This is a genomic window from Nonomuraea sp. NPDC052265 (assembly GCF_044547985.1).
GTDB lineage: Bacteria > Actinomycetota > Actinomycetes > Streptosporangiales > Streptosporangiaceae > Nonomuraea.
In genome coordinates this window covers 1-110,740 of the sequence record NZ_JBIUBJ010000007.1, presented here as the reverse complement: position 1 = coordinate 110,740, position 110,740 = coordinate 1, and the positions used below count along the sequence as shown (strand labels likewise).

Here is a 110,740-nt window from a genome sequence, read left to right as displayed (position 1 = left end):
GCTCGATCGTGACATCATCGCGGCACTCGTCGACGACGCCCGCGCGACCTACGCGGACATCGGCCACCATGTGGGGCTGAGCGCGTCGGCCGTCAAGCGGCGGGTCGACCGGCTGCAGAAGAGCGGGGCGATCACCGGCTTCAGCGCGCGGGTGGCGCCGCAGGCGCTCGGCTGGACCACCGAGGCGTACGTCGAGCTGTTCTGCCAGGGCAAGACCAAGCCGTCGGACATCGCGCTGGCGGTGGCCAAGTTCCCCGAGGTGGTGGCGGCGGCCACGATCACCGGCGAGGCCGACGCGCTGCTGCACATCAGGGCCACGGACGTGCGGCACGTCGAGCGGGTCATCGAGCGCATCGCGGCCGAGGCTTTCGTGGTGCGGACGAAGAGCTCGATCGTGCTGTCGCGGCTGGTCGACACGCCTCCGGGAGCCGCCCTGACGGACGCGCGCAACGGATCGCACGTCGTCGGCCGATAGACGCAACGGACCGGCGGCAACACGCAATGCGCACCGCTTGGCCTGCGTAAACGTCCGTTCTTAGGCTGTCCCCGTCTCCCCCGACACGGGAACTTCCCCTGAACAGACGACGACGGAGCCCTGCATGCCCAAACACTTCCTCATGTGCCGCCCGGACTACTTCGCGGTCGAGTACGCGATCAACCCGTGGATGGACCCCGAGGCCGGCGCCGACCGTGAGGTGGCGATCCGGCAGTGGGAAGGGCTGAAGTCGGCGTACGAGGAGCTCGGGCACAAGGTCAGCCTGATCGACCCGATCGAGGGCCTGCCCGACATGGTGTTCGCCGCCAACGGCGCGCTGGTCGTCGGCGGCCGGGTCTACGGCGCCCGCTTCACCTTCCCCGAGCGCGGCCCCGAGGGCCCCGCCTACCTGCGCTGGTTCGTCGAGCGCGGCTACCCGACGCTGGAGCCCGCGCACGTCAACGAGGGCGAGGGCGACTTCCTCACCCTCGACGAGGTCATCCTCGCCGGCACCGGCTTCCGCACCGACGTGGTCGCCCACCAGGAGGCGCAGGAGTACCTGGGCCGCCCGGTCGTCTCGCTCAAGCTGGTGGACCCGCGCTTCTACCACCTGGACACCGCGCTGTTCCCGCTCGACGGCCGCAACGTCGCCTACTACCCGGGCGCCTTCTCCCAGGGCAGCCAGGAGGTGCTGCGCGCGATGTTCCCCGACGCGGTGATCGCGACCGCCGAGGACGCCGAGGTGCTCGGACTCAACGCGGTCAGCGACGGCGGGAACGTGGTGATCAACTCCGAGGCGTCCGGGCTCCAGCTGGAGCTCAAGCGGCACGGCTACGAGGTCATCCCGGTCGAGCTGTCGGAGCTGCGCAAGGCGGGCGGCGGTCCCAAGTGCTGCACACTGGAGATCAGGGGGGAGAAGTAACATGAGCACCAGCGCAGAGCTGATCGAAGTAAGCGAGCGCCGCAGCGCGCACAACTACCATCCGCTGCCCGTGGTCATCCACGAGGCGCACGGCGCGTGGGTCACCGACGTCGAGGGCAAGCGTTATCTCGACTGCCTGTCGGGCTACTCGTCACTGAACTTCGGCCACGGCAACCCGAAGATCATCGAGGCCGCCCAGGAGCAGCTGAAGAACCTCACGCTGACCAGCCGGGCCTTCTACCACGACCAGTTCGCCCAGTTCTGCGCCGGGCTCGGCGACCTCACCGGCAAGGACATGATCCTGCCGATGAACACCGGCGCCGAGGCCGTCGAGACCGCGATCAAGGTGGCCCGCAAGTGGGGCTACGAGGTCAAGGGCGTCGCGCCGGAGCAGGCCAACATCATCGTGATGGAGGACAACTTCCACGGCCGCACCACCACGATCATCAGCTTCTCGACCGACCCCGACGCGCACGACGGGTTCGGACCGTACACGCCCGGGTTCAGGATCGTCCGCTACGGGTCCGCCGAGGCGATCAGGGAGGCGATCGACGACAACACCGTGGCCGTCCTCGTCGAGCCGATCCAGGGCGAGGCGGGCGTGCTGGTGCCGCCGGACGGCTACCTGACCGAGGTCAGGCGCATCTGCACCGAGAACAACGTGCTGATGATCGCCGACGAGATCCAGTCGGGGCTCGGCCGCACCGGCCGCACGTTCGCCTGCGACCACGAGGACGTCGTCCCCGACGTCTACATCCTGGGCAAGGCGCTCGGCGGCGGCGTGGTGCCGGTGTCGGCCATCGCCGCGGACGAGGACGTCCTCGGGGTGATCAAGCCCGGCCAGCACGGGTCCACCTTCGGCGGCAACCCGCTGGCCTGCGCGGTCGGCATCGCCGTCATCGACATCCTGAACACCGGCGAGTTCCAGGCCAGGGCCGCCAGGCTCGGCGAGGTGCTGCACGCGCGGCTGCGCGAGCTGGCCGGCAAGGGCGTGGTCGCGGTGCGCGGGCGCGGGTTGTGGGCGGGCGTGGACATCGACCCGGCCCTCGGCACCGGGCGCGAGGTGTCCAAGGCGCTGATGGCGCGCGGCGTGCTGGCCAAGGACACCCACGGGTCCACGATCCGGCTCGCGCCGCCGATCGTGATCTCCGAGGAGGACCTGGTCTGGGCGGTCGACCAGCTCGCCGCCGTCCTGGAAACCCTCTAGGCCGCGCGACCTCGCCGTCCTGGGGAGCCTCCAGGCCGGGACCTCGCCGTCCTGAAAGGCCTCCGGGTCGCGCGACCTCGCTCACCGCTCCCCGTCTCACGGGCGCGCCGGCACACCGGCGCGCCCGTCGGGCGTCAGGAGCGGGTAGGAGCGGGCTCGGCGGGCGTGGCCGTGACGGTGCCCTCCGGGACCGGCCCCTCGGTCGGGGGGACCTGGACGGTACGGGTGGGCTCCGGCCGCCCGGCCGGCTCCTCCGAGGGCGCGACGGCCGCCGGTTCCGGGGTGAACGTGATCCTCGCCTCGGCCGTCGGCAGCTCCGGCATCGTCGAGTCGGAGTCCGTGGGAATGGGCGTGGGGGTCTGGGTCTCCATCAGGCAGCTTGAGTCGGAGGCGGCGTCGGGGGCGTCCGGCAGGGCGTCCACCACGGAGACGTCGAGCTGGGCCGTCAGCGCCAGGACGCTGTCCTTGGGCGCCCCGGCCTTGGCGTCCACCGCGATCTGCCGCTCGCCCAGGAACGTGTGCCCGGCCGGATCGAAGATCAGCTCCTCGCGCACGCCCCAGTCGGCGACCCGGCCCAGCGCCACGCCCACGCGTCCCGAGGAGTCGGCCACGCCCTCGACCACCTCGACGCCGGGGATCGCCTTCACCGCCTCGAACAGGGCGTCCCGCTGCGCCTTGGGCAGGTAGTTCTCCCTGACGAGGTCGCCGGCGTGGGTGAAGGCGACGGCGTCGGGATCGACGTCCTTGTCGTCGGGGACCTGCCGGTAGAGGCGGTCGCGCATGACCGTGGCGTCGGCCTGGAGCGTGCTCAGGTAGGCGTAGTCGTCGCGGTCGGGGCCGCGCAGGCCGGGGCAGGAGGCGAGCCGGTTCCACTCGCTGCCGCGCGGGCTCTCGGCGTCCGCCGGCAGCGGCTCGCCCGGCCAGGGGCTCGGCTCGCGGCCTTCGATCTGCAGCAGGCCGTCCTTGCTGCCGTCCACGGACTTCCAGATCCTGCGGTGCTGGCGGTAGAGGTAGCGGCTCTGTCCTCCGGAGGCGTCGATCGAGTGCGAGCCGTACATGGTGTCGGACTCGATCAGGATGAACTGGTCCGGCCGGGGGTTCAGCTCTCCGGCCGAGAGCACCACGGAGGTGGCCGGGTGCACGTCCGTCCCGCCCTGGCCGGACAGCGCCACCGCCACGCCGCCGACCAGGACGACCGTGGCGCCGAAGGCGGCGGCCGTCTGCCAGCCGAGCCGCGGCAGCCGCAGGCGTCGCCCGCCGCGCGCCTCGGCCAGCAGCCGTTCGCGGGCCCGCGCGCGGGCCCGCGGCTCGTACGGCGGCACCGACGGCCTGCCGTCGGCGAACGTCCGGATCTCGTCATCCATGCTGGGGCTCCTCTGCGAAGGGGTCGATGCCGCCGAGCGCCCTGCGTACCTTGACGCGGAGCCGGTGCAGCCGGGACCGGACGGTGCCGACCGGCACCCCGAGGGCGCGCGCGGCGTCCTCGTAGGTCAGGTCGGCCCATGCCACGAGCAGCAGCAGGTCGCGCTCGCTCGCGCTGAGCCTGGTCAGCGCCCTGGCCAGGCGGGGCTGGAGCTGCTCTGCGGTGACCCGGTCGGCGCTGCGCTCGTCGAACGCGCCGGGACGCTCGGCGCCCACCCTGGCCATGGCCGCGGTGCGCCGCCGTTCGGCCCTGCGGTGCTGGGACACGACCTTGGTGGCGATGCCGTACAGCCAGGGCCGGGCGTCGGGCAGGGTGCGGTCGTAGCGTCCCCGTCCGCGGAAGGCGACGAGGAACACCTCCCCCGTCACGTCGTCGGCCAGCTCCGCGCCCAGGCGGCGGGCGGCGTACCGGTGGATCTCGTCGGCGTGCCGGTCGAACAGCGCGGCGAAACGCTCAGGGTCGTCCAGCGAATGCCCGATCAGGGTCGAGTCATCCAGCGTTTCGGTTGTGTCCTCGACACTCACCACATCCGGTCCTCTCTCATGCGGTCACCCTGTTGTTGGCCGCACCCGGAAGCCCGGTTCCACGTTTCTTCGGTTATGCCGCCTTTCGCCAGGCGGCCAGGCCGTCGGGGGCCTCGTCCCTGACGAACCCGGCCGCCGCCAGCTCCGCGGCCAGCCGCTCGCCGCCCGGCCGGTGGGCCTCGCTGGTCACCTCGTCCTCGCCGATCACCACGCCGCGCTGCCTGACCCGGTAGAGGAAGCGGGAGCGCACGGTCTCGCCGGAGACGTCGAGCACCTGGCCCCAGACCTCGTAGGCGTGCCGCCCGACCTGGTACGACCCCATGAGCTCCAGCTCACCCGGCGTGGGCGCGGGCCGCTCGCGCCAGTTGAACAGCAGCAGCCCGCCCGGTTCGAGCTGCCTGGCCAGCACCCGCCACAACTCCTCCCGCCGCCCGGCCGGGAACGCCTGGAGCACCGAGATCATCACGACGGCCCCGACCGGTTCGTCGACGTCGACGTCGAGCGCCCCGCACGCCAGCACGGTGACGCGGCGCCGCGCCTCCTCGTCACCGGCCAGCCGCGACAGCAGCACCGACCGCATGGCGAGCGCCGGCTCGACGGCGAACACCTCGCCCTCCGTCTCGCGCACGATCACCTCGGTGATCAGGCCGGTGCCCGCGCCGATCTCTATGACGCCGCGCCGCACCCCCTTCAGCAGGGGCGGCAGCAACTCGCGGATCTCGGGGACGTGCCCGTCCTCGTGCCACAGGTCGTAGAAGGGCACGGCCCTGGAGTACTGGTCGTCATTCATGGATCATTTCTACGCCAGCCGGGCCGAGTCGATGGGCCTGACGCCGTCGCCCGTCGACTCGTACCAGGTGATCGTGTCGGGGAAGGTCAGCGTGGCCAGCGCGTTCTGGAACAGCGGCCCCTTGGTCACCCGCCAGCGGAACGGCGGCCGCGGGATGCCGGCCAGCCGCGCCAGCAGGCTGCCCACCAGCGTCGCCAGCCCGAACTGGGTGAGCACGTTGGCCCAGCGCAGCAGCCGGCTGAGCGGGTTGCGGATCGGCGAGCAGACGACCTGGTAGATCTGCCCGGCCGACGCCTTGGCCAGGTAGGAGTAGTGCACGTCGCCGGACAGGATCACGGCCGGCTTGCCCAGCCGGACCAGCATCCTGCCCAGGTCCTCGAACGAGCGCCGGAAGGCCGCCCAGTGCTCCAGGTCGACGGCCTGGCGCAGCTGCTCCGACAACCGCTGCGCCGTACGGCCCCACTTGCCGTCGCACAGCGCCTCGTTCCAGTTCTGGACGCCATGGACGCCCTCGGGCAGCAGGAACGGGATGGAGGAGCCGATGACCAGCCGCTCGGCCGGCGCGGCGGCCTGTTCCTGGAGCCAGGCCCACTCGTCGGGGTCGAGCATGCGCCGGTCGCCGGGGGTGAGCTGCCTGGCGCACCTGGTGTCGATCATGATGAGCCGGGTGTGCCCGAGGTCGCGGGTGTAGCTCCAGCGGTTGCTGCTCGGCTCGGCGTCGGCCTTGGCGGCGAAGGCGTCGAGGACGGGGCCGCCGTCGCCGCCGTTCTCGGTTAGCTGGCGCACCAGCGGGTCGGCCGCGCGCTCGGCCGGCGTCAGGTTGCCGAGGTGCTGGTAGACGAAGTAGGCCCCCAGCCCCGCGACCACCCGCCGCGGCCACCAGCTCGTCAGGGCCATCTTCTCCCGCCAGGACTGCGAGGTGTTCCAGTCGTCGCGCAGGTCGTGGTCGTCGAAGATCATGGCGGTGGGCACGGTGGACAGCAGCCAGCGGATCTCCGGGTCGGTCCAGGCCTGGCGGTAGAGCTCGGCGTACTCCTCGAAGTCGGCGATCTCGCCCTGCGGCTCGGTGGTGCGGCGCGCGCGGATGTAGTCGAGCATCTGGGGCGAGGGGCTGTCGGCGTAGACCTGGTCGCCGAGGAGCAGCAGCAGGTCGGGCCACTCCTGCTCGTCGGCGCGCATGAGGCTCACGCCGTACGCGCGCAGCACGTCGTCGCCGTGGGTGCGCACGTGTGCGGAGTCGTGCGGCACGCTCGTGCGGCACGAGCCGAACGCCATCCTGCGCGGCCCCTCCGGGGGCAGCAGCCGGACCCGGCTGGCCGGGCGACCCGCCAGGGGCCAGACCTGGTCCCCGTCGAGGCTGACGGAATAGGAGGCGATATCCTGGGACAGGCCGACGAGATCCACGATCGCGTAGTGGTGACCGTGCACGGTGAAGGTGGGCGACCGATAAGCCCCGCCTGCCGCCTCGACGGTGACCGTACAGGGCTCGCTGGTCTCCACCCAGATCGAGGCGCTGACCGAGTCGACGTGACGCAACATCGGCCCAACCACGAGTGCGGGCATCCAACCCTCCGGTTTTCGACGATTCGGCAAACTCTCGCTCGACAGCCTGCCAGAGTGGCACGTTCCCAGCACGTTGATCAACGGCTTGGATATCCCTTCATAACCTAGGCAAGGTCAAACAGCCCGGCCTAGGATGATCGAGACAACACGCCCAAGAGGGAAGGCAATGGCGCCTTCTCCCGCAAAGTGGGCGCGCATACAGGAGGAAACTCGACCATGAGCATCATGGTGCCGTCAAAGACGCCGGCGCTGATCACACCTGGTCAACAGGCGCTCGACTCCGCTCTCCACCAACTCCATCAGGCCGCCGCCCACCTCGGGCTCGACGACGGCCTCCGCACGATGCTGGCCACGCCACGCCGCTCGCTGACCGTCTCGGTCCCGGTGCGCCGCGAGAACGGGCGCATGGACGTCGTCCAGGGCTTCCGCGTCCAGCACAACGTCTCGCGCGGCCCCGCCAAGGGCGGCATCCGCTTTCATCCCAGCACCGACATCCACGAGGTCACCGCCCTGGCGATGTGGATGACGTGGAAGTGCGCGCTGGTCGGCATCCCGTACGGCGGCGCCAAGGGCGGCGTGGCCGTGGACCCGGGCGCGCTGACCACGATCGAGCTCGAACGGCTCACCCGCCGCTACGTCAACGAGATCCTGCCGCTGATCGGCCCGGAGAAGGACATCCCGGCCCCCGACGTCGGCACCGACGAGCAGACCATGGCCTGGATCATGGACACCTACAGCGTCAACGCCGGCTACTCGGTGCCCGGCGTGGTCACCGGCAAGCCGATGACGCTCGGCGGCTCGCTCGGCCGCACCGGCTCGACCTCGCGCGGCGTGCAGATCACGGCGCTGGCCGCGCTCGGGCGCTCGCCCGAGGGTGTCACGGTGGCCGTCCAGGGCTTCGGCAAGGTGGGCGCGCTGGCCGCGCAGTACCTGTCCGACGAGGGCTGCAAGGTGGTCGCCGTCTCGGACGTGACCGGCGCGCTTTATGCGCCCGGCGGCCTCGACGTCGCCCGCGTCCGCGCCTGGGTGGCCGAGACCGGCGGCGTGGCCGGCTACCCGCACGCCGACGCGATGGCCCACGACGACCTGTTCGAGCTGGACGTGGACGTGCTCGTCCCGGCCGCGCTCGAAGGCGTGATCACCGAGGCGAACGCGCCCCGCGTGCGCGCCCGGCTGATCGTGGAGGGCGCCAACGGCCCCACCACGCCGGAGGCCGACGAGATCCTGGCCGCCAACGGCACCACCGTCGTGCCGGACATCCTGGCCAACGCGGGCGGGGTGATCGTGTCCTACCTGGAGTGGGTGCAGAACATGCAGGCCTTCTCCTGGAGCTCGCGCGAGGTCGAGGTGAAGCTGCGCGACCTGATGGAGAGCGCCTTCGCCGAGGTCAGGTCGATGTCCGCCGAACGCGGGCTGACGCTGCGGGAGGCGGCGCACGTGATCGGCGTGGGCCGGGTCGCCGAGGCGCACAGCATGCGCGGGCTCTACCCCTGACCGACTTTGGTCGCACGTGACCCGCCCAAGGTCGGACGCCGGGGCGGGTCCCGTTCTGCCACTGTCGTGGCCATGAGGGGTTTCTTCGGGATCATCGCCGTCATCCAGGGGCTCGGCGGGTTCGTCGGGCGCGTCTGGTTCGACACGGAATGGGGGTTCGTGGGGCGGCTCGTGGAGCTGCCCCTTGCGGCGTACCCGGGGCTCGCGGCCGCCGGCCTGGCGCTCCTGGTGTGGGCCGACCACGACAGGAAGAACCGCGAGAGCTGACCATCGGGAGTTCGGGCAGGATGGCCTCATGACCTACCCGGAACCGCGCTATTCGGGCGACACCGGCGAGCTGTCGGCCACGTACCGCCCCTACGCCCACTCCCCCGAGCTGACCTACAAGAACGGCAACACCGCCCACTACCTGGCCACCGGAGCCACCACCAACGGTCAGTTCGGGCTCTACCGCTGGGTGATGGGGCCCGAGCCGTCCGGCCCGAGCCCCCACTTCCACAAGTCGATCTCCGAGTCGTTCTACATCCTCGAAGGATCGGTGCGGATCTACGACGGCAGCCGCTGGATCGACACACGGCCCGGCGACTGGGTGCACGTGCCCGAGGGCGGCGTGCACGCCTTCCGCAACGAGTCGGGCGAGCCCGCGACCATGCTGCTGCACTTCGCCCCCGGCGCCCCTCGCGAGGGCTACTTCGAGGGGCTGCTCGACCTGGCGGGCAAGAGCGAGGAGGAGAAGGCCGAGTTCTTCATCCGCCACGACACGTACTGGCTGGACTAGCGGGGCTCACGGCTTCGGCCGCGGCTCGGTCGAGGGCCGTGACCAGGTCCTCCAGCTCGCGCATCAGCCGCTCGGTGCGCTCCTGGCCGAACGCGGCGGCGACGGCGCGGTGGTGTTCGGCCACCGCGCCGTCCACGCGCGCCAGCAGGTCGCGCCCCCGGTCGGCCAGGAACACCGCCACCCGCCGCCGGTCGCCCGCCGACGCGCCCCGGTGGACCAGCGCCCGGTCGATCAGCCGGTCGACCGCCTTGGTGAGCGTCGGGTGCGGCATGAGCACCGCCTCGGCCAGCTCCCCCATCGAGTGGCCGCGCCCGTCGGCCAGCGCGCGCAGGATGCGCCACTGCTCGACGGTGACGTCCTCGCCGGCCAGGGTCGCCGCCAGACCGTGCGTGACCTCGCGTTCGGCACGGCTGAGCACGTACGCGAGTGAGGACCCCAGCCCGGGTTTAGCCATGACAGATCAGGTCCTTTCACCGGAGAGCTAGTTCGGAGGATACTCGTCGGCGTGGCGGCGATCGTCGATCCTTTCGAGGCCCGGCTCCTCCCCTCGGACGCGGTCAGGATCGGCCTGGTCGTGCCCGTGTCCGGGGTGCTCGGGCTGGTGGGACCGTGCGCGGTCAACTGCGCTGTGCTGGCCGCCGAGGAGGTCAACGCCCGGGGCGGCGTCCTCGGCAGGCAGGTCGAGCTGGTGCTCGTCGACGGCGGGCGGCCGGGGCACGAGGTGGCCGCCGAGGTCGCCGGACTGGTGGCGTCCGGCACGGTCGAGGCCGTGGTGGGCACGCACGCGAGCGACGTCCGGGTCGACGTGGTCGCCGCGATCGGCGGGCGGGTCCCGTTCGTGTACGCGCCGCCGTACGAGGGCGGGGGGCACGCGCCGGGCGTCTACTTCCTCGGCGAGACCCCCGGCAGGCAGCTCGAACCCGGCATCGAATGGCTGGTCCGCGCCCACCGGGCACGCCGCTGGTACCTGCTGGGCAACGACTACGTCTGGCCGCGCCTGGTGCACGCGGGCGCCCGCCGCCGGCTGCACGCGCGCGGCGCGACCGTCGTCGGCGAGACCTTCGTCCGGTACGGCCAGGCGGCCTCCTGGCTCGGCCGGATCGCCGACGCCCGCCCCGACGCGATCCTGCTCACGCTGATCGGCAGCGACCTGGTGGCCTTCAACCGGGCCTACGCGGCGAGCGGGCTCGGCGCGGCCCGGCTGTGCGGCGCGCTGGAGGAGCACGGCCTGCTCGGCATCGGCGGCGACGGCACCGGCGAGCTCTACGCGTCGATGGGCTACTTCCGCGACCTGCCGACCGAGGCCAGCCTCCACTTCGCCGAGCGGTACGCCAAACGCTTCGGCCCGCACGCCCCCATGCTCAACGGCCACGGCCAGGGCTGTTACGAGGCCGTCGCGATGCTGGCCGCCCTGTCCGGACGGGCGGGCAGCCTGGCCGTCCCCGCCCTCGACGCGGTCGCCGACGGCACCACGATCGTCAGCGCGCGCGGCCCGCTCACGCTGCTGAACCGGCAGGTGCGGCGCACGGTGCACCTCGGCAGGGCGGACGGCCTGGAATTCTTGCTTGAGAAACCTTTTCAGTAGAAAGCTTTGGCTCTAAGGTGCCAATCGCCCCCCAACCTCAACAAGGAGCCGTGCAATATGAGCACCGTTGAGCAGTTCGGCTACCGCCAAGAGCTCAAACGTTCTCTGGGCTTCGCCGACCTGATGATCTACGGCTTGATCTTCATGGTGCCGATCGCGCCGTTCGGCATCTTCGGCGGCGTGTTCCAGTCGTCCGGCGGCATGGTCGCGCTGGCCTACATCATCGGCCTGGTCGCCATGGCGTTCACGGCGCTGTCCTACTCGCAGATGGCCCAGGCGTTCCCGATGGCGGGGTCCGTCTACACCTACGCCGGGCGCGGCATCTCGGCGCCGGTCGGGTTCATCGCGGGATGGGCGATCCTGCTCGACTACATCCTGGTGCCGTCGCTGCTCTACCTCATCGCCAGCCTGGCCATGAACTCGTTCGTGCCCGGCATCCCGGTCTGGGGCTGGCTGATCATCTTCGTGCTGCTCAACACGGCCGTCAACTACATGGGCATCCAGATGACCGCGCGCATCACGCGCGTGATGCTGGTCGCCGAACTGGCCGTGCTGGCGATCTTCCTGGTGATCGGCGGCATCGCCCTGGCGCAGGGCAAGGCCCAGGCGGGCGCGTTCACGCCGATCTTCGAGCCCTCGGCGTTCACCTGGACGCTGGTGTTCGGCGCGGCGGCCACGGCGGTGCTGTCCTTCCTCGGCTTCGACGGCATCTCGACGCTGGCCGAGGAGAACAAGGAGGACGGCAGGCGGCTCGGCCGTTCGATGGTGGCGGCGCTGGGCCTGGCCGCCGTGCTGTTCGTGACGCAGACGTGGGTCGCGGCGCTGCTCATGCCGGACCGCGCCCGACTGATCGCCGACGGCGACGAGAACGGTGACGCCTTCTACCGCATGGCGGAGTTCGCCGGCGGCCACTGGCTGAGCGTGCTGACCGCCGTCGCCACCGCGATCGCGTGGGGCTTCGCCAACTCGCTGGTCGCCCAGGCGGCCACCTCGCGGCTGCTGTTCGCGATGGCCCGCGACCGCATGCTGCCCTCGTTCCTGGCCAAGGTCCACCCCAAGCACCAGGTGCCGGTGAACGCCACGCTGGCCGTCGCCGTGTTGTCGCTGGGCATCGGCCTCTACATGAGCAGCCTGGAGAACTACGGCATCCCGCTGCTCAGCCAGCTCGTGAACTTCGGCGCGATGACCGCCTTCCTGATCCTGCACGTGGCCGTCGTCGTCCACCACTGGTTCCGCAGGCGCAGCGGGAACGTGTGGGCGCACGTGGTCGCGCCGGCGATCGGCTTCCTCGTCCTGGCCGCCGTGGTGTACAACACCAAGCTGGTGACCCAGACGGTCGGCCTGATCTGGCTGGCGGTCGGGCTCGTCATCCTGGGTGTCAGCTATCTCGTCGGCCGCAGGCCCGTTCTTCCCTCGGAGGTCAAGTGAACGTCGTCTCCTACCACCCCTCGCCGGAGGAGCTCAGCTACACCTTCGGCGGCCGTGCCGCCCTGGGCAGGGTGCGTCCCGGGACGGTGATGGAGCTGTACACCGAGGACTGCTTCGGCGGCCGGGTGCGGACCGTGGACGACCTGCCGTCGCGGGTCTGCGAGTTCCCGTACCTGAACCCGGTGACCGGTCCCTTCCACGTGGAGGGGGCCGAGCCGGGCGACACGCTGGCGCTGCACTTCGTCAGGATCACGCCGGCCCGCGACTGGGCGGTCTCGACCACGTTCCCGCACTTCGGCGCGCTGACCGGCACCCACACCACGGCGACGCTCCAGCCGCCGCTGGAGGAGCGGGTGTGGCGCTACGACATCGACGTGGACAAGGGCGTGGCCGTCTACCACGCGCGCAACAGCGACTTCAGCGTGGCGCTGCCGCTCGACCCGATGCACGGCACGGTGGGCGTGGCCCCGGGCGCGAACGAGGCCCGGATGACCATCACCCCCGACGCGCACGGCGGCAACATGGACACCCCGGAGCTGCGCGCCGGCGTCACCGTCTACCTGGGCGTCAACGTCGAGGGCGGGCTGTTCTCGATCGGCGACGGCCACGGCCTGCAGGGGCACGGCGAGGTCTGCGGCACGGCCGTGGAGTCGGCCATGAACACCGTGATCGCGGTCGAGCTGATCAAGGGCGTGGCCACGCCGTGGCCCCGGCTGGAGGACGACCTGCACCTGATGTCCACCGGCTCGGCCAGGCCCCTGGAGGACGCCTACCGCATCAGCCAGCACGACCTGGTGACCTGGACGTCGGAGCTGACCGGCCTCGACACGCTGGACGCGTACCAGCTCGTCAGCCAGGCCGGCCAGGCGCCGGTCGGGAACGTGTGCGACACGAACTACACCATGGTCGCCAAGCTGCCCAAGGCCTACCTGGGAGCCCCCTCGGTGTACGAGGACGTCCACGCCCGCCTGCGGGCCCTGGGCGCCCAGTACGACGCATGACAATCCCCCACTTAGGTAAACCTTGGTGTCGCAGGTCAGGGCATAGATCATCTTCCCCGTAGAGTGGGAAAGTGCTCAGGTTGGTACTGTCTCTGGTCCTGCTCGATCCGGCTGGCGTCACCGATGTCTCGCAGCGCAGCGTCCCCGTCCCCCAGGTGCTGACCCCGGACGGCGACCGCCTGGGCTACGCGCCGGTCCCGCGCCCCTACACGGGGGCGCGGCGGCTGACGGGGGTGCTGCTCGGCCATGATCCCGTCACCCGCACCGACGTGTGGTGCGGGGGCGCGGTCATCGGCTCGCGCAGCCGCAGCCTGGTGCTGACGGCGGCGCACTGCCTCTACCACGACGGCCGGCCGCTCAGGCGGCTGGCCTTCATGCCCGGTTTCGACCGGGGGAACCCGCGGCACGGCGTCTGGTCCTCGGTGCGCACGTGGGTGCCCGCCCGCTGGCGGGCCAGGCCCGACTCGCCCGGCTCGCTCCCGTACGACGTCGGCCTGGTCGGCGTCGCCAAGGGGAGGCGCCCGCTGGAGGAGGTGGTCGGCCAGGGCCTGCCGCCGCTGCGCACGAGCCGGGGCGCCGAACTGCGCGGGCTCGAACTGCTCGGCTATCCGGCGGGCAAGCGCTACCCGGGCACGCAGATGTACCGGTGCCTGGGCGACGCGGTGGAGGGCTCGACCGTGGGCCCCGGGGTGATGATCACCCGCAACTGCCACGCCGCCGCCGGGGGGAGCGGCGGCCCCGTCCTGTACGGCGACTCGGTGGCGGGGGTGGTCTCCTCCTCCAGCCCGCTGAGCGACACCGACGGCTACACGGTGCTCGCCCGGCTGGGCGGGACGACGTTCGACCGCATGTTCGCCAGGGCCGACGAGTCGATGCTGGTCAGGAAGCCAGGCTGACGGCCTCCTCGCAGATGGCGTGGGTGATCAGGGCGTCGTCGGCGCCGATCACCCGGCCCTCGCGGACCGCGAGCAGGAACTCCTGGCAGATCTGCTCGATGCCGCGCTGCCGGGCGACCGGCACCCAGTCGGGGCGCCTGGTGAGCGTCTCGCCGCCCTCGTAGTCGAGGACGTCGCCGAGGTTGACCACGCGCCGCTTGATGCCGTCGCCCATGACCTCGCAGGTCTCCTCGCCGGCGCCGCTGACCCGGTTCATGACGCCGATCGCGGTGAACCCGGCGCCCGACAGCTCCAGGACGATGTGTTCGAGCAGGTCACGGTGGACGCGGGTGCGGATCCTGGTCTCGGTGACCGGGCCGGGAGCGAGGAACCTGAGCGTGTCCACGACGTGGATGAAGTCCTCGAAGATGGCCCGCCGGGGCGCGTCGGGGTAGTTGTCGCGGTTCTTCTCCATCAGCACGAGATGGCGGGGAAGGGCGAGAAGACCGGCGTAGCCGGGGGCGAAGCGACGGTTGAACCCGACCATCAGCGACCGGCCCTCGGACTCGGCCAGGCGCACCAGGCGCTCGGTCTCGGCCAGGCTGTAGGCGATCGGCTTGTCGACGTAGACGTGGATCCCGGCGCTGAGCAGCGGCTCGACGATCTCCGGGTGCGCCTCGGTCGCGGCGTGCACGAACGCGGCGTCGACCCCCGCCTTGATCACCTCGTCGACGCTGGTGGACCGGTCGGCGACGCGGTAGGCGTCACCGAGCCGGTCGAGCCGCGCGGTGTTGCGGGTGCACAGGTGAAGGTCGAGGGACTGGGCGGCGAGCACGGGCAGGTATGCCTTCTCCGCGATGTCGCCCAGGCCGATCATGGCTATCTTCATCCGTCGAGCGTAGCCTTCAGCGCGGCCTCCATCGGCGTAGGCGCGACGCCGAAGACCTGCTGAAACGCCGAGGAGTCGAGCACGTAAGGCGCGGTGAACTGGTAGCGCACGTGCCGCAGCTCACCGATCATGGGCGAGAACAGCCCGGACACCCGCAGCAGCGGCCACGGCAGCGTGGTCATCCGGGGCTCCGGCAGGTCCAGCAGGGCGGCCATCCGCGCGCCGACCTCGCGGAAGGTCATCGGGTCGTTGGTGGGCACGTGCCAGGGGCGGCCCCAGGCCCGCTCGTCGGCGCCGGCGGTGATCAGGGCGTCGGCCACGTCCGGCAGGTAGGTCCAGCTGTGCGGGACGTCGGCGGGGAAGACGAGCTGGATCGTCTTCCCGGCCCTGAGCGCCGGGATGAAACGGGTGCCCAGGTGGGACTGGTCGGTGGCGCCGGGGCCGAAGAAGTCCGAGCCGCGCACCTCGGTCACCCTGACACGCCCGGCCCGGTGGGCGGCCAGCGCGTCGTGCCAGATCTTCGCCCGTACCAGGGCCTTGGGGGTGGTCGAGGCGAGCGGCAGATCCTCGGTCATAGGGCCGGTGACGGGCCCGTACGGGTAGAGGTTGCCCAGGATGGCGAGCACGGCCCCGCTCGACTCGGCGGCGGCCAGGAACGACTCCGCCATCGGCGGCCAGTCGGTGAGCCAGCGGTGGTAGGCCGGGTTGACGCAGTTGTACAGGACGTCGGCCCCCTTGGCCAGCTCGGACAGCCGGGCCCGGTCGGCGACGTCGGCGGCCACCTTGACCGTCCCTTCGGGCCCGCGGCCCGAGCGGGTCACGACGACGACCTCGTGCCCCTGTGCGGCGAGCTTGGCGGCCAGATGCGCGCCGACCTGACCGGAACCCACGACGACGTGCTTACCCATGATCAGACCTGCTTCCAGAAGACGCGGAGCATCGCGTTGACGACGAAGACGGCGGCGAAGACGATCGCCGGGGTGACCCGGCCGGCGGCGTAGAGCGCGAGCGCGCCGCCGCCGAACCAGAGGATCTCCAGCACGACGCGGGCCAGGCCGGTCAGCGGGATCGTGGCGTTGGCGCCGCCTCCCGCGCCGAACAGCGCCCACGCGGCGATGAACAGCGCCGGCCCGCCCAGCCCGGCGAGGAGCTTGATCCCCCAGTTGGGGCTGAGCGTGAATCCCCAGTACGCCACCGCGCCCAGCACGCCGAGCTCCAGGAAGAACATCAGGACGGCGTTGGCGTTCTTGGCGAGGGCGAGCATGGGGATCTCCTGTGGTGGGGCGCTGTTCGCTTACGAGAGCAATGCTCTCTCAAAAGAGCACCCGTCGTCAAGAGCGGTGCTCTCGTTTTTTGCTGGTGCTCTGATAACCTGCTGTCCATGACAGCCAGCCGTACCGCGCGAGAGCGCGTGAGAGCCGAGCTCACCAGGGAGATCACCGACATCGCCCGCCGCCAACTGGCCACCGAGGGCGCCGGCGGCCTGTCGCTGCGGGCCGTGGCGCGGGAGATGGGCATGGTCTCCTCGGCCATCTACCGCTACTTCCCGAGCCGCGACGACCTGCTGACCGCCCTGATCATCGACGGCTACAACGCGCTGGGCGAGGCCGTCGAGCAGGCCGAGGCCGCCTGCCCGCGGACGGCCTGCCTGGACCGCTGGCTGGCCGCCGGCCACGCCGTACGCGACTGGGCGGTGGCCCACCCCCACGAGTACGCCCTGCTCTACGGCTCGCCCGTGCCCGGCTACCAGGCGCCGCAGGACACCGTCGTGGCCCGCCTGCGCGACGTCACCGTGCTCGGCGCGCTCGTCGCCGACGCCTGGAACGCGGGCGAGCTGCGCCCGCCGGCCGCCCCCGGGCCGCCCGCCGAGGTGGCCGCGGACGCCGAGAACATCCGCGCCCTGATGCCCGGCGTGCCCGACGACGTGGCGTGGCGGGCGATGGCGTCCTGGTCGATGCTCTACGGCTGGGTCAACTTCGAGGTGTTCGGCCAGTTCAACAACACGATCGACAACCGGCGGACGGCCTTCGACCACGCGCTGCGCCTGGCCGCCGCGGCGCTCGGGCTCGCCACGTGAACAGCGCCGCCACGACATGGAGAAGGGCAGGAGCGCCGCGGCACTCCTGCCCTTCCCCGCACGACCGGACGGGTCAGCGCGCGGCGCGGTTGACCGCCGAGATGATGGCCTTGAGCGAGGCCGTCGTGGTGTTGGCGTCGACGCCCACACCCCACAGCACCTCCCCGTCGACCTCGCACTCCAGGTAGGAGGCGGCCTTGGCGTCGCTGCCCGCGCTCATCGCGTGCTCGACGTAGTCGAGGACCCGCACCTTGATGCCGACCCCGGCGATGGCGTCGATGAAGGCCGAGATCGGGCCGTTGCCCACCCCCGCGATCTCCCGGATCTCACCGTCGAGGCGCACGTCGGCGCCGATGCGGTCTTTGTCGTCGACGGTCGACTCGTGGCGGTGGGCCATGAGGCTCAGCCGGCCCCAGCGGTTGGCGGGGTTGGGCAGGTACTCGTCGCGGAAGATCTCGTACATGGCGGCGGGGCTGATCTCGCCGCCGCCCGCGTCAGTACGGGCCTGGACGACCCTGGAGAACTCGATCTGCAGCCGGCGCGGCAGGTCGAGCTGGTGGTCGGCCTTCATGATGTAGGCCACGCCGCCCTTGCCCGACTGGCTGTTGACCCGGATGACGGCCTCGTAGGAGCGGCCGATGTCCTTGGGGTCGATCGGCAGGTAGGGCACCGCCCAGGTGAACTCGGCCACCGGCGTCCCGGCCGCCGCGGCGTCGCGCTCCAGGTGCTCGAAGCCCTTCTTGATGGCGTCCTGGTGGGAGCCGGAGAAGGCGGTGTAGACCAGCTCGCCGCCCCACGGGTGGCGCGGGTGCACCGGCAGCTGGTTGCAGTACTCGGTGACGCGGCGGATCTCGTCGATGTCACTGAAGTCGATCTCGGGGTCGACGCCCTGGGAGAACAGGTTCATGCCCAGGGTGACCAGGCACACGTTGCCGGTGCGCTCGCCGTTGCCGAACAGGCAGCCCTCGATGCGGTCGGCGCCGGCCATGTAGCCCAGCTCGGCGGCGGCCACGGCGCTGCCGCGGTCGTTGTGCGGGTGCAGCGACAGCACGATCGAGTCGCGGTGCCTGAGGTTGCGGTGCATCCACTCGATCTGGTCGGCGTAGATGTTGGGCGTGGCCATCTCGACCGTGGCGGGCAGGTTGACGATGACCTTGCGGTCGGGGGTGGGCTGCCACACCTCGTTGACGGCGTCGCACACCTCGACGGCGTACTCCAGCTCGGTGCCGGTGAACGACTCGGGCGAGTACTGGAAGAAGACGTCGACGTCGGTGGCGTCGGCCAGCTTCTTGACCAGCTTGGCGCCCTCGACGGCGATGGCCGTGATGCCCTCCCTGTCCTGGCCGAACACGACGCGACGCTGGAGGGTGGAGGTCGAGTTGTACAGGTGGACGATGGCCTGCTTGGCGCCCTCGATCGCCTCGAAGGTGCGCTCGATCAGCTCGGGCCTGGCCTGGGTCAGCACCTGGATGACGACGTCGTCGGGGATGCGGCCCTCGTCGATGATCTGCCGGACGAAGTCGAAGTCGGTCTGCGAGGCGGCCGGGAAGCCCACCTCGATCTCCTTGTAGCCCATGCGTACCAGCAGCTCGAACATCTGGAGCTTGCGGTGGGAGTCCATCGGGTCGATCAGGGCCTGGTTGCCGTCGCGCAGGTCCACCGCGCACCACCGGGGCGCCTTGGTGATGACCTGGTCGGGCCAGGTGCGATCGGTCAGCCGGATCGGTTCGAACGGCTGGTAGCGATGGGCCGGCATGGGACTGGGCTGCTGGGCGTTCATGTCTGCTGCTCCTCGTCGGTCGAGTCGAAAGCGGCCGACGCGCACGACTGGCTCCGCGACGAGGGAGCCGGCCTTACAGGCCCTCGCCGCGGCAGCTAAGAAGCAGCCCGCGCAGCATGCCAAGCACGCTACCAGACGTCTCGGGATACGCCGCCCTTGATCTCACATCATGAGAGCCGATCGGTCAACCGATGGGAAAACGCCTGGTGGGGGCCGCGAAATTCCGCGCGGTCCGTCCTTCAGTCCGGGATGAGCACGCTCAGGCAGGTGACGCAGCCCTCCAGCCGCTCGAATTCCGAGATGTCCACCCGCGTCACGGCGAGCCCGCGCCGCTCCAGCATCGCCGCGGTTCTCGGGGCCGACGCCGCGAGCAGGACGCGGGCGCCGCCCAGCGGCACCACGTGCGCGCCCGGCTCCTCCGGCGGTTCCAGCAGGCCCGGCAGCTCGACGCGACCGGGATCGCCGATGAGCGTCCCGTCGGGCAGGGCGGTCACCGCCGACTTCAGGTGCAGCACGCCGCGCAGGTCCACGGGCACGACGCGCCGCTCGGGCAGCAGGGCCGCGAGCTGGCCGACGCCCTCGTCGTTGGTGCGGCCCGACCTGCCGACGTACACGGTGGGGCCGACCTGGAGCACGTCGCCGCCGTCCAGGGTGCCGGGGCGGGCGATCCTGACGGCCTTCAGGCCGAGCTCCCGTACGGCCTGCTCCACGGACTCCACCTCGGGACGCCGCTCCGGCGCGCCCGGCCGGGTGAGCACGGCCAGCCGCCCCGACACCACGACGGCGTCCTCCACGAAGGGCGCGTCGGGCAGGTGGTCGGCGTCCGCGGCGTAGACGGGCCGCCATCCGGCGGCGGCCAGCGCCGCGACGTAGGCGTCGTGCTGGTGACGTGCGCGTTCATGGTCCACGGGTTCGCGCTCGATGTGCGTGACGATGCCCTCGGCGATCCGGGGGCCAGGCTTCCTTACCAGCGCGATACCAGACATAGGGCGTGTTCTATCACGCAGTCGTTAGAGTCTTGGGCATGCGGGACGACGAGATTCTCACCAGGATCAGCGCTCTGGTCACCGAAGAGCACGAGCTGCGCGGCAGGCTGTCGGCGGGCGAGGTCACCTCCGACGAGGAGCACGCGCGCGTCAAGGAGCTGGAAGTGGCGCTCGACCAGTGCTGGGACCTGCTCCGGCAGCGCCGGGCCAGGCGCGGCGCGGGCGACGACCCCGACGGCGCGGCCGTGCGCCCGGCCGGCGAGGTGGAGAACTACCGGCAGTAGCCCCCGCCTGCGGTAAAACGGCTGGCCCGGGGCGGCACCGATGCGCTTGGCTGGACGGATGCACATCCAGCCAATCGACCTCGACCGGCCGGGCGAGCTGCTGACGGGCCTGCACGACGCCTACCTGGCGGCCCACGCGCACGAGCCCGGCCCCAAGTTGTCGCTCGCCCGCCTGTCCGTCATCGCCCGCCTGGGCAACCCCGGTGACCGGGTCGAGACCTGGGTCCTGACCGACGGCGGCGAGGTCGCCGGCGGCTACACCCTGGCGCTGCCCCAGTACGACAACCGGCACATGAGCTGGCTGTTCCCGCTCGTGGTCCGGCCCGAGCTGCGCGGCCGCGGCCTCGGGAGCGAGCTGTTCGAGCACGCGCTCGGCCGCATGCGCGCCCACGGCCGCACCCTGCTGCTCACCGAGACCCCCACCACGGGCGTCGGCGCCCGCTTCGCCCGCGCACGCGGGATGACGGTCGCGCTCCAGGAGGCCCGCCGCACGCTCGACCTGCGCACGGCCGACTGGGCGGCGCTGCGCGGCATGCTGCCCGAGGTCCCCGGCTACACCATCGAGCGTTTCGCCGGCCCGGCCGGGCCGGAGCTGCTGGCCGACCTCGCCACGGTGATGGACGGCATGAACGACGCCCCGCGCGACGCCGACGTCGAGGACATGTCCTTCAGCCTCGAACGCCTGGGCCTGCGCGAGGAGCACGTCACGCTCGGCGGCCAGACCTGCTACACGATGATCGCCAGGCGCGACTCCGACGGCGCGCCCGCCGGCTACACGCGGATCTACCTCGAAGCCGACCGCTCCGACGGCTGGGGCCACCAGGCCGACACCACCGTCCTGCGCGAGCACCGCGGCCATCGCCTGGGCCTGCTGCTCAAGATCTCCAACCTGCTGTGGCTGCGCGAGCGCGAGCCCCACCTGGAGCGGATCATCACCTGGAACGCCACGTCCAACGACCACATGCTGGCCATCAACGAGGCCATGGGCTTCGAACTGCTCGACGAGTGGGACGAATGGCGGCTGACGGTCTGACCCTTCGCCGACTAACCTGACGAGTCATGACGTTGGAGGCGTTGAGGGACGGCGATCCGCGGCAGGTGGGGCGCTACGCCCTGCTGGGACGGCTGGGCGAGGGCGGCATGGGCGTCGTCTACCTGGGCGAGGACCCCGGCGGCACGCGGGTGGCCGTCAAGCTCATCCACGCGCGGATGGCCTCCGACCCCGACTTCCGGCGGCGCTTCGCCCGCGAGGTGGCCGCGGCCCGGCGGGTCGCCCGCTTCTGCACCGCCCCGGTGCTCGACGCCGACGTACGGGCGGACGTGGCGTACCTGGTCACCGAGTACGTCGAGGGGCCCAGCCTCGGCGACGCGGTGCGCGACTCGGGGCCGCTGAGGGGCTCCGCGCTGGACGGGCTGGCGGCGGCCATGGCGATGGCGTTGCGCGCCATCCACGGGGCCGGGGTCGTGCACCGGGACCTCAAGCCGTCGAACGTGCTGCTGTCCCAGGTGGGGCCCAAGGTCATCGACTTCGGCATCGCGCGGCTGGCGGACGCGGAGGTGAGCAGCGCGATCGTGGGGACGCCGGCGTACATGTCGCCCGAGCAGGTGGCGGGCTCGCGGGTCGGGCCGGCCTCGGACGTCTTCTCGTGGGGCTGCACGGTCGCCTTCGCCGCCGGGGGGCTGCCGCCGTTCGGGTCGGGGTCGGTGCCGACGATCCTGTTACGCATCGTGAACGAGGCTCCCGAGCTGCGCGGGTTGTCGGGGCCGCTGCTGGACCTGGTGACGGCGTCCCTCTCCAAGAACCCGGCCACCCGCCCCACGGCCCAGGAGCTGATGGACCACCTCAGCACCACCCCCACCCCCGCCCTCCCTCCCCCACCCCCCACCGAAACGCCCGCCGCCGAGGCGCCCCCCGCCGAGGGGCGAGGCACCCTTCCCCCTCCTCCCCCCGAAGGGACCGCGGCCGGAAAGCGGCGTACGAGGCTGCTGGCGGCATCCGCGGCCGTCGTGGTGGCCGCCGCCGGCGTGACAGCGGCCCTCCTGTGGACCCGCCACGACACCCCCACCACGCCCCATACGGCCACGACCACCACCACCAAGGGCACGACCGCCCAAGAGCCCCCCGCCCGCACGGCCGCGACCGCCCGCAACCCCCTGCGCGAGAACGGCGTCACCTTCTACTCCGAGCAGGAGAAGGCCGCCGCCCGCCAGGCCGCCGTGTGGCGCGAGGACCGCCCCGACGACGCCGCGCTGATGGACCGGCTGGCCGCCGTCCCCCACGCCATCCGCCTGAACCAGCCCGAGGCCAGGGCCACGGTCGAGACGGCCGTGACCGCCGCCCAGGAGGCGGGCGGCGTGCCCGTGTTCCTGATCAACTACATGCCGGGCGGCGGCGACTGCGCCGCGACCGGCGCGGGCGAGATGCGGGTGTACCAGGAGTGGGTCAGGGGCGTCGCCCGCCAGATCGGCGACCACCGGGCCGTGATCATCCTGGAGCCCTCCAGCCTGGTCAACCTCCCCGGCACCAAGGACTGCAAGCTGGCCGGCACGGCCGAGCAGCGCTACCGGGACCTGCGCGAGGCCGTGCAGTCGCTCAAGACCGGGCACCCCGGCACGGCCGTCTACCTCGATGGCGGCCAGGACCTCTACCCCGGCACCGAGATCATGGCCCAGCGCCTGATCGGCGCGGGGATCGACCGGGCCGACGGGTTCTTCGTCAACACCGCCTCCTTCCAGGGCACCCCGACGGCCGTCGAGTACGGCAAGTCGCTGTCGGCCTGCGTCGCCGTCATGCGCGGGACAGGCGGCACGACCTGCCCGAAGGACGCGGACCCGGGCGGCGACCTGCCGCACTTCGTGGTGGACACCGCCAGGAACGGCCAGGGCCCGTGGTCGCCGACGAAGAAGTACGCCGACCCGCAGACCTGGTGCAACCCGCCGGGCCGGGGCGTCGGCGAGCGCCCCACGACCGACACGGGCGAGGAGCTGGCGGACGCCTACCTGTGGATCAGCCGGGCGGGCAGCTCCGGCGGCCGGTGCCGGCGCGGCACGAACGGCGACAAGGACCCCGAGCGCGGCGTGGTGGCGCCGGAGAGCGGCGAGTGGTGGGCCGACCTGGCACTCGAACGCGCCAGGAACGCCCGCCCCCCGTTGCGGTGAGAAGAACCCGATGTTAAGCGCACGTTAGATCTGAGCCGCCGACCTTGTCCGAACAACCTTCTGGGGAGAGGCTCTGGCCTGCATCCACTCCCCCCAGGAGGTCCTACATGAACAAAGCGCGCGTGCCGTGGAAGGCAGTGATCGGCGGCTCCGTCGGCAACCTGGTCGAGTGGTACGACTGGTTCGTCTACAGCAGCTTCGCCGTGTACTTCGCCGCTTCGTTCTTCCCTGAGGGGAACGACACGGCCAAGCTGCTCAACACCGCTGCCATCTTCGCCGTCGGCTTCTTCATGCGCCCGCTCGGCGGCTGGCTGCTCGGCCGCTACGCCGACCGCCGGGGCCGCAAGGCGGCGCTCACGCTCACCGTCACGCTGATGTCGGCCAGCGCGCTGCTGATCGCCGTCGCCCCGACGTACGAGTCGGTCGGCTACGCAGGCGCGCTGGTCCTGGTGGTCGCGCGGCTGCTCCAGGGCCTGTCGGTCGGCGGCGAGTACGCCGCCAGCGCCACCTACCTGACCGAGGCCACCCCGCGCGGCCGGCGCGGCTTCGCCTCCAGCTTCCAGTACGTCTCCATGACCGCCGGCCAGCTCGTCGGCCTCGGCCTGCAGATCATCCTGCAGAACACGATGTCGAAGGAGGCCCTGAACTCCTACGGCTGGCGCATCCCGTTCGTGGTCGGCGCCGTGGCCGCCGCCGTCGTGTTCTACCTGCGCCGCAGCCTGCTGGAGACCGAGGTGTACGGCGAGGAGGAAGAGGAGCGCCGCGACAAGGGCACCATCAGGCAGCTCCTGGCGCACAAGAAGGAGGCGCTGCTGGTCATCGCCCTGACCATGGGCGGGACGGTCGCGTACTACACCTACACGACGTACCTCACCAAGTACCTGTCGAACACCGCGGGCCTGCCGAAGGAGACGGCCACGCTGGTCAGCTTCAGCGCGCTGTTCATCTTCATGTGCCTGCAACCGCTGGCCGGGTCGCTGTCGGACCGCATCGGGCGCAGGCCGCTGCTGATCACGTTCGGGATCGGGTCGATGCTGGCGACGGTGCCGCTGATGACGGCGCTCGGCGGGGCGAGCGGGTTCGGGGGCGCGCTCGTCCTGTCGCTGGCCGGTCTGGTCATCGTCACCGGCTACACCTCGATCAACGCCGTGGTGAAGGCCGAGCTGTTCCCGACGCACGTGCGCGCGCTGGGGGTGGCGCTGCCGTACGCGATCGCGAACGCCCTGTTCGGCGGCACCGCCGAGTACGTCGCCCTGTGGTTCAAGGACAAGGGCATCGAGTCCGGCTTCTTCTGGTACGTCTCCGCCTGCGCCGCCGTGTCGCTGGTCGTCTACCTGACCATGCGCGAGACGCGCGACGTGGCACTGTCCCGCAGCGAAGGCGCCGAGCCGTCGGATTCGGTCACCGCCCGCGTCTAACCTGGCCATATGCGGGTTCTCCTGGTCGAGGACGACGATCGTCTCGCCTCCGCGCTCACCACGGCGCTGGCCCGGCACGGCCATTCGGTCACCCGCGCCGGCCTGGCCGTCGACGCCCTCCGCCTGGCGGGGGGCGTCGACTTCGTGCTGCTCGACCTGGGCCTGCCCGACATGGACGGGCTCGACGTGCTGCGCCGGCTGCGCCGCGTCTCGGCGGTGCCGCTCATCGTGGTCACCGCGCGCACGCAGGAGCGCGAGGTGCTGCGCGGCCTGCGTTCGGGGGCCGACGACTACCTGGTCAAGCCGTTCCGCACGGTCGAGCTGATGGCCCGCATGGAGGCGGTGATGCGGCGCGGCACGCGTCCGATGCCGGTGCGCGACCACGTGGTGTGCGTCGGCGACGTGCGCATCGACCTGGAGTCCCGGCAGGTCACGGTGACCGGGGAGCCGGTGACGCTGACCAGGCGCGAGTTCGACGTGCTGGCGCTGCTGGCCCGCGAGCCGGGCGTGGTGCGCAGCCGGGAGGAGATCCTCGACGAGGTCTGGGGCGACCCGCTGCTGTCGGCGTCCCGGTCGCTCGACGTGCACGTGGCCGGGCTGCGGTCCAAGACCGGGCGGCCGGGGCTGGTGGAGACGTTGCGCGGCACCGGCTACCGGCTGGGCTCGGCGGGGTGAACGCGCGCCTGGTGGTCACGTTCACCACGCTGATCGTCTTCCTGATCGCGGCGCTGGCGGTGCCGCTCGGCCTGGCCTACGCCTCCCACCGGACCAACCGCCTGCTGCTCGACCGGCGCGCCGACGCCACCCGCTTCGCCGAGCTGGCCGACGCGGCGGCCCGCGACGACGACCGCACGGGCCTGATCGCCGAGGTCTCCCGCTACGCCGACCTGTACGGCGCGGCCGTCCGGGTCCGCGACCGCGACGGCTCGATCCTGGTCTCGGCCGGCCGCTTCGAAGCCGACGACCGGGAGGCGACCCGGCTCGCGCTGTCCGGCCGCACGACCGAGGACCTGCCCACGGTCAGCCCGTTCGGCCCGGCCACCGTGCTGCTGGCCGAGCCCGCCGGGCGTGACGCCCAGCTCTCCGGCGTGGTGCTGCTGGAGGCCCCCACCGGCCAGGCCCGGCTGGACGTGTCGCTGGTCTGGGGCGCGCTGGCGGCGGGGGCGCTGGTCGCGCTGGCCTACTCGGCGCTGGCGGCCCGGCGGCTGGCCCGCTGGATCCTGCGGCCGGTGACCGAGCTCGACCGCACCACGCGGGCCATCGCGCAGGGCCAGCTCGACGCGCGGGCCCATCCCGGTGTGGGCCCGTCGGAGCTGCGGCGGCTGGAGGAGCGCTTCAACGCGATGGCCGACGCGGTCTCGGCGGCGATGGAACGGCAGCGGGCGTTCGTGGCCGACGCCTCGCACGAGCTGCGCACCCCGCTCACCGTGCTGGGGCTGCGGCTGGAGAACCTGGAGCCGCACCTGCGCGAGGAGGGCACGGCCGAGTACGCCGAGGCGATGTCCGAGCTCGACCGGCTGGCGCTGCTGGTGGAGGACCTGCTGGCACTGGCCACGGTCGAGGCGGGCGCGGGCCTGGCGGGCAAGGAGGTCGCGCTCGGCGAGCGGCTGGCGGTGTGGCGCGAGGTCTACGCGGCCAAGGGGGTGTGCCTGGTGGCCGACGTCCCCGGGAGCGCGGTGGTGCCGGAGGCGGCGGCCAGGATCGCCGACATCGCCCTCGACAACGCCCAGAAGTTCGTCCCCGAGGGCGGCACGGTGACGGTCACGCTCGACGGCGAGGTGCTGCGCGTCGCCGACGACGGGCCGGGGCTGGGCGAGGAGGAGCGGGCCGAGGCGCTGGGGCGGTTCTGGCGGGCGGGGACGCACGCGAACGTCCCGGGCAGCGGGCTCGGCCTCGCCATCGCCGCCGAGCTGGCCAAGGCGTGCGGGGCCACCCTGCGGCTGCTGCCCGCCGTGCCGCACGGCCTGGTGGTCGAGCTGGCCCTGGCTCAGCCGTAGACCGAGCGGTAGTAGCGGGCCGCGCCCGGGTGCAGGGGCACGACGCCGGTGCCGATGGCGTAGCGCCTGTCGAGGCGTCCGCCGGGGGCCGACGGGGCCTGGAGGCGGTCGCGGGCGCGGAAGAGCGTCTCGGTGACGGTGAAGGCCAGGTCGTCGGGGAGCGTCGTACGGCACATCAGGTAGCTCGGCGTGCCCACGGTCGGCACCTGCCTGGCCAGCCCGTACGCGCCGGCCGGCACGGCGGCGTGCTCGTAGACCGGCCCGTAGCGGCGGCGCAGCACCGGCACCAGCGACTCCAGCGGGACCAGCGCGATGTCGTCGAGCGCGGCGAGCGCGGGCGTCGGCACGCCGCCGGACCAGAAGAACGCCTCGATGCGGCCGTCGCGCAGCTCGGTGACGGAGGCGTCGAGCCCGAGCCTGGTGATCCGCGGCGGGGTGCGCAGCCCGGCGGCCGACAACACGCGCGTCGCGGTCACCGCCGTGCCCGACCCCTCGACCCCGATCGACACCGGACGCCCCGCCAGGTCCTGGACGCCGGTGATGCGCGCGCCCTCGCGGACGACCAGATGCACGTAGTTCATGTACATCCGGGCCAGCGCGGAGACCGGCTGGTGGCGCACCCTGACCGCGTCGTCGGCGCTGTCGGCCAGCACGAACCCGACGTCGGCCCGGCCCCCGGCCATCATGGTGAGGTTCTGGACGCTGGCCGCGGTCTCCACCACCCGCACGGTCAGCCCGTCGTGCCGCAGTTCGCCCGCCAGCCGCTGCCCGAGCGCGCCGTACGGGCCGCCCGCCAGCCCGGTGGCCAGCCGCAGCTCTGCGGGCCTGGCCGCGGAGCAGCCGGCCGCGAGCGCGGCGAGCCCGAGGAAGGCTCGGCGGGACATGGGCATGTCTCACGGTATCCGGTCCCGCAGAATGGACAGCGTGACCGAACGGGACGCACGCCTGCGCATCGCCGCGGAGCTGAGGATGTTCCTGCCCGTGAGCCGCCGGCGGGAGTGGCAGCGGGTGACCACCGACGGCACCTCGACGCTCGGCCATCACGTGGAGTCGATCGGCATCCCCTTGACCGAGGTCGGCCCGATGGTGTCGGACGGCCGCGGCGTGGCCCCCGCCCACCTGCTCGCGCCCGGCGAGGCGGTCGAGGTGCATCCGATGCCCCGGCCGCAACCGCTGCCCGCCGAGCCGCGGTTCCTGCTCGACGTGCACCTCGGCACGCTGGCCCGGCGGCTGCGCCTGCTCGGCGTGGACACCGCCTACCACAACGACATGGACGACCCGGCGCTGGTGGCGCAGGCCAACGAGGAGCGGCGGGTGCTGCTCACCCAGGACCGCGGCCTGCTGCGCCGCCGCGCGCTCTGGCTGGGGGCGTACGTCCGCGGCTCGCGCCCCGCCGACCAGCTCCGCGACGTGCTCGAACGGTTCGCGCCGCCGCTGGCTCCCTGGACGCGCTGCACGGCCTGCAACGGCGTGCTCGTGCCGGTGTCGAAGGAGGAGGTCGCCTCGCTGCTGGAGGCCGGCACCCGGCGCAGCTACGACACCTACGGCCGGTGCGGCGACTGCGGCCGGATCTACTGGCAGGGCGCGCACAGCGACAGCCTTGAGGAAATCGTGCAGTCAGCGCGCATTTGGGCCAATAACCCCTGATTCACGCTTTGAGAACGACCGTCAAGTTGATCTCAAAAACACCCTCGGCCGGGGGTTACGCGGACGATCAAGGGTATGAGCAGGGGAAACGGCATCACCCGAAATCGGGTGCAGACCGACACCCTTCCACCCCGTTGAGCAAAAGACTCCAATTCGACGTTTATCCGAATAAAACGGGACACGTCGCGTTTCCGCGTATCCATCTCGCGGCGCACGATCGGGGGAAATACCGCAAATGGCCAAGAACCGAAAACTCGGCCACGGTGCCGGGTCCGCTCCACGCGTATGGAGCGTCAGAAGGAAGTGGGCGACCGCCATCGTCGGCATGGCCACGACGCTGGTGGGCCTGCCCGGCGTCGTGGTGAAGTACAGCCAGGCGCAGAGCGAGCGGGAAACGCCTCGTCTCGTCATCACCGCGCCCGTCACCGGCCCCGGGGCCACCGCGCCGCCCTGCCCGCTGGTGAGAGGCACCGCGACGCTGCCCGAGGGCACGACCCTGCTGATCGGGGTACGCCGGACGACCGGCACCCCGCGCACCAGACGCACCCGCTTCTACCGCGTCGACACCGTACGGGCCTCTGGGCAGTGGGACGTGCCCGTCTCGCTCGAAGGCGGCGACCCCGCGATGGCCGGGGAGTGGTATTCGATCACCGCCCTCACCGTGCCGACCGAGTGGGGCGACTTCCTGGAGAAGGTGGGCGGCACCCCGGGCGATCCGCTCGTGTCCGCGTCCGCGATGCCGCCGCACGTGGGCGAGACGCCCTCCATCGAGGTCCAGCGGGACGCCGGTCCGGCCACCTGCTGAACCCGGCCATCAGGCGCGGTCGAACTCACTCGCCTTCACGCCCGCCAGGAACGCGTCCCACTCGGCGGGCGTGAAGAACAGCTTGGGCCCGTCGGGGTCCTTGGAGTCACGCACGACGACCAGCTCGGCCTGCCCGCCCTTGTGCTCAGGGCCGCCACCAACGTTCGTGAGCTCGGCGATCTCGACGCAATTGCCGCCGTTGTCGCCGGAGAAACTGGACTTCTGCCACTGGGCATAACTCAGGTCCATCGTTCCACCATGGCTTTCTTTATCGTTTCAAGGGACATGCTCAAGGGCAACGCCTCGGTGCGGATGGCCTCGAACCGCTCCACGGCAGCCGAGACGTCCTCATGATCGCTCGTGGTGATGCCGCGCACCGCGGTTTCCGCGTACAACACCTCGGAGCCTCCGTCCAGGGTCGCGATCACGAAGCCCCCCGTCAAGCCGGAGTGCAACCCGTGCGGGAGGACCTGGATGCTGAGCCTGGGGGTGACCGCGTCGAGCAGCCGGCGCAGTTGCCCCTTCATCAACTCCGGCCCGCCTATGGGCCGGAACAGCACCGCCTCGTCGATGACGCACCGTAGCGACGGCGGGTCGTCGCGGGCGAGGATCGCCTGTCTTTCCATGCGGGCGGCCACCGCGGTCTCGTTGCCGCGCAGCAGGGCGCGGGCGTACTGCTCGGTCTGCAGGAGACCGGGCACCAGCAGCGGCTCGTAGGTCCGCAGGGTGAGGGCCGCCTGCTCCTTCTCGTGCCACTTGCCGAACCACGAGGGGAAGATCTGGCCCTTGCGCCAGTCGAGCAGACGGCGCAGCGCGCCGCCGGTGCCCAGGGCCTTGTCGCACGCCTCGGCGAACTCGGGGCTGGCCGGGAGCTGGCCGGTCTCGACGCCGCTGATCAGGCCCTCGCTGAAATGGATGCGCTCGGCGAGTTGCCCCTGCGTCAGACCTGTCGACTTTCGGTAGTGCCGCAGCTCTCTGCCCCAGATCGCCTGGGGCGCGTAGAAGTCGACCATCTCGCCCTCCCCTCGCCCGGGTTCAACGCCAACGGCCCGGACTTCAAAGTCCACTCCTTGCGACCGAGCCACTACCGACCGTAGTCACATGGCGTCACCCTGGCCACATGAAACCCGAAAGTCCCGCCGTGACGCTCGCCGACCGGCGGCCCCTGCCGGACAAGGTCCTCGGCGAACGCCGGATGCCCCGTCACCCCGGATGCGTCTCGTCCGTGCGGCGGTTCGTCGGCGACCTCGCCACGGACCACGAAGCGGCGGAGGCGGCCGTCGAGACCGCGCGGCTGCTCGTCTCGGAACTCGCCACCAACGCGCTCACGCACGACCCGTCGACGGAACCCGTCCAGGTCGTGGTGGTCAGGGAGGGCCACCTCCTGACCGTGGAGGTCCGCGACTCGTGCGCGGCCCTGCCCCGGATGGGCCGGGCCGATCCGCTGGCGGGCCGCGGGCGGGGGCTGGCCATCGTCCACCGCCTGTCCTACGACTGGGGGTGGCACCCCGCGCCGCCCGGCAAGGCGGTCTGGTTCCAGGTCGTCGCCTGGACGTCCTAGCGGCACACGCCGGACGGCTCGACCCCCGGCGGGTACGTCCGCCACTCCGTCGCCGTGAGCAGGTCCCGGTCCCGGTCCCACCGCGTGATCCGGTCAGGATGGGAGAAGGCCACCTGGCGGGCCGTCGGGGCTGCAAGCGAAAGCGCCCCCTACGCCCCCGCCCCCTACGCCCCGCCCCGCGACCGCCGGCGCCCAGCCGGCCAGTAACAGCCCAACCGGTGAGAGTCGGCCGAAATCAGGGGAGCCATCAGATGTGCCATTCTGATCGACATCTCCTCCGAAAAGGAAGGCCGCGTGGAATTTCGCATCATGGGGCCGCTCGACGTCCTCGACGGCGGCCGGGATCGTACCCCCACGACCCCGAAGCACCGGGACCTGCTGGCGATGTTCCTGCTGAACGCGGGCCGTCCGCTGACCGTGGAACGGCTGCGCCGGCTGCTGTGGCCGCGCGAGGGCGGCGACCGCTCCGACTCCCTCGTCCGCGGGTACGTGGGCCAGCTCCGCCAGCTCCTGGGCAAGGACGTGATCACCACCGTGTCCGGCTCGTACGTGCTGGCGATCGGCGGCAACCAGCTCGACGTGGACCGGTTCCGGCTGCTGGTGGAGCGCGGCTCGTACGAGGAGGCGCTGTCGCTGTGGCGCGGCCCCGTACTGGAGGACCTGGACCCCGACGGCGAGCGGTGGGAGGAGACCCGCCGCCTGCGCGAGGAGCTGGAGGAGCTGCGCCTGCTCGCCCTGGAACGCCGCGTCCAGGCCGACCTGGACGCCGGCCGCCACCGCGAGCTGCTGGCCGAGCTGAAGCGGCTGACCAAGCAGCACCCGCTGTGGCAGCGCTTCCGCGGCCAGTACATGCTGGCCCTCTACCGCAGCGGCCGCCGGGTCGACGCGCTGGCCGCATACGCGGTGCTGCGCGACCAGCTCGACGGCGGCCACGCGATCGAGCCGGACCCCGAGCTGCAGCTCCTCTACCACCGCATGCTCCACGACGACGTGTCGCTGCACGTGTCGGCGGGCCCTCCGGTGCTGCTGCCGCCCGACATCGCGGGCTTCACCGGCCGCGCCGACCTGCTCGGCCGGGTGGTCGGCGGCCACGTCGTCGTGCACGGCCAGGCCGGCGCGGGCAAGTCGGCCCTGGCCGTGCACGCCGCCTGGCGGGCCCGCGAGTCCTTCCCCGACGGCATCCTGTACGCCGACCTGCGCGAGACCACGGCCCCCTCGGCCGTCCTGGAGGACTTCCTGCGCTGGCTCGGGTGCCCGGCCCAGGCCATCCCGGCCGGGCTGGAGCAGCGCGAGCGCCTGTTCCGCACCTACACCGCCAACCGCCGGCTGCTGGTCCTGCTGGACAACGCCGCCGGCGAGGCCCAGGTGCGCCCGCTGCTGACGTCCTGCCCGACGGTCGTGACCAGCCGCTCGTCCCTGGGCGGCCTGACCGGCGCGACCCGGCTGTCGGTGGGCGTGCTCGATCAGGAGGACGCCCTGGCCCTGCTCGTGGCCGGCTCGGGACGCCCCGCGGACGAGGCGCTGCACCGGCTGGCCCGCTTCTGCGGCGGCCTGCCGATCGCGCTGCGCATCGCCGCGTCCAGGCTGGCGGCCCGCCCGAACTGGACGGTGGACTACCTGGTCGGCCTCCTCGAGGACGAGCACAAGCGGCTCGACCGGCTGCACGCGGGCGACCAGACGGTCCGCAGCGTGTTCGCCATCGGCTACGAGGGGCTGCCCGAACCGGCCAGGCGGACGTTACGCGGCCTCGGCGCGCTGTCGGCCCCCGACTTCGCCGACTGGCTCACCGACCGGCTCGGCGGCGGCGCCGAGGCCCTGGTGGACGCGGGCCTGCTGGAGACGCACGGAGTGGACGCGGCCGGCCAGATCCGCTACCGCATGCACGACCTGACCCGGCTGTTCGCCCGCGAGCAGCCGCTGCCGGGCGTGCTGGCCGAGGTGTCGGAGCTCGTGCTGGCCCGGGTGCGGGCCTCGCGCTTCTCGCTGGTGTCGGGCGACCCGGGCACGGCCGTGGCGACCAGGGACATCAGGGAGTCGGTCGAGTGGCTGGACGCCGAGCGGCCGTTCCTGGTGAGCCTGGTGGCCGACCTGCACGCCGCCGGGCTCGACGAGCCGTGCTGGCGGCTGGCGCACCTGCTGGGGCCGTACCTGGAGCGGCACCGGTTCCTCGACGACTGGCGGGCGGTCTCGGAGCGGGCGCTGGAGTCCGCCAGGCGGGCCGGCGACGACCGGGGCGAGGCGCTCGTCCTGCTCGACCAGGGCGACCTGCACCTGGCCGAGCGCGAATGGGACCTGGCCCACGAGAAGCTACGCCTGGCGCTCGGCATGTTCCTGCGGCAGGGCCGCACCCGCGACGTCAACCACACCCGGCGCCGCCTGGGCCGGGTGCACCTGGAGCGGGACCGGCTGGAGGAGGCCGAGCGGGCGCTGCTGGCCTGCCTGGAGGCGGCCGACAACCAGCGGGACGCCGCCGACGCCGAGTGCGTGCTCGGCGCGGTGCTGCGCCGCGCGGGGCGCCTGGAGGAGGCCGCCGCCCGCCTGCTGGCGGCCGTCGGCCACCTGACCGAGCTGGGCGACCGGCACCGGCAGGCCGACACCCTGCTCGACCTGGCCGCCGTACGGCTGGCGCAGGGCGCCAAACCCGAGGCCAGGTCCGCCGCCGAGCGCGCCAGGGGCATCGCCGTACGGCTCGGCGACCGCCTGCTCGACGCGTACGCGCTGCTGGCCCTGGCCCGGGTCAACCGGGCGGAGGGCGCCGCCGGACGCGCCCGCGAACTGGCCACGGCCGCCCTGGAGGTCTTCGAGGAGACCGGCGACCGCCGGGCTGCCGCCAACGCCCGCGCCTTCCTCGCCACCCCCTGACCCGCCGCCACCGCTGACCCGCCACCGAGCGCACCCCGTCACCACGCCTGGCCCGGCGCCCCCTTGCCCGGTGTCCGGCGTGGTGGGTGTCCGGCTTGGTGAGGAGTCCGTCGCGTCGGGTGGTGACGGGCGGGGGCCCGGCTTACAGTGATCGTGTGGCCGATGACCTCAAGCCCGCCCGGACGACGTCCGCCCGCCGCGGCGCCGCGCTGGCCGTCGCCGTCGCGGCGGCCCTCCTGGTGCTCACCGCGATCATGCCGTGGGCCGGGATCGAGGCCCGCAGCGACCTGATCGGCGGCGGCGTCTCCGACGACGTGCGCGGCGTCGACGTCAGCACGGGCCTCTACACGCTGCTGGCCGGGCTGGCTGCGCTGGCGCTCGGCGTCGCGGGCCTGCTCGGCGGCCGGCCGCGGATCGCCGCCCTGGCCGTGATCCCGGGCGCGCTGGCCACGCTGCTGCTGGTGATGTTCGTCGCCGACCCCGGGCGCATCGGCGACCGGCTCTCCATCGACCTGGGCCGGCTGCTGTCGGTTCAGCCGGTCATCAGGTTCGGCTGGTTCGCCGCGCTGGCCTGCTCGGTCGCGATCGTCGTGCTGTCCGTGCTGGCCCTGGCGCGCCGGGCGCGCTGACCCCGCGCACCGGCGGATCAGTCGAAGAAGCCGAGCCGGCGCAGCTGCTTGGGGTCGCGCTGCCAGTCTTTGAGCACGCTGATCCGCAGGTCGAGGTAGACCCGCGTGCCGAGCAGCGCCTCGATCTGCTTGCGGGCCCTGGTGCCCACGTCGCGCAGCCGCTCGCCCTTGTGCCCGATGACGATGGCCTTCTGGGAGGGCCGCTCGACGAACATGTGGGCGTAGACGTCGAGCAGGTCGTCGCGCCCCTCGCGGGGCAACATCTCGTCGACGACCACGGCGATCGAGTGCGGCAGCTCGTCGCGTACGCCCTCCAGGGCCGCCTCCCTGATCAGCTCGCCCACCAGCACCTGCTCGGGCTCGTCGGTGAGCTGCCCGCCCTCGTAGAGCGGCGGCGACTCGGGCAGGTGCTCGATCAGCACGTCGCCCAGCACGTCGAGCTGCTCGCCCGACTGGGCCGACACCGGCACGACGGCCGCGAACTCGGCCACCTGCGACACCGCGAGCAACTGCGCGGCGATCTGCTCCCTGCTCGCCAGGTCGCACTTGGTCACCACGGCGACCACGGGCGTCTTCTTCACCGCCGTCAGCTTGTCGGCGATGAAGCGGTCGCCCTTGCCGATCGGCTCGTTGGCCGGCACGCAGAAGCCGATCACGTCGACCTCGGTGAGCGTGGACAGCACCAGGCTGTCCAGCCGCTCGCCGAGGAGGGTGCGCGGCCGGTGCAGGCCCGGCGTGTCCACGATGACGATCTGGGCGTCGGGGCGGTGCACGATGCCCCTGATGACCCGCCTGGTCGTCTGCGGTTTGGACGAGGTGATCGCCACCTTGGCGCCGACCAGGGCGTTCATCAACGTGGACTTGCCGACGTTCGGCCTTCCCACGAAGCAGGCGAATCCGGCGCGATGGTTGTCTGGCGAAGTCACATTGTGCATTGTCGCTTATCAGCTGCCGTGTTCACGCCACCAGGCGAACGCGTCGGGCAGTGCCAGGGGCGTCCAGGCCAGTGTCGTCAGGCCGCCGACCTCGTGCTCGGCCACCCATCGGAAGTCGTTGATCTCCTCGCCGTCGGGGGTCGGCGCGCCGGAGGCGAGGGTGCAGGCGTACATGGCGATGACGTACGCCACCTCGTGGCCGTTGGGGTAGACCGTGCGGTACTCGGGGCCGCCGTAGACGCCGACCAGCCCGCGCACCTCGATCTCGATGGCCAGCTCTTCGCGCAGCTCCCTGGCCACCGCCTCCTGGGGCCGCTCGCCGGGGTCGACGCCGCCGCCCGGCGTGGCCCACAGGCCGTCGTCGCCGTGCCTGGCCATCAGCACCCGCCCGGCGCGGTCGAACACGCACCCGTTGACCGACGGCAGCATGAGCAGGTCGTTGCCGATCTTGGCGCGCAGCCGGGCCAGGAACGGCGACATGCCCACGTCAGGTCCTCAGCGTGCCGTCGGGGCCGGCCACGAGCAGGGCCTTGACGCCCAGCTCCGCCGCGACCGCCTCGTCAGCCGGGGACGGCTCGCCCGCCGTCACCAGCGCGACCGCCTCCAGCGACCGCGCGCCGCCGGAGACCGCCATGGCCACCGCGACCTGCACGGCCGACAGCGTCAGCGACGACAGCGCGACGTCGGTCGCCGAGTACGTACGCCCGGTCTCGTCGCGCACGGCGGCGCCCTCCGCGGCCTCGTTGCGTGCCCTGGCCGCCCGCGCCAAGGTGATGATCTTGCTGTCTTCAGGATCGAGAGTCACGGGAACCAGGTTAGGCCGTGGACATCGACAACACGGCGGCGACCAGCTTCCTCGTCCGGTCGCGGTCCACGTCGCTCATGCCCGCGTGCACGACCGACACCAGCGTGTCGCCGGTCCGCGACAGCACGACGTCGAGGGCGTACGGGTAGCCGTTCAGCCGTCCGCGCAGCCGCGTCCCGGTGACCTCGTCCCCGGCCCTGGCGGCGTCGCCGACGTCCAGCCTGCGGGCCCGCAGGTCGGTGCCGCCCGTCGTGCGGATCCCCCGGCACGACTCCAGGGCGTCGCTCAGTGTGTCGAAGCGCTCCTCGGCCTCCTCGCCCGCGTACCGGGCCAGGCCGACGGCCGCCCGCTCCCCCAGGCCGTCCCCCTGGTAGCTGACCGCCGCCTGGCCGGTGAGCCCCTCCTGCGGCGCGTGCCCGGCCGCCGCGTCGAGCGCGGACCCGCACGCCTGGTCCACCCGGCCGAACGGCACCCGCCACGCCTGCTCCGGCCGTTGCGCGAAGCCGTCCGGCAGGCTCGGCCGCCTGTTGAGCACCTCACGGAGCTGGGCCATGGCATGGGCGTCGACGACGGTCTCCGCGCCGCCGCCCGCGCAGCCCGCCAGGGTCGCGGCCAGCAGCCCGTACACGATGATCCGCGGTTTCATGATTCCCCCTGGACCGCAGCCTCCCCCAGCGACGAATGCGGCAATCTCTCCAGAGTCTCCACCAAACGCAAAAAGGGTGCCCTCGCCCGGTTTTTCAGACGAGAACACCCTTTACGCCGATCGACGCCCAAGCCGGCTAGCTGGCCGGAACGCCGTCCGTCCCCCCAGGAGCGTCCTCCCGCCGCGAACCCCACCCGGCGTTCGGACGCTTCCTCGTGACACCCACCGCACCGGGTGTCAGGCATGACACTGCCGGACGTCACTTGCAGAAGACTTGTAGAACGCTTGCGACATCTCCCCGCAAAGTGGTCAGTCCCGTTCGGCTCCGGCCGGGACGGCGTCGTCCTCGGGCGGCGCGACCCTGCGCACGACGACGGTGCTGATGCGATTGCGCCGCCCGGCCAGGCTCTCGGCCGTCAGCTCCAGCCCCGCCACCTCCGCCTGCGACCCGGCGATCGGCACCCGGCCGAGCGCGTGGGCCAGCAGGCCGCCGACGGTCTCGACGTCGTCGACCTCGATCTCGGTGTCGAACAGCTCGCCGAGCTCGTCGACCGGCATGCGGGCGGTCACCCGCATGCCGCCGTCGTGCATGGTCTCCACGCGCGGGGCCTCCTGGTCGTACTCGTCGGTGATCTCGCCGACGATCTCCTCCAGGACGTCTTCGATGGTGACCAGACCGGCGGTGCCGCCGTACTCGTCGATGACGATCGCCATGTGGATCTGCCGGGCCTGCATCTCCCGCATGAGCTGGTCGATGGGCTTGCTCTCCGGCACGTACGCGGCCGGCCGCATGGTCGACTCGACCGTCTCCTTGCCGCCGCCCTCGCCCGACTCGTGGATCCTGCGGGCGATGTCCTTGAGGTAGGCGATGCCGATGACGTCGTCCTCGTTCTCGCCCACGACCGGGATGCGGGAGAAGCCGCTGCGCAGCGCGAGCGACAGCGCCTGGCTGATCGTCTTGCCACGCTCGATGTAGACCATGTCGGTGCGGGGCACCATGACCTCGCGGACCAGCGTGTCGCCCAGCTCGAAGACCGAGTGGATCATCTCGCGCTCGTCCGGCTCGATCACCCGGCGCTCCTCGGCCAGGTCGACCAGGTCGCGCAGCTCCGCCTCGGACGTGAACGGGCCGTCACGGAAGCCCCTGCCGGGGGTCAGGGCGTTGCCGAGCAGGATGAGCAGCTTGGGCAGCGGGCCGAAGATGCGGGTCAGGCCGTAGACGATCGGCGCCCCGGCCAGTGCCACCGGCTCGGCGTGCTGGCGGCCCAGGGTACGGGGCATGACGCCGACGACGACGTAGCTGACCACGATCATGACCGCCGCGGCGGCCACGTAGGCCCAGCCCTGGTCGTGCATGAGGTCGATGAACAGCAGCGTGGCGATGACCGTCGCCACCAGCTCGCAGCTCAGGCGCAGCAGCAGGAGCAGGTTGAGGTAGCGGGGCGGGTCGTTGACGATGGCCTGGAGCCGTTCGGCCCCGCGCCGGCCCTCACGCGCGAACTCCTCCGCGCGCACCCTGGAGATGCGCGTCAGTGCCGTTTCCGCACTGGCGATCAGGCCACCGATGATGACAAGGGCGATGGCCCACAGCAACCAGGCGTTCACCGCGAGTCGCGCACCTCCTGCCAGGACTCGAGCAGGCCGGCCTGGAGCCCGAACATCTCCTTGTGCTCCTCGGGCTCGGCGTGGTCGTAGCCGAGCAGGTGCAGGATGCCGTGGGTGCACAGCAGCTCCAGCTCGGCCTGGGCGCTGTGGCCGGCCTCCTTGGCCTGCCTGTCGGCGACCTGCGGGCAGAGCACCACGTCGCCGAGCAGCGCCGGGTCGGCCGGGCTCTCGCCGTCGCCGCGCGCGCCGCCGCCGGGACGCAGCTCGTCCATCGGGAAGGCGAGCACGTCGGTCGGGCCCGGCTCGCCCATCCACTTCTCGTGCAGCTCGGCCATGGCGTCTTCGTCGACCACCACGATGGACAGCTCGGCGAGCGGGTTGATGCCCATCTCGCCGAGCACGTGGGTGGCAAGCGCGACGAGGTTCTCCTCGTCGACGCCGACGCCGGACTCGTTGTTGATCTCGATGCTCACGGGCGTCGCTTCCCCCGGTGGATGGCCTTCGGCTCCTGCGTGGCCTGGGTGGCGTCGTAGCGCCCGTAGGCGTCGACGATCTCGCTGACCAGCTTGTGGCGCACCACGTCGGCGCTGGACAGGCGGGCGAAATGGATGTCGGGGATGCCCTCCAGGATCTCCTGGACGATCCGCAGCCCGCTCACCGTGCCCGAGGGCAGGTCGACCTGGGTCACGTCGCCCGTGACCACGATCTTGGAGTTGAACCCCAGCCGGGTCAGGAACATCTTCATCTGCTCGGCCGAGGAGTTCTGTGCCTCGTCGAGGATGATGAAGGCGTCGTTGAGGGTGCGGCCCCGCATGTACGCCAGCGGCGCGACCTCGATCGTGCCCGCGGCCATCAGCTTCGGGATCGAGTCGGGGTCGACCATGTCGTGCAGCGCGTCGTAGAGCGGCCGCAGGTAGGGGTCGATCTTCTCGTAGAGGGTGCCTGGCAGGAAGCCCAGCCGCTCGCCCGCCTCGACCGCCGGCCTGGTCAGGATGATGCGGTTGACCCGCTTCTCCTGCAGCGCGCGCACGGCCTTGGCCATCGCCAGGTACGTCTTGCCGGTGCCCGCGGGCCCGATGCCGAACACGATCGTGTGCTGGTCGATCGCGTCGACGTACCGCTTCTGGTTGACGGTCTTCGGCCTGATCGTGCGGCCGCGGGAGGACAGGATGTCGAGCGAGAGGACCTCGGCCGGGCGGTCGGAGGTCATGCGCAGCATGGCGATGCTCCGCTCGACCGCGTCGGGAGTGAGCTCGCCCCCGCTGCGCAGCACCTCGACCAGCTCCTCGAACAGGCGCACGACCGCGCCGCTCTCGTCGGGACTGCCGGTGACGGTGATCTCGTTGCCCCGTACGTGGATGTCGGCCCTGAAGGCGCCCTCGATGACGCGAAGCAGCTCGTCACGGGAGCCGAGGAGGCTGACCATCGGGTATTCGTCCGGAATCAGCACCTTGGCTTGAGTGCGCGAGGGAGGTGCCGTGCGTCGGGATTCGTGTAGTTCGGACATGGGCAAGGCCAGCGGCCTGATGCCTCCCGGTCTGTTCGGTGTTCTTCTCCGCCCATCGTATCCGGCACCAGGCTGATTGCTCGCGTCAATATCAGCCGGGCGGCCACGTGAGGTCACGCCCTCCGAGAACATGGGCGTGCACGTGGAAGACGGTCTGGCCGGCGCCGGCGCCGGTGTTGAAGACGACGCGGTAGCCGCTCTCGGCCACCCCCTCCTGGACGGCGACGGCGTGCGCGGCCTTCAGCACGTCGTCGGCGAGCCCGTCGTCGGCGGCGGCCAGTGAGGCCGCGTCGGGGTGATGCGCGCGCGGGATGACCAGCACGTGGGTCGGGGCCTGCGGATTGATGTCGCGGAACGCCAGCGCCCTGGCGTTCTCGTAGACGACGTCGGCCGGAATTTCCTTGGCCACGATTTTGCAGAAGAGGCAGTCGCTCACGGCAGTACCCTATCGAGAGCGACCGTTCGGCAGTCCGTTGCGAATCGGTAATCCGTGGTGTCGTGCGCCGGAAGATCCGCGCGGTTAGGGTGAGTGTGCGACACTTCAGGGCAAAAAAGTTGATTCAGGGTCGGGCGAGCGCCACCTGGCGAGGAACACGACTGGGTAATGCACCCTAAGGAACCGGGGAAACCTTCAGAACCGGAAGAGAGTAAACCCTCTGGGAAGGCCGCGCGTCCCACTGATGTGACCACCGAAACCCTTCTGGCCGACAGGTCGATGGGGGCGGTGCCGGTCGGGTGGGATGCCGACGTGGCCGTGACCGCGCTTTACAGCGCGCACTTCCGGTCATTGGTGCGTCTCGCGGTGTTGCTGGTGCGTGACATGGCAACCGCCGAGGAAGTCGTGCAGGACGCGTTCGTCGCCATTCACGGCGCCTGGCGCAGACTACGCGATCCCGACAAAGCACTCGCTTACCTGCGTCAGTCTGTCGTCAACCGGTCCCGTTCCGTGCTGCGTCACCGCGCGGTCGTCGAGAAGTACGCACCCAAGGGCCTGCCGGACGCTCCGAGCGCCGAGAACGGCGCGATCGGCGAGCTGGAACGCTCCGCCGTCATCGAGGCGTTACGCGCCCTGCCGACCCGACAGAGAGAAGCACTGGTTCTGCGTTATTACGGAGATCTGTCCGAGGCTGAGATCGCCCACGCCATGGGAATCAGCAAGGGCGCGGTCAAGAGCCACACCGCACGTGGCATGGCCGCATTGCGATCCGTCCTGGAGAAGATGTCATGACCCAGCCCCCCGACGAGTACGGCGACGTCCTGCGCCGTGCGCTCCGCGCGGAGGCGGACGCGGTCGTGCCCTCGCCGGAAGGACTGCAGATCATCCGCGCCCGCATCGAGCGGCGCGGCGTCCGTAACCTGTTCTGGTGGCGTGCGGGCGCGGCGGCGATCAGCGCCGTGCTGGTGGCGGGGACGATCGTGATGGTCGTTCCCGGGCTGCGCTCCCAGATCTTCGAGACGCCCGTCAAGGTCGTGGACAACTCGACCACCACCCCCGGCAACTCCTCGACCAGGCTGTCCACGCCGCCCAGGCGGGACAGTCACAGCGCCGAGCCACCGCCCGTGGTGGTCGTGCCGCCGAGCCACAGCGAGACCCACCGGCCCTCGGAGGCGGCCAGGTCCACCCGGCAGCCCACGCCGTCGCCGACGCCGTCCTCCACGCCCTGCCCGACCGGCGAGCCCGCCGGCGACCAGGACTGCCCCGAGGTCACGCCGACGCCCACGCCGACCCCGTCCGAGGCGACCGACGCGCCGACGACGTGCCCCTCCGACGAGTGCCCGCCGGACGACATGCCCACCGCCGCCCCGAGCGACCTGAGCAGCCCGCTCGTGGACGTGCCGCACACGACGCCCTGAGGCCCCGAGGCGGGCCTACCAGCGCCCGGTGCGCGCGAGCAGCACGGCCGCCGCCGCCACCCCCGCCGTGGAGGTGCGCAGCACGGTCGGCCCGAGCAGCACGGGCACCGCCTTGGCCGCGACGAACCTGCGCAGCTCGTCCTCCGAGACGCCGCCCTCGGGCCCCACGACCACCACGATGTCGCCGCCGGACGGCAGCGCCACCCTCGACAGCGGCTCGACGGCCTCCTCATGCAGCACGAGCCCCAGCGCCGCGTCGGCCAGCAGCCCCTCGACCTGCGCGGTGGAGGCCTGCTCGGCCACCTCGGGCAGGTGGAACCGGCGCGCCTGCTTGCCCGCCTCGCGGGCCGTGGAACGCCACCGGCCCAGCGCCTTGGCGACCTTGTCGCCCTTCCACTGCGTAATGCTGCGCGAGGCGGCCCAGGGCACGATCACGTCGACCCCCGCCTCGGTCATCATCTCGACGGCCAGCTCGCCCCTGTCGCCCTTGGGCAGCCCCTGGACGACAACCAGCCGCCGCGCGGGCGGCTCGACGGTGTAGCGGGCGAGCACGTCGAGCGCGAGCGCGTCCTTGAACACCTCGCGCACCACGCACTCGGCGACGTCGCCCGCGCCGTTGGTCAGGTCGACCCGCTCGCCGGCGCGCAGGCGCCGCACGGAGGCCGCGTGCCGCCCCTCAGGGCCGTCGAGCGTCAGCTCGGAGCCGTTCAGGTCCTCGGCGAGGAACACGGGGACGGTCACGGGTGATCGTCACCTGCCGTTGAAGGCGTCACGCAGGCGGGAGAAGAAACCCTGCTGGCCCGGGGCGAATTTTCCCGGCGGACGCTCCTCTCCACGCAGCCTGGAAAGCTCGCGCAGCAGGTCCTCCTGCGGCTGGTCGAGCCGGGAAGGGGTCTCGACGTTGACGTGGATGAGCAGGTCGCCCCTGCCGGACTCGTTGAGCCGCTGCACGCCGCGTCCGTACATGGTGATGACCTGGCCGGACTGGGTGCCGGGGCGCACGTCGATCTCCTCGGAGCCGTCGAGCGTCTCCACGGCGAGGATCGTGCCCAGCGCGGCGGCCGTCATCGGGATCTGGACCGTGCAGTGGAGGTCGTCGCCGCGCCGCTCGAAGATCTCGTGGGGGCGCTCGACGATCTCCAGGAAGAGGTCTCCGGGCGGGCCGCCGCCGGGGCCGACCTCGCCCTCGCCGGCGAGCTGGATGTGGGTGCCGTCCTCGACGCCCGCGGGGATGCGGACCTTGATCGTACGGCGGGTGCGCACCCGGCCGTCGCCCGAGCACTCCTGGCAGGGGTGGCGGATGATGCTGCCGAAACCGCCGCACTGGGGGCACGGCCGCGAGGTCATGACCTGGCCCAGGAACGAGCGGGTGACCTGGGAGATCTCGCCGCGCCCGTTGCACATGTCACAGGTGTCGGGGTGGGTGCCGGAGGCTGCGCCGGCGCCGTGGCACACCTCGCACAGCACGGCGGTGTCCACGACCAGCTCGCGGGTGGTGCCGAACGCCGTCTCGCGCAGGTCGAGCTCGACCCGGATGGTGGCGTTGCGGCCCCTCCTGGCGCGCGAGCGCGGCCCGCGGGTGCCGCCCGCGCTGCCGAAGAAGGCGTCCATGATGTCGCTGAAGGGGAAACCCGCCCCGAAACCGCCGGCGCCCGCGCCCGCACCGGCGCCGCCGCCGAAGGGGTCTCCGCCCAGGTCGTACATCTGGCGCTTGTTCGGGTCGGACAGCACCTCGTAGGCCTGCGTGATCTCCTTGAACCGCTCCTGGGTCTCAGGATCGGGGTTCACGTCGGGGTGCAGCTCGCGGGCGAGGCGGCGGTAGGCCTTCTTGATCTCGTCCTGACTGGCGTCACGGCGCACCCCGAGGGTGGCGTAGTAGTCGCTGTTTGCCACTTATCGACCTCTTAAGATGCAGCCAGGATCTGGCTGACGTAGCGTGCCACCGCGCGTACGGCGCCCATCGTCACGGGGTAGTCCATCCTCGTGGGACCCAGCACGCCGAGCCGGGCCAGTTGGTTGTCGCCAGAACCGTATCCGGTTGCGACGATGGACGTGCCGCGAAGGTAGGGGTTTTCCGAGCCGATGCGCACGGTGAGCGCGGACGGGGTGTCTGTGGATGTCTCGCCGAGCAACCGCATGAGCACGACCTGCTCCTCCAGCGCCTCCAGCACGTCGCGCAGGCCGGTGGCGAAGTCGGCGCCCGCGAGATTGGCCGCGCCGGCGAACACGATCTTCTCGTCATGGCGTTCGACGAGGGTTTCGAGCAGCACCGACAGGATCGTGGCCACGGCGGGCCGGTCCTCGGCGGGCAGCCGCTCGGGCAGGTCGGCGACCAGCTCGGGGACGTTGCTCAGCCCGCAGCCGTCGAGGCAGGAGTTGAGCACCGCGCGCAGGTGGGCGATGCGGTCGTCCTCCACCACCTCGGGCAGCTCGATCACGCGCTGCTCGACGCGCCCGGTGTTGGTGATCAGCACGAGCATGACCCGCCGGTCGTTGAGCGGGACCAGCTCGACGTGCCTGACCGTGGAACGGGTCAGCGTCGGGTACTGCACGACCGCGACCTGCCTGGTGAGCTGCGCGAGCAGCCGCACGGTGCGGAAGACCACGTCGTCGAGGTCGACCGCGCCGGCGAGGAAGGTCTCGATCGCCCGCCGCTCGGCCCCCGACAGGGGCTTGACCTGCGAGAGCCGGTCGACGAACAGGCGGTAGCCCTTGTCCGTCGGCACGCGGCCCGCGCTGGTGTGCGGCTGGGTGATGTACCCGTCCTCCTCCAGAGCGGCCATGTCGTTCCTGACCGTTGCCGGGGAGACCTTCAAATTGTGGCGCTCGGCCAGCGCCTTGGAGCCCACCGGTTCGTTGGTGGACACGTAGTCTTCGACAATGGCGCGGAGCACCGCCAGCTTCCGATCGTCGAGCACGTGCTCACCTCCTGCCTCTGCCTAACAGGGAAACGACAGGTCTAGCACTCCGTGTTCCCGAGTGCCAAGTGTACGGCTCTCGCCCACAAGGTGCGATAACACCGGGTCCTATCCTGTTGCTAGCGACTTACAAGCGACAGGCCTCACACTTGCCGCATGACCGACAATTCCCAGCCCCCGCAGTACGGACCGCCCCAGGGGCAGGGTCCCTACTACGGTCAGCCCTCCCAGTACGCCCAGCCCCAGCCCCCGCAGTACGGCCAGCCCCCTTACCAGCAGCAACAGCCCCAGTACGGCCCCCCACCCCAGTACGGCCAGTACAACCAGTACAACCAGCAGCCCCAGTTCCCGGCCAGGATCGACGGCAAGGCGATCAAGCCACGCCTGTGGTGGATCGCGGTCGTGTGGGCCGTGGCCGTGGTGCTGGGCGTCGTGGGCGTGGTCGTGTTCGCCGGCGGCGTGCTGAGCAGCGTGACGGACATGGCACCGACGACCACGTTCGCGTCGGGCGAAAGCGTGAAGGTGGCGATCGACCCCGCCAAGCGCCCGGCCGTGTACATCGCCACCGACACGCGGGTCAACTACCAGTGCGAGATCTCCGGCGGCCCGGCCCAGGCCAGGCTCGTCAAGGTCTCCGGCACCCAGACGCTCACCGCCGGCGGGACCGCCTGGCAGGAGATCCTCGCCGTCAACGCCCCCGCCAAGGGCGACTACCAGCTGACCTGCGCCACGCAGGAGGCGTCGTCGGCCCGCTTCGGCGTGGGCCGTGACGTGCTCTCGGCCGCGGGCGGCGTGTTCGGCGGGGTCGCGGCGCTGTTCCTGATCCCCGGTGCCGGTCTGCTCATCGGCATCATCGGCACGATCGTCATCCTCGTACGGCGCAGCGGCGCGCGTAAGCGCCTTGCGGTGAGCGGGTGATTTGCTACGGTCCCCGTGTGTACGAGGGTGATGTGCTGGCGGGCAATTGGCGGCGGCCGGGCAAGGGCAAGATCCCGAAGGTGCCCGCCGAACTCGACCTGGTCGTGGAGGACGCCGACAGCGGCTTCTGCGGCGCCGTGGTGGCCTGCGACAAGGAGGCCGTCACCCTTGAGGACCGGTTCGGCAAACGCCGCCTGTTCCCGCTGGCGCCGGCCGCGTTCCTGCTGGAGGGCAGGCCCGTGACGCTGGTGCGCCCGGCGGCCGCGGCCCCGGCCGGGCCCAGGCGCAGCGCGTCCGGGTCCATCGCGGTGGAGGGGCTGCGGGCGCGGGTCGCCAAGGAGAGCCGGATCTACGTCGAGGGCGTGCACGACGCCGCGCTCGTGGAGAAGATCTGGGGCCACGACCTGCGCGTCGAGGGGGTCGTGGTCGAGTACCTGGAGGGCGTGGACGACCTGCCCGCCATCGTGGCCGAGTTCGCCCCCGAGCCGGGCCGCAAGCTGGGCGTGCTGGTCGACCACCTGGTGCCGGGGTCGAAGGAGAGCCGGATCGCGGCCCGGATCACCTCGCCGCACGTGCTCGTCGTGGGCCATCCGTACATCGACATCTGGCAGGCGGTCAAACCGTCCGTGCTGCGCATCCCCGGCTGGCCCGACGTGCCGCGCGGGGTGCCGTGGAAGGAGGGCGTGCTCGCCGCACTGGGCTGGCGCATGGAGCCCGCGGACGCCTGGCGGCGCATTCTGGGCGCCGTCTCGTCCTACACCGACCTGGAGCCGGAGCTGCTCGGCCGGGTCGAGGAACTGATCGACTTCGTTACGGAGGCATCATGAGCCAGGACCCGCCCGCCGACGACTCCCCGTACGTCCCGCCCTCGGACGTACCCCGCGACCAGGGCTCCGGCCCCCAGCTCGGCTACGGGCAGCAGCCGGGCTCCCAGCCCGATTACGGGCGGCAGCCGCCGGGCCAGAGCGGCCCGCAGCCCGGCCCCATGCCGACGCCGCCCCGCTACGTGCCCCCGCCGCCCGGCCACGGCCAGCCCCCCGGCCACGGCCAGGCCCCCGGCTACGGCGCCCAGCCGGGCTACGGCTACCCCGCCGCCGGGCCGTACGTGCCCGGCCGGTTCGGCCCGCGGCGCGGCAGCGACGACACCACGATGGCCATGCTCGCCCACCTGCTGGGCCTGCTCGTCTCGTGGATCGGCCCGCTGATCATCTACCTGATGAAGAAGGACGAGTCCCCCTACGTCAGGGACCAGGCGGCCGAGGCCCTGAACTTCCAGATCACGATGTTCATCGGCTACCTGGTCGCGGGCGTGCTGACGGTCGTGCTGGTCGGCCTGCTGCTGTTCCCGCTCGTGTGGATCGTGTCGCTGATCTTCCACATCCAGGCGGCCATCGCCACCAACCGGGGCGAGAACTACCGCTACCCCTTCGCCATCCGCCTCATCACATGAGCTCGGTGATCAGGGCGTCGGCCAGCAGCCGCCCCTTGAGGGTGAGCACCATCCGGCCCGCCCTGAACGGCTCGGGCTCCAGCAGCCCGCGCGCCAGCGCGCTCGCCACGGACGTGCGCGCCCCGGGGGCCACCTCGGCGAGCGGGTAGCCCGAGACCAGCCGCAGCTCCAGCATCAGCCGCTCGGCGGCCCGGTCGGCGTCGGCGAGCACCTCGCGCGCGTGCGCGGGCGAGGTGCCCGCCGCCAGGCGCTGGGCGTAGGCGGCCGGGTGCTTGACGTTCCACCAGCGGGTGCCGCCGACGTGGCTGTGGGCGCCGGGGCCGGCGGCCCACCAGTCGCCGCCGGTCCAGTAGAGCAGGTTGTGCCGGCAGCGGGCCTGCTCGGAGGTCGCCCAGTTGGACACCTCGTACCAGCCGAACCCGGCCTCGGCCAGCATCTCGTCGGCGATCAGGTAGCGGTCGGCGGCCACGTCGTCGTCGGGCATCGGCAGCTCGCCGCGCCGGATCCTGGCCGCCAGCCTGGTGCCCTCCTCCACGATCAGCGAGTACGCCGACACGTGGTCGGGCCCGGCCTCGATCGCGGCGGCCAGCGAGGCCCGCCAGTCGTCGTCGGTCTCCCCCGGCGTGCTGTAGATCAGGTCGAGGTTGACGTGCTCGAACCCGGCCGCCCGCGCCTCCTGCACGGCCCGCGCGGGGCGGCCCGGCGTGTGCGTGCGGTCGAGCACCTGGAGCACGTGCTCGCGCGCGCTCTGCATGCCGAAGCTCACCCGGTTGAAGCCGCCCTGACGGAGTTTGTCGAGGTAGGCGGGGTCGACGGACTCTGGGTTGGCCTCGGTGGTGACCTCCGCCCCCGGCCGCAGCCCGAACTCGGCGTCGATCGCGGCCAGGACGCGCGCCAGGTCCTCCGGGGGCAGCAGCGTGGGCGTGCCACCGCCGAAGAACACCGTCTCCACCGGCAGGTCGGCGTCGCCCAGCACGCGGCGGGCCAGGCGCACCTCCGCCACGACCGTGTCGGCGTAGTCGCGATGGGAGGCGCCGGGCCCTAGCTCGGAGGCCGTGTAGGTGTTGAAATCGCAGTAGCCGCAGCGGGTCACGCAGAACGGCACGTGCACGTAGAAGCCGAACGGGCGCTCGCCGAGCCCGCGCAGAGCGCTGTCGGGCAGCTCGCCGGAGGCGGGCGCCGGATCGCCGTCGGGCAGGGTGGATGGCACGTCATCCAGTGTGCCTGCTCACGGGTGTGCTCCGAGCCATCGAAGGAGGCGGCACATGACGGGCATCGGAATCATGGGCGCGGGGATCTCCGGGCTGACACTGGCGCTGCGGTTGCAGCAGCTCGGCGTCGCGACCACGCTCTACAGCGAGGGCGACGCGGACGGCTGCCGAACACCGTGGGCAGGATGGGCCGCGCGCAGGCCCGCGAGCGGGCGCTGGGCAGCCCGCACTTCCTCGACCCCGGCTGCCTGCTGACCGCCGGCAGGCTCTTGATTTCGATCCCGGCCCGGCCTTCGGGTTCAACATCTCGCCCGGCGGCGGCGTCGCGCTGGCGATCGGCGACGCCTGGGTCGCCAGCGACCCGATCACCGGCCAGGGCGCGAACCTGGGCTCGGCGTGCGCCTGGATCGCGGCCGACGCCATCGCGGCGGGCGGCCCGTACGACGCGGCGTTCGCGCGGGAGGTGGCCCGGCGCATGTGGGTGGCGGCCGAGCCGGTCACCGCGTGGACGAACGCGTTCCTGCGCCCTCCGGCGGAGCATGTCCTCGCCCTGCTCGTGGCCGCCTCGACCAGGCCGGAGGTGGCCGAGCTGGTGCTGTCGCTCTTCGGCGATCCGGCCCGGGCGTGGGAGCTGCTGTCGAGCGCGGAGGAGGTCGCGCGCGTCGTTGACGGCGAGGGGTGACGGTTCTACGATCGCGTCAACTTATAGGAAAGTTTCTTATAAGTTCACCCCCCAGGAGCGCCCGTGAAGAAGATCGTCCTCGCACTCTCGCTCTTACTCGGGCTGACGGCGGTCTCCGCGCCCGCCGAGGCCCACTCCGGCTTCAAGCGGGTCGCCTACTTCATCCAGTGGGGCGTGTACGGGCGCAACTACCACGTCAAGGACGTGGACGCCAGCGGCGCCGCCGCCAAGCTCACCCACCTCAACTACGCCTTCGGCTTCGTCAACGCCGAGGGCTCCTGCTACTCGGCCGACCCGTGGGCCGACTGGCAGCGCCCGGTGCCGGCCGAGCAGAGCGTGGACGGCGTCGCCGACCAACCGGGCCAGGCGCTCAACGGCAACCTCAACCAGCTCCGCAAGCTCAAGGCCAAGCACCCCGGGCTCAAGGTGCTGATGTCGCTCGGCGGCTGGACCGGGTCCAAGTACTTCTCCGACGCCGTGCTCACCCCCGAGTCCCGGGCCGCGCTGGCGCGCTCGTGCGTCGACCTGTGGCTGCGCGGCAACCTGCCCGGCCTGGAGCCGGGCGCGGGCGCCGGCGTGTTCGACGGCATCGACCTGGACTGGGAGTGGCCGGGCTCGGCGGGCAACGACGGGAACGTGATCCGGCCCGAGGACCGGCGGAACTTCACCCTGTTCGTCGAGGAGCTGCGCGCCCAGCTCCGGGCCTTCTCCGCGGCCTCCCAGCTCACGGCCTTCCTGCCGGCCGCCGCCGCGAAGATCGACGCCGGGTTCGAGGCGCGCCGCGTGTTCCGGTCGCTCGACTTCGCCACCGTCCAGGGGTACGACCTGCACGGCACGTGGGAGTCGCGGACCGGGCACAACGGGAACCTGTTCAACGACCGGCGCGACCCCAACCCCGTCAGGTACAGCGTGGATCGGACCGTGCGCGACTACCTGTCGCGCGGCGCGCCCGGCCGCAAGATCGTCGTGGGCGTGCCCGCGTACGGGCAGGGCTGGACCGGCGTGACCGGCGGCGGCGACGGCCTTTACCAGCCCGCGACCGGACCGGCCGCCGGCAAGTGGGGGCCGGGCAGCGAGGACTACAAGGACCTGGCGGCCAAGCCGGGCAAGCGCTACCGCGACCTGCGCACCGGCGCGATGTGGTTGTACGACGGCAACGAGTTCTGGTCCTACGACGACCCGGCGTCGCTGCTGGAGAAGGCGGCCTACATCCGGCTCAAGGGGCTGGGCGGCTCGATGATGTGGTCGATCGACCAGGACGACGCCCGCGCCTCCCTCACCTCGGCCCTGTACTCCGTCCTGCGCTGACGCGCCCGTCCGGGTGGGCGGTGCCGCCCGCCCGGCCTTTCCACGCAGATGATTCTTCTGGCCGCCCGCCCGATCTGCCGCGGCGGGTGGATTTCTAGCCGCTCGCCCGGCCTGTCCGGGCGGCCAGTTCGTCCCATTCGGGGGCGTGGCCGGGGACCGCGAGCACCCGGGCGAGCGCGTCGGCGTCGCCGTGGCGGGCGCGGAAGACGTCGGCCACCGTCATCCCGGTCTCCGGGCGCGAGACGATCTCCACCTCGTCGCCCGCGCCCAGCTCGCCCAGCTCCACCACGGCCAGGTACGCCCCCGGCCGCGCGGCCCGCGTGAAGCGCTTGAGCCAGCCCGGCTCGTCCATCCAGTTGCGGAACACGACGCAGGGCGTACGCGGGCCGGTCACCTCCAGCAGGGCGCCGCCGACGCGCCACCGCTCGCCCACGAGGGCGCCGTTGACGTCGAGGCCGGCGGTGGTCAGGTTCTCCCCGAAACGGCCGTCGCGCAGCTCGCGGCCCAGCTCGCCCTGCCACCAGTCGTAGTCTTCGCGGGCGTAGGCGTAGACGGCCTTGCTGGGGGCGCCGTGGTTGGGCGTGTCGGCCCGCTCGTCGCCCGCGAGCCCGTTGCGCAGCACCTCCACCCGGTGGGCCACGGCTCGCTTGTCGATCGCCGTACGGCCGAGCTTGCCGGCCCATTCCGCGTCGAACGACTTCCCGACGTTCACGGAGAGGATGCGCATGCCGCGACGGTAGCGGACGGACCGGACTGTTACGCACAGATTTATCCGCCTTTCTCAGGCTTTCGATGGAGAAAGGCGGATATCGTCGCCGCCTTGCGCCGCCCGGCCGAACCGGGAGTCGGCGTCGAGCTCGGCCAGTTGTAACAGGGTCTCCAGCGCCGCCTGCCTGGTCTCCTCGACCGAGCCGCCGCGTTCGCCGAAACACTCGGCCGCGACGTCGAGCAGCGCCGCCACCACGGCCGCGTCGGGATAGGGCACGTCGACCACCACCCTGCCGTCGCCGCCCACCTCGGCGGGTCTCAGGTGGAGCCGCAGCAGCCGCCGGGTCTCCTCCGCCACAGCCACCCCCAGCACAGCGGCACGCTCGAATCGCTCAGAAGCAATCACGTCACCCTCCAGTAGCACTGGTGTTCGGGAACAGCCAAGGTAGCGACCACCACCGACAGAATCGGCCCTTCCGCCCCGGAGAGCCCCTCGGGGCGGAAGGGCCGAAGCTCAGCGACCGGGGGCACGGCCGGACGCCGAACGACGGCCAGGAACGCGGTCGGGCGGAACGCGGTCAGGCGGGGAGCGGGCGCGTGGGTGGGCGGTGGGGTGGCTACGCTCGAACGGTGAGCGATCTGATCATCGATGTCGCGGGCCTGTCGGTCGAGCTCGGAGGCAATCCGGTGCTCCGGGATCTGGAGCTGGCCGTCGAGCCGGGTGAGCTCGTGGCGGTCGTCGGGCCCAACGGCTCGGGCAAGTCCACGCTGCTGCGCTGCCTGGCCGGCCTCCAGCCCGCCACCTCCGGCGAGGTCCGCGTGTTCGGGGCCGAGCCGGCCGACGACGGGCCCTTCTGGCGCCGGGTGGCGCTGCTCGGCGACGAGCCCGCCTGGTACCCGGGGTTGACGGCGCGCGAGCACCTGGAGCTCATGGGGGCCGTGCACGCCGAGGCGCGCATGACGGTGGATTCGGCGCTGGAGGAGTTCGCGCTGACCGAACGGGCCGACGCGCCGCCGCTCAACCTGTCCACCGGCCAGCGCCAGCGCCTCTGCCTGGCGGCCACGCTGCTCAGGCCGAGCACGCTGCTGCTGCTCGACGAGCCCGAACGCGGCCTCGACGCGAGCTTCCGCGTCCGGCTCGCGCAGCTCCTGGAGGAGTACGCGGACGAGGGCGGCACCGTGGTGATGGCCACCCACGACCAGATCCTCGCCGACGTCGCCCGCCAGATCTCCCCCGCCGGGGTGCCCGCATGACCCGTCACGACACGACCACCGCCGACGGGCAGCGGCGGAGGCCGACCGGACGGCCCGGCAGGTTGGGGTGCGAGGCGGGCGGGCTGCCCGGCAGGCCGCGGCGGAAGGTGGGCGGGCGGTGAGCGCGGCGGACGTGAGTGTGGGGGCGGTGCGGGCGTTCATCCGGGCGCGTGGCCGTGCTCCCGCCGGTGCGGTCGATCGTTACGTCAGCCTGTTCGGCCTCTGCATGCTGGTCGCCGTCCTCGGGCAGCCGCTGTCCTCGGTGGTGTCGGGCCTCTCCGGGACGGTCGACCCTGGGCGGATGGGCGCGGGGATCGCCCTGGTGCTGCTGGCGTTCGCGGGGGTTCTGGCCGTGGCGCGGGTGGCGGGGCCGGTGATGGTGCCCGCGGCGGAGGCGTCCTGGCTGCTGATGTCGCCGTTGAACCGGCGCCGACTGCTCGGGCGTATCGGGCGGGTGCTCATGCTCGTCGCGCTGGTGGCGGGGTTGCTGCTCGGGCTGGGGCTGCTCGCGGCGCTCGGCGCGCCCGGCGCGCTGGTGTGGCGGCTGCTCGCCGCGCTGGTGCTGGCCACGGCGGCGAGCGTGGCGGGCATGGCGCTGGCGATGCTCGCCCAGTCCTCCCCGACCTGGAACCTCTGGCTGACCGGCGTGCTGGCCGCGCTCCTCGTGCTGGCCGTGGTCGCCGTCAGCGGCCAGGCCCGTACGGCGCTCGTGTCCGCCGCGAACGCCCCCCTGCCCGCGCTCGCCGCCACGGCGTCGGCCATGGCCGCGCTGGCCGCCGTCCTGGCCCGCCGGGCCTGGGGTTCGCTGGCCGCCATCCCCACCCGCCTGCTGCTGACCGCCTCCACCCGGGCCGGGCACGTCACCAGCGCCGCCGTCACCCTCGACCCGGGCGCGCTGAGCTGGATCGTCGAGGACAACCACTGGCGGGCCAGGAAGCTCACCTCGCGACGGTGGCCGGGGCTGCCCGCGCCGCTCGCGCTGGCCTGGCAGGACTGGATGCGGTTCGGCCGCCGGCCCTGGCGGCTGGCGTCCACGGTTGCGGGCGCGGCGTTGCCCGCCGTGTTCGCCCAGGCGGGCGCCGCTCCGACGGCTCTCGGGCTGGTCGTGTTCGGCGGGGCGCTGGCGGTGGCGGCGTCCGGCACGTCGGGCGCGCAGAGACGCCGACAACCCCGCCCTGGCGCGGCTGACCGGTGTGGGCCGGCGTCCGGCGCTGGCGGCGCGAGCGCTCCTGCCCGCGCTGCTGGGCGGTACGTGGGCGGCCCTGGCCCTGGCCGGCGTCGCGGCGACAGGCGGCCTTCCGTCCGGTACGTGGTTGTTCGGCCTGCTGGCCGCTCCCGCTCTCGCGGCCGGCGCGCTGCGGATGGCCAGGAGGGGTCCGGTCGACCATTCGCTGCCGGTCATCGACACCCCCGGCGGCGCGGTCCCGACCGGCCCGCTGCTGTGGGCGGCGACGGGTGCCGACCTGGCGCTGCTCGGCTGCCTGCCCGCGGTGGTCGCGCTGGCCGCCGGGCCGGCCGCGCCGGGCGGCTTCCTGGTGGCCCAGGCGCTGGCGGGTCTGGCTGTGCTGGCGGGCGTCCTGTGGGGATCACGTCCGGAGCGGAGGGCCCCGCGCTCGAGCGGTCAGGCGACGTAGAGGTCGCTCGGCACGCCCCCGTACCTGATCGGGCGCTCCCGGTGCAGGCCGGCCTTCTCCGCCACCCGGCGGGACGGCTCGTTGCCGTCCCCGATCAGGGCCACCACGGTGCCCAGGCCGCGTCCGACGCGCAGGGCCGCCCTGGCGAGCTCGGTCGCGTACCCGTGGCCCCAGGCCGTGGGGCGGAAGCGGTAGTAGAGGTGGAGCACGTCCTCGCCTTCCAGGGGCGCGTACCGCAGGCCGCCGATGCCCAGCACCTGCGGCCGCTCCGGCAGGCGGGCGGCCCAGTAGCCGATCCCCCGCTCGGCCCAGTCGGCCAGCCACAGGTCCAGCATGACCAGGCTGGCCTCCATGTCCACGGTGGGCCCGGCGGAGCTGTGGACGTTCGTCCGCGGGTCGGAGTGGATCTCGTGCACGGCTTCGAGGTCTTCCGGGCGTACCCGGGAGAGGACCATGCGTTCCGTACGCACCACTTCCACCCTTTCAGGGTAGCCGCTGCTATCGCTAAGCTATCGATGGCAATCGAACAGCGATGAGGAGCGCCGATGGACATCGCCCGCGTGCAGGCCTCCCTGCGTCTGATGGCGCGCGGCCTGGAGGAGCTGGCCGCCGCGCTCGGCGACGAGGAGGCGGGCGAGGACGAGCGTACGGCCCGGGTCCTCGCGGAGTGGGGCCGCCGCGGCCTCACCCAGAAGGAGGCGTCGGCGCTGTTCCAGCGGCACGGCTTCGCCCCCCAGACCACGGGCGGCTGGGCCCGCGGCGACTGGGTGGAGATCGGCGACGACGGCCTGCGCTACCTCACCGCCAAATCGCACGCCTGGCTGGAGGAACGATCATGACCTTCTCGGTACGCATCGCCGTCCGCGGCTACGAGCTCGACACCCAGGGCCACCTCAACAACGTGGTCTACCACCAGTACGGCGACCACGCCCGCTGGGAGTGCCTGCGCGCGGCCGGCGTCGGCGGGCTGATGGACCTGCGGCCCGCCGCCTGGTCGCCGACCCGGGGCAACATTGGCGGGCGCTCGCGCGAACGCCCGCCGTGATGGGCCTGTAGCGGCTACTTCTTGGTCTTGTCGACGCTGGAGTCGGTGGACAGCGCGGCGACGAAGGCCTCCTGGGGCACCTCGACGCGGCCGACCATCTTCATCCGCTTCTTGCCTTCCTTCTGCTTCTCCAGCAGCTTGCGCTTACGGGAGATGTCACCGCCGTAGCACTTGGCCAGGACGTCCTTGCGGATGGCCCGGATGTTCTCGCGGGCGATGACCCGGGCGCCGATGGCGGCCTGGATCGGCACCTCGAACTGCTGCCGCGGGATCAGCTCGCGCAGCTTCTTGGCCATGTCGACGCCGTAGGAGTACGCCTTGTCCTTGTGGACGATCGCGCTGAAGGCGTCGACGGCCTCGCCCTGCAGCAGGATGTCCACCTTGACCAGCTCGGCCTCCTGCTCGCCGGCGGGCTCGTAGTCGAGCGAGGCGTAGCCGCGGGTGCGCGACTTGAGCTGGTCGAAGAAGTCGAAGATGATCTCGCCGAGCGGCAGCGTGTAGCGGATCTCGACGCGGTCCTCGGACAGGTAGTCCATGCCGAGGAGCTGGCCGCGCCGCCCCTGGCAGATCTCCATGATCGCGCCGATGAACTCGGCGGGCGCCAGGATGGTGGACTTGGTGACCGGCTCGAAGACCTGCGCGATCTTGCCGCCCGTCGGGAACTCGGACGGGTTGGTGACCGTGAGCTCCTTGCCGTCCTCCAAGACCACGCGGTAGACGACGTTGGGCGCCGTGGAGATCAGCGACAGGCCGAACTCGCGCTCCAGGCGCTCGCGCACGATCTCCATGTGCAGCAGGCCGAGGAAGCCGACGCGGAAGCCGAAGCCGAGCGCGGCCGAGGTCTCCGGCTCGTAGACCAGCGCGGCGTCGTTGAGCTGGAGCTTGTCGAGCGCCTCGCGCAGCTCGGGGTACTCGTCGCCGTCGATCGGGTAGAGCCCGGAGAACACCATCGGCTTGGGGTGCTCGTAGCCGGCCAGCATCTCCTTGGCGGGCTTGACCGACGAGGTGACGGTGTCGCCGACGCGCGACTGGCGGACGTCCTTCACGCCGGTGATCAGGTAGCCCACCTCGCCGACGCCCAGGCCGCGGTCGGCGGCCTTGGGCTCGGGCGAGATGACGCCGATCTCCAGCGTCTCGTGCGTGGCGTTGGTGGACATCATGAGGATGCGCTCGCGCTTGCTCAGATGGCCGTCGATGACCCGGACGTACGTCACGACGCCGCGGTAGGTGTCGTAGACGGAGTCGAAGATGAGCGCCCGCGCGGCGGCGTCGGCCTGGCCCACGGGCGCGGGGACGGTCTGCACCACGTGGTCGAGCAGCTCGCGCACGCCCACGCCGGTCTTGCCCGACACCTTGAGCACGTCGGACGGGTCGCAGCCGATCAGGCCGGCCAGTTCCTCGGCGAACTTCTCCGGCTGCGCGGCGGGCAGGTCGATCTTGTTGAGCACCGGGATGATGTGCAGGTCGGCGTTCATGGCCAGGTAGAGGTTGGCCAGGGTCTGCGCCTCGATGCCCTGCGCGGCGTCGACCAGCAGGACCGCGCCCTCGCACGCCTGCAGCGACCGGGACACCTCGTAGGTGAAGTCGACGTGCCCGGGGGTGTCGATCATGTTGAGGACGTGGCCGTCCCAGGGCAGCCGCACGGCCTGCGACTTGATCGTGATGCCGCGTTCGCGCTCGATGTCCATCCTGTCGAGGTATTGCGCGCGCATGGAGCGTTCGTCGACCACGCCGGTGATCTGCAGCATCCGGTCGGCAAGGGTCGACTTGCCATGGTCGATGTGCGCGATGATGCAGAAGTTGCGGATCAACGCGGGGTCGGTCTGGCCAGGCTGAGTGCGCACCGAAGTCCGTTTCGACAGGGTTGAGGTCAAGCGTCTTTCATGGTGACATGCCCGGGTGATTACCCGGACCGTCATCCGCCGCGGCCTGCGCCTGGTCGCGCTGGCCTTGGCCGTCGTGGTGGCGCTGGCCGGCCTTCTCGCCGGCGCGCTCCGTCTCCAGTTTACCGGTGCCCCGGCGGCCTGGGCGAAGAGCACCGGCAACGACGCCCTCTGGCTCGGCCACGCCTGGGTCGACGGCCGCCGCGCGGAGCAGGACGTGGAGCAATTGGCCGTACGCCTGCGCACCACCGGCATCAAGGACGTGTACGTGCATTCCGGCCCCTTCGAGTGGGACGGCCGCCTCGATCCCGCCAAGCACCCCAAGTCCGCAGATTTCGTGACCTGGATGCACCGGTACCTGCCGGGCGTCCGCGTCTCCGCCTGGCTGGGCCAGACCGTCAAGGACGGCCTCGACCTCGACGACGCCGCGTCCCGCGCGAACGTCCTGGCCGGCGTGGCCGACATCATGAAGGCGGGCTACGACGGCGTCCACTACAACTTCGAGCCGATCGGCGACGGCGACGACGAGTTCCTCGACCTGCTGGAACGGACGAGGACGTACACGAAGCTGCTGTCCACCTCGACCCCGCAGGTCGAGCCCTATCCCCTCATGCGCCCGGCGGGCAGGCTCGTCCTGGGCCACGACAAATACTGGTCGCAGGGCTACTTCCAGGAGGTCGTGAACCGGGTGGACCAGGTCGCGATCATGACGTACGACTCGGGCGCCCCCACACAGTCCCTCTACGGCGGCTACGTGGCCCGGCAGGCCGCGCTCGCCCTGGACCTCGTACCGGACGGCAAGTCCCTGTTCATCGGCGCCCCCGCCTACCACGACCACAGCCTGCCCTGGCTGGACGCCGCCGAGAGCGTGGCGATGGCCGCCGAGGGCGCCAGGCTGGCCCTGTCCGACCACGGCCGCCGCGAACGCTTCGGCCTGGCCCTGTACGTCGACTTCGCCGCCACCGAAGAGGACTGGAAGGAGTACATGACCCGCTGGCTGGCCTAAACTGAGAACGCCCGGTGCGTTGATTTGAGCAGCCGCCTGGGTTATTGGTACCCTGTTCACTTGCGTGTGGCGCGCCCTCTCTCGAGCCCGCGCGCCCCATCCATCCTTAGACTTTCACCGAGGCTTCTTCGTGGCGAACATCAAGTCCCAGATCAAGCGCAACAAGCAGAACGAGAAGGCGCGTCTGCGCAACAAGGCGGTCAAGTCCTCTCTGAAGACGGCTGTCCGCAAGTTCCGCGAGGCCGCCGAGCAGGGCGACGTCGAGCAGGCCGCGGCGCTGCAGCGCGTCGCCGCCCGCCAGCTCGACAAGGCCGTCAGCAAGGGCGTCATCCACAAGAACCAGGCCGCCAACCGCAAGTCGGCGATCGCCAAGCAGGCTGCCACCCTAGCCGCCAAGTAGGCACCGACCGCCCGGCCACAGCCGGGCGAGCACTAGCGCCGCACTCCCTCACGGAGTGCGGCGTTCTTGTTTTTTGTGCGCGTTTTGTCACAGTTTCGATATCACATGGGCATCGCCGCCGGGTATCGGGTGGGCATCCCTTACCAAGATCCCTTGCCTCCCGTCCGCCCTCTCCGTGAGGGTTCACTAAACGGACGAAGGGGGACACATGCGGGGGCCGTTGGTCGTCAAACGGGCGTTCAGCGAGCCTTTGCTCCTCCTGGCCGCCTTCGGCTCGATCCTGCTGGCCACCACCACGCTGGTCGCGCTCACCATGTACGCCTCCTCCATCGCCGACGCCGGCGTGCGCAGGACCATGGAGACCGCCTCCCTGCGCCAGACCTCCGCGACGATCAGCGCCCCCGTCACCGACAAGACGTTCCCCGTCTACGACCAGGCGGTACGCGCCGAGCTGGCCAAGGCGTACACCAAGGCGCCCGCGCTCACCACGAGCTTCCACTCCGACTCCTACGCCATGCCCGGCCAGGAGCGCAGGGACCGGCCCGAACTGCTCAGGTTCGGCAGCTACGACGGCCTCGACCAGCACGCCAAGCTCGTCTCCGGCGCCTGGCCCAAGGCCGCCGACGGCCGGGTGGAGGCGGCGATCTCGCTGTCGGCGGCCTCGGCGGCCGGGTTCAAGGTCGGCCAGGAGCTGACCACCGTGGGCCGCCTGTCGCCGGAGCCCGTCCAGGTGCGCATCACCGGCGTCTTCCAGCTCGACGACCCCTTCGGCGAGCGCTGGACCGGGGAGCAACTGCTCAGCAGGGGCGTCGAGCGCGGCGACTTCACCACGTACGGGCCGCTGATGGTCTCGCGCGACACCTTCATCGCCCGCTTCGCCACCAACGTGAACGCCACCTGGACCGCCGAGCCCGACCTGCGCTCGCTGACGCCGGCCCAACTGCGCCCGCTGGCCGCGGCGGTCGGCGAGGTGGGCGCGCACCTGAAGGCCGGCGCCTGCCCGAGCTGCGTGACCACCAGCCGCCTGCCCGAGATGCTCACCCAGCTCGACACCGCCTCGCTGGTGGCCCGTTCGACCATGCTGATCCCGGTGTTGCAGTTGCTGCTGCTGGCGGCGTACGCGCTGATGCTCACCGCGCGGCTGCTGGCCGACCACCGGCGCATGGAGGTGGCGCTGCTGCGCTCGCGCGGCGCGGGCACGCTGCGGCTGGCCGCGCTGGCCGGGGGCGAGGCGCTGCTGGTGGCGGTCCCGTGCGCGATCGTCGCGCCGTTCCTCGGGCCGCCGCTGCTCGGGCTGGTGAACCAGCTTCCCTGGATCAAGGCGTCGGGCGTGCGGCTGGATCCCTCGATCGGCCTGGGCACGTTCCTGGTGTCGGTCGCGGTGGCCCTGGCCTCGGCGGTGCTGCTGGTGCTGCCCGCGCTGGCGGGCGCGCGGCGCACGTACGTGGAGGAGCAGTCGGCGCGCGGACGCGGCGGCGGGCGCGGCCTGATCGAGCGCGCGGGCGCCGACGTCGCGCTGCTGGCCGTGGCCGGCCTGGCGATCTGGCAGCTCCAGCACTACGGCGCGCCGGTCACCACCACCGCGGGCGGCGGGCTCGGCATCGACCCGCTGATCATCTCCGGCCCCGCGCTGGCCCTGCTCACCGGCGGCATGCTCGGCCTGCGGCTGGTGCCGCGCATCTCCAAGGTGGCCGAGCGCATCACCTCCAGACGCCCGTCCCTGGCCCCGGCGCTCGGCGCGTGGCAGGTCAGCAGGCGGCCGCTCAAGTACGCCGGCCCCGCGCTGCTGCTCACCATGGCCATCGCCATCGGCATCGTGTCCATGGCCACCGCCGCCACCTGGCGCGGCTCCCAGCTCGACCAGGCCCGCCACCAGGCCGGGGCCGACCTGCGCCTGTCCGGCCCGCCGGACGCGCCCGAGCTGGGCCCGCTGGGCCGCGGCACGGCGTTCACCGCGCTGCCCGGCGTGACCGCCGCCTCGCCCGTCTTCCGCGGCCAGACCGAGGTCAGCAGCGAGAACGCCATCCTGATCGGAATCGACGCCGCCAAGCTCGGCACGCTGTTCCAGCTCCGCCCCGACCTGGCGGACCGGCCCATCGCCGAGATGTCCAAGGCGCTGACCGGGCCGCAGGCGGGCAAGCTGGACCTGCCGGGACAGCCGGCCGCGCTCACCCTGCGCGCCACGACGGACGCGGACCTGCCGCTGCGGCTGGTGCTGTCCGACGCGCTGGGGGTGTGGCGCGACGTGTCGCTCGGCGTCCTGAAGGCGGGCGAGAACACCCTGGACGTGGACCTGGCGGCGCTGGCGGGGCGCAGCGGGAAGATCACGTACCCGCTGTCGCTGCGCGGGCTCGTCGCGAGCGCGCCGCCCTCCGGCAGCGCGACCCTGACCGTGACCGGGATCAGCGCGGACGGACGGCCGGTGACCACGCCCGCCGTGTCGTTGAAGGCGGCCGGCCGGCAACCGGCGACGGCCTCCTTCGGGTCGCCGCCGGTTCAAGGACCGCTGCCCGTGGTGCTCACCGCCGACCTGGCGACCTCGCTCAAGCTGGGCGTCGGCCAGGTGGGACGGGCCAGCATCGACCGCAAGGTCATGGACGTCAAGGTCGTGGCCGTCGTGGAGACGATGCCGACGACCACTGCCGGGCAACATGCCGTACTGGCCGACTGGGGGACGATGCAGGCGCAGGATCTGGCGGCGGGGCAACTGCCCAGGCCCGCCACCGAGTGGTGGCTCGCCACCCCGGACGGCCGGGCGGCGGCCGCGCTCACCGGCCGCCCCGCCTGGGACGTCACCGCGATCGACCAGCGCGCCCTGGCCTCCAAGATGCAGGACGACCCGCTGGCCAGCGGCCTCCAGGGGGCGCTGATGCTGGGCTTCCTCGCGGCGCTGGTGTTCGCGGCGCTCGGCTTCCTGGTCAACGCGGCGGTCGCGGCCCGCGAGCGGATGAACGAGTTCGCGATCCTGCGGGCGCTCGGCGTGAGCTCCCGGCAGGTGTTCGGGATGCTGGCGATGGAGCAGACGTTCGTGATCGGGTTGTCGCTGGCTGCCGGGACCGGGCTCGCCGTCGTCGTGGGCATGCTCGTGGTGCCGCACATCGTGCTGACCGGGCAGGCGTCGGCGGTCACCCCCGGGGTGGTGCTCGACATCCCCTGGGGCGCCACGGCCGCCATGCTCGCCGGGGTGGCCGCGGTGCTGCTCGCCATCGTCGCCGGACTGGCGCGTAACCTGCGCAGGCAGGGTCTCGGCCTTCGGGAGGAACAGTGAGGATCCCGCTGCTGGCCCGGACGCACCTGGGCGCGGTGGCCGTGCTCTTCGTGCTGACGCTGAGCGCCTGCCTGCTCGTCGCGGGGCTGCCCAGGGCGATGCAGTTGTCGTTCGACCAGGCGCTGCGCGACGCGCTCAGGACCGCCGCCGCCGAGCAGGCCGACCTGGCCGTGACCGTCGGGTCGATGTCGAAGGAGGAGGACCTGCACGAACGCGGCCAGTTCGAGTCCAGGGACCGGCGCTGGCGCCAGCTCGTGCCCCCGGCTCTGCGGCCGCTGGTCGTCCCCGCAGGCACGGGCGACAGCCACATGAGCGCCAAGACCGTGGTCACCCCGATCCACGGCTCGGGCGGGACCATGTTCATGAACCTCGGCTGGCTGTCCGACGCCGACCGGCGGGTGGACTGGGCCCAGGGACGGGCGCCGGGCAAGCCCTCCACCATGCGCTTCGAGGGCGAGACGATCCCGCTGATCGAGGTGGGCCTGGTCGAGTCCGCGCTGACCGCGATGGACCTGCGGCTGGGCCAGGTCAAGGTGCTCGGCGAGAGCCACTACGTGGCGGTGAAGCTGGTCGGCGCGTTCAAGGCCAAGAAGCCGGACGACCGCTACTGGAGCCACAACAGCGACATCCTGACCGTCACCCGGATGCTGCCGCCGGGCAAGCTGGAGTTCGAGAAGCACATCACGACGATCATGTCCGACGACGGGCTGACCGCGCTCAGCGGCGACGGGCGCAACCTGTCCTACTACTGGGTGCTCCCCATCGACCCGGACAAGGCCGACGCGCTGGCCACGACCGACCTCCAGACGGCCGTCAGCGAGTTCGAGCGGGTGATCGGGTTGCAGGCGTCGGGCTCGTACAGCCCGTACCGGGTGCTGACCGCGCTGCCCAAGCTGCTGACGGAGTTCGTGGCGGCCCAGTCCACCGCCCAGACCGTGATGTACCTGGTGCTCGGCGGCCTGCTGCTGGTGGCGGTCGGCGTGATCGTGCTGGCGGTGCAGCTGCTTTCCGGCCGGCTCGACCACACGCTGGCGCTGACGCGGGCCCGCGGCGGGTCGTTGTGGCAGGTGGCGGGCACCGGCGCGGCGCTGACCGCGCTCGCCGTCGTGCCCGCCGGGCTCGCCGGGTACGCGCTGTCCTGGCTCGTCCCCGGGCCCGTGCTGCCGATCGTGCACGTCGGGCCGCTGCTGGTGATGGCGGCCGCCGTCGGGTTCACCGCCGCCGGGCTGGCCTTCACCCACCGCGTGCCGCTGCACGAGCAGCGCGAGGACGTCAGCACCGCCCGTCCCTCCGCCCGCCGGCTCACGCTGGAGGTGCTGGTCGTGGTGCTGGCGCTGGCGGGGGCGTACCTGCTGCGCACCCGCGGGCTGACCGCCTCGGCCGGGTTCGACCCGTTCCTGCTGGTGGTGCCGATCGCGCTGACGCTCGCCGCAGCGGTGATCATCCTGCGCTGCTACCCGTACCCGCTGCGGCTGCTCGTACGGCTGACCGCGCGGCGGCCGGGGGCCGTGCCGTTCCTGGGCCTGACCAGGGCGGCCAGGGCGCGGTCCGCGTCGGTGCTGCCGGTGCTGATCCTGCTGCCCGCGCTGGGCGTGTCGGTGTTCGCCGCGGTGATCTCCGACGGGCTGGTGAGCACGCAGCGGCTGGCGTCCTGGCAGCAGGTGGGCGCGCCGGTCAAGGTCACTTCCCGGGTCGAGATCCCGGCCGACGTGATCGAACGGGTCCGCAGGACGGCGGGCGTCGAGCAGGTCGTGCTCGCGCAGACCGGCCGGGTCCAGGTCGGGTACGGCGCCGAGCGCGCCGAGGCCATCGCCGTGAACCTGCCCGAGTGGCGGCGGGTGCTGGCCGGGGCGCCGATCGGCGTGCCGACCGGGAGCGGCGCCTTCGTCTCGCCCGACCTGAAGGGCCGGGGCACGTACGAGATCGGCTGGCAGTCGCGGCTCAAGGTCCCCGAGGGCGGCGTGATCACCTCCGTGCCCGGCTTCTACAGCCAGGGTAAGTTCCTGATCCTGCCGCTGGACTCGCTCGTGCGGCCCGCCGTGAACACCCTGCTCATCCGCGGCAACCCCGCGCCCGACGAGTTGCGCCGGATGGTCCCGCTCGGCACGGTGGAGTCCCAGACGCTGGCCCTGGCCGCCATCCAGGACGACCCGCTGACCAGCACCGTGCGGACCACGCTGGTCGTGGTCACGGTCGCGCTGGCGGCGTACGCGCTGGTCGCCGTCATCCTCTCGCTGGTGATCGGGGCGGCCGACCGGGCCAGGGCGCTGTCGTTCCTGCGTACGCTGGGGCTGTCGGACCGGCAGGCGCAGCGGCTCACCGTCCTGGAGATCATGCCGATGATCCTGCTGACCGCGCTGGCCGGCCTCCTGCTCGGCCTCGGGCTGCCCGCGGCACTCGGGCCGGGCGTCGACCTGTCCTCCTACGCCGGCGACCTGCCGGTCGGCGACTACTCCCTAGACCTGATCACGCCGACCGCGCTGGCGGCCGGGCTGGCCGTCGTGGCCGTGTTCGGCGCGTACACGCACACCGCCATCAGCCGCCGTCGCAGCCTCGGCGCCGTCCTTCGAGTGGGGGACCTCACATGAACCCGACCCTGTCAGAGCTGGAAGCCAAGGCCACGCGGGAGAAGACCGCGTTCGGCGGGGACGCGCACATCGTCTGCGACAACCTCGTCCGCATCTACAAGACCGAGGGCGTCGAGGTCGTCGCCCTGCAGGGACTCGACCTGGTGATCGACAAGGGCGAGCTGGTGGCCATCGTCGGTGCGTCCGGGTCGGGCAAGTCCACGCTGCTCAACGTGCTGTCGGGCCTCGACGTGCCGACCGCCGGGGTGGCCAGGGTCGCGGGCACCGACCTGCTGGCGATGACGGCCAAGGACCGGCTGCGCTACCGGCGTTCCGTGGTGGGCTTCATCTGGCAGCAGACCGCGCGCAACCTGCTGCCGTACCTGACCGCCAGGGAGAACGTCGAGCTGCCCATGAAGCTGGCCGGCGGCGGCCGGGCGCGCCGCGCCCGCGCCGGCGAGCTGCTGGAGCTCCTGGGCGTCGGCTACTGCGCCGACCGCCGCACGCCCGAGATGTCCGGCGGTGAGCAGCAGCGGGTCGCCATCGCCGTCGCCCTGGCCAACGAGCCGCAGCTCATCCTGGCCGACGAGCCCACCGGCGAGCTGGACAGCGAGACGTCCGAGCAGGTCTTCGACTCCCTCCGGAAGGCGAACAGGGAGCTCGGCGTGACCGTGGTCATCGTGACCCACGACCCGCTGGTGTCGGAGCAGGTGGACCGCACCGTCGGCATCCGCGACGGGCGTACCAGCAGCGAGACGCTGCGGCGCGAGGGCGCCGAGGGGCAGATCGTCGCCGAGGAGTACGCCGTGCTGGACCGCGTGGGCCGCCTGCAGCTCCCCCGCGACTTCATGAACGCCCTGGACATGGAACGCCGGGTGCGCCTCGAACTCGAATCCGACCACATCGGCGTTTGGCCCGCCCGAGAGGAGCCCTCCCATGAGCAATGAGCCCCTGGTCGTGGTGGAGGGGGTCCGCAAGGTCTACCGGAGCGGGCCCAAGGAGGTCGTCGCGCTGCGCGAGGTGTCCTTCGAGGTGTTCCCCGGGGAGCTGGTGGCGGTCCGCGGACGTTCGGGGTCGGGCAAGACCACGCTGCTCAACCAGATCGGCGGCCTGGACCGTCCCGACGCCGGGCGGGTCGTCGTGGACGGGCGCGAGGTGACGTCCATGTCCGAGGACGCCCTGCTGGCGCTGCGCCGGGACGTGGTGGGCTTCGTGTTCCAGTCGTTCGGGCTGATCCCCGTGTTGTCGGCGGCCGAGAACGTGGGGGTGCCGATGCGGCTGGCCCGCGTGCCGTCCGCCGAGCGGGAGGAGCGGGTACGGCTGCTGCTGGCGCTGGTGGGGCTGGAGCAGCACGTGAACCAGCGGCCGTACGAGCTGTCGGGCGGGCAGCGGCAGCGGGTGGCGATCGCCCGGTCCCTGGCCAACCGGCCCCGGCTGCTGGTGGCCGACGAGCCCACGGGGCAGCTCGACTCGCAGACGGGGCGGCAGATCATGGAGCTGTTGCGGGCGCTCGTACGGAGTGAGGGGGTGACGGCGCTGGTCGCCACGCACGATCCCAGTTTGATCACGCTGGCGGACCGGGTGCTGGAGATCAGCGACGGCATCGTCCGCGAACCAGCCCTCACCTGACCCCGCCCGCACCGGCTGTCCGCCCCCTCGCTCAGGCGGGCCGCCGGGCCGGCACCTGCCCACGGTCCTCGGCGCCCTGCCGGGGCGCGGCCTTGGGTGAGCGCACCACCGCGGCGAGGTTGGCGACGGCGACCAGCACCCCACCGGTGACCATCAGCGCCGCCATCCCGGTCACACCCGCCAGCGGCGCCGCGACGGCCAGCCCGACCGGCCGCGCCGCGAACGAGATGAGCTGGTCGAACGACCGCACCCGCCCCAACGCCCCCTCCGGGATCTCCTCCGCCACCACCGTCTCCCACAACGGACTGAGCACCCCGAGCCCCACCATGGCCACGAAGTACGCCGCCGCGACCACCACCACCGACAGCCCGAACCCCACCGCCACCGGCAACGCCACCATCGGCAACAGATAGGCCGCGGCCCCCACCTGAACGACGACCAGCGGCCTCCGCACCGGCAACCGCGGCGCGACCAGCACCCCCACCACCAACCCGACCGTGCCGCTCTGCACGATGATCATCCAACCGGCCTCACCCCCCAGCCGCTGCACAGCCGCCAGCGGCCCGAGAGTGAGGAACAGCCCGGCCATGAAGTGCCACACGCCATGCCCCAGCACGCAGGCCAAGAACCACGGCCGCCTCCTGACCTCCCCGAACCCCTCGACCAACTCCCTCCCGAACCCGACCCCCCACCGACGCCCCCCGCCGGCGACCACCTCCCGATCGCCCTCTGCCGTCCGGCCCTCGACAGCTGCCTCCCGATCGGCCACCTCGCCCCCGCGGTCCTCCGCCACCACACCCCGGCCCCCCACAGCCGTACGGATCCCACCGAGGGTCACCGCCGAGCAGGCGAACAACATCGCCGTGAGCCCCGCCGCCCACCCGGGCCCGGCGGCCAGCGTGAGCGTCCCCGCGAGCGCCGGCCCCAGCACCGCCGACACGCTGGTCACCACCCCGATCCGCGCGTTCACCCGCAACCTGTCCGGTCCCGGCACCACCGCCACCACCAGCCGCGGAACGGCAGGACTCCCGAACGCGATCGCCGCCCCAGAGACGGCCGACAGCACGGCGAGATCGGGAACCCGATTCACCCCGGCGAGCAGCTCGACCGCCATGACCCCCTGAGCCAGGCACCGCGTGAGGTCGGCGAGCAACACGACCCGTTCGGGCCTGACCCGGTCGGCCAGCACGCCCCCGACCGGCAGCAACAGCAGCAACGGCACCATCTCGCAGGCCAGCACCACCCCCAGCGCCTGTCCCGACCCCGTGGCACGCAGCACGGCCAGGGTGAGCGTGGTGGGGATCATGGCCGTGGCGAGCGCCGACAGACAGCGCCCGGCCAGCAGCCGGTTCCTGGACGCGACAAGCAAAGAAAACGACATGGCCCAGAAGGTAGTTCGCCAGCGAATGTTTCGTCAACAAATTACTAGTTGGCGTATGATCTGTCCCGTGGAGGACTCCGTCGACCGTCATCTGGCCCGCTGGCGCGGCAAGGCCCCCTTCGACGAGCGCGCGGAGGGGATCGTGACCCGCATGCAGTCGCTGGTGAAACACCTGAGCCACGCCAAGGCGGCCGCGCTGGCCCAGACCGGCGTGCAGGACTTCGAGTTCCAGACGCTCCACAGGCTCGTGGCCCACAACGGCACCGCCACCCCCACCGAGCTGGCCGCCGAACTGCTGCTCTCCCCCGCCGGCATGACCGGCCGCCTCGACACACTGGAGAAAGCAGGTCTGGTACGCCGGGTCCGCAGCACCGAAGACCGCCGGCGTGTGGACGTCGAGCTCACCCCCAAGGGCCACGACCTCTGGATGGACGCCATGGCCGTCCTGGCCGTACTGGAGACGGCCATGGTGAACACCCTGGCCGCCGGCGACCAGGACACCCTGGACAACCTGCTCAAACAGCTCCTGCTCTACGCGGAGAGCAACCCTCATCAATTGCATTGAGGCCGACAGGTGTCCGGTGATAACCATGCTGGGATGAGATTCCCGACATCGGATACCACATGACCGTGACGCGGTTCCGTATTGAGGTTCCTGACGACGTACTCGCCGACCTGCGCACCCGTCTCCGCAACGCCAGATTCACCGGCCCGCTCGACCACCGCCCCTGGGAAGGCGGCACCGACCCGGCCTACCTGCGGGAACTGGTGACGTACTGGGCCGACGGGTTCGACTTCCGAGCCCAGGAAACCCGCCTCAACGAACTGGACCACTACACAGCCCCCGTCCAGGGACGAGACCTCCACTTCATCCGCATCCCCGGCACCGGCCCCGCCCCGATGCCCCTCCTGCTCTGCCACGGCTGGCCGAGCAGCTTCCTGGAGATGCTCCCGCTGGCAACCCGCCTGGCCGACCCCGCCCGGTACGGCGGCGACCCCGGCGACTCCTTCGACGTCGTGATCCCGTCCATGCCGGGGTTCCTCTACTCCGACCTGCCGGCGGAACCCCTCACCCGAGCCGCGATGGCCCGTACGCTGCACCTGCTCATGACCGAGGTCCTGGGCCACGAACGCTACGGGGCCTTCGGCGGCGACATCGGCGGCGCCGCCGTCGGCTGGCTGGGCGCCCTTTATCCGGACCAGGTGATCGGGATCCACCTGATCCACCCGCCCGCCCCCGCCTCCCTGGACACCCCGCCGCTGACGTCCGAGGAACAGGCGTACCTGGACGCCGAGGCGGCCTACGACGAGCGCGACGGCGGCTACAGCGAGATCATGCTCACCCGTCCCGGCACCATCGCCGCCGCCCTGATCGACTCACCGACCGGCCTGGCCGCGTGGATCGTGGACAAACTCCGCGCCTGGAGCGACTGCCAGGGCGACCTGGAGTCCCGGTTCGACCGCGACACGCTGCTCACCATGCTGACCCTCTACTGGACCACCGGCTCGATCGGCACCTCGTTCAAGTCGTACTACGACTGGCACCTCAACCCGCCCCGGCCGCCCATCAGCGTCCCGTCCGCCGTCACCCTCAGCCACGAACCCTCCGTGGCCGGCCTCCCCCGCAGCCTCGCCGAACGCGCCCTGACCGACCTCCGCCACTGGAACACCCCAGCCCGAGGCGGCCACTTCATGCCCCTCGAAGAACCAGCCCAACTCACAACCGACATCACCACCTTCTTCCACCCCCTCCGCCCCGCCTAACCCCAGGCCCCCACCCTCACCGCCACCAATGCCCCACCCCCGGACCACCGCCCAGACCGCCATCGGATGAGGCCCATCACGGTCGATCACCACCACCAGCGGACCACCACTGACCGGCACCCGCCGAAGAACCCGTTAGGAGCGACGCCAGCTAGGAGCGACGGCCCGCCATGAGGGCGCCGCCAAAATGTGCCCCGGAGGGACCTGGCCCTCAAATCGACCTCGCCAACCGTCCGGGAGGCTCATGTGGAACCTCTCGTCCAGTGTCCGGGCTCCACCGCTCCGCGAGCGTTCCCTACCGCCCTGTACGGCTGGCGACGATCACTTGTACGGCGTGCTCCAGGGCGTACGCCGCGTCCGCCCCTCCACCCTTGACCTGCTCATCCGCAGTGGCCACGGCCTGGATCGCCCGGGACAACCCCTCCGGCCCCCAGCCGTTCAGTTGGCGCTTGACCCGATCGACCTTCCAGGGCGGCATCCCCAGATGGCTGGCGAGCTGCCCTCCGCGCAGGTTGCGCGGGGCACTCCCCACCTTCGCCAGCGACCGCAGCCCACCGGCCATCGCACTCACCAGCAGCACAGGGGCGACACCGGTGCCCAGAGCCCACCGCAACTGCTCCAGGGCCTCGGCCAACCGCCCCTCTATCGCCGAGTCCGCCACGTTGAAGCCTGTGACCTCGGCGCGCCCCTTATGATAGCGCGCCACAGCCGCCGCGCTGATCGTCTTGTCCTCGGTGTCGAAGGCGAGCTGGTTGCACGCCGCCGCCAGCTCCCGCAGATCGTTCCCCACCGCGTCGAGCAACGCCTGGGCCGCATCACCCGAGATGTTCCGCCCGGCCCGCTTGATCTCCCCCTTGATGAACTCCAGCCGCTCCCCGGCCTTGGTGACCTTGTTGATCGTGACCACCTTGGCGCCGGCCTTCTTCACCCCGTCGACCAGCGCCTTCCCCTTCACCCCACCCGGGTGCGCCAGGACGAGGACCGCGTCGTCCGACGGCTGCTTGGCGTACGACACCACCTCGGTGATGACGTCCTTCGGCAGATCCTGCGCCGAGCGGATCACGACCACCGAACGGTCGCCGAAGAGCGAGGGCGAGGTCAGCTGGGTCAGCTCGCCGGTGCCCATCTTCCCCCCGACGAGATCGTGCACCTCGGCCCCGGGATCGCCGGACCGCGCCGCCGCGACGACAGCACCCACCGCCCGCTCGGCAAGCAGCTCCTCATCGCCGAGGACCAGGGTGACAAGTGCTGGATCGGTTCCCGCCATGTCAGGCAGCATGCCATGCGGCACCGACAACCCGGTACTCAACACCACACCCCACCGATCTACGGAGACACGCACACCGGACGACGACCGAGACAGACGCCCGACGCCATCCACGCGACTTCCTGATGAGGCCGTCCGGGACCTTCTCCATGCCCGGCTACCGCTTCACACCGCACTTCGCCGACCTGCCCAACGAGACTGGCGCATGTTCGCCAAGGCAGAAGGCCCATGCCACTCGGGCAGACGTTCGCCGCGAAGGAAGCGGGATTTGTCGATCCGGATCCGTTCATGGGCTTTGATGGTCTTGGGGTCCCCCTCGTTCGGCGTCGGACGACTCATGGGCCACGGGGTACCACGGCGAGGCTTCCTTCGTGTTCGACGACGGCCAGGTCACCCGATCGATCGGTTCGGTAGATGGCGGCGCCGAGGCGGTGGAGGAGGGCGAGGGTCGAAGTGGCCGGGTGGCCGTAGTCGTTGCCGGCGCCCACGCTGATCAGGGCGGCCCGTGCACCCAGCGAGGCCAGGAAGGCCGGGGACTGGCGGTTCGACCCATGGTGCGGGGTCTTGAGGATGTCGGCACGCAGGGTGAGGTGGCGTGCTAGATCGTCCTGCGCCTCGGTCTCCAGGTCTCCGGCGAGCAGGGCGGAACCGGCGCGCCAGCGTACGTGGATGACGACGCTGGAGTTGTTGATCACGCTCCCCTCACCCTGACCGTTCCCCCCGCCGGACGCCGGGTCGGGGGCGACGACGGTCAGCTCGGACGGCCCGAACCGCCATCGCGTGCCGGGTTCCGCACGCCCTTCGGGGATCCGGTGACGAGCCAGTACGGCCGAGATCCGCGCGCTCGACTGCACCGCCGTCGGCCGCGGGCTGACGATCACGGCTCCCACGCGCCGGTTCCTGAGCACCCCCGACAGACCGTCCACATGGTCGGCGTGCGGATGGGTCAGGACGAGCAGGGGAACGTCCTCGACGCCGAGCCTGCGCAGGCATCGGTCCATGACGACCGGGTCCGGGCCGGTGTCCACGACCACGCCTCGTCCCGGTCCGGCGGCCACCACCAGCCCGTCGCCCTGTCCCACGTCGCACATCACCATCAGCCAGCCCTTGGCCGGCCATGCCCCCGTCAGCGGGCGCACCACCAGTACGACGACCAGGACGGCCCCTGCCGCCACCAGCGCCATCCTCCGCCAAGGACGGTGCCTGAGGACCGGGATCGCGACAGCCGCGGCGACGGCGAGGAGGACGAGCCCGGGGAGACCGCCCGGCCAGGACACTGTGGCTAGAGGGACGTTCACGGCCCAGCGGGCCACGGTGACGATCCAGCCCACCGCGTATCCGGCCGGGACGACCAGCATGGCCGCGGCCTCCGGCCAGATCGGGGCCACCAGAGCGGCGGCGAAGCCGAGCAGGGTCGCGGGAGCCACGGCGGGGGCCACGAGCAGGTTGGCGGGCACCGCCACCAGCGTCAACTGCCCCGACATCAGCACCAGGACGGGCGTCACGGCCGCTTGCGCGGCGGCCGACACAGCCAGCGCCTCTGCCAGCCACCTCGGCAGACGACACAGCCTTGAGACGGCGCCCCTTCGACCAGTGGACACGTCATCCGCAGGCGGCGACTGACCGGTGGGCACGTCTGCCGGCGGCGACCACTGACCGGCGGAGACGTCGGCCATGGGCGATGACGAAGGGCAGTCTCCGACCGCCTCCCCGCGTGCGCTCACCGCAGCCCCATAGACGCCGTCGCGCTCGACCGCCTCCCCTGACCCCTGACGGGTCCTCAACGGCCCTGCCACGTTCCCGCCCCGGCCGGAGTTCGCCCATCGGGGATCGGGTGTCGCGGGCCCTGCCGCCCTCCCGCGCTCACTCCTCCTTTCCGCCTTACGACCTGTCGCCGCCGGGGACTCGGTGGCGTCGCGCTCCCCGGCCTTCGTCGGTGAGGGAGTTGAGAGCCTGTCGCGCCAGCGTGGAGCGAGAAGGAGGATGCCAGCGGTAGCCGCGACCGAGAGGGCGAAGCCATACGAACGGGCCAGGTCCGGGGCGAACAGGACCAGCAGCAGGACCGTTGCCGAGAGAGCGGCGAGGCCGTCCTTCGTCCGGCCCGTACCCAGGGCGAGAGCAGCGGCCAGGCCCATCAGGAGGGCACGCAGAACGCTCGGCGACGGCCGTGCCACCACCGTGAACGCGAGCATCGCGACGGCCATGAAGACGGCTCTCAGCGGCAGCGAGAGGCCGACCAGACGGGAGAGCGCCAGAGCGGCGCCTGCGACGATGGCGAGGTTCGCGCCGCTCACGGCGTTCAGGTGGCTCAGGCCCGCTTCCTTCAGGTCGGCGGCCACTTGGGGGTCGATGCGGGACACGTCTCCCACCACCAGGCCAGGCAGGAGGCCGCGCTGGTCGGGCGGGAGGGGGTCGGCGGCCGTTCGCAGGCCGGTTCTGAGGGTGCCCGCCATGGTCTGCATGGACGAGGGCGGCGTCAGGACGCGGGGCTCGCCTCGCACCAGGAGGATGGCCGCCACCAGGTCGCCGGGTGTGGGCCTGGCCAGGCGGCCGGTGACCTGCAGTCGCTGGCTGGGCAGCAGGGTGCCCCAGGCGTCGCCGCCGGCGAAGACGGTGATGGGGACATCGACGGCTTGGCGGCCCGGCGGTGGGGACGCCTGTGTCATCCCTCCGCCGGTACTCGTGGAGAGGTTGGCCTCCGTGTGGCCGGTGGCCGATCCACCTCTCCGGCCTACGCCGAACTCGATGATCTTCAGCGTGGCCGGGATCACATAGCTGTCCCGGTTGAAGTGTCCGCTTCTGCGTGCCCTCCGCTTCGGATCGTCGGACAAGACGATCTCGGCGGTCACGATCGCGTTCCTGCCGGCGAGCTCGGCCACCGGCCCGGAGGTCAGCGCCTGGACGCGGAAGGCGACCGACGCGGCTGCCGCCGCCCCGCAGATGAGTGTGGCCAGCACGATGTTGTGCCAGGCACCCCACCAGGGCGAACGCCGGCCAGCAGGAACCCGTCTGGAGCGACCGGACGAAGGCCCCTGCGACCGCGGGCGGCTGAACGGCAGGCACAGGAGCCAGGCAGAGGAAGTGGACGCGGAACGCGTGTACCAGGCCACGACGCAGGCGGCCAGGGCGAGGATGGCGGCTGCCGTCATGCCCACAGCGGGCGATTGGCCCCGCAGGATCAGGGCACCGGCCCAGGCGGACAGTGCTGGGAGGACGAGGGTCCAGGAGCGCCTGTGCTCGCCGTCGTCCGTGGTGATGGGGTGCGGCATGTCAGACGCGGACCTTCGGCTTGATCTCTTCGTACTTCTTCGCGCCGATGCCGCTTACCTCGCGGAGTTGGTCCACGCTGGTGAAGCCGCCGTGGGCGGTGCGGAACTCGGCGATTCTGGCGGCCAGCACCTCTCCCACTCCGGGAAGTTCCTCTAGTTGGTCGGGAGTGGCGGAGTTGAGGTCGAGGATGGCTGTGGCGGGGTCGGCTCCGGGGAGTCCGGGCGGTACGGCGGCGGCTGCCGCGGGGGCTCCCACGACGATCTGCTCTCCGTCGATCAGGCGTCTGGCCAGGTTGAGGGGGCCTGTGGAGGCGCCGTGCCTGAGCCCGCCTGCCGCCGACACCGCGTCCGTCACCCGGGAGCCCTGAGGGAGCAGGTAGACGCCGGGGTTGCGGACCTTGCCCGCTACCTGGACGGTCACCTTCATGGTGGGTGACGGAGTCGGAGGGGTTGTCGCGGGTGTGGGCGGCAGGGGCTCCGGGGTGGGCTGGGAACGCCAGACGAAGAAGGCGGCGACCGCGACGGCCAGGGCTCCTACGGCCATGAGCACGCGCAGGCCGGGCTTGCCGAGGTCGAGGGCGGCGGAGGGCTGGGCCGAGGTGATGGCGTCGCGGAACGCCTGGAAGGTCGGGGGCATGGGGGCGGGGCTACCTGTGAGCCGAGGGCGGCTGGACGAGGACGGGCTGGACGAAGGCGCGCCGGACGAGTGTGGGGCGGACGAGGACGACGGCGAGGTGAGCGTGGGCCTGAGTGGAGTGAGCGAGAGCCGGGGCGGGCTGGGTGAAGGCGGGCTGTCCGCGGTCTGCGACTCGCCCCACGACTCACGCTGAGGCTCAACCCACGACTCACGCTGAGGCTCGCCCCACTGCTCGGCCAAAGGCTCGTCCTGACCATCGGTCAAAGGCTCGTCCCGACGATCGGCCCGGAAGGCGCTCCCCCGAGAGGCGGACCGCGATCCATCCCACAGATCCGCCCGCCGAGGCGAGTCCCCGAAAGAAGCCGCTGCCGGTAGCGGCTCATCGCCGTAGGGATGTCTGGCGCGTCGTCCCGGGCGGGACCGGCGGGCAGGGGTGGTGATCGACCGGAGCCTGGATTCGGCTATGGTCCGCTCTGCCGTCGGTTCCTGAGATCGCACGCCGCCGAACCTAGGGGCACCGCTCCCCCTCCCGAGCTACCGAACCGAATTCTGGGGACGACGGAGGCAAGGGCGAAGAGGCTGTGGACAAGCGGGCGTCGGAGAACACGAAGCCGCACAGGCAGCCGGTCACCCCTCGTACGACGCGACCGTCACCCCCAGCATCCCCGGCCCCACATGAGCCCCGATCACCGCCCCGACCTCCACCACCCGCACCTCGGCAACCCCGGCCACCCGCTTCGACAACCGCTCCCCCAGCATCTCGGCCCGCCCCCGAGCCCCCATGTGCTGCACGGCCACCTCCACCCCGTCCAGCTCCGCCGCCGCCTCCACCGCCAGGTCCTCCAGCCGCGCGATCGCCCGTCCCGACGTCCGGACCTTCTCCAGCAGGGAGATGCGCCCGTCGACGATGTGCAGCAGCGGTCTGATCATGAGAGCGGACCCGAACAACGACGTGGCGGCGCCGATGCGGCCACTTCGCCGCAGGTACTCCAGCGTGTCCACGTAGAAGAAGGTCCGGGTGACGGCGGCGGTGCGGCGGGCGGCGTCGGCCACGGCGGCCAGGGAGGCGCCGGCGGCGGCGGACCGGGCCGCGGCGAGCACGGGATAGCCGAGGCCCATGGCGATGGATCGGCTGTCGACCACCTCCACCGGCACGGGCGCGCCCTCGGCGGCCACGGCGGCGGACTGCACGGTGCCGGACAGTTCGCCGGACAGGTGGATCGAGACCACGCCCGTGGCGCCGGCGGCGGCCAGCGCGTCGTAGCAGGCGGCGAATCGCGAGGGCGACGGGCGCGAGGTGGTGAGGCCGGCGAGGTCGCCGGTGTAGGTGTCCTCGTCGCGGGGGATGCCGCGGGCGACCACTTGTACGGGCACCACCGTCACCCCGGGCACAGCGGGCAGGTACGCGGTGGAGTCGGTGACGACGGCGACAGAGGGCGGCATATCCCGAGAGTAGCCACCCGATCCCGAATCCGGGCTTACTGGACGGGCGTCCCGCCCCGCCAGACCCGGCGCGGCTTGAGCCCGAAGGACCAGGCGAAGGCGCCCTCGTGGTCGGCGTCCCACTGGACGATGTCGGCCAGCCGCCCGGGAGCCAGTACCCCACGGTCGGGCGCCCCGAGGACGGTCGCGCCGCCCAGCGTGGCCGCGCGCAGCGCGTCGTTGACGCTCATGCCGAACGCCGACACCGCCATCGCGATGACCAGCGACATCGAGGTGATGCCGCAGTAGCCGGGGTTGTGGTCGCTGCCGAGGGCGATCTGCACGCCGTGCTTGATCATCTGGCGGACCGGCGGCACGTGGCCGCGCTGGAGCGCCGTGGCCGGGCAGACCACCGCGGGCACGCCGTAGCGGGACATGATCGCGATGTCCTCGTCGGACATGTGGTGCAGGCCGTCGGCGGAGGCGCAGCCGAGCTCGGCGGCCAGCTGCACGGCGCCGCGACGGCTGAACAGGCCGGCGTGGATGCGCGGCAGCAGGCCCACGTTGCGGCCCGAGGCGAGGACCCAGCGGGACTCCTCGGTGGTGAAGTGCCCCTCGTCGCAGTAGACGTCGACGCTGTCGGCGCCGGCCGCCGCCGCGTCGGCGCACCAGGCGCCCACGGCCTCGACGTACTCGCGCTGGCGGCCGAAGTATTCGGGAGGCACGACGTGCGCCGCGAGGAAGGTGACGTGCACCCGCGGCATCATCGGCTCCTTCTCCAGCTCGCGCAGGAGCCGCACGTCGGCCAGCTCTCCGTCGCGGGTGAGGTGGTAGCCGGTCTTGGCCTCGACGGTGGTGGTGCCACTGAGCAGCCAGCTCCGCAGCCGCTCGCGCACGCCGTTGCACAGCGTCCAGGGGTCGGTGCCGCGGGTCACGGTGACCGTGGAGCCGACGCCGCCGCCCGCCGCGGTGATCGAGGCCGCGCTGGAGCCGCCGGTGCGGATGGCCAGCTCGGCGTAGCGGTTGCCGGCGTAGACCGGATGCGTGTGCGCGTCGATGAGACCGGGCGTGACGAGCGCGCCGCCGAGGTTCTCCACGTGATCGACGTCGACGATGTCGTCGACGACGCCGGGCACGCTCTGCGGGAGGTCGGGCGCCCGCCCGACCCAGGCGATGCGGTCGTTGTGCACGAGGATGGCCGCGTTGCTGAGGACCTCGTTGCCCGTCCACAGGCGGCCGATGTTGGTCAAGAGCCGAACGGTCATCGCACCACCGCCCCCTGCAGGTGCAGCGCCCAGCGCACGGCCTGTGCCGCGCCCACTGAGTCCGCTCCGGGTCCGGACGACATGGGGGGTCTCCTGCTCTCATCCGCGTGATGTTGTGCGGTGACCGTATCGCCAGAGACATGATCCGGCGATTTCAGTTCAGTTACGTTATTTCACAGCCGGGCTTGGTGTACAGGGTTATTCGGAAGAAAGACCACTCATCCCATCCGTCACCCAGCCACGCCTTGCCCCCTGGCCCCCGCCGACGACCGTCGCATTCAAGGTCATCATCCGAAACCCAGAACCGAAACCAAAAAACCAGACCAACGTTAGGTCTGGCCATCCTAGCAACCCCGGAGTTCGGGGACCACTGCCCTATTTGGGCAGCTCTGCGCTACTTTGAGCGAAGAGCTGCCCAGCCGTCAAGCTAAGAGACGCGTTCGACTGGCTTGCCCACCCGCTCCAGCTCCTGGAACAGGCTCGGCAGCACGCGGGCGTGCAGGACGGTGCCGTCCTGGACGTGTTCGACGGAGAGCACCTCGCCCTCCTTGTGCGCCCGAGAGATCAGGTCGCCCCGGTCGTACGGCACCAGCAGGTGGACCTCGTGGTCGAGGCGCGGCAGCCGCTCCTCGATGAGCCGCATGAGCTCGGGGACGCCCTTGCCGGTACGGGCGGAGACCACGATGCTGTCGCGCTCGCGCCTGGCGATGCGGTCGAGCACCTCCTGGTCGGCCGCGTCGGCCTTGTTGATCACCACGACCTCGGGCACCTCGGAGGCGCCCGCGATGTCGGCGAACACCTCGCGGACGGCCGCGAGCTGCCCCTCGGGGTCGGGGTGCGAGCCGTCGACCACGTGCAGGATCAGGTCGGCGTCGGCGACCTCCTCCAGCGTGGACCGGAACGCCTCGACGAGCTGGTGGGGCAGGTGGCGCACGAAGCCGACGGTGTCGGCGATCGTGAACAGCCGGCCCTCCGGCGTGCGCGCGCGGCGCACGGTCGGGTCGAGGGTGGCGAAGAGCGCGTCCTCGACCAGCACGCCCGCACCGGTGATGCGGTTGAGCAGCGAGGACTTGCCCGCGTTGGTGTAACCCGCGATGGCCACGGCCGGGACCTCGCGCCGCTGGCGCCGGTGGCGCATGGTCTCGCGCGAGGTGGACATGCCGCTGATCTGGCGGCGCAGCTTGGACATGCGCTCGCGGATGCGGCGCCGGTCAAGCTCGATCTTGGTCTCACCGGGGCCACGGCCACCGATGCCCACGCCGCCCGCGGCACGGCCGCCGACCTGGCGGGACAGGTTGCCACCCCAGCCTCGCAGGCGCGGCAGCAGGTACTGCAGCTGCGCCAGCTCGACCTGGGCCTTGCCCTCGCGGCTCTTGGCGTGCTGGGCGAAGATGTCGAGGATCAGCGCCGTACGGTCGATGACCTTGACCTTGACCGTCTCCTCCAGCTGGCGGAGCTGGCCGGGGGTCAGCTCGCCGTCGCAGATCACGGTGTCGGCGCCGGTCGACTCGACCACGTCGCGCAGCTCCAGGGCCTTGCCGGAGCCGATGTAGGTGGCCGGGTCGGGCTTCTGGCGCCGCTGGATGAGCCCTTCGAGCACCTCGGACCCGGCGGTCTCGGCCAGGAGCTTGAGTTCGAGGAGGGAGTTCTCGGCGTCCTCGGCCGTGCCGGAGGTCCAGACGCCGACGAGAACGACCCGCTCGAGCCGCAGCTGCCGGTACTCGACCTCGGAGACATCCTGGAGTTCGGTGGAGAGGCCCGCCACGCGGCGCAGCGCCTGGCGCTCCTCGAGGTCCATGTCGCCGGTCTCGAACTCGTCGAGCGCGGTGTATTCGTGCATTCGTGTCATCTCTATGAGGGAACGTCTGGACACCTCGGTGTCTTCCCACGATGGTGGCATGACATCCCCGGAGTCATCACCTGGTTATCCCGCCGAAAGCGTCACGTCGCCGGAACCGGCGGTCAGCGAGATGCTGCGGGGGGAGTTCGGGTCGGACTTGACGGAGACATCGGCGTCCCCTGAGCCCAGGTCGGTCTTGACGTTGTAGGCCCCCGTGGGCACCTTCAGGATGACGTCGCCCGAACCGCACTCCAGCTCCGCGCTGTCCGGCGCGGCGGCGTACTTGAGCTCGACGTTGCCCGAACCGGCCTTGACGTAGACCTTCTTGCCGGTCATGCCGGAGCCGTCGAGGTCGCCGGAGCCGAGGTCGGCCGCGAGCTGGCCGCTCAGCGCCCGCAACGTGATGTCACCCGAGCCGCTGTCGAGGTCGACCGCCATCCCCCTGGGGATCTCGATCTTGTAGTCGACGCTGCAGCTCCCCCAGTTGGACGGGCAGTCGTACGTCACGAAAAGTGCCTGGGCCTCCACCTTGTGCTGCGGCTTGGGCTTGTCGTCCTTCCGCCAGCGCAGCGTCTCGATGACGCGGACGCTGGGACCGTCGGTCTCGGTGATCACGACATCGCCGGCGTCACTCTTGACCTGCAACTTGGAAACCTTGTCCTTGACTTCGTAGGACACGGTGTCCTGGTTCGAGGAACCACCGAGGCTCTCCAGCCCGCAACCCGTCAGCACCAGCGCGGCGGCCAGCAGCCCGCCCGCCACGGCAATCGTCTTCATGCCCCGATCCTTTCGCGGGCATGACCCCCTCCGCATCGGGGATGCCCCGGAAGAGGCACCAGGGATACCCCAGGCTTTGACCCCGGAACCCTGACCGGAGTAGCTTCACTTCCACAATCCAGAATCAGTTTTCCACTCTACGGAAAAGAGGGGGACGATGGAGATCACCGGCCCGATGCTCGAACGGTTCGACGAGATCCTCACGCCGGAGGCGCTCGGCTTCGTGGCGGCTCTCCAGCGGGAGTTCGGCGCCAGGCGGCTGGAGCTGCTCGAAGCCCGCCAGACCCGCCAGGCGGAGCTGTCGGCCGGCGGGATGCTCGACTTCCTGCCGGAGACCAAGGCGGTCAGGGAGGGCGAGTGGCAGGTCGCGCCGCCGGCCCCCGGCCTGGAGGACCGCCGCGTCGAGATCACCGGGCCGGTCGACAGGAAGATGACCATCAACGCGCTCAACTCCGGCGCCAAGGTGTGGCTGGCCGACTTCGAGGACGCCAACTCGCCCCTGTGGGAGAACTGCGTGTCCGGGCAGCTCAACCTGCGCGAGGCGCTCGACCGGGCGATCGACTTCGAGACCGGCGGCAAGACGTACGCGCTGCGGCCCGACGACGAGCTGGCCACGATCGTGGTGCGCCCGCGCGGCTGGCACCTGGACGAGAAGCACGCCCAGGTGGACGGGCGGCCGGTGTCGGCGTCGCTGTTCGACTTCGGGCTCTACTTCTTCCACTGCGCGCAGCGGCAGCTCGACAAGGGCAAGGGGCCGTACTTCTACCTGCCGAAGATGGAGTCGCACCTGGAGGCGCGGCTCTGGAACGACGTGTTCACGCGGGCCCAGGAGCTCCTGGGCATCCCGTACGGCACCATCAGGGCGACCGTGCTCATCGAGACCTATCCGGCGGCGTTCGAGATGGAGGAGATCCTCCACGAGCTGCGCGACCACTCGGCCGGGCTCAATGCGGGCCGCTGGGACTACCTGTTCAGCGTGATCAAGAAGTTCCGCACACGGGGGCGGGAGTTCCTGCTGCCCGAGCGGAACGCGGTGACCATGACCGCGCCGTTCATGCGGGCCTACACCGAGCTGCTGGTGCGTACGTGTCACAAGCGCGGCGCGCACGCCATCGGCGGGATGGCGGCGTTCATCCCCTCGCGGCGCGACGCCGAGGTGAACGCGGTGGCGCTGGAGAAGGTGCGGGCGGACAAGACGCGCGAGTCGGGCGACGGGTTCGACGGTTCCTGGGTGGCCCACCCCGACCTCGTGCCGGTGTGCCGCGAGGTGTTCGACGGCGTCCTGGGAGAACGGCCCAACCAGCTCGACCGGCTGCGCGAGGACGTCGGCGTCTCGGCCGCCGACCTGCTGTCGGTCTCCGAGACGCCCGGCGAGATCACCGAGACGGGCCTGCGCAACAACGTCGACGTGGCCCTGCGCTACCTGGCCGCCTGGATGGGCGGGCTGGGCGCGGTCGCGATCCACAACCTCATGGAGGACGCCGCGACGGCCGAGATCTCCCGTTCGCAGATCTGGCAGTGGATCCACAACGACATCGCGCTGGCCGACACCGGCGAGCAGGTGACCAAGGAGCTGGTCGAGCGGATCATCGCCGAGGAGCTGGCCCGGATCTCCACCGAGCCGGGCTACGACGAGCGGCTGTTCGGGCAGGCGACGGCGCTGTTCAAGGAGGTGGCGCTGGACGACGACTTCGCCGAGTTCCTGACGCTGCCGGCGTACGCCCGGATGCCGTAGACCTAGAGGTGACGGACCTGGAGGGTGACTGGTGCTCGACACGCTGACGGCGGCTTTGCGCTCGCTGCTGCCTCCCGACTCGGTGATCACCGACCCGGTACGCCTGCGCACCTACGAGTGCGACGGGCTGACCAGCCACCGGGCGACGCCGGGCGTGGTCGTGCTGCCCGCGAGGGCCGAGCAGGTCGCCAGGGTCGTCCGGATGTGCAATGACTTCGGGGTGCCGTTCGTGGCCAGGGGGTCGGGCACGGGCCTGTCGGGCGGCGCGCTCCCCCGCGAGGACGGCGTGCTCATCGTCACCTCCAGGATGCGCCGGATCCTGGAGATCGACCTGCCGAACCGCAGGGCCGTGGTCGAGCCCGGCGTGACCAACCTGGCGATCACCGAGGCGGTCCGCGACCAGGGCTACTACTACGCCCCCGACCCCTCCAGCCAGCAGGTCTGCTCGATCGGCGGCAACGTGGCCGAGAACTCCGGCGGCGCCCACTGCCTCAAGTACGGCTTCACCGTCAACCACGTCGAGGCGTGCGAGATCGTCACCCCCGACGGCGACCTGGTCGTCCTCGACCGCATGGACCCGGGCTACGACCTGCTCGGCGCGTTCGTCGGCTCGGAGGGCACGCTGGGGATCGCCACCAGGATCACCGTACGGCTGAGCCGGGCGCCGGAGGCGGTGACCACGGTGCTGGCCGCGTTCGAGGACATCGAGCAGGGCGGCCGGGCGGTGTCGGCGATCATCGGGGCGGGCATCGTGCCGGCCGCGATCGAGATGATGGACGCGCTGGCCGTCGAGGCCGCCGAGGCGGCGGTCGCCTGCTCCTACCCGAAGGGCGCGGGCGCGGTGCTGATCGTGGAGCTGGACGGGCCGCGGGAGTCGGTCGAGCGGCAGTTCGCCCAGCTCGCGGAGATCTGCTCGGGCGCGTTCGAGCTGCGCGTGGCGGCCGGTCCCGAGGAGCGCGCGGCCATCTGGAAGGGCCGCAAGTCGGCCTTCGCGGCGGTGGGCCGGATCAGCCCGGCCTACATCGTCCAGGACGGCGTCGTGCCGCGCACGTCGCTGCCCGGCGTGCTGGCGGCCATCGACCGGCTCTCGCGCGAGCACGGCATCAGGGTGGCCAACGTCTTCCACGCCGGCGACGGCAACCTGCACCCGCTCGTGCTGTTCGACGACGCCGAGCCGGGCGCGGGCGAGCGGGCGGAGGCGGTCTCGGGCGCGATCCTCGACCTGTGCGTCGAGCACGGCGGCTCGATCACCGGCGAGCACGGCGTCGGGGTGGACAAGGCCCGCTACATGCCGAAGATGTTCACCGAGGCCGACCTGGACACCATGCAGCTCGTCCGGTGCGCGTTCGACCCGGGCGGCCTGTCCAACCCGGGCAAGGTGTTCCCCACGCCGCGGTTGTGCGGCGAGGTGCCGGGCGTGCGCAAGGGCGCGCACCCGCTGGTCGAGTCCGGCAGGGCGGAGCAGTTCTGATGGCCGATCCGTTCTCGGGCACCGGCGTGACGGCCAGGGCGGCCGGTCCCGGCGACCCGGAGCCCCGGTGGGGGGCGCGGTGGGTGGCGCTCCCGCGGACGGTCGCGGAGGTCGCCGACGTGCTGCGCGCCTGCGCCGCGCGAGACCTGGCGGTGGTGCCCGTGGGCGGCGGCACGAAGCTGCACTGGGGGCCGCCGCCTGAGCGGTGCGACGTGCTGCTCGACCTGCGCCGCATGGACGAGGTCCTGGAGCACGCGGCGGGCGACCTCGTGGTGCGGGTCCAGGCCGGGGTGACGATGGAGGCGCTGGCCGGGGTGCTCGCGGCTCGGGGGCAGGAGCTGGCGCTCGACGTGCCGTTCGCCGGGGAGGCGACCGTCGGGGGCACCCTCGCCGCCGCCCTGCCCGGCCCCCGCGCCTTCCGCTACGGCACCGCCCGCGACCTGCTCATCGGCGTCACGGTGGTGCTGGCCGACGGCACGGTCGCCCGGTCGGGCGGCAAGGTGGTCAAGAACGTCGCGGGCTACGACCTCGGCAAGCTCTTCACCGGCTCGTACGGCACTCTCGGGGTGATCGCGGAGGCCACGTTCCGGCTGCATCCGCTGCCCGGCGAGCGTTGCTGGGTGGTCGCCGAGGTGTCCGCCGACGACGTGCCGGGGATCGCGGCGGCGCTGGCGGCCTCGCAGGCCGAGCCGAGCGCGGTCGAGGTGGACCGTCCCGAGCCGGGCGGGCCGGTGACGCTGGCCGTGCTGGTGGAGGGCACGGCGGCCCGCGCACGAGCCGAGGCGTTGCGCGACCTGGCCGGCGCCGGGGCGGTGACCGGCGAGCCGCCGCCCTGGTGGGGACGCGTCCCACGGGACGAGATGCTGGTCGAGGTGCGTTTCCCGCCCGCCGCGGCCGGGGCCGTGCTGGGGGCGGCGGCCGGGTGCGGCCTGTCGCCGCGCGGGTCGGTGGTCGCCGGGCGGGTGCTGCTGCGGCCGTGGGCGCCCGTCGCCGAGGACGCCGCGCCGGACCTGGTGACCGGGCTGCGGGAGCGGGTCGAGGCCGCGGGCGGCCGGGTGAACGTGCTGGCCGCGCCGTACGCGGGGATCGACAGGTGGGGGCAGGTGAGCGCGCTGCCGTTGATGCGGCGGGTCAAGGAACGGTTCGATCCGGGGCGCAGGATGTCGCCCGGACGGCTGACGGGAGGCGTCTGACCATGGACCCGGAGCTGATCGGCGACTGCGTGCACTGCGGGTTCTGCCTGCCGACGTGCCCGACGTACGCGCTGTGGGGCGAGGAGATGGACTCGCCGCGCGGGCGGATCCACCTGATGAAGCAGCACGTCGAGGGCACCCCGGTCACGCCGGAGATGGCCGGGCACTTCGACGCCTGCCTGGGCTGCATGGCGTGCGTCACGGCGTGCCCGTCCGGCGTGCGCTACGACCGGCTGATCGAGCAGACCCGGGCCGAGGTCGAGCGGACGCACGTGCGCGAGCCGCGGGAGCGGGCCGTGCGGGAGATCGTGTTCAGCCTGTTCCCCTACCCGCGCAGGCTGCGGTTGCTGCGGCCGACGATGTGGCTGGCCGGGCGGATGGCGCCGTTCCTCGCGCGCGCCCATCCGAGCCTGGGCGCCATGGCCGCGCTCGCGCCCCGCGTGGAGCACCGGCAGCGCCTGCCGCGCCTGGTCAGGGCCAGGGGCAGGCGCAGGGCCGTGGTCGGGATGCTCACCGGGTGCGTGCAGGGCGAGTTCTTCCCGCAGGTGAACGCGGCCACCGCGCGGGTGCTGGCGCTGGAGGGCTGCGACGTGCTCGTCCCGGCCGGGCAGGGCTGCTGCGGGGCGCTCAGCGTGCACGCCGGGCGTACCGGGCAGGCCCGGCGGCTGGCGCGCCGGACGGTCAGGGCGTTCAGGAGGGCGGGGGTGGAGACGGTCGTGGTGAACGCGGCGGGCTGCGGCTCCACGATGAAGGAGTACGGCGAGCTGTTCGGCGCCGACCCCGGGTTCCGGGTGAGGGACCTGTCGGAGTTCCTGGCCGAGCTGGGCCCGGTGGCCAGGCGGCATCCGCTGCCGCTCACCGTCGCCTACCACGACGCCTGTCACCTGGCCCACGCCCAGGGCGTCCGCGCGCAGCCGCGCGAGCTGCTGCGCGGCATCCCCGGGCTTGAGCTGCGGGAGATCCCCGAGTCGGCGATCTGCTGCGGGTCGGCGGGGACGTACAACATCCTGCAACCCCAGGCGGCCCGCGACCTCGGCGACCGCAAGGCCGAGGCGGTCGGCTCGACCGGGGCCGAGCTGCTGGTCTCGGCCAATCCGGGGTGCACGATGCAGATCGCCGCGGCGATGCGCCGGGCCGGGAAGGAGATCAGGGTGGCCCACACCGCCGAGGTGCTGGACGCCTCCCTGCGCGGGGTGTCGCTGTGAGCGTGCAGTCGGTCGAGCGGGCGCTCGACGTGCTGGAGGCGCTGGCCGAGCACGGCGGCGAGGCCGGGCTGTCGGAGATCGCGGCCAGGACGGGCCTGCCGTACGGGACCATCCACCGGCTGCTGCAGACGCTGCTCGCCCGCGGCTACGTGCGCCAGGAGTCCGACCGCCGGTACGCGCTCGGCGGCGGGCTGGTCCGCCTGGGCGGCATCGCGGAGAGCATGGTGGGCGTGTGGGCGCAGCCGTACCTGGCGCGGATGGTGGAGCTGTCCGGCGAGACCGCGAACCTGGCCGTGCTCGAAGGCGACTTCGTCGTCTACGTGGCGCAGGTGCCCTCGCCGCGCAGGCTGCGCATGTTCGCCGAGGTCGGCCGGCGGGTGCTGCCGCACAGCACGGCCGTGGGCAAGGCGCTGCTGGCCGGACGGGCGGCGGCCGAGGCGATGGCGGTGTTCGAGCGTACGGGCATGCCGCGGCGCACCCCGAACACGATCACCGACGCGGCCGGCATGCTGGCCGAGCTCGGCCGGGTCAACGAGCGCGGCTACGCGACGGACCTGGGCGAGGAGGAGCTGGGCGTGCACTGCCTGGCGGTGCCCGTCCGGGACGGCGATCGGGTGGTGGCCGCGATGTCGGTGTCGGGGCCTGCCGAGCGCATCGACGCCCTCGACCGCGACGAGCTGGCCGAGGGCATGCGGAAGATCGCCTTCGACTTCGGCCGCGAACTCGCCCCGGCCTCGTCGAAGTAGAGCCTGCGGCCGGGCTCCGGCGGCTATTCTGTTGCGCTGTGAGCAACAGCACGACGGTTCAGTCCGTCGACCGGGCCATCGCGATCCTGGAGATCCTGGCCCGCGAGGGCGCCACCCGGGTGACGGACCTCGCGGTCGAGCTCGACGTGCACAAGTCCACCGCGTTCCGGCTGCTGGCCGCCCTGGAGCAGGGCGGGCTCGTGGAGCAGAGCGGCGACCGGGGGCGCTACCGGCTGGGGTTCGGTGTCGTACGGCTGGCCGGCGCGGCCACGGCCCAGCTCGACCTGTCCAGGGAGAGCCGCGAGGTGTGCCTGCGCCTGGCCGAGACGGTCGGCGAGACCGTCAACATCGCGGTCCCCCAGGACGGCGACACGGTCAACATCAGCCAGGTGCGCGGCCCCGCGGCGATCAGCGGCCACAACTGGGTCGGCCAGCGCACCCCGTCGCACGCCACCTCCAGCGGCAAGGTGCTGCTCGCCTTCGGCGCCCTGCGCCTGGCCGGCGAGCTGGAGCGCTACACGCCGCGCACCGTCACCTCCCCGGCCGGCCTGGGCCTGGAGGAGATCAGGGAGCGCGGCTGGGCGGCCACGGTGGAGGAGCTGGAGGTCGGCCTGAACGCCGTGGCGGCCCCGATCAGGGGGGCCGACGGCTCGGTGGTGGCCGCCGTCAGCGCGTCGGGCCCGTCCTACCGGCTCACGCCGGAGCGGCTGCCCGAGGTCGGCGAGCTGCTCGCCGAGGGCGCGAGGGAGATAAGCCAGCGCATCGGCTATTACCGTTGAGAGCATGTGCAGAAGCATCAAGACCCTGCGGCCGCCGTACGCCGAGAGCGTGACCGAGGAGGACGTGCGGGCCGCCGCGCTCCAGTACGTCAGGAAGATCTCCGGCTTCCGCGCCCCGGCCGCCCACAACGCCGAGGCGTTCGACCGGGCCGTGGAGGCGATCACCAGGGCGTCGGAGGAGCTGCTGGGGGCGCTGGAAGTTCGCGGAGGTCGTTGACCCGTCCGCGCCGCCGGCTCGCGCCCCGGCGGGCCGGTCAGCGAGTGGCGGGGCCTTCCGGGGTGCAGAAGATCTTGAGTTCGACCTCTTCACCGCCCTCCGGCTCGAACTCGACCTTCGCCTCGCGGGCCGGGCCGGGATCGACGCCGTCCACCGAGTAGCCCTGGGCCGGGCTCCAGGAGCGCAGGGTGACCAGGCCGCCGGAGCAGGAGGCGATCACCGTGCCGGCCTGGGTGCGCATGAGCCGGTCCTGGGCGCGGGCGGACATCCGGGGCATGGGCGTGGCGGCGCGCGCGGTGGCGGTGGAGAGGGCGGCGCGCACCTCCGGCCCGCTGAGCACCCGGCTGGAGGTGCCGGTCACCTCGGTTCCGAGCAGGCCGAGCACGGCCACGGCCGTCCCGGTCGCGGCGGCCGCGGTGACGGCCCAGGCCAGCACGAGACGCTTCACGCTCCCACCCTCCCCCAAGTACGGCTAAGCGCAGGTTAAGGCGACACTAAGGATGCTCGGGGCATCGTCAGGGACCGTCTACGGTTTGGGTATATGGCTGACATCCTGCTCATCGAAGACGACGTGACCATCCGGACGTCGTTGAGCCGGGGCCTGCGCGATCTCGGCCACGCGGTGTCCTCCTCCCCGACCGCGCTGGAGGGGTTGCGGCTGGCCGTGCAGGACCGTCCCGACCTGATCGTGCTCGACCTGGGCCTGCCCGACCTCGACGGCGTCGAGCTGCTGCGGATGTTGCGGGCGGTGAGCCGGGTGCCGGTGATCGTGGCGACCGCCCGCGACGGCGACGCCGAGATGGTGCCCGTCCTGGACGCGGGGGCCGACGACTACGTGGTCAAGCCGTACAGCGCCCGGCAGCTCGACGCCCGGGTGCGCGCGGTGCTGCGGCGCGCGGGCGAGGCCGCGCCGGAACCACTGGCCGTGGGCGGCCTGCGCGTCGATCCCCGGGCGCGCACGGCCACGCTCGACGGCGTGTCGCTCGACCTCACGCCGCGCGAGTTCGACGTGCTGCACTTCCTCGCGGCGCGGCCCGGCGAGGTGGTCACCAAGCGCGAGCTGCTGACGGAGGTGTGGCGGCTCCCGTACGGCGGGGCCGACAAGACCGTGGACGTGCACCTGTCGTGGCTGCGCAGGAAGCTCGGCGAGACCGCGGCGGAACCCCGCTACCTGCACACCGTCAGAGGCGTCGGGGTCAAGCTGGTCGAGCCGTCGTGAGGCGCTGGCTGGCGCTGCTGGTGGCGGCGACGACGTCGCTCGTGCTGATCGCGTTGCTGGTGCCGATGGCGCTGCTGATCGGGACGGTGGCCGAGAACGGCGCGATGAGCAGGGCCACCGCCGCCGCCGAGTCCGTCGCGGTCGCGGTCGGCACGCCCGACCTGCCGCTGGCCGTCGAGCAGGTGCCCCGGCGCGTGACGGTGTTCCTGCCCGGCGGGAAGACGATGGGCGCGCCCGCCGCCCGCTCCGACGCCGTACGGCTGGCCGCGACCGGCCGCAGCGTGACCGCCGTCGCCCCCGGCGGCAGGGAGGTGCTGGTGTCGGCGCAGTCGACCGGCGGCACGGCCGTGATCAGGGTGTTCGTGCCGGACGACGAGCTGACGCACGGCGTGCGGGCGGCCTGGCTGGCGCTGCTGGTGCTCGGGCTGGGGCTCGTGGTGCTCGGCATCGTGCTGGCCGACCGGCTGGCGCTGGCCGTGACCAGGCCCGTGGTCGGGCTGGCGCGGGTGTCGCACCGGCTGGCCGGCGGCGACCTGAGCGCGCGGGCCGAGCCGGGCGGGCCGCCCGAGGTGCGGTCGGTGGCGCTGGCGCTCAACCATCTGGCCGGGCGCATCGGCGACCTGCTGGCCGCCGAGCGCGAGTCGGTCGCCGACCTGTCCCACCGGCTGCGCACGCCGCTGACCGGCCTGCGGCTGGAGGCGGAGTCGCTGCGCGACCCGGAGGAGGCCGCCCGGGTGCAGTCCAGGGTGGACGCGCTGGAGCGGGCGGTCAGCACGGTCATCACCGAGGCGCGGCGGCGCTCGGCCGGGCGCGGCCCGTGCGACGCGGCCGAGGTGGTGCGGGAGCGGGTGCGGTTCTGGTCGGTGCTGGCCGAGGACCAGGGACGGCCGGTGTCGGTGTCGCTGCCCGACGCCCCCGCGCCGGTCGCCGTCGGCGGCGAGGAACTGGCCGCGTGCGTGGACGCGCTGCTCGGCAACGTGTTCGCGCACACCCCGGAGGGGACCGCGATGGCCGTACGGCTGTCGTCCCGGCCCGGCGGGGCCCTGCTGGTGGTGGAGGACTCGGGGCCGGGGTTCGACCCGGGGTTGCTGGAGCGGGGGAACAGCGGGGGCGGCTCGACCGGGCTCGGGCTGGACATCGCCCGGCGTACCGCCGAGTCCTGCGGCGGCACGCTGGCCGTCGCGGGGCCCGAGGGCGGCGGGGCCCGCGTGGAGCTGACGCTGACCGCCCCCTGACGCGGGTCTCAGCAGTCCTTGAGTATGCCTTCCATGGCGCTCTTCTCACCGTCGGTGATCCAGACGTCGTACTTGCTCTTCACGTCGATCTGGCGGGTGATGTAGGCGCACCGGTACGCCTTGCGCGGCGGCAGCCAGGTGGCCGCGTCGGAGTCGCTCTTCTGGTTGTTCAGCGGGCCGTCCACCGCCAGCAGGTTCAGCGGGTCGTTGGCGAACTCCTTGCGCTTGGTGGGCGACCATTGCTGGGCGCCCTTCTGCCAGGCGTCCGACAGCGGCACCAGATGGTCGATCTGGACGGCTGTGCTGGTGTCCTGGCCGCGCTTGAACGTGATGGTCTTGCCGCTGTAGGGGTCGTCCAGCGTGCCGGTGAGCACGATGCAGTCGTGGGTGCCCGACTTGAACGTCTCGTCCTTCATGTCGCGCTTGAGGATGTCGTTGCGGGTGTCGCAGCCGTTGTGGTCGACGTCGGCCCAGGCGGGGCCGAACGCGTCCCGGTCGAAGCCGGTGCGCGGGGCGCGGCCCTTGACCTTGAGCTTGTCCAGCTTCTTGCGGGCGTCCGAGACCGACGCCGAGTCCGGCTTGGCCGGGTCCGGGCCGCCCGACCGCGCCGCCAGGCCGCCACAGCCGGTCAACATCGTCACTGCGGCCAGACCGGCCGTGAACGCCCGTACGCGCACGTGATCCCCCAGACTTCGGTTTTCGTAAAGTCTAGGTATAGCAAGTACCCCTAAATGGTCTTATAACGCCAAAATGGCGTCCAAGAGCCACTCCGCCAGGTACGACGTGAACGACGACCTGACGTGGATCCGGTACCCGCCGGACGCCCGCCGTTCCAGGATCACCGAGGTCTTCCCCAGGAAGGTCTGCGCGTGCCCCGGGAACACGTCCGGATGCAGGTCCACGGGACAGCCGGTGACCAGGACGTCGTCCGCGTCCGGCCCGGACAGCTCCAGGATCGTGCGCTGCCCCGAGACGTCCACCCAGCCGGGCCCCGGCGCGGCGTCCCCGGTGACCAGCCACCAGGACGGGCCGAGCCGCAGCCCCACGCCGGGATCGGCGCCCCGGACCTCCCACATCGGCTCGAACGGCAGCTCGCGCAGCCGCACCGACGGCCCGCTCGCCGCCGCGAACCGCCCGGCGAAGGCCGCCGCCGGGCTCTCCCGCCCGAGAACCGGGCCGGCGGGCACGTCCTCCTCCAGGGGGTCGCCGTCGCGGCGGGCGTTGTCCTGGTCGTACAGGACCGGCTCGACGACCGTCACGCCGTGCGCCGCCGTCCCCGACACCGCCGTGAGCCGGTCGCCCGGCACGGCGTCCCTGACCATGGCCAGCGCGAACGTCCGGCCGAGCGCCGCGCTGGCGTAGCCGGAGGTCACGTGGCCCAGCATGGGCGCGCCCGGCCCGCCCCTGACGAGCTGGGCGCCCTCCTCGATCGGCGTCGCGGGGTCGTCGGCCAGCAGGCCGACCAGGCGTTTGCGGCCGTCGCGGGCGGTGTCGGGCCGGGCGTGCGAGCGTTTGCCCACGAAGTCGGGCTTGCGCGCCGAGACGATCCACGACATGCCGAGGTCCCGCGGCGTGACCGTGCCGTCGGTCTCCTGGCCGACGATGGCGAACCCCTTCTCGGCCCGCAGCACGTGCATCGCCTCGGTCCCGTACGGCACCGCGCCCAGCCCGAGCACCGCCTCCCACAACGCCCTGCCGTACGGCCAGGGCACGTTCACCTCGTAGGCCAGCTCGCCGGAGAAGCTGATCCGGAACACCCGGCCGGGCACGCCGAGCACGTCCGTCTCCGCGTACCGCATGAAGGGCAGGCCGAGCGCGCCGGGCGCGACGGCGGCGATCACCCGCCGTGCCTTGGGGCCGGCCACGGCCACCGTCGCCCAGTGGTCGGTCACCGAGGTGAAGGAGACGTCGAGCACCGGCCACTCGGTCTGCCGCCACTCCTCCAGCCAGTCGAGCACCGCGGCCGCGTTGCCGGTGGTCGTGGTCATCAGGTAGTGGTCGTCGGCGAGCCTGGTCGTGGTGCCGTCGTCGAACACCATGCCGTCGGCCCGGCACATGAGCCCGTAGCGGCAGGCGCCGACGGCGAGCGTGGAGTACATGTTGGTGTAGATCCGGTCCAGGAACTCGCCCGCGTCCGCGCCCCGGATGTCGATCTTGCCCAGGGTGGAGGCGTCCATGGCGGCGACGGACGTGCGGGCGGCCCGGCACTCGCGCGAGACGGCCGCCTCCATCGGCTCGCCGTCCAACGGGAAGTAGCGGGGGCGTTTCCACTGGCCGACGTCCTCGAACACCGCTCCGGCCGCGACGTGCGAGGCGTGCATGGCGGTGGTCCTGACCGGGTCGGAGAGCGCGCCCCGGTCGCGCCCGGCCAGCGTCGCGAACGACACCGGCGTGTACGGCGGCCGGAACGTGGTGGTGCCCACCTGCCCGGGCGCGGTCCCGAGCAGGGCCGACATCACGCCCACGACGACCGCTCCCGACGTCTTGCCCTGGTCGGCGCCGGTGCCCGCGGTGGTGTAGCGCTTGACGTGCTCGACCGAGCGCATCCCGGTCCCGGTCGCCCTGGCCAGGTCGGCCACGGTCACGTCGCGGTGCAGGTCGGCGAAGGCGGGCTCGTCGCCGTCGCCCTCGACCAGCCACAACGCGGCCGGTGGACGTGGCGGCCGCTCGTCGCACTCCGGCACGCGGAGTTCGCGGGCGGCCGATCCGGCGGCCTCCCGTCCGGCGGCGTGGCCGTCGGCGATGGCCTCGCGGGTGCCGTACAGGCCGCGGCAGGCGCCCGCGGAGCATTCGGCCTGGGCGGAGACGTCCGGGACGAACGCCTGCAAACCCTCGTCGAAGCGCACCCGTCCCCGCGACTGGCTGAACAGGTGCACGGCCGGGTTCCAGCCGCCCGCCACGGCCAGCAGGTCGGCCTCGATGTGCCGCTCCCCCACCCGCACGCCGGTCAGCACGCCGTCCGCGCCGGCCGTGGTGCCGGTCACCACCTGCCCGGCCAGGGCGTCGGGGGTGAGACCTTCGGGGCGCGGGTCGACGATCGCGGCGATCTCCACTCCGGCCGCGCGCAGGTCCTCGGCGGCCTCGTAACCGGAGTCGGCGCAGGCGAACACGACCGCGCGGCAGCCGGGGAGCACGCCGTAGCGGTTGGCGTAGGCGCGGGCGGCCGAGGCCAGCATGACGCCGGGCCGGTCGTTGCCGGGGAAGGCGAGCGAGCGCTCGTGTGCGCCGGTCGCCAGGACCACCCGGCGGGCCCTGATGTGCCACAGCCGCTCGCCGCGCGCCCGCCGTTCCACGGCCACCACGTAGTCGTGATCGTAGTAGCCGACGGCCGTGGTCCTGGTGAGCACCCGCACGCCGGACAGGTCCAGCGAGTCCACCCAGTCCAGCGCCGGCGCGCCGTCGAGCAGCACCCGGCTGTTCAGCAGGTCGCCGCCCAGGCGGGGCTGGTCGTCGAGCAGGATCACCCGGGCCTCGCGGGCCGCGGCGGCGGCCGCGAGCCCGGCCGGGCCGCCGCCGACCACCAGCACGTCGCAGTGCAGGTACCCCTTGTCGCAGCGGCGGTCGTCGGCCGCGCCGAGGTCCACCCGGCCCTTGCCGCGCAGGCTCCACGCCTCCAGCCCGTCGCGCAGCTCCACGGTCGTGGCCGCCAGCATGGGGTCGGCGCCGACGCGGACCAGGGCGTTCGGCTCCTCGGGGCCGGCCGAGAAGACGCCGCGCGGGCGGCCGGACTCCACGCCCCGGCCCACCACGCGCACCCCGTTGCGCAGCAGCGCGGCGGCCAGCGTGTCGCCCGGTTCCCCCTGGAGGGGACGGCCGTCGAAGGTGAACCTCATGGCGCCTTCCTGATCTCGTGCGTGACCGTGTGCCGCTCGACGGTGAACCAGGTCCGGCAGCCGTGGGTGTGGAACCAGCGTTCGCGGAACCAGCCCTTGGGGTTGTCGCGCAGGAAGACGTAGGCGGCCCACTCCTGGTCGGACAGCTCGGCGGGGGCCTGCGGGTAGGGGATCCCGGCCTGGCCGCCGTAGTGGAACTCGTTCTCGTCGCGGGGGCCGCAGTGGGGGCAGTCGAGGAGCAGCATCAGTGGGCCACCGCCGCCGCGCCGTGCTCGTCGATGAGCGCCCCCGTGGTGAAGCGCTCCAGCGCGAACGGCTCGGCGAGCGGGTGCGGCCGGCCGTTGGCGATCGTGTCGGCGTACACCCAGCCGGAGCCGGGGGTCGCCTTGAAGCCGCCGGTGCCCCAGCCGGCGTTGACGTAGAGGCCGTCCACGGGGGTGGCGCCGATGATCGGGGAGGCGTCCGGCGAGACGTCCACGATCCCGGCCCACGTCCGCAGCACGCGGACCCGGCTGAAGAGCGGGAACAGCTCCAGGGCCGCCGCCATCTGCGCCTCGATCACGTGGAACCCGCCGCGCTGCCCGTAGGAGTTGTACGCGTCGATGCCCGCCCCCATGACCAGCTCGCCCTTGTGCGCCTGGCTGACGTACACGTGGACGGCGTTGGACATGACCACGCAGTCGAGCACCGGCTCCAGCAGCTCCGACACCAGCGCCTGGAGCGGGTGCGACTGCAGCGGCAGCCGGATCCCGGCCCGCTCGGCCAGGACCGAGGTGTGCCCGGCCGAGGCGAGCGCGACCTTGCCCGCCGCGATGGGCCCGCGCGAGGTCCGCACGCCCGTCACCCGGTTCCCGGTGATCTCGAACCCGGTGACCTCGCACCCCTGGATCAGGTCGACGCCGTACGCGTCCGCCTTGCGGGCCAGCGCCCAGGCGACGTGGTCGTGCTTGGCGATGCCGCCGCGCCGCTGCAAGGTGGCCCCCAGGACGGGGTAGCGGGCCCGGTCGGACACGTTGACGATCGGGCAGAACTTCCTGACCTCGTCGGCGTCCAGCCATTCGGCGTCCACGCCGTTGAGCCGGTTGGCGTTGACCCGCCGCCTGCCCTCGCGCACGTCGCCCAGGTTGTGCGCCAGGTTGAGCACGCCGCGCTGGCTGAACTGCAGGTCGTAGTCCAGGTCCGCGCTCAGGCCCTCCCACAGCTTCAGCGAGTGCTCGTAGATGGCGGCGCTCTCGTCCCACAGATAGTTGGAGCGGATGATGGTGGTGTTGCGCGCCATGTTCCCGCCGGCCAGCCAGCCCTTCTCCAGGACGGCGACGTTCGTCAGGCCGTGGTTCCTGGCCAGGTAGTAGGCGGTGGCCAGGCCGTGCCCGCCGCCGCCCACGACGACCACGTCGTAGGAGGGCCTCGGATCGGGGTTGCGCCAGAGGAAGCCGGGGTGGGTCAACGTCTGATCTTCTCCATCCGGGGGTCGAACAGCGGCTCGGCGGCGACCTCCGCGGGCACGCGGCGGCCGAAGTAGGAGATGTCCACCCGCGTCCCCGGCCCGGCCAGCTCGGCCGGCAACCAGGCGTAGGCGATGGGACGGCCGACGGTGTGCCCGTACGCGGCGCTGGTGACGTACCCGACGACGCGGCCGTCGTGCGAGACCGGTTCCTTGCCCATGACGACCTCCGCGCTGAGCAGCGGCACGAGCCTGCGGGACGGCTCGGCGGAGAGCGCGTCGCGGCCGTGGAAGTCCTTGTCCGCCTTGACCGCGAACCCCAGCCCGGCCTCGTACGGGTCGTGCTCGGTGGTCATGTCCACGCCCCAGAGCCGGTAGCCCTTCTCCAGCCGGAGGCTGTTGAACGCGGCCCGTCCGCCCGCGACCGGCATCCCGGTGGCCCGGAGCGTGTCCCACAACTTGAGTCCCATGTCGGCGCCGGTGTAGAGCTCCCAGCCCAGCTCGCCCACGTACGAGACGCGCATCGCGAGCACCGGCACCTGCCCGACGTACCCGGACCGGCAGGTGAAGTAGCGGAAGTTCTCGTTGGACAGGTCCATGTCGGTGAGCCCCTGCACCAGCTCCCTGGCCTGCGGCCCCCACACGCCGACGCAGCAGGTGCCGGGCGTGATGTCTCTGATGTGCACCCCTCGGGGCGCGTGCCGGGTCAGCCAGTCGAGGTCGAGGTTGCCGTTCGCGCCGATCTGGAACCTGTCCTCCTCCAGCCGCGCCGCCGTGAGGTCGGAGCGGATGCCGCCGCCGGCGTCCAGGAGCAGGGTGTAGGTGACCGTCCCGGGCCGTTTGTCCACGTTGTTCGTGGTCATGTGCTGGAGGAACGCCGCCGCGCCCGGACCGCTGACCTCGATGCGCTTGAGCGAGGTCATGTCGTAGAGCGCGACCCGCTCGCGGGTGGCCCACACCTCGGCTGCGGCGACGGGGGACCAGTACCGGCCGGCCCACGCGTCCCGCCGGTCGGCGCCGATCCGCGGCTCTTCGAGACCGGCCAGCAGCGGCTCGTTCGCCTCGAACCAGTGCGGCCGCTCCCACCCGGCCGACTCCAGGAAGAACGCGCCCAGCTCCACCTGGCGGGGGTGGAACGGGCTGGTCCGCATCGGGCGCGGCGACTCCATGGGCTGCAACGGGTGAATGACGTCGTAGACCTCGACGAAGTTCTGCCTGCCGCGCTCCTCGACGTAGGCGGGCGACAGTTGCGCCTGCTCGAACCTGGCGAGCTCGCACTCGTGCAGGTCCACCCGCGACCGGCCGGTCACCAGCAGGTCGGCGACCGCCCTGGCCACCCCGGCCGAGTGCGTCACCCAGACGGCCTCGGCCAGCCAGAACCCGTCCAGGTGCGGCGCCTCGCCGATCAGCGGGAAGCCGTCGGCGGTGAAGGAGAAGACGCCGTTGATGCCGTCCTCGTACTTGGACTCGGCGAGCGCGGGCAGCAGGTCGGCCGCGTCGCGCCAGGCGGGGTCGAAGTCCTCCACGGTGAACGACTGGACCGAGGGCATGATGGTGCCCTTGGGGCCGATCTCGTGCTGGGCGACCGGCATGGGGCGGTGGGCGTAGGAGCCGATGCCGATGCGGTCGCCGTGCTGCCGGGCGTACAGGTCGCGGTCCTGGTGGCGGAGGATGGGGCCCTCGGGCTGCGGGGGCAGGGGGCCGGACTTCGCGTATTGGTGGGCCAGCGGCAGCAGCGGCACGCTCAGCCCGGCCATCTCGCCGATCGACGGGCCCCAGAACCCGGCCGCGCACACGATCACGTCGGCCGGGATGGTCCGGTGCTCGCCCGCGACCGCGCAGGACACGCCGGTGACCCGGCCGCCCTTCTGCTCGACGCCGGTCACGGTGTGCCCGCCGAGGAACCGGGCCCCGCGTTCGGTGGCCCGCGCCGCCTGCGTCTCGCCGCAGGCCACCGCGGCGGCCAGGCCGTCGCTGGGCACGTGCAGGCCGCCCAGCACCCGGCTCCGGTCCAGCATCGGCCACAGCCGGGCGCACTCCTCGGCGTCCAGCAGGCGGCCCTCGACGCCCCACGACTGCGCCCAGCCGAGCTTGCGGTGCAGGTCGGTCCAGCGCTCGGGGGTGGTGGCCACCTCCAGCCCGCCGACCTGCCGGAAGCAGTGCCCGCCGAGGGCGGTGTACTTGCGCACGGTGTAGGCGGCGAACTCGGTCATGGTCTTCGACGGGTTCGTCTGGAAGACCAGGCCGGGGGCGTGCGAGCTGGAGCCGCCCGCGGCGAAGAGCGGGCCCTGCTCCACCACGGTGACGTCGGTCCAGCCGCGTTCGGCGAGCTCGTCGGCCACCGCGCATCCCACGATTCCCGCTCCGATGATCACTACGCGCGGCCGACCCATCACGCCTCCGGTTGTTCCTTATTACGCAACACGCACCGGACTACGCAACGAACATAAGGCCCCGGATCCTCAGCGACAAGAGCTAGCCGAGCGGCGAGGTGTCCCGCCCGAGGTACGTCACCGGCCCCGCGTCGGCCACCGCCAGCTCGGTGAACCCGAGCCGGTCGTAGAAGGCCCGGGCGGGCGCGTTGGTGCTGACCATCCCCAGATGCAGCCGAGCCACCCCGGCGGCACGCAGGCCGTCGACGAAGGCGCTCATGAGCCGGCGCCCCCAGCCCCTGCCCTGCCAGCCGGGCAGCAGGTCGATGTGCAGGTGGGCGGGGTGGCCGGCCAGCTCGGGCACCAGCATGCGCTCGGGACGGTGGTGCAGGGCGAGCATCACGTCGTCGGGCGTGACCGGCGGGTCGGCGGGAAGGGGACAACGATCGGCGGACATCGGGATCCACTCCTCGCGGTAGCGGCGGACGAACGCCGCGGTGTCCGCCGTGCCCACGACGTAGCCGACGGCCCGGCCCGTGCCGTCGTCCACGACGTGGGCGTGCTCGGGCTCCAGGGTCACGTACGGGACGGCGAAGATGTCGCCCATGAGCAGGTCGGAGGCGTAATGGCCGCGGGCGTCGCCACCGGCGTCGGCGGTGCGCACGCAGATGTCGTAGACGGCGGCCAGATCGGCGGAACGGTACGGGCGTACGAAGGGGGCGGTCATTCCCGACAACGTACTAGAAGGACCCTCTACGTGATCAGGATGCCGCCGTCGACGGGCAGCGTCACGCCGGTGACGTACGAGGAGGCGTCACCGGCCAGGAAGACCGCCGCCGCCACCAGCTCGACCGGGTCTCCGGCCCGCTTCATCGGCACCCGCAGCTCCAGCATGCTCTCCAGGTAGCCGGGGGGATACTGCTCGGTCATCTCCGAGGCGAAGAACCCCGGCGCAAGGCAGTTGACCCGGATGCCGCGCCGGGCCGTCCACTGCTGGGCCAGGTCGCGGGTGAGCCCGGCGACGGCCGCCTTCGACGCGCTGTAGGCGGCCTGCGGCAGCCCGGCGGTGGTCGCGCCGAGGATGCTGCCGACGTTCACGATCGACGAGCCCGGCCGCATCACCCGCGCGCACGCCTGCGCCATCCAGTACGTGCCGTGCAGGTTGATCTCCACCACCCGGCGGAACTCCTCCGGCCGCTCGCGCAGCGCGGGCACGGCGGTGCCGACCCCCGCGTTGTTGATCAGCACGTCGACCGCGCCGAACTCGGCCACGGCCGCGGCCACCAGCGCGTCGCAGTCCTCCGGCACCGCCACGTCGGTCTGGAGGGCCAGGCAGCGGCGCCCGGTCTCCTCGACCAGGCGCCGGGTCTCCTCCAGCCGTTCTTTGCGCCGGGCGCCGATCACGATGTCGGCGCCGGCCTCGGCCAGCCCGCGGGCGAAGGCCACGCCCAGCCCCGACGACGCGCCCGTGACGATGGCGACCCTGCCGTCGAGGCTGAAGCGCTCCAGCACGTCAGAGCCCGTATTCCTTGACGATGCGCTCGTGCCGCTCGATCTCGACGTCGATCTCGCGGGCCAGGTCGAGCCAGGCCAGCGGGTGCACCCAGCGCTCGGTGGCGTCGTCGAGCAGGGCGTCGACCTCGGCGGCCGACACGTCCGGCGGCACCGCGACCCAGCCGAACACGCCCGGCAGCGGCTCGCCGCTGGTCGGGTGGGTGACGGTGTAGTTCTCGTCGCTGTAGACCCACATCGGCCAGCCGCGCTCGGCCATGACCTCGGTGAACTCCGCCCAGTCCTCCTCGCTCGGCGCGGCGCCGTCGAAGAAGTAGCTGGTGTAGCCGCCGGGCCGCAGGATCCGCACGGCCGCGAACGGCGGCACGAAGTTCTGCTGCTCCTGCGGGTCCTCAGGGACGGGCTCCAGCAGCTGCGGGTCGAACACGACCAGGTCGCCGGCGTTGTAGTCCATGCCGCGCGGCTGCGGCAGCGCCAGCCGGGCGGTGGCCGGGCCGGTACGGATGGACAGCACCTGGCGCTGGCCGCCGTCGGGCGCCGGGAGGATGAGCCGGATCAGGCCCATCTCCTCCTCGATCGGGCCCTGCTTGGACTTGATCGGCATGCCGATCTTGGCCGCGCCCTTGCGCACGGTGTCCCAGTCCTCCGCCGAGGTGGCCATGACGATCATGCGCCAGGTGTCCTCGTCGGTCAGCTCGTCGACCACCTCCAGCAGCACGCCGGCGGCCCTGTCGTTGTGGTCGAGCTGCTGGGCGGCGCCGGACAGCAGGCGCCTGGCCTCGATGCCGGCGCCGGCCGCGACCGCGTGCTCGGCGGCGTCGAGCGTCTCCGGCCAGCGCTCGCGGGCGCTGTGGAGGCGGGCCAGCGCGAGGTGCTGGGCGGCGTGTGGCAGCAGCGCCGCCATCTGCTCCAGCCGCTCGTCCTGGCGGGCCTCGATGAGCAGGGTGGTCAGGTAGGCCACGTCGTCGGGGTCGGCGGAGGCGGTGTCGCCCGAGTCGACCAGCAGCTTCCAGTAGATGTCGGCGCCCGCCGCGGGGAAGCCGAGGAAGCCGAGCGTGGTGGTGTGGCGGCGGGTGGCCTCAAGGTCGTCGCCGGACAGCGGCGCGAGCCAGCCCACCCACTTCTCGGGGTCGGCGTTGAAGCCGTCGGCGGCGTCGAACAGCCCGACCCGCTCCGACAGGGGGCCGGGGGCCTCCGGCTCGGAGGTGGCGTCGGCGGCGCCGCGCAGCGCGGCGACGCGCTCACCGAGGTCGCCGGTCTCGCGCAGCTCGGCCGCGCCGGACTCGGCCAGGTCGGCGAGCAGCCGGGCCTGCCACACGCCCTTCCTGGCGATGGCCAGGTCGCCCGCGACCAGCGCGAGCTCGACGCGGGCGCGGTAGCCGCCCATCATGCCGAAGTAGTCGATCCACTGGCGCAGCACCCGGCCGAGCTGCCAGGTGTTGGTGATCTGGGAGGACCCGGCCAGCTTGGCGACCGCGTTCGACCACTCGACGAAGACGCGCGGGTGCTCGCCGACCACGTCGAGGTCGGGCAGCGCGTCGACGGCCTCGGCCGTGCGGCCGAGCTCGGCCAGGATGAGCGCGCGGCGCACGCCCTCGCGGTGGGCCTTGGCGGGCGGGTCGTCGGGGGCGAAGTCGGCGGCGGCCTGCAGTGCGGCCAGCGCGTCGTCGGCCCGGCCGGCGGCCAGCAGCGCGCGGGCGCCCTCGGCGCCGAGCTCCCAGCTCGCCTCGCGCCCGGCCGTGCGCAGCCGCTCGACCGCGGACTCCGCGTAGGTGACGGCCTCGCCGGCCCTGCCCGCGTCGACGAGCGCCGCGACGTATTGGGTCACCAGGCCGCAGAAGGCGGGCCGCTCCGGGCTCATGCCCTCCAGGAAGGCGTCCACCGTCTCCAGGCGGTCGCCGGCGTAGCCGGGGCCGTCGGTGTTGGCCCACACGACGGCCATCGCCTCGACGGCGGCCGGGGTGGCCGGGCAGTCGCGCACGTCTTCGCGCTGGGCGAACGTGAGGAGCTGCCGCGCGTCGTCGATGGCCACCGCGCCCTGGGCCCGGTCGCCGATGCGGCCCATGAGGTGCCAGTAGCGGGCGTAGAACTCCAGCCAGGGCAGCTCAAGCGTCTCGGCCTGCTGGGCGATGGCCGGGGCCATCACGTCGAGCTGCGGATACCGGCCCTCGTAGGCCTGTGCGGGAAGGTCTCCCAGCGCCATGGCGAGGCCAACGTTGCCCGCCTCGGAAAGCTGCTGCTGGGTTTCGCCGACCCAGGCCCAGATGTCCACGTCCATGGGCAGTCAGTCTGCCAGGTCAACGGGCGTGCCCAAAACGCAGAAGCTCGATCAGCTCGTCCGATTCGCTGTCGCGCAGGACCGAGAAGGCCGGGGCCATCAGGTCGTCGGTGGTCTCCTCGACCTGGGCCCGCCGCGCCACGGCCTCGGGAGCGGGCGTCGCGTAGGGCTCGGGCCAGGTGAAGAACCTGGCGATCGTCACGCCGTCGGCGTAGCCGAAGGGGGTCGTGTCGTGGGTGGCGGCGAGCGTGGCCTCCAGGGGGTGCAGGCCGGCCGCGAGCACGGCGTTGGCGTGCAGGCCGCCGCGCAGCTCGCGCAGGACGTGCATGAGCTGGACGGCGCGCGCGGGCGGGTCGTCCGGCAGCGGCACCGCCCGCCAGCCCGCGAACAGCGGCGCGCCCACCGGCGAGGCCTGCGCGACGACGGGTTCGAGCAGCTCGGCGAGCCTGGCGCAGCCGTCGTAACCGCCCAGCTTGCGCCGGCCCCACTGCCTGCACGCCTCGGCGTAGAGCTCGACGGCCAGCTCGACGTGCATCTTCCTGCCGCCGTTCCAGCTCTCCTCAACATGGGCGGCGGGGAAGAAGACCGCCACCGAGGTGACCACGTCGGCGTGGCACTCGCCGAGCACCCCGCACCGCCCGCGGAAGTACAGCTCGCGCGGGCCGAGCCCGTGTTCCTCGCAGAGGGCCTTGGCCTCGCGGGAGACCATGAAACCGCCGCCGTACTGGCCGATGGGCGCCTTGACCTGAACCGCCGTGGTACGTGGGTCCGCCATCCTCAACCCCTTCTCGGTTCGGAAAGTGGACCCAGCATCCCTCAGGAGAACATCATTCTGCAAGCATCAGCTCGCCGCTCGCCAGGATCACCGCCGGACCGGACAGGTAGCTCGTGTCCTCGTCGAGGATGACCGTCAGCGAGCCGCCGGTGACCTCGACGGTCCAGGTGCCGGTGGTGTCGCCGGACAGGTGGGCGGCGGCCACGGCGGTGGCCACGGCGCCCGTGCCGCAGGAACGGGTCTCGCCCGAGCCGCGCTCGTAGACCCGCATCACCACGCGGCTGACGCCGACCGGGTTGAACAGCTCGATGTTGACGCCCGCGGGGAAGACCCCGGTGTCGAAGCCCGGCTGGCGACTGAGGTCGATCTGGACGACCGGGTCGCCGATCGCGCAGGCCAGGTGGGGGTTGCCCATGTCCACATGGAGACCGGGGTACTCGTGGCCGCCGACGCCGGCCACGCTCTCCCCCAGCACGGCGGGCTTGCCCATGTCGACCGTGATGTCGCCGTTGGGCTCGACCCGGACCCGGCGCGGGCCGCCCCTGGTGGCCAGGCAGAACTCCGTGCCCTCCACCAGCCCGGCGTCGACCAGGTATCGGGCGAAGACGCGCACGCCGTTGCCGCACATCTCCGCGACGCTGCCGTCGGCGTTGCGATAGTCCATGAACCACTCGGCCGCCGCGGCCTGCTCGGCCACCTCCACGTGCTGCTTGGTCCTGGCGACCCGGAGCACGCCGTCGGCGCCGATCCCGGCCCGCCTGTCACAGATCTTGGCCACGAGGGCGGCCGTCAGATCGAGGCCGTCGTCGGGATCGGGCAGGATGACGAAATCGTTCTCGGTGCCGTGCCCCTTGAGAAACCGCATTGCCTGAGTTTATGCCGCGCCTGGCTCCGCGATGTGCGTCAGGGAGCGTTCGAGCAGGTCGGGGGCGTCGTACGGGATCCAGCGCACCCGGGGGTCGCGGCGGAACCACGACTCCTGGCGGCGGGCGAAGCGCCTGGTGGCCCTGACCGTCTCGGCGAACGCCTGCTCCTCGCTCCACTCCCCCTCCAGGAAGCGGATGACCTGCGCGTAGCCGAGCGCGCGGCCCGCCGTGCGGCCCTCGGCCAGGCCCTGGCCGAGCAGCGCGCGGACCTCCTCGACCAGGCCCGCGGCCCACATGCGCTCGACCCGCAGCTCGATGCGCTCGTCGAGCTCGGGGCGCGGCACCTGGAGGCCGAGCTGCACGCTGGGATAGACGGCGTCGTAGGACGGCATGGTGGCCGAGAACGGCCGGCCGGAGTGCTCGATCACCTCCAGCGCGCGCACGACGCGGCGGCCGTTGCTCGGCAGGATCGCCGCGGCGGCGGCCGGGTCGAGCTCGCGCAGCCGCTCGTAGAGGAGGGCCGGGCCGCGCTCGGCCAGCTCCTCCTCCAGCCGCGCCCGGATCACCGGGTCGGTACCGGGGAACTCCAGGTCGTCGAGGGCCGCGCGGACGTAGAGGCCGCTGCCGCCGACCAGCACCGGGACGTCGATCTTCGCGAACAGCTCCCTGACCAGCCGCTGGTACTCGGCGGCGCTGGCCGTCACCGTGACGTCCCAGACGTCCAGCAGGTGGTGCGGGACGCCGCGCTGCTCGGCGGGGGTGAGCTTGGCCGTGCCGATGTCCATGCCGCGGTAGAGCTGCATGGAGTCGGCGTTGACGCACTCGCCCCCGAGCCGGAGCGCGATGTCTACGGCGAGGTCGGACTTCCCGGCCGCCGTGGGGCCCACGACGGCGATGACTGGCTGGTGGCGCACACCGTCCAGTGTGTCAACTGTCCGGGTGTGGACGGACCATCTACAGGTCGAGGAGTGTCGGCTGGAGGTATCCCTCGTGGGTCAGCAGCCAGCGCTTCGTCTCCACCCCCACGCCGCCGCTGAACCCGCCCAGCCCGTTGCCCGCGACCACCCGGTGGCAGGGCACGAAGATGGGGATCGGGTTGGAGCCCATGATCGAACCGATGCCGCGGGCGGGCACGCTCGACCCGGCCCGCCGGGCCAGCTCGCCGTAGGTGACGGCGGTGCCGTACGGGACGCCGTGGAGGGCCTGGAGCACCTGCAGCCGCGAGCCGGTCATCAGCCGCCAGTCCACGGGCGTGCTGAACGAGCGCAGCTTGCCGGCGAAATAATCGTGCAGCTCGCCGACCGCCGAGGCCGTACGATCCGCATCATGAACCTCAGCCAGGCCGAGCCTGCCGGCCAGTCCAGCGGGGGAACCCCATCCCGACGCGACCAGCCCCCGCTCGGTGACGGCCAGGACGAACGGGCCGACCGGTGTAGGCACCTCTGCGAACGCGACCGTGGTCATCATGTCCTCACGTGAACTCGTGGTGCTGGGCACCTCCAGCGCGGTACCCACCCGACACCGTAACCACAACGGGTACCTTCTGCGCTGGGACGGGCAAGGCTTCCTTTTCGACCCCGGCGAGGGTACGCAGCGGCAGATGTTGCACGCCGGGGTGAGCGCGAACGACGTCCACTGGTTGTGCGTGACCCACTTCCACGGCGACCACTGCCTGGGCGTGCCCGGGATCGTGCAGCGCATCGCCCGCGACCGGGTGCGCCATCCGGTGCGCGCGGTCTTCCCCGCCGCGGGCCAGACCTACTGGCGCAGGCTGCGGCACGCCGCCGCGTTCGCCGACACGACGGTCATCGAGGAGCATCCGGTCTCCGGCGCGCTGGCCGGGGTGGGCCCGCTGATCGCCCGCCGCCTGTCCCACCCCGTCGAGTCCTACGGCTACCGCGTCCAGGAGCCGCCCGGCCGCCGCATGCTGCCCGACCGGCTGGCCCGCCACGGCATCCGCGGCCCCGAGGTCGGCGAGCTCCAGCGCACGGGCTCGGTCCGGGGCGTCACACTCGCCGACTGCAGCGAGCCCAGGCCGGGGCAGAGCGCGGCGTTCGTCATGGACACCCGCCTGTGCGACGCCGTGTTCGAGCTGGCCTCGGGGGCCGACCTGCTGGTGATCGAGTCGACGTTCCTGTCCGCCGAGAGCGCCCTCGCCAAGGAGTACGGGCACCTGACGGCGTTCGAGGCGGGGGTGGTGGCGGCGGACGCGGGCGTGCGCAGGCTGGTGCTCACGCACTTCTCCGAACGTTACGGGTTCGCCGAGGAGCCGGCCTTCGTGGAGGAGGTGCGGCGCAGCTTCGACGGCGAGGTGATCACCGCCCGCGACCTGATGCGCATCCCCGTCCCCCGCCGCCTGCCCTACACCCCCTGACGCGCACCCGGAGATCGCGCGGTCAGCTCCACACGCCCGCGAAGTAGCCGACGCCGTAGGGCGAGGACTCCATGAGCAGGCCGCCCTTCAGCGACGTGCCTTCGGCCGCGCCCGCCAGCACCTGAAGGGCCGCGCGGCCGGTCACCCACAGCCGGTCGGCCTCGACGGGGTCGAGCGCGGCGAGCGCCGCCGCGTCCGCCCTGCCGACCGCTCCGGCGATCAGGGCGTTGTACGGCCCGGCCGCCTCGTCGTACCGACCCGGGGCGCGCGGGGTCAGGCAGGCCGAGCCGTCGGCCATGACCAGCAGCGCGACCCTGCCGACAGCGGCCAGCCCGGCGCCCACCGCCCGGCACTCTGCCGGAGCGGCATCGAACGCGACCGCCCTGGCAGGAGCCCCCTCGCCGTCGGCGGCGGGCGACCGGTCGGAGGCCCCGTCGGCGTCGTTCAGGAGCCAGCGGCCGACGGTCAGGGACAGCGGCAGCACGGGACGGCCCTCGCCCACGGTGAGCTCGAATCCCCAGGGTCGCAGGCTGCCCGCCGCGGCACCCTCGTACGAGCGCGTCGTCTCCGCCCCGCCCACCACGACCAGCGCGTCGGGGTGGGCGGCCCGGAGCGCGGCGACCGCGGCGCGACAGGCCGCGCGCAGCTCGGGCAACCCGGTCACGATCAGCGGGGTTTGCGGGCAGACGGCCGCGGCGACAAGCACGAGCGCAAGCGTACGCGCCACCTGCCGGAGACCGCCGCCCAGCCCGTCCAGGGGGTGTGGCCGTGCGGAGGGCGGTGGTCAGCCCGTCCAAGGGGCCGTGCGGAGGCGGTGGTCAGCTCGTGAGGCGTCGCGGCCCTGCGGAGGGCGGTGGTCAGCTCGTGTAAGGGTCGCGGCCCTGCTTGATCGCTGCGAACAGCCCCTGCGCGTAGGCGTGGGCCGCCTGGTGCAGGCCGCCGCCGAAGCTGATCCTGGCCACCCCCAGCTCCGCCAGCCTCGCGTACGAAGGCGCCTTCGGCCGGAACAGGATGTTCACCGGCCCGCCCACCTCGGCGACCAGGGCCGCGATCTCGTCCTCGTCCTCCAGCGTGATCGGGTACACGCAGTCGGCCCCCGCCTCCAGGTAGCGCCGCCCGCGCGCCACCGCCGCCGCCCGGTCGCCCCGGCCCCGTACGTACGTGTCGACCCGCGCGTTGATCACGAGGGCGTCGCCGGCGGCGGCCCGCATCCCGGCCAGGAAGTCCGCCTGCGCCCCGGCCTCCACCAGCTCGCCGGTACGCGGGTCGGAGTCCTCGATGTTGCAGCCCACCGCCCCCGCCTCGGCCAGCCGCTCGGCCAGCTCGCCCGGCGCGAGCCCGTAACCGCGTTCGACGTCGGCGGTCACGGGCACGTCCACGGCCCTGGCGATACGGGCGACGGCGGCCATCATCTCGCCGACCGGCGTGCTCTCGCCGTCGGCGTACCCCAGCACGCGGGACACGGCCGCGCTGCCGGTGGCCACCACCGGGAACCCGGCCTCCTGGACCGCGCGCGCCGAGGCGGCGTCCCAGATGTTGGGCAGGATCAGCGGGCTGCCGGGCACGTGCAGCCGTCGCAACGTGGCCGCCGACGTGGCCGCCGACGTGGCCGCTCTGTCAGTCGTCATGCCCGGCACCCTACGAGTGCGGCCGGCTCTCCAGCAGGTCCATTACCGGCCGGAAAGGGCGAGCCACTTGCGGGGTCTCAGCAACCGCTCTTGGCGCACTGGCCGCTGAGCTGACCCGCGGGGCCGTCGGCGGCGTTGTCACCGGCGGGCTCCGGCGCCTTGGTGGACGGCGTGCCGGGCTTCTTGCCGGTGCCCGTCTGCGTCGTGCCGCCGGTGCCGCCGTTGCGGCCGGTGCGGTCGGAACCGGTCGATCCCTTGTCGGCGGGGTCGGAACCGCCGCCCGTGTCCGTGACCGCGTCGCCCATGGCGGAGTCGTCGGAACCGTCGGTGGGCAGGCCGTCGTCGGGGGCGTCGGTGGTGGCGTCGCCCATGGTGGCGTCCTCGTCGGCCTCGAACACCTCGTCGCCGGGGCTCGCGGCCGGGGACGGACGGCCGGCGCCCTGCTCCTGCTGGGTGCTCTGGCCGGGTTTGGCCGCCAGCAGATAGCCGGCGCCGCCCGCGGCGAGCACGCCGGCCAGGGCCGAGGCGGCGATGATGACGGTCTTCCTGCTCTTGCCCGGGGGCCTCGGGGACGGGCCCGGCCCGGAGAGGATCTCCTGACGATCCGTTTCGATCGGATCACGCATGGTGGTGCAGCTCCCTGCGGTCGTATCGGGGAAAGCTCGCCGGCTTCCGCGGGTGATGGACCACACTAGCCGCATCAGCGGAATGCTCGCACACCAATCACAAAGGAATCACGACTTGTCCCCCCAAAGATCTGTTTGCCCAGGTGGCCGTCCTCGCCTGGGCGCCGCGGCCGGAGCGGCCGGGGTACTCGTCACGGCCGGCCTCGGGATTTTCCTCGCATTCACCAGTTCTCCGGAATCGCGCCCGCAAAGCCACCGTGAATTCGATCAGGAAACACCGCTTATCCCAAGATCGTATTTTCCTTCGCGGATCGCGGTCTCGCCGGTGGCCGAGCCGTCCCCGGCGCCGCCCACCCCTTCGGCGGGCCCGTGGTCGCCGGGCTGGATGGAGGCCGTGCCGGCGCCCGGCCGGCCCACGACGGCGACGGCGACGCCGGCGAAGGGCGAACCGTCCGTCCCGCTGGTGAGGCTGTCGGTCCCGCCGGTGAAGGGCGAGCTGTCGTCCCCGCTCTCTCCCAAGGTGGTTCCCACGCATCCGCCGCTCGTCGCGCCGCCGCGCCCGTCCCGGCGGGCCACCGTACGCCGTCCGGCGCCGCACGCGTCACCGCAGGCCCCGCCACGGGAACGGTCCATCCCCGAACCTGACCGTCAGGCGCCTCCCCCGCCGCCGCCTCCCTCCGTACGGGCCGGCAGGCCCGACCCGTGCGCCACGTTCGACGACTTCCGGAGGCAGCCGTGCTACAGCTTCCTCGACCGGCTCACCCGCTGACCCACGCCGGACACCCCGCCGTCCTGAAGGGGCGGCGGGGTGCGGGAACGCGGTGACTCAGTGGGCCGAGCAGGCTCCGGCGGCCGGGGCGGGAGTCGCCGGACGGCCGACGGACGGCATGCCGAGCAGCACGCCCGGGCCCTTGGCCGGGGCGCCCTGGCGGGCCTCCCAGGCGTCGCCGGCCCGCGTGCGCCGCAACGCGCGGACCGCGCCGTCGGCGACCAGGTGGTGGGGGGCGGCGTAGGTGACCTCGACCGTGACCATGTCACCGGGCCTGGGGGTCTCCTCGCCCACCGCGAAGTGCACGAGCCGGTTGTCGGCGGCGCGGCCGGACAGGCGGCGCGTGGCGTCGTCCTTGCGGCCCTCGCCCTCGGCGACCAGCACCTCCAGCGTGCGGCCGACCTGCTTCTTGTTCTCCTCCCAGGAGATCTCCTCCTGAAGGGCCACCAGGCGCTCGTAACGCTCCTGGACGACCTCCTTCGGGATCTGGTCCTCCATCGTGGCCGCCGGCGTGCCCGGACGGATGGAGTACTGGAAGGTGAAGGCGTTGGCGAAGCGGCTCCGGCGGACGACGTCGAGGGTGGCCTGGAAGTCCTCCTCGGTCTCGCCGGGGAAGCCGACGATGATGTCGGTCGAGATGGCCGCGTCGGGCATGGCGGCCCGCACCCGCTCGATGATGCCGAGGTAGCGCTCGGCCCGGTAGGAGCGGCGCATGGCCCGCAGCACCTGGTCGGAGCCCGACTGCAACGGCATGTGGAGCTGGTGCATGACGTTGGGCGTCTCGGCCATGGCGGCGATGACGTCGTCGGTGAAGGCGGCCGGGTGGGGCGAGGTGAAGCGCACCCGCTCCAGGCCCTCGACGTCGCCGCAGGCGCGCAGGAGCTTGCCGAAGGCCAGCCGGTCGCCGAACTCGACGCCGTAGGTGTTGACGTTCTGGCCGAGCAGTGTCACCTCCAGGACACCCTGGCCGACGAGCGTGCGCACCTCGGACAGGACGTCGCCGGGACGGCGGTCCTTCTCCTTGCCGCGCAGCGACGGCACGATGCAGAACGTGCAGGTGTTGTTGCAGCCGACCGAGATCGCGACCCACGCCGCGTAGGCCGACTCGCGCTTGGTGGGCAGGGTGGAGGGGAAGACCTCCAGCGACTCCTTCAGCTCGACCTGGGCCTCGCCGGCCACCCGGGCCCGCTCCAGCAGCACCGGCAGAGATCCGATGTTGTGGGTGCCGAAGACGACGTCCACCCAGGGCGCCTTGCGGACGATGTCACCCTGGTCCTTCTGGGCCAGGCAGCCGCCCACCGCGATCTGCATGCGCGGGTTGCTCGTCTTGGCCGGCCGCAGGTGGCCGAGGTTTCCGTAGAGGCGGTTGTCGGCGTTCTCCCGCACGGCGCACGTGTTGAACACGACGACGTCGGCCGTCTCGCCGTCGGGGGCCGGCACGTAGCCGGCGTCTTCCAGCAGGCCGGAAAGGCGCTCGGAGTCGTGCACGTTCATCTGGCACCCGTATGTGCGCACTTCGTACGTGCGGGCGCTCTCCTGGGTCACAGTCATGGCAGGTTCAAGGGTAGTCGTTGTCCGGCTCGCGGCAGCCGCCCCCGTCTAAAACACCAGCTTGACGGCACGATGTGACCGGATCGGTACCACCTGGTTAGTGACCAGCGTCTTAATGCCCTCTACCGTTTTGGTCCATGACGGAGAACGGCGACGCCACTCCACTCGTTCAGTTGGAGGGCGTCAACAAGCGCTTCGGGGCTTTGCACGTCCTGAAGGACATCAACTTGACCGTCTCTCGTGGCGAGGTTCTGGTGGTCATCGGGCCTTCGGGCGGTGGGAAGTCCACGCTCTGCCGGACGATCAACCGCCTGGAGACCATCGACGACGGCAGGATCGTGTTCGACGGCCAGGTGCTGCCCGAGGAGGGCAGGTCGCTGGCCAGGCTGCGGTCCGAGGTCGGCATGGTGTTCCAGTCCTTCAACCTGTTCGCGCACAAGACCATCCGTGAGAACGTCACGCTCGGCCCGATCAAGGTGCGCCGCAAGGACCGCCGGTCGGCCGACACGCGGGCCATGGAACTGCTGGAACGGGTGGGCATCGCCGCGCAGGCGGACAAGTACCCGGCCCAGCTCTCCGGCGGCCAGCAGCAGCGGGTCGCGATCGCGCGTGCGCTGGCCATGGACCCGAAGATGATCCTCTTCGACGAGCCCACCTCGGCCCTGGACCCGGAGATGGTCCAGGAGGTGCTCGACGTGATGATCGGGCTGGCACGTGACGGCATGACGATGATGGTCGTCACGCATGAGATGGGATTCGCCCGCCGGGCCGCCAACCGGGTGGTCTTCATGGCGGACGGGCAGATCGTGGAGGAGAACACCCCCGACGAGTTCTTCACCAACGCGCAGACCGACCGCGCGCGTGATTTCCTTTCGAAGATCCTCACGCACTGAGATTTTGAGGCAGGTATACATGCACATGCGTCGTTTGGGAGCGGTGGTCACGGGAGTGGGCATGCTCGCCGCTCTGGCCGCCTGCGGCGGTGACAAGACCTACGCCAGCGTCCTGGAGAAGGTCCAGGACGGCGGCAAGGTCGTGGTCGGCACCAAGTGGGACCAGCCGAGCCTGGGCTTGAAGAAGGGGTCGGAGCCCGAGGGCTTCGACGTCGACGTCGCCAAGGCCGTGCTGAAGGAGATGAACGGCGGCAAGGACGCCACGATCGAGTGGAAGGAGTCGGCCTCCTCCAACCGCGAGCCCTTCCTCCAGAACGGCACCGTCGACATCGTCTTCGCCACGTACTCCATCACCGAGGAGCGCAAGGGCAAGGTGTCCTTCGGCGGCCCGTACGTGATCGCCCACCAGGACATCATGGTCCGCAAGGACGACACCGCGATCAACACCCCGCAGGATCTCAAGGGCAAGAAGATCTGCAAGGCGGCCGGCTCCAACTCCTACAAGCGCGTCACCGACCCGCCCCCGGACGGCAAGCTCGACATCGACGCCACGACCGTCGACGCCGCCACCTACTCCGAGTGCGTGCAGAAGCTGTCGGGCAGCAACCTCGACGCCGTCACCACCGACGACCTGATCCTGGCGGGCTTCGCCAAGCAGGCCGGCGGCAACTTCAAGGTGCTCGGCCAGGGCTTCACGGACGAGAAGTACGGCATCGGCCTGAAGAAGGGCGACAGCAAGACGTGTGAGGCCGTCAACACCGCGGTGAAGAAGCTGTGGGACAACGGCACCATGAAGCAGCTGCTGGAGAAGTGGTTCGGCGGCATCCAGGGCCTGAAGCTGTCGGAGACCGCGCCCCCGGCCGAGGGTTGCAGCTAGTCACGCCAGAGGCGGGGGGCGGGGGGCCCGCCCCCCCCCCCCCCCCCGGGGGGGGCCCGGGGTTTGAAAAAAAAAAAATCATACACAACCCACCCAGGGGGTGGGTGGGGTAAAAAAACAAGATCAGG

Annotated in this window: 111 protein-coding genes and 1 pseudogene (1 of these 112 cut by a window edge); 57 read left to right on the top strand and 55 right to left on the bottom strand. The window is 72.1% G+C overall.

Annotation, left to right across the window (positions count from 1 at the left end):
* The 3 genes from ACIHAD_RS22395 to rocD form a co-directional block, all read left to right on the top strand.
* Positions 1–475: the 3' portion of an Lrp/AsnC family transcriptional regulator gene (locus ACIHAD_RS22395; RefSeq protein ID WP_397356494.1), read on the top strand. 14 nt of this gene lie to the left of the window's left edge; 475 of the gene's 489 nt are visible here — the last part of the coding sequence; its start codon lies off the left edge, out of view; the stop codon is at positions 473–475.
* Between the two features lie 124 nt (positions 476–599).
* Positions 600–1,397 (top strand): dimethylargininase, encoded by a 798-nt coding sequence (gene ddaH / locus ACIHAD_RS22390; RefSeq protein WP_397356493.1) that lies wholly within the window; start codon positions 600–602, stop codon positions 1,395–1,397.
* Position 1,398: 1 nt separating this feature from the next.
* Positions 1,399–2,604 carry an ornithine--oxo-acid transaminase gene (gene rocD, locus ACIHAD_RS22385; protein ID WP_397356491.1) on the top strand — a complete coding sequence of 402 codons (1,206 nt, stop codon included), beginning with the start codon at positions 1,399–1,401 and terminating at the stop codon, positions 2,602–2,604.
* 134 nt (positions 2,605–2,738) lie between these two features.
* Here rocD and ACIHAD_RS22380 read toward each other — a convergent pair whose 3' ends face one another.
* From ACIHAD_RS22380 to ACIHAD_RS22365, 4 genes are all read right to left on the bottom strand, one after another.
* Entirely contained in the window at positions 2,739–3,968 is a 1,230-nt protein-coding gene (locus ACIHAD_RS22380; RefSeq protein WP_397356490.1) for a CU044_5270 family protein, read from the bottom strand.
* On the bottom strand, positions 3,961–4,551 hold the full coding sequence (locus ACIHAD_RS22375) for an RNA polymerase sigma factor (protein WP_397356489.1): 591 nt from the start codon (positions 4,549–4,551) through the stop codon (positions 3,961–3,963). Before ACIHAD_RS22375 ends, ACIHAD_RS22380 begins: the two co-directional genes overlap by 8 nt.
* Positions 4,552–4,624: 73 nt before the next feature.
* Positions 4,625–5,341: a class I SAM-dependent methyltransferase gene (locus tag ACIHAD_RS22370; RefSeq protein WP_397356488.1), complete on the bottom strand. Its 717-nt coding sequence runs from the start codon at positions 5,339–5,341 to the stop codon at positions 4,625–4,627.
* 9 nt (positions 5,342–5,350) lie between these two features.
* Entirely contained in the window at positions 5,351–6,904 is a 1,554-nt protein-coding gene (locus ACIHAD_RS22365; protein ID WP_397356487.1) for an alkaline phosphatase D family protein, read from the bottom strand.
* Between the two features lie 216 nt (positions 6,905–7,120).
* Between ACIHAD_RS22365 and ACIHAD_RS22360 the strand changes: the two genes are divergently transcribed.
* The 3 genes from ACIHAD_RS22360 (at position 7,121) to ACIHAD_RS22350 (ending at position 9,176) form a co-directional block, all read left to right on the top strand.
* Positions 7,121–8,398, top strand: a complete 1,278-nt coding sequence (locus ACIHAD_RS22360; protein ID WP_397356485.1) for a Glu/Leu/Phe/Val dehydrogenase — start codon at positions 7,121–7,123, stop codon at positions 8,396–8,398.
* A 72-nt stretch (positions 8,399–8,470) separates the two neighbouring features.
* Complete coding sequence (locus ACIHAD_RS22355; protein WP_397356484.1) at positions 8,471–8,665, top strand: hypothetical protein; 195 nt, start codon at positions 8,471–8,473, stop codon at positions 8,663–8,665.
* A gap of 28 nt (positions 8,666–8,693) precedes the next feature.
* Positions 8,694–9,176 (top strand): cupin domain-containing protein, encoded by a 483-nt coding sequence (locus tag ACIHAD_RS22350; protein WP_397356483.1) that lies wholly within the window; start codon positions 8,694–8,696, stop codon positions 9,174–9,176.
* Here the strand turns inward: ACIHAD_RS22350 and ACIHAD_RS22345 are convergent.
* Positions 9,145–9,630: a MarR family winged helix-turn-helix transcriptional regulator gene (locus ACIHAD_RS22345; RefSeq protein ID WP_397356481.1), complete on the bottom strand. Its 486-nt coding sequence runs from the start codon at positions 9,628–9,630 to the stop codon at positions 9,145–9,147. The genes ACIHAD_RS22350 and ACIHAD_RS22345 overlap by 32 nt on opposite strands.
* A 51-nt stretch (positions 9,631–9,681) precedes the next feature.
* Between ACIHAD_RS22345 and ACIHAD_RS22340 the strand changes: the two genes are divergently transcribed.
* From ACIHAD_RS22340 to ACIHAD_RS22325, 4 genes are all read left to right on the top strand, one after another.
* Positions 9,682–10,761, top strand: coding sequence for a substrate-binding domain-containing protein (locus tag ACIHAD_RS22340; protein ID WP_397356479.1), 1,080 nt, complete (start codon positions 9,682–9,684; stop codon positions 10,759–10,761).
* A 57-nt stretch (positions 10,762–10,818) separates the two neighbouring features.
* Positions 10,819–12,189, top strand: coding sequence for an APC family permease (locus ACIHAD_RS22335; RefSeq protein ID WP_397356478.1), 1,371 nt, complete (start codon positions 10,819–10,821; stop codon positions 12,187–12,189).
* Entirely contained in the window at positions 12,186–13,190 is a 1,005-nt protein-coding gene (locus ACIHAD_RS22330; protein WP_397356477.1) for an acetamidase/formamidase family protein, read from the top strand. Before ACIHAD_RS22335 ends, ACIHAD_RS22330 begins: the two co-directional genes overlap by 4 nt.
* Before the next feature lie 71 nt (positions 13,191–13,261).
* On the top strand, positions 13,262–14,086 hold the full coding sequence (locus ACIHAD_RS22325; RefSeq protein WP_397356476.1) for a trypsin-like serine peptidase: 825 nt from the start codon (positions 13,262–13,264) through the stop codon (positions 14,084–14,086).
* Here the strand turns inward: ACIHAD_RS22325 and ACIHAD_RS22320 are convergent.
* The 3 genes from ACIHAD_RS22320 to ACIHAD_RS22310 are packed head-to-tail and all read right to left on the bottom strand — an operon-like array spanning position 14,070 to position 16,218.
* Positions 14,070–14,954: a Gfo/Idh/MocA family protein gene (locus ACIHAD_RS22320; protein ID WP_397356475.1), complete on the bottom strand. Its 885-nt coding sequence runs from the start codon at positions 14,952–14,954 to the stop codon at positions 14,070–14,072. The genes ACIHAD_RS22325 and ACIHAD_RS22320 overlap by 17 nt on opposite strands.
* Positions 14,951–15,862: an NAD-dependent epimerase/dehydratase family protein gene (locus tag ACIHAD_RS22315; RefSeq protein ID WP_397356474.1), complete on the bottom strand. Its 912-nt coding sequence runs from the start codon at positions 15,860–15,862 to the stop codon at positions 14,951–14,953. The genes ACIHAD_RS22320 and ACIHAD_RS22315 overlap by 4 nt, the downstream gene beginning before the upstream one ends.
* Positions 15,863–15,864: 2 nt before the next feature.
* On the bottom strand, positions 15,865–16,218 hold the full coding sequence (locus ACIHAD_RS22310; protein ID WP_397356472.1) for a YrdB family protein: 354 nt from the start codon (positions 16,216–16,218) through the stop codon (positions 15,865–15,867).
* A gap of 117 nt (positions 16,219–16,335) precedes the next feature.
* On the opposite strand from ACIHAD_RS22310, the gene ACIHAD_RS22305 reads away from it, so the two are divergent.
* Positions 16,336–17,031 carry a TetR/AcrR family transcriptional regulator gene (locus tag ACIHAD_RS22305; RefSeq protein ID WP_397356471.1) on the top strand — a complete coding sequence of 232 codons (696 nt, stop codon included), beginning with the start codon at positions 16,336–16,338 and terminating at the stop codon, positions 17,029–17,031.
* A 73-nt stretch (positions 17,032–17,104) separates the two neighbouring features.
* Here the strand turns inward: ACIHAD_RS22305 and leuA are convergent, their stop codons facing one another.
* Positions 17,105–18,811 (bottom strand): 2-isopropylmalate synthase, encoded by a 1,707-nt coding sequence (gene leuA / locus ACIHAD_RS22300; protein ID WP_397356470.1) that lies wholly within the window; start codon positions 18,809–18,811, stop codon positions 17,105–17,107.
* A gap of 239 nt (positions 18,812–19,050) precedes the next feature.
* Positions 19,051–19,797, bottom strand: a complete 747-nt coding sequence (gene ddaH / locus ACIHAD_RS22295; RefSeq protein WP_397356469.1) for a dimethylargininase — start codon at positions 19,795–19,797, stop codon at positions 19,051–19,053.
* A gap of 38 nt (positions 19,798–19,835) precedes the next feature.
* Here ddaH (ACIHAD_RS22295) and ACIHAD_RS22290 point away from each other — a divergent pair, with 38 nt between their 5' ends.
* The 6 genes from ACIHAD_RS22290 (at position 19,836) to ACIHAD_RS22265 (ending at position 26,655) form a co-directional block, all read left to right on the top strand.
* Positions 19,836–20,081: a DUF2630 family protein gene (locus ACIHAD_RS22290; RefSeq protein WP_364086829.1), complete on the top strand. Its 246-nt coding sequence runs from the start codon at positions 19,836–19,838 to the stop codon at positions 20,079–20,081.
* Positions 20,082–20,139: 58 nt separating this feature from the next.
* A complete protein-coding gene (locus ACIHAD_RS22285; RefSeq protein WP_397356468.1) occupies positions 20,140–21,114 on the top strand; it encodes a GNAT family N-acetyltransferase in 975 nt (324 codons plus the stop codon).
* 26 nt (positions 21,115–21,140) lie between these two features.
* Positions 21,141–23,240 carry a glycoside hydrolase family 6 protein gene (locus tag ACIHAD_RS22280; protein ID WP_397356467.1) on the top strand — a complete coding sequence of 700 codons (2,100 nt, stop codon included), beginning with the start codon at positions 21,141–21,143 and terminating at the stop codon, positions 23,238–23,240.
* Positions 23,241–23,347: 107 nt separating this feature from the next.
* Positions 23,348–24,658 carry an MFS transporter gene (locus tag ACIHAD_RS22275; RefSeq protein ID WP_397356466.1) on the top strand — a complete coding sequence of 437 codons (1,311 nt, stop codon included), beginning with the start codon at positions 23,348–23,350 and terminating at the stop codon, positions 24,656–24,658.
* Positions 24,659–24,667: 9 nt separating this feature from the next.
* Entirely contained in the window at positions 24,668–25,333 is a 666-nt protein-coding gene (locus tag ACIHAD_RS22270) for a response regulator transcription factor (protein WP_397356465.1), read from the top strand.
* Complete coding sequence (locus ACIHAD_RS22265; RefSeq protein WP_397356464.1) at positions 25,330–26,655, top strand: ATP-binding protein; 1,326 nt, start codon at positions 25,330–25,332, stop codon at positions 26,653–26,655. The genes ACIHAD_RS22270 and ACIHAD_RS22265 overlap by 4 nt, the downstream gene beginning before the upstream one ends.
* Here ACIHAD_RS22265 and ACIHAD_RS22260 read toward each other — a convergent pair.
* On the bottom strand, positions 26,646–27,545 hold the full coding sequence (locus tag ACIHAD_RS22260; RefSeq protein ID WP_397356463.1) for a TAXI family TRAP transporter solute-binding subunit: 900 nt from the start codon (positions 27,543–27,545) through the stop codon (positions 26,646–26,648). The two genes, ACIHAD_RS22265 and ACIHAD_RS22260, sit on opposite strands and share 10 nt — an antisense overlap.
* 25 nt (positions 27,546–27,570) lie before the next feature.
* On the opposite strand from ACIHAD_RS22260, the gene ACIHAD_RS22255 reads away from it, so the two are divergent.
* Together ACIHAD_RS22255 and ACIHAD_RS22250 are read left to right on the top strand one after the other, a co-directional pair.
* Complete coding sequence (locus tag ACIHAD_RS22255) at positions 27,571–28,302, top strand: Mut7-C RNAse domain-containing protein (RefSeq protein ID WP_397356462.1); 732 nt, start codon at positions 27,571–27,573, stop codon at positions 28,300–28,302.
* A gap of 325 nt (positions 28,303–28,627) precedes the next feature.
* A complete protein-coding gene (locus ACIHAD_RS22250) occupies positions 28,628–29,107 on the top strand; it encodes a hypothetical protein (protein ID WP_397356461.1) in 480 nt (159 codons plus the stop codon).
* Between the two features lie 9 nt (positions 29,108–29,116).
* Here the strand turns inward: ACIHAD_RS22250 and ACIHAD_RS22245 are convergent, their stop codons facing one another.
* Together ACIHAD_RS22245 and ACIHAD_RS22240 are read right to left on the bottom strand one after the other, a co-directional pair.
* Positions 29,117–29,356: a DUF397 domain-containing protein gene (locus ACIHAD_RS22245; protein WP_397356460.1), complete on the bottom strand. Its 240-nt coding sequence runs from the start codon at positions 29,354–29,356 to the stop codon at positions 29,117–29,119.
* Positions 29,347–30,120: a helix-turn-helix domain-containing protein gene (locus tag ACIHAD_RS22240; RefSeq protein WP_397356459.1), complete on the bottom strand. Its 774-nt coding sequence runs from the start codon at positions 30,118–30,120 to the stop codon at positions 29,347–29,349. Before ACIHAD_RS22240 ends, ACIHAD_RS22245 begins: the two co-directional genes overlap by 10 nt.
* A gap of 107 nt (positions 30,121–30,227) precedes the next feature.
* Here ACIHAD_RS22240 and ACIHAD_RS22235 point away from each other — a divergent pair, with 107 nt between their 5' ends.
* The 3 genes from ACIHAD_RS22235 to ACIHAD_RS22225 all read left to right on the top strand — a co-directional run bounded on the left by ACIHAD_RS22235 (position 30,228) and on the right by ACIHAD_RS22225 (position 34,159).
* Positions 30,228–30,668: an ATP-binding protein gene (locus ACIHAD_RS22235; protein WP_397356458.1), complete on the top strand. Its 441-nt coding sequence runs from the start codon at positions 30,228–30,230 to the stop codon at positions 30,666–30,668.
* A gap of 294 nt (positions 30,669–30,962) precedes the next feature.
* Positions 30,963–33,530 (top strand): BTAD domain-containing putative transcriptional regulator, encoded by a 2,568-nt coding sequence (locus ACIHAD_RS22230; RefSeq protein ID WP_397356457.1) that lies wholly within the window; start codon positions 30,963–30,965, stop codon positions 33,528–33,530.
* A 155-nt stretch (positions 33,531–33,685) separates the two neighbouring features.
* Positions 33,686–34,159 carry a hypothetical protein gene (locus ACIHAD_RS22225; RefSeq protein ID WP_397356456.1) on the top strand — a complete coding sequence of 158 codons (474 nt, stop codon included), beginning with the start codon at positions 33,686–33,688 and terminating at the stop codon, positions 34,157–34,159.
* 17 nt (positions 34,160–34,176) lie between these two features.
* On the opposite strand, the gene era is transcribed toward ACIHAD_RS22225, so the two are convergent.
* The 8 genes from era to ACIHAD_RS22185 form a co-directional block, all read right to left on the bottom strand.
* On the bottom strand, positions 34,177–35,085 hold the full coding sequence (gene era, locus ACIHAD_RS22220; RefSeq protein WP_397356455.1) for a GTPase Era: 909 nt from the start codon (positions 35,083–35,085) through the stop codon (positions 34,177–34,179).
* 18 nt (positions 35,086–35,103) lie between these two features.
* Positions 35,104–35,574, bottom strand: a complete 471-nt coding sequence (locus ACIHAD_RS22215) for an NUDIX domain-containing protein (protein ID WP_397356768.1) — start codon at positions 35,572–35,574, stop codon at positions 35,104–35,106.
* Between the two features lie 7 nt (positions 35,575–35,581).
* Positions 35,582–35,899, bottom strand: a complete 318-nt coding sequence (locus ACIHAD_RS22210) for a cytidine deaminase (protein WP_397356454.1) — start codon at positions 35,897–35,899, stop codon at positions 35,582–35,584.
* Positions 35,900–35,909: 10 nt separating this feature from the next.
* Positions 35,910–36,545, bottom strand: coding sequence for a hypothetical protein (locus ACIHAD_RS22205; protein ID WP_397356453.1), 636 nt, complete (start codon positions 36,543–36,545; stop codon positions 35,910–35,912).
* Positions 36,546–36,854: 309 nt separating this feature from the next.
* The gene (locus ACIHAD_RS22200; protein WP_397356452.1) at positions 36,855–38,150 is read right to left on the bottom strand and encodes a hemolysin family protein; all 1,296 of its coding nucleotides are present in this window, start codon (positions 38,148–38,150) and stop codon (positions 36,855–36,857) included.
* Complete coding sequence (ybeY, locus tag ACIHAD_RS22195) at positions 38,147–38,623, bottom strand: rRNA maturation RNase YbeY (RefSeq protein ID WP_397356451.1); 477 nt, start codon at positions 38,621–38,623, stop codon at positions 38,147–38,149. The genes ACIHAD_RS22200 and ybeY overlap by 4 nt, the downstream gene beginning before the upstream one ends.
* Positions 38,620–39,657 (bottom strand): PhoH family protein, encoded by a 1,038-nt coding sequence (locus ACIHAD_RS22190; protein WP_397356450.1) that lies wholly within the window; start codon positions 39,655–39,657, stop codon positions 38,620–38,622. The genes ybeY and ACIHAD_RS22190 overlap by 4 nt, the downstream gene beginning before the upstream one ends.
* Before the next feature lie 91 nt (positions 39,658–39,748).
* Entirely contained in the window at positions 39,749–40,093 is a 345-nt protein-coding gene (locus ACIHAD_RS22185; RefSeq protein WP_397175578.1) for a histidine triad nucleotide-binding protein, read from the bottom strand.
* A gap of 279 nt (positions 40,094–40,372) precedes the next feature.
* Here ACIHAD_RS22185 and ACIHAD_RS22180 point away from each other — a divergent pair, with 279 nt between their 5' ends.
* Both ACIHAD_RS22180 and ACIHAD_RS22175 read left to right on the top strand, forming a co-directional pair.
* Positions 40,373–40,885, top strand: a complete 513-nt coding sequence (locus ACIHAD_RS22180; RefSeq protein ID WP_397356767.1) for a SigE family RNA polymerase sigma factor — start codon at positions 40,373–40,375, stop codon at positions 40,883–40,885.
* The gene (locus ACIHAD_RS22175) at positions 40,882–41,511 is read left to right on the top strand and encodes a hypothetical protein (RefSeq protein WP_397356449.1); all 630 of its coding nucleotides are present in this window, start codon (positions 40,882–40,884) and stop codon (positions 41,509–41,511) included. Before ACIHAD_RS22180 ends, ACIHAD_RS22175 begins: the two co-directional genes overlap by 4 nt.
* Before the next feature lie 15 nt (positions 41,512–41,526).
* Here the strand turns inward: ACIHAD_RS22175 and ACIHAD_RS22170 are convergent, their stop codons facing one another.
* The 3 genes from ACIHAD_RS22170 to hrcA are packed head-to-tail and all read right to left on the bottom strand — an operon-like array spanning position 41,527 to position 44,429.
* On the bottom strand, positions 41,527–42,252 hold the full coding sequence (locus ACIHAD_RS22170; RefSeq protein WP_397356448.1) for a 16S rRNA (uracil(1498)-N(3))-methyltransferase: 726 nt from the start codon (positions 42,250–42,252) through the stop codon (positions 41,527–41,529).
* A 9-nt stretch (positions 42,253–42,261) separates the two neighbouring features.
* The gene (gene dnaJ, locus ACIHAD_RS22165) at positions 42,262–43,404 is read right to left on the bottom strand and encodes a molecular chaperone DnaJ (RefSeq protein WP_397356447.1); all 1,143 of its coding nucleotides are present in this window, start codon (positions 43,402–43,404) and stop codon (positions 42,262–42,264) included.
* 11 nt (positions 43,405–43,415) lie between these two features.
* Entirely contained in the window at positions 43,416–44,429 is a 1,014-nt protein-coding gene (gene hrcA / locus ACIHAD_RS22160; protein ID WP_357694098.1) for a heat-inducible transcriptional repressor HrcA, read from the bottom strand.
* 156 nt (positions 44,430–44,585) lie between these two features.
* Here hrcA and ACIHAD_RS22155 point away from each other — a divergent pair, with 156 nt between their 5' ends.
* From ACIHAD_RS22155 to ACIHAD_RS22145, 3 genes are read left to right on the top strand one after another with little or no spacing between them, the layout of a single operon-like run.
* Positions 44,586–45,347: a hypothetical protein gene (locus tag ACIHAD_RS22155; RefSeq protein ID WP_397356446.1), complete on the top strand. Its 762-nt coding sequence runs from the start codon at positions 44,586–44,588 to the stop codon at positions 45,345–45,347.
* Between the two features lie 17 nt (positions 45,348–45,364).
* A complete protein-coding gene (locus ACIHAD_RS22150) occupies positions 45,365–46,174 on the top strand; it encodes a DUF3097 domain-containing protein (RefSeq protein ID WP_397356445.1) in 810 nt (269 codons plus the stop codon).
* Positions 46,171–46,797: a DUF4870 domain-containing protein gene (locus tag ACIHAD_RS22145; RefSeq protein ID WP_397356443.1), complete on the top strand. Its 627-nt coding sequence runs from the start codon at positions 46,171–46,173 to the stop codon at positions 46,795–46,797. Before ACIHAD_RS22150 ends, ACIHAD_RS22145 begins: the two co-directional genes overlap by 4 nt.
* Here ACIHAD_RS22145 and hemW read toward each other — a convergent pair.
* A complete protein-coding gene (gene hemW / locus ACIHAD_RS22140; RefSeq protein ID WP_397356442.1) occupies positions 46,790–48,007 on the bottom strand; it encodes a radical SAM family heme chaperone HemW in 1,218 nt (405 codons plus the stop codon). The two genes, ACIHAD_RS22145 and hemW, sit on opposite strands and share 8 nt — an antisense overlap.
* A 55-nt stretch (positions 48,008–48,062) precedes the next feature.
* Between hemW and ACIHAD_RS22135 the strand changes: the two genes are divergently transcribed.
* The 3 genes from ACIHAD_RS22135 to ACIHAD_RS22125 all read left to right on the top strand — a co-directional run bounded on the left by ACIHAD_RS22135 (position 48,063) and on the right by ACIHAD_RS22125 (position 49,998).
* On the top strand, positions 48,063–48,263 hold the full coding sequence (locus ACIHAD_RS22135) for a hypothetical protein (protein ID WP_397356441.1): 201 nt from the start codon (positions 48,063–48,065) through the stop codon (positions 48,261–48,263).
* Positions 48,264–48,483: 220 nt separating this feature from the next.
* Positions 48,484–48,690 (top strand): hypothetical protein, encoded by a 207-nt coding sequence (locus ACIHAD_RS22130; RefSeq protein ID WP_397356440.1) that lies wholly within the window; start codon positions 48,484–48,486, stop codon positions 48,688–48,690.
* Positions 48,691–48,753: 63 nt separating this feature from the next.
* A complete protein-coding gene (locus tag ACIHAD_RS22125) occupies positions 48,754–49,998 on the top strand; it encodes a glycoside hydrolase family 18 protein (RefSeq protein WP_397356439.1) in 1,245 nt (414 codons plus the stop codon).
* Positions 49,999–50,092: 94 nt separating this feature from the next.
* Here the strand turns inward: ACIHAD_RS22125 and ACIHAD_RS22120 are convergent, their stop codons facing one another.
* Both ACIHAD_RS22120 and ACIHAD_RS22115 read right to left on the bottom strand, forming a co-directional pair.
* A complete protein-coding gene (locus ACIHAD_RS22120) occupies positions 50,093–50,725 on the bottom strand; it encodes an MOSC domain-containing protein (RefSeq protein WP_397356438.1) in 633 nt (210 codons plus the stop codon).
* A gap of 54 nt (positions 50,726–50,779) precedes the next feature.
* Positions 50,780–51,112 (bottom strand): hypothetical protein, encoded by a 333-nt coding sequence (locus tag ACIHAD_RS22115; RefSeq protein ID WP_397356437.1) that lies wholly within the window; start codon positions 51,110–51,112, stop codon positions 50,780–50,782.
* 224 nt (positions 51,113–51,336) lie between these two features.
* Between ACIHAD_RS22115 and ccmA the strand changes: the two genes are divergently transcribed.
* From ccmA to ACIHAD_RS22095, 4 genes and pseudogenes are all read left to right on the top strand, one after another.
* Positions 51,337–51,960, top strand: coding sequence for a heme ABC exporter ATP-binding protein CcmA (gene ccmA, locus ACIHAD_RS22110; RefSeq protein ID WP_397356436.1), 624 nt, complete (start codon positions 51,337–51,339; stop codon positions 51,958–51,960).
* Positions 51,957–52,082, top strand: coding sequence for a hypothetical protein (locus ACIHAD_RS22105; protein WP_397356434.1), 126 nt, complete (start codon positions 51,957–51,959; stop codon positions 52,080–52,082). The genes ccmA and ACIHAD_RS22105 overlap by 4 nt, the downstream gene beginning before the upstream one ends.
* Before the next feature lie 104 nt (positions 52,083–52,186).
* Positions 52,187–53,029, top strand: a pseudogene (locus ACIHAD_RS22100) (DUF6297 family protein); the annotation flags it as partial.
* A gap of 124 nt (positions 53,030–53,153) precedes the next feature.
* Complete coding sequence (locus ACIHAD_RS22095; protein ID WP_397356433.1) at positions 53,154–53,594, top strand: hypothetical protein; 441 nt, start codon at positions 53,154–53,156, stop codon at positions 53,592–53,594.
* On the opposite strand, the gene ACIHAD_RS22090 is transcribed toward ACIHAD_RS22095, so the two are convergent.
* Positions 53,582–54,073 (bottom strand): GNAT family N-acetyltransferase, encoded by a 492-nt coding sequence (locus ACIHAD_RS22090; RefSeq protein ID WP_397356432.1) that lies wholly within the window; start codon positions 54,071–54,073, stop codon positions 53,582–53,584. The two genes, ACIHAD_RS22095 and ACIHAD_RS22090, sit on opposite strands and share 13 nt — an antisense overlap.
* A gap of 66 nt (positions 54,074–54,139) precedes the next feature.
* Here ACIHAD_RS22090 and ACIHAD_RS22085 point away from each other — a divergent pair, with 66 nt between their 5' ends.
* Together ACIHAD_RS22085 and ACIHAD_RS22080 are read left to right on the top strand one after the other, a co-directional pair.
* On the top strand, positions 54,140–54,433 hold the full coding sequence (locus ACIHAD_RS22085; RefSeq protein WP_397356431.1) for a hypothetical protein: 294 nt from the start codon (positions 54,140–54,142) through the stop codon (positions 54,431–54,433).
* Positions 54,430–54,639, top strand: coding sequence for an acyl-CoA thioesterase (locus ACIHAD_RS22080; RefSeq protein ID WP_397356430.1), 210 nt, complete (start codon positions 54,430–54,432; stop codon positions 54,637–54,639). Before ACIHAD_RS22085 ends, ACIHAD_RS22080 begins: the two co-directional genes overlap by 4 nt.
* Positions 54,640–54,653: 14 nt before the next feature.
* Here the strand turns inward: ACIHAD_RS22080 and lepA are convergent, their stop codons facing one another.
* On the bottom strand, positions 54,654–56,483 hold the full coding sequence (lepA, locus tag ACIHAD_RS22075; protein ID WP_397356429.1) for a translation elongation factor 4: 1,830 nt from the start codon (positions 56,481–56,483) through the stop codon (positions 54,654–54,656).
* Positions 56,484–56,538: 55 nt separating this feature from the next.
* On the opposite strand from lepA, the gene ACIHAD_RS22070 reads away from it, so the two are divergent.
* The 6 genes from ACIHAD_RS22070 (at position 56,539) to ACIHAD_RS22045 (ending at position 65,392) form a co-directional block, all read left to right on the top strand.
* Complete coding sequence (locus ACIHAD_RS22070; RefSeq protein ID WP_397356428.1) at positions 56,539–57,528, top strand: hypothetical protein; 990 nt, start codon at positions 56,539–56,541, stop codon at positions 57,526–57,528.
* A gap of 130 nt (positions 57,529–57,658) precedes the next feature.
* Positions 57,659–57,928 (top strand): 30S ribosomal protein S20, encoded by a 270-nt coding sequence (gene rpsT / locus ACIHAD_RS22065; RefSeq protein WP_358462970.1) that lies wholly within the window; start codon positions 57,659–57,661, stop codon positions 57,926–57,928.
* Between the two features lie 208 nt (positions 57,929–58,136).
* Positions 58,137–61,196 carry an FtsX-like permease family protein gene (locus ACIHAD_RS22060; protein WP_397356427.1) on the top strand — a complete coding sequence of 1,020 codons (3,060 nt, stop codon included), beginning with the start codon at positions 58,137–58,139 and terminating at the stop codon, positions 61,194–61,196.
* Entirely contained in the window at positions 61,193–63,784 is a 2,592-nt protein-coding gene (locus ACIHAD_RS22055) for an FtsX-like permease family protein (protein WP_397356426.1), read from the top strand. Before ACIHAD_RS22060 ends, ACIHAD_RS22055 begins: the two co-directional genes overlap by 4 nt.
* Positions 63,781–64,710 carry an ABC transporter ATP-binding protein gene (locus ACIHAD_RS22050; protein ID WP_397356425.1) on the top strand — a complete coding sequence of 310 codons (930 nt, stop codon included), beginning with the start codon at positions 63,781–63,783 and terminating at the stop codon, positions 64,708–64,710. Before ACIHAD_RS22055 ends, ACIHAD_RS22050 begins: the two co-directional genes overlap by 4 nt.
* Positions 64,700–65,392, top strand: a complete 693-nt coding sequence (locus ACIHAD_RS22045; protein ID WP_397356423.1) for an ABC transporter ATP-binding protein — start codon at positions 64,700–64,702, stop codon at positions 65,390–65,392. Before ACIHAD_RS22050 ends, ACIHAD_RS22045 begins: the two co-directional genes overlap by 11 nt.
* Positions 65,393–65,423: 31 nt before the next feature.
* Here ACIHAD_RS22045 and ACIHAD_RS22040 read toward each other — a convergent pair whose 3' ends face one another.
* Complete coding sequence (locus ACIHAD_RS22040) at positions 65,424–66,773, bottom strand: MFS transporter (protein WP_397356422.1); 1,350 nt, start codon at positions 66,771–66,773, stop codon at positions 65,424–65,426.
* A gap of 67 nt (positions 66,774–66,840) precedes the next feature.
* Here ACIHAD_RS22040 and ACIHAD_RS22035 point away from each other — a divergent pair, with 67 nt between their 5' ends.
* Together ACIHAD_RS22035 and ACIHAD_RS22030 are read left to right on the top strand one after the other, a co-directional pair.
* Positions 66,841–67,338, top strand: a complete 498-nt coding sequence (locus tag ACIHAD_RS22035; protein WP_397356421.1) for a MarR family winged helix-turn-helix transcriptional regulator — start codon at positions 66,841–66,843, stop codon at positions 67,336–67,338.
* Between the two features lie 59 nt (positions 67,339–67,397).
* Entirely contained in the window at positions 67,398–68,537 is a 1,140-nt protein-coding gene (locus ACIHAD_RS22030; RefSeq protein ID WP_397356420.1) for an epoxide hydrolase family protein, read from the top strand.
* A gap of 295 nt (positions 68,538–68,832) precedes the next feature.
* Here the strand turns inward: ACIHAD_RS22030 and holA are convergent, their stop codons facing one another.
* From holA to ACIHAD_RS22015, 3 genes are all read right to left on the bottom strand, one after another.
* Positions 68,833–69,804, bottom strand: coding sequence for a DNA polymerase III subunit delta (gene holA / locus ACIHAD_RS22025; protein ID WP_397356419.1), 972 nt, complete (start codon positions 69,802–69,804; stop codon positions 68,833–68,835).
* 335 nt (positions 69,805–70,139) lie between these two features.
* Positions 70,140–72,761 carry a ComEC/Rec2 family competence protein gene (locus ACIHAD_RS22020; protein WP_397356418.1) on the bottom strand — a complete coding sequence of 874 codons (2,622 nt, stop codon included), beginning with the start codon at positions 72,759–72,761 and terminating at the stop codon, positions 70,140–70,142.
* Positions 72,762–73,074: 313 nt separating this feature from the next.
* Positions 73,075–73,710 carry a helix-hairpin-helix domain-containing protein gene (locus ACIHAD_RS22015; protein ID WP_397356417.1) on the bottom strand — a complete coding sequence of 212 codons (636 nt, stop codon included), beginning with the start codon at positions 73,708–73,710 and terminating at the stop codon, positions 73,075–73,077.
* 16 nt (positions 73,711–73,726) lie between these two features.
* Here ACIHAD_RS22015 and ACIHAD_RS22010 point away from each other — a divergent pair, with 16 nt between their 5' ends.
* Positions 73,727–73,903, top strand: coding sequence for a hypothetical protein (locus ACIHAD_RS22010; protein ID WP_397356415.1), 177 nt, complete (start codon positions 73,727–73,729; stop codon positions 73,901–73,903).
* A gap of 434 nt (positions 73,904–74,337) precedes the next feature.
* Here the strand turns inward: ACIHAD_RS22010 and ACIHAD_RS22005 are convergent, their stop codons facing one another.
* The 4 genes from ACIHAD_RS22005 to ACIHAD_RS21990 form a co-directional block, all read right to left on the bottom strand.
* The gene (locus ACIHAD_RS22005; RefSeq protein WP_397356414.1) at positions 74,338–75,153 is read right to left on the bottom strand and encodes a DegV family protein; all 816 of its coding nucleotides are present in this window, start codon (positions 75,151–75,153) and stop codon (positions 74,338–74,340) included.
* Positions 75,154–75,188: 35 nt separating this feature from the next.
* Positions 75,189–76,397 carry an imidazolonepropionase gene (gene hutI / locus ACIHAD_RS22000; RefSeq protein WP_125633626.1) on the bottom strand — a complete coding sequence of 403 codons (1,209 nt, stop codon included), beginning with the start codon at positions 76,395–76,397 and terminating at the stop codon, positions 75,189–75,191.
* A gap of 427 nt (positions 76,398–76,824) precedes the next feature.
* On the bottom strand, positions 76,825–78,237 hold the full coding sequence (hflX, locus tag ACIHAD_RS21995; protein ID WP_397356765.1) for a GTPase HflX: 1,413 nt from the start codon (positions 78,235–78,237) through the stop codon (positions 76,825–76,827).
* A gap of 84 nt (positions 78,238–78,321) precedes the next feature.
* A complete protein-coding gene (locus tag ACIHAD_RS21990) occupies positions 78,322–79,014 on the bottom strand; it encodes a DUF4097 family beta strand repeat-containing protein (protein WP_397356413.1) in 693 nt (230 codons plus the stop codon).
* 157 nt (positions 79,015–79,171) lie between these two features.
* Here ACIHAD_RS21990 and aceB point away from each other — a divergent pair, with 157 nt between their 5' ends.
* From aceB to ACIHAD_RS21955, 7 genes are read left to right on the top strand one after another with little or no spacing between them, the layout of a single operon-like run.
* The gene (gene aceB, locus ACIHAD_RS21985) at positions 79,172–80,749 is read left to right on the top strand and encodes a malate synthase A (RefSeq protein WP_397356412.1); all 1,578 of its coding nucleotides are present in this window, start codon (positions 79,172–79,174) and stop codon (positions 80,747–80,749) included.
* A 31-nt stretch (positions 80,750–80,780) separates the two neighbouring features.
* The gene (locus ACIHAD_RS21980; protein ID WP_397356411.1) at positions 80,781–82,220 is read left to right on the top strand and encodes an FAD-linked oxidase C-terminal domain-containing protein; all 1,440 of its coding nucleotides are present in this window, start codon (positions 80,781–80,783) and stop codon (positions 82,218–82,220) included.
* On the top strand, positions 82,220–83,413 hold the full coding sequence (locus ACIHAD_RS21975) for an FAD-binding oxidoreductase (RefSeq protein ID WP_397356410.1): 1,194 nt from the start codon (positions 82,220–82,222) through the stop codon (positions 83,411–83,413). The genes ACIHAD_RS21980 and ACIHAD_RS21975 overlap by 1 nt, the downstream gene beginning before the upstream one ends.
* Before the next feature lie 2 nt (positions 83,414–83,415).
* A complete protein-coding gene (locus ACIHAD_RS21970; RefSeq protein ID WP_397356409.1) occupies positions 83,416–84,618 on the top strand; it encodes a (Fe-S)-binding protein in 1,203 nt (400 codons plus the stop codon).
* 2 nt (positions 84,619–84,620) lie between these two features.
* Positions 84,621–85,364 carry an IclR family transcriptional regulator gene (locus tag ACIHAD_RS21965; protein ID WP_397356764.1) on the top strand — a complete coding sequence of 248 codons (744 nt, stop codon included), beginning with the start codon at positions 84,621–84,623 and terminating at the stop codon, positions 85,362–85,364.
* A gap of 38 nt (positions 85,365–85,402) precedes the next feature.
* Positions 85,403–86,143 carry an IclR family transcriptional regulator gene (locus ACIHAD_RS21960; RefSeq protein WP_397356407.1) on the top strand — a complete coding sequence of 247 codons (741 nt, stop codon included), beginning with the start codon at positions 85,403–85,405 and terminating at the stop codon, positions 86,141–86,143.
* Between the two features lie 4 nt (positions 86,144–86,147).
* Positions 86,148–86,360, top strand: coding sequence for a DUF2277 domain-containing protein (locus tag ACIHAD_RS21955; protein WP_357694192.1), 213 nt, complete (start codon positions 86,148–86,150; stop codon positions 86,358–86,360).
* Positions 86,361–86,397: 37 nt separating this feature from the next.
* On the opposite strand, the gene ACIHAD_RS21950 is transcribed toward ACIHAD_RS21955, so the two are convergent.
* Positions 86,398–86,808: a hypothetical protein gene (locus ACIHAD_RS21950; protein WP_397356406.1), complete on the bottom strand. Its 411-nt coding sequence runs from the start codon at positions 86,806–86,808 to the stop codon at positions 86,398–86,400.
* 93 nt (positions 86,809–86,901) lie between these two features.
* Here ACIHAD_RS21950 and ACIHAD_RS21945 point away from each other — a divergent pair, with 93 nt between their 5' ends.
* On the top strand, positions 86,902–87,579 hold the full coding sequence (locus ACIHAD_RS21945; protein ID WP_397356403.1) for a response regulator transcription factor: 678 nt from the start codon (positions 86,902–86,904) through the stop codon (positions 87,577–87,579).
* Positions 87,576–88,814, top strand: coding sequence for a sensor histidine kinase (locus ACIHAD_RS21940; protein ID WP_397356401.1), 1,239 nt, complete (start codon positions 87,576–87,578; stop codon positions 88,812–88,814). Before ACIHAD_RS21945 ends, ACIHAD_RS21940 begins: the two co-directional genes overlap by 4 nt.
* Before the next feature lie 8 nt (positions 88,815–88,822).
* Here ACIHAD_RS21940 and ACIHAD_RS21935 read toward each other — a convergent pair whose 3' ends face one another.
* From ACIHAD_RS21935 to ACIHAD_RS21880, 12 genes are all read right to left on the bottom strand, one after another.
* Positions 88,823–89,491, bottom strand: a complete 669-nt coding sequence (locus tag ACIHAD_RS21935) for an HNH endonuclease family protein (RefSeq protein ID WP_397356400.1) — start codon at positions 89,489–89,491, stop codon at positions 88,823–88,825.
* A gap of 60 nt (positions 89,492–89,551) precedes the next feature.
* Complete coding sequence (locus tag ACIHAD_RS21930; protein ID WP_397356399.1) at positions 89,552–92,647, bottom strand: 2Fe-2S iron-sulfur cluster-binding protein; 3,096 nt, start codon at positions 92,645–92,647, stop codon at positions 89,552–89,554.
* Positions 92,644–92,892, bottom strand: coding sequence for a sarcosine oxidase subunit delta (locus ACIHAD_RS21925; RefSeq protein ID WP_397356398.1), 249 nt, complete (start codon positions 92,890–92,892; stop codon positions 92,644–92,646). Before ACIHAD_RS21925 ends, ACIHAD_RS21930 begins: the two co-directional genes overlap by 4 nt.
* Positions 92,892–94,094 (bottom strand): sarcosine oxidase subunit beta family protein, encoded by a 1,203-nt coding sequence (locus tag ACIHAD_RS21920; RefSeq protein ID WP_397356397.1) that lies wholly within the window; start codon positions 94,092–94,094, stop codon positions 92,892–92,894. Before ACIHAD_RS21920 ends, ACIHAD_RS21925 begins: the two co-directional genes overlap by 1 nt.
* Entirely contained in the window at positions 94,091–96,484 is a 2,394-nt protein-coding gene (locus ACIHAD_RS21915; RefSeq protein ID WP_397356763.1) for an FAD-dependent oxidoreductase, read from the bottom strand. Before ACIHAD_RS21915 ends, ACIHAD_RS21920 begins: the two co-directional genes overlap by 4 nt.
* A gap of 82 nt (positions 96,485–96,566) precedes the next feature.
* The gene (locus ACIHAD_RS21910; RefSeq protein WP_397356396.1) at positions 96,567–97,190 is read right to left on the bottom strand and encodes a GNAT family N-acetyltransferase; all 624 of its coding nucleotides are present in this window, start codon (positions 97,188–97,190) and stop codon (positions 96,567–96,569) included.
* Between the two features lie 26 nt (positions 97,191–97,216).
* Positions 97,217–97,975, bottom strand: a complete 759-nt coding sequence (locus ACIHAD_RS21905; RefSeq protein WP_397356395.1) for an SDR family NAD(P)-dependent oxidoreductase — start codon at positions 97,973–97,975, stop codon at positions 97,217–97,219.
* 1 nt (position 97,976) lies between these two features.
* Positions 97,977–100,253 (bottom strand): tetratricopeptide repeat protein, encoded by a 2,277-nt coding sequence (locus ACIHAD_RS21900; RefSeq protein ID WP_397356394.1) that lies wholly within the window; start codon positions 100,251–100,253, stop codon positions 97,977–97,979.
* Between the two features lie 19 nt (positions 100,254–100,272).
* Positions 100,273–101,028, bottom strand: coding sequence for a hypothetical protein (locus tag ACIHAD_RS21895; protein ID WP_397356393.1), 756 nt, complete (start codon positions 101,026–101,028; stop codon positions 100,273–100,275).
* A 52-nt stretch (positions 101,029–101,080) separates the two neighbouring features.
* Positions 101,081–101,893, bottom strand: a complete 813-nt coding sequence (gene dapF, locus ACIHAD_RS21890) for a diaminopimelate epimerase (RefSeq protein ID WP_397356392.1) — start codon at positions 101,891–101,893, stop codon at positions 101,081–101,083.
* A 9-nt stretch (positions 101,894–101,902) separates the two neighbouring features.
* Positions 101,903–102,808, bottom strand: a complete 906-nt coding sequence (gene miaA, locus ACIHAD_RS21885; protein WP_397356390.1) for a tRNA (adenosine(37)-N6)-dimethylallyltransferase MiaA — start codon at positions 102,806–102,808, stop codon at positions 101,903–101,905.
* Between the two features lie 40 nt (positions 102,809–102,848).
* A complete protein-coding gene (locus ACIHAD_RS21880) occupies positions 102,849–103,361 on the bottom strand; it encodes a methylated-DNA--[protein]-cysteine S-methyltransferase (RefSeq protein WP_397356389.1) in 513 nt (170 codons plus the stop codon).
* On the opposite strand from ACIHAD_RS21880, the gene ACIHAD_RS21875 reads away from it, so the two are divergent.
* Positions 103,360–104,268, top strand: coding sequence for a ribonuclease Z (locus ACIHAD_RS21875; protein ID WP_397356388.1), 909 nt, complete (start codon positions 103,360–103,362; stop codon positions 104,266–104,268). The two genes, ACIHAD_RS21880 and ACIHAD_RS21875, sit on opposite strands and share 2 nt — an antisense overlap.
* Before the next feature lie 22 nt (positions 104,269–104,290).
* Here the strand turns inward: ACIHAD_RS21875 and ACIHAD_RS21870 are convergent, their stop codons facing one another.
* The 5 genes from ACIHAD_RS21870 to miaB all read right to left on the bottom strand — a co-directional run bounded on the left by ACIHAD_RS21870 (position 104,291) and on the right by miaB (position 108,842).
* Positions 104,291–104,974 (bottom strand): hypothetical protein, encoded by a 684-nt coding sequence (locus ACIHAD_RS21870; protein ID WP_397356387.1) that lies wholly within the window; start codon positions 104,972–104,974, stop codon positions 104,291–104,293.
* A gap of 151 nt (positions 104,975–105,125) precedes the next feature.
* Positions 105,126–105,896 (bottom strand): isocitrate lyase/phosphoenolpyruvate mutase family protein, encoded by a 771-nt coding sequence (locus ACIHAD_RS21865; RefSeq protein ID WP_397356386.1) that lies wholly within the window; start codon positions 105,894–105,896, stop codon positions 105,126–105,128.
* A 77-nt stretch (positions 105,897–105,973) separates the two neighbouring features.
* Positions 105,974–106,522, bottom strand: coding sequence for a hypothetical protein (locus ACIHAD_RS21860; RefSeq protein ID WP_397356385.1), 549 nt, complete (start codon positions 106,520–106,522; stop codon positions 105,974–105,976).
* A 267-nt stretch (positions 106,523–106,789) separates the two neighbouring features.
* On the bottom strand, positions 106,790–107,155 hold the full coding sequence (locus ACIHAD_RS21855; protein WP_397356383.1) for a hypothetical protein: 366 nt from the start codon (positions 107,153–107,155) through the stop codon (positions 106,790–106,792).
* 193 nt (positions 107,156–107,348) lie between these two features.
* Positions 107,349–108,842 carry a tRNA (N6-isopentenyl adenosine(37)-C2)-methylthiotransferase MiaB gene (gene miaB, locus ACIHAD_RS21850; protein WP_397356382.1) on the bottom strand — a complete coding sequence of 498 codons (1,494 nt, stop codon included), beginning with the start codon at positions 108,840–108,842 and terminating at the stop codon, positions 107,349–107,351.
* A 137-nt stretch (positions 108,843–108,979) separates the two neighbouring features.
* Between miaB and ACIHAD_RS21845 the strand changes: the two genes are divergently transcribed.
* The gene (locus ACIHAD_RS21845; protein WP_397356381.1) at positions 108,980–109,735 is read left to right on the top strand and encodes an amino acid ABC transporter ATP-binding protein; all 756 of its coding nucleotides are present in this window, start codon (positions 108,980–108,982) and stop codon (positions 109,733–109,735) included.
* A gap of 25 nt (positions 109,736–109,760) precedes the next feature.
* Positions 109,761–110,612 (top strand): glutamate ABC transporter substrate-binding protein, encoded by an 852-nt coding sequence (locus ACIHAD_RS21840; RefSeq protein ID WP_397356380.1) that lies wholly within the window; start codon positions 109,761–109,763, stop codon positions 110,610–110,612.
* Positions 110,613–110,740 lie beyond the last annotated feature (128 nt).

What these genes read in the sequence shown, in the direction of transcription:
- ddaH (WP_397356469.1), bottom strand. Translation starts at nt 19,797, where the DNA reads ATGTCTGGTATCGCGCTGGTAAGGAAGCCTGGCCCCCGGATCGCCGAG.
- ACIHAD_RS22005 (WP_397356414.1), bottom strand. Translation starts at nt 75,153, where the DNA reads ATGCCGCCCTCTGTCGCCGTCGTCACCGACTCCACCGCGTACCTGCCC.
- ACIHAD_RS22135 (WP_397356441.1), top strand. Translation starts at nt 48,063, where the DNA reads ATGACGGGCATCGGAATCATGGGCGCGGGGATCTCCGGGCTGACACTG.
- ACIHAD_RS22040 (WP_397356422.1), bottom strand. Translation starts at nt 66,773, where the DNA reads ATGTCGTTTTCTTTGCTTGTCGCGTCCAGGAACCGGCTGCTGGCCGGG.
- ACIHAD_RS21910 (WP_397356396.1), bottom strand. Translation starts at nt 97,190, where the DNA reads ATGACCGCCCCCTTCGTACGCCCGTACCGTTCCGCCGATCTGGCCGCC.
- ACIHAD_RS22320 (WP_397356475.1), bottom strand. Translation starts at nt 14,954, where the DNA reads ATGAAGATAGCCATGATCGGCCTGGGCGACATCGCGGAGAAGGCATAC.
- ACIHAD_RS22305 (WP_397356471.1), top strand. Translation starts at nt 16,336, where the DNA reads ATGACAGCCAGCCGTACCGCGCGAGAGCGCGTGAGAGCCGAGCTCACC.
- ACIHAD_RS22190 (WP_397356450.1), bottom strand. Translation starts at nt 39,657, where the DNA reads ATGTCCGAACTACACGAATCCCGACGCACGGCACCTCCCTCGCGCACT.
- ACIHAD_RS22105 (WP_397356434.1), top strand. Translation starts at nt 51,957, where the DNA reads ATGACCCGTCACGACACGACCACCGCCGACGGGCAGCGGCGGAGGCCG.
- ACIHAD_RS21840 (WP_397356380.1), top strand. Translation starts at nt 109,761, where the DNA reads ATGCGTCGTTTGGGAGCGGTGGTCACGGGAGTGGGCATGCTCGCCGCT.
- ACIHAD_RS22030 (WP_397356420.1), top strand. Translation starts at nt 67,398, where the DNA reads ATGACCGTGACGCGGTTCCGTATTGAGGTTCCTGACGACGTACTCGCC.
- hflX (WP_397356765.1), bottom strand. Translation starts at nt 78,237, where the DNA reads ATGCACGAATACACCGCGCTCGACGAGTTCGAGACCGGCGACATGGAC.
- ACIHAD_RS22175 (WP_397356449.1), top strand. Translation starts at nt 40,882, where the DNA reads ATGACCCAGCCCCCCGACGAGTACGGCGACGTCCTGCGCCGTGCGCTC.
- ACIHAD_RS22015 (WP_397356417.1), bottom strand. Translation starts at nt 73,710, where the DNA reads ATGCCCCCGACCTTCCAGGCGTTCCGCGACGCCATCACCTCGGCCCAG.
- ACIHAD_RS21860 (WP_397356385.1), bottom strand. Translation starts at nt 106,522, where the DNA reads ATGCGTGATCCGATCGAAACGGATCGTCAGGAGATCCTCTCCGGGCCG.
- ACIHAD_RS22145 (WP_397356443.1), top strand. Translation starts at nt 46,171, where the DNA reads ATGAGCCAGGACCCGCCCGCCGACGACTCCCCGTACGTCCCGCCCTCG.
- ACIHAD_RS22050 (WP_397356425.1), top strand. Translation starts at nt 63,781, where the DNA reads ATGAACCCGACCCTGTCAGAGCTGGAAGCCAAGGCCACGCGGGAGAAG.
- hutI (WP_125633626.1), bottom strand. Translation starts at nt 76,397, where the DNA reads ATGACCGTTCGGCTCTTGACCAACATCGGCCGCCTGTGGACGGGCAAC.
- ACIHAD_RS21895 (WP_397356393.1), bottom strand. Translation starts at nt 101,028, where the DNA reads ATGGCGGACCCACGTACCACGGCGGTTCAGGTCAAGGCGCCCATCGGC.
- aceB (WP_397356412.1), top strand. Translation starts at nt 79,172, where the DNA reads ATGGAGATCACCGGCCCGATGCTCGAACGGTTCGACGAGATCCTCACG.
- ACIHAD_RS22205 (WP_397356453.1), bottom strand. Translation starts at nt 36,545, where the DNA reads ATGAAACCGCGGATCATCGTGTACGGGCTGCTGGCCGCGACCCTGGCG.
- ACIHAD_RS22290 (WP_364086829.1), top strand. Translation starts at nt 19,836, where the DNA reads ATGCGGGACGACGAGATTCTCACCAGGATCAGCGCTCTGGTCACCGAA.
- ACIHAD_RS22155 (WP_397356446.1), top strand. Translation starts at nt 44,586, where the DNA reads ATGACCGACAATTCCCAGCCCCCGCAGTACGGACCGCCCCAGGGGCAG.
- ACIHAD_RS21970 (WP_397356409.1), top strand. Translation starts at nt 83,416, where the DNA reads ATGGACCCGGAGCTGATCGGCGACTGCGTGCACTGCGGGTTCTGCCTG.
- ACIHAD_RS22250 (WP_397356461.1), top strand. Translation starts at nt 28,628, where the DNA reads ATGGCCACGACGCTGGTGGGCCTGCCCGGCGTCGTGGTGAAGTACAGC.
- ACIHAD_RS22335 (WP_397356478.1), top strand. Translation starts at nt 10,819, where the DNA reads ATGAGCACCGTTGAGCAGTTCGGCTACCGCCAAGAGCTCAAACGTTCT.
- ACIHAD_RS21955 (WP_357694192.1), top strand. Translation starts at nt 86,148, where the DNA reads ATGTGCAGAAGCATCAAGACCCTGCGGCCGCCGTACGCCGAGAGCGTG.
- ACIHAD_RS22360 (WP_397356485.1), top strand. Translation starts at nt 7,121, where the DNA reads ATGAGCATCATGGTGCCGTCAAAGACGCCGGCGCTGATCACACCTGGT.
- ACIHAD_RS22380 (WP_397356490.1), bottom strand. Translation starts at nt 3,968, where the DNA reads ATGGATGACGAGATCCGGACGTTCGCCGACGGCAGGCCGTCGGTGCCG.
- ACIHAD_RS22285 (WP_397356468.1), top strand. Translation starts at nt 20,140, where the DNA reads ATGCACATCCAGCCAATCGACCTCGACCGGCCGGGCGAGCTGCTGACG.
- ACIHAD_RS21930 (WP_397356399.1), bottom strand. Translation starts at nt 92,647, where the DNA reads ATGAGGTTCACCTTCGACGGCCGTCCCCTCCAGGGGGAACCGGGCGAC.
- holA (WP_397356419.1), bottom strand. Translation starts at nt 69,804, where the DNA reads ATGGCGGGAACCGATCCAGCACTTGTCACCCTGGTCCTCGGCGATGAG.
- ACIHAD_RS22275 (WP_397356466.1), top strand. Translation starts at nt 23,348, where the DNA reads ATGAACAAAGCGCGCGTGCCGTGGAAGGCAGTGATCGGCGGCTCCGTC.
- ACIHAD_RS22060 (WP_397356427.1), top strand. Translation starts at nt 58,137, where the DNA reads ATGCGGGGGCCGTTGGTCGTCAAACGGGCGTTCAGCGAGCCTTTGCTC.
- ACIHAD_RS21875 (WP_397356388.1), top strand. Translation starts at nt 103,360, where the DNA reads ATGTCCTCACGTGAACTCGTGGTGCTGGGCACCTCCAGCGCGGTACCC.
- ACIHAD_RS22255 (WP_397356462.1), top strand. Translation starts at nt 27,571, where the DNA reads ATGGACAGCGTGACCGAACGGGACGCACGCCTGCGCATCGCCGCGGAG.
- ACIHAD_RS22215 (WP_397356768.1), bottom strand. Translation starts at nt 35,574, where the DNA reads ATGTCGCCGTTCCTGGCCCGGCTGCGCGCCAAGATCGGCAACGACCTG.
- leuA (WP_397356470.1), bottom strand. Translation starts at nt 18,811, where the DNA reads ATGAACGCCCAGCAGCCCAGTCCCATGCCGGCCCATCGCTACCAGCCG.
- ACIHAD_RS22260 (WP_397356463.1), bottom strand. Translation starts at nt 27,545, where the DNA reads ATGCCCATGTCCCGCCGAGCCTTCCTCGGGCTCGCCGCGCTCGCGGCC.
- rocD (WP_397356491.1), top strand. Translation starts at nt 1,399, where the DNA reads ATGAGCACCAGCGCAGAGCTGATCGAAGTAAGCGAGCGCCGCAGCGCG.
- ACIHAD_RS22130 (WP_397356440.1), top strand. Translation starts at nt 48,484, where the DNA reads ATGTGGGTGGCGGCCGAGCCGGTCACCGCGTGGACGAACGCGTTCCTG.
- ACIHAD_RS22270 (WP_397356465.1), top strand. Translation starts at nt 24,668, where the DNA reads ATGCGGGTTCTCCTGGTCGAGGACGACGATCGTCTCGCCTCCGCGCTC.
- ACIHAD_RS22350 (WP_397356483.1), top strand. Translation starts at nt 8,694, where the DNA reads ATGACCTACCCGGAACCGCGCTATTCGGGCGACACCGGCGAGCTGTCG.
- ACIHAD_RS22280 (WP_397356467.1), top strand. Translation starts at nt 21,141, where the DNA reads ATGACGTTGGAGGCGTTGAGGGACGGCGATCCGCGGCAGGTGGGGCGC.
- ACIHAD_RS22370 (WP_397356488.1), bottom strand. Translation starts at nt 5,341, where the DNA reads ATGAATGACGACCAGTACTCCAGGGCCGTGCCCTTCTACGACCTGTGG.
- ACIHAD_RS22315 (WP_397356474.1), bottom strand. Translation starts at nt 15,862, where the DNA reads ATGGGTAAGCACGTCGTCGTGGGTTCCGGTCAGGTCGGCGCGCATCTG.
- ACIHAD_RS22310 (WP_397356472.1), bottom strand. Translation starts at nt 16,218, where the DNA reads ATGCTCGCCCTCGCCAAGAACGCCAACGCCGTCCTGATGTTCTTCCTG.
- ACIHAD_RS22240 (WP_397356459.1), bottom strand. Translation starts at nt 30,120, where the DNA reads ATGGTCGACTTCTACGCGCCCCAGGCGATCTGGGGCAGAGAGCTGCGG.
- ACIHAD_RS21975 (WP_397356410.1), top strand. Translation starts at nt 82,220, where the DNA reads ATGGCCGATCCGTTCTCGGGCACCGGCGTGACGGCCAGGGCGGCCGGT.
- ACIHAD_RS21855 (WP_397356383.1), bottom strand. Translation starts at nt 107,155, where the DNA reads ATGGACCGTTCCCGTGGCGGGGCCTGCGGTGACGCGTGCGGCGCCGGA.
- ACIHAD_RS21945 (WP_397356403.1), top strand. Translation starts at nt 86,902, where the DNA reads ATGGCTGACATCCTGCTCATCGAAGACGACGTGACCATCCGGACGTCG.
- ACIHAD_RS22245 (WP_397356460.1), bottom strand. Translation starts at nt 29,356, where the DNA reads ATGGACCTGAGTTATGCCCAGTGGCAGAAGTCCAGTTTCTCCGGCGAC.
- ACIHAD_RS21900 (WP_397356394.1), bottom strand. Translation starts at nt 100,253, where the DNA reads ATGGACGTGGACATCTGGGCCTGGGTCGGCGAAACCCAGCAGCAGCTT.
- ACIHAD_RS22120 (WP_397356438.1), bottom strand. Translation starts at nt 50,725, where the DNA reads ATGCGCATCCTCTCCGTGAACGTCGGGAAGTCGTTCGACGCGGAATGG.
- ACIHAD_RS22080 (WP_397356430.1), top strand. Translation starts at nt 54,430, where the DNA reads ATGACCTTCTCGGTACGCATCGCCGTCCGCGGCTACGAGCTCGACACC.
- ACIHAD_RS21880 (WP_397356389.1), bottom strand. Translation starts at nt 103,361, where the DNA reads ATGATGACCACGGTCGCGTTCGCAGAGGTGCCTACACCGGTCGGCCCG.
- ACIHAD_RS22365 (WP_397356487.1), bottom strand. Translation starts at nt 6,904, where the DNA reads ATGCCCGCACTCGTGGTTGGGCCGATGTTGCGTCACGTCGACTCGGTC.
- ACIHAD_RS22045 (WP_397356423.1), top strand. Translation starts at nt 64,700, where the DNA reads ATGAGCAATGAGCCCCTGGTCGTGGTGGAGGGGGTCCGCAAGGTCTAC.
- miaB (WP_397356382.1), bottom strand. Translation starts at nt 108,842, where the DNA reads ATGACTGTGACCCAGGAGAGCGCCCGCACGTACGAAGTGCGCACATAC.
- ACIHAD_RS21990 (WP_397356413.1), bottom strand. Translation starts at nt 79,014, where the DNA reads ATGAAGACGATTGCCGTGGCGGGCGGGCTGCTGGCCGCCGCGCTGGTG.
- ACIHAD_RS22180 (WP_397356767.1), top strand. Translation starts at nt 40,373, where the DNA reads ATGGGGGCGGTGCCGGTCGGGTGGGATGCCGACGTGGCCGTGACCGCG.
- ACIHAD_RS22085 (WP_397356431.1), top strand. Translation starts at nt 54,140, where the DNA reads ATGGACATCGCCCGCGTGCAGGCCTCCCTGCGTCTGATGGCGCGCGGC.
- ACIHAD_RS21915 (WP_397356763.1), bottom strand. Translation starts at nt 96,484, where the DNA reads ATGGGTCGGCCGCGCGTAGTGATCATCGGAGCGGGAATCGTGGGATGC.
- ACIHAD_RS21865 (WP_397356386.1), bottom strand. Translation starts at nt 105,896, where the DNA reads ATGACGACTGACAGAGCGGCCACGTCGGCGGCCACGTCGGCGGCCACG.
- ACIHAD_RS22355 (WP_397356484.1), top strand. Translation starts at nt 8,471, where the DNA reads ATGAGGGGTTTCTTCGGGATCATCGCCGTCATCCAGGGGCTCGGCGGG.
- ACIHAD_RS22235 (WP_397356458.1), top strand. Translation starts at nt 30,228, where the DNA reads ATGAAACCCGAAAGTCCCGCCGTGACGCTCGCCGACCGGCGGCCCCTG.
- ACIHAD_RS21925 (WP_397356398.1), bottom strand. Translation starts at nt 92,892, where the DNA reads ATGCTGCTCCTCGACTGCCCCCACTGCGGCCCCCGCGACGAGAACGAG.
- ACIHAD_RS22345 (WP_397356481.1), bottom strand. Translation starts at nt 9,630, where the DNA reads ATGGCTAAACCCGGGCTGGGGTCCTCACTCGCGTACGTGCTCAGCCGT.
- dapF (WP_397356392.1), bottom strand. Translation starts at nt 101,893, where the DNA reads ATGCGGTTTCTCAAGGGGCACGGCACCGAGAACGATTTCGTCATCCTG.
- ACIHAD_RS21845 (WP_397356381.1), top strand. Translation starts at nt 108,980, where the DNA reads ATGACGGAGAACGGCGACGCCACTCCACTCGTTCAGTTGGAGGGCGTC.
- ddaH (WP_397356493.1), top strand. Translation starts at nt 600, where the DNA reads ATGCCCAAACACTTCCTCATGTGCCGCCCGGACTACTTCGCGGTCGAG.